General features: G+C 71.1%; 101 protein-coding genes and 1 riboswitch (1 of these 102 only partly in view). Of the genes, 72 read left to right on the top strand and 29 right to left on the bottom strand.

Annotated elements, in window-relative coordinates:
- The first annotated feature begins 104 nt into the window (after positions 1-104).
- From secD to ACY34M_RS21420, 4 genes are all read left to right on the top strand, one after another.
- On the top strand, positions 105-1,859 hold the full coding sequence (secD, locus tag ACY34M_RS21435; protein ID WP_462719575.1) for a protein translocase subunit SecD: 1,755 nt from the start codon (positions 105-107) through the stop codon (positions 1,857-1,859).
- A 1-nt stretch (position 1,860) separates the two neighbouring features.
- On the top strand, positions 1,861-3,003 hold the full coding sequence (secF, locus tag ACY34M_RS21430) for a protein translocase subunit SecF (RefSeq protein WP_462719576.1): 1,143 nt from the start codon (positions 1,861-1,863) through the stop codon (positions 3,001-3,003).
- A 144-nt stretch (positions 3,004-3,147) separates the two neighbouring features.
- Positions 3,148-3,687 carry an adenine phosphoribosyltransferase gene (locus tag ACY34M_RS21425; RefSeq protein ID WP_462719577.1) on the top strand — a complete coding sequence of 180 codons (540 nt, stop codon included), beginning with the start codon at positions 3,148-3,150 and terminating at the stop codon, positions 3,685-3,687.
- A 168-nt stretch (positions 3,688-3,855) separates the two neighbouring features.
- On the top strand, positions 3,856-6,396 hold the full coding sequence (locus ACY34M_RS21420) for a RelA/SpoT family protein (RefSeq protein WP_462719578.1): 2,541 nt from the start codon (positions 3,856-3,858) through the stop codon (positions 6,394-6,396).
- Positions 6,397-6,516: 120 nt separating this feature from the next.
- On the opposite strand, the gene ACY34M_RS21415 is transcribed toward ACY34M_RS21420, so the two are convergent.
- Together ACY34M_RS21415 and ACY34M_RS21410 are read right to left on the bottom strand one after the other, a co-directional pair.
- Complete coding sequence (locus ACY34M_RS21415; protein WP_462719579.1) at positions 6,517-7,749, bottom strand: DUF349 domain-containing protein; 1,233 nt, start codon at positions 7,747-7,749, stop codon at positions 6,517-6,519.
- A 201-nt stretch (positions 7,750-7,950) separates the two neighbouring features.
- Complete coding sequence (locus tag ACY34M_RS21410; protein ID WP_462719580.1) at positions 7,951-8,730, bottom strand: peptidylprolyl isomerase; 780 nt, start codon at positions 8,728-8,730, stop codon at positions 7,951-7,953.
- A gap of 157 nt (positions 8,731-8,887) precedes the next feature.
- Between ACY34M_RS21410 and ACY34M_RS21405 the strand changes: the two genes are divergently transcribed.
- From ACY34M_RS21405 to rpsD, 5 genes are all read left to right on the top strand, one after another.
- Positions 8,888-9,598 carry an MBL fold metallo-hydrolase gene (locus ACY34M_RS21405; RefSeq protein ID WP_462719581.1) on the top strand — a complete coding sequence of 237 codons (711 nt, stop codon included), beginning with the start codon at positions 8,888-8,890 and terminating at the stop codon, positions 9,596-9,598.
- A 13-nt stretch (positions 9,599-9,611) separates the two neighbouring features.
- On the top strand, positions 9,612-10,874 hold the full coding sequence (hisS, locus tag ACY34M_RS21400) for a histidine--tRNA ligase (protein WP_462719582.1): 1,263 nt from the start codon (positions 9,612-9,614) through the stop codon (positions 10,872-10,874).
- A gap of 175 nt (positions 10,875-11,049) precedes the next feature.
- Positions 11,050-11,691, top strand: coding sequence for a vitamin K epoxide reductase family protein (locus tag ACY34M_RS21395; protein WP_462719583.1), 642 nt, complete (start codon positions 11,050-11,052; stop codon positions 11,689-11,691).
- Between the two features lie 61 nt (positions 11,692-11,752).
- Entirely contained in the window at positions 11,753-13,120 is a 1,368-nt protein-coding gene (locus ACY34M_RS21390; protein ID WP_462719584.1) for a replication-associated recombination protein A, read from the top strand.
- Positions 13,121-13,473: 353 nt separating this feature from the next.
- Positions 13,474-14,088 (top strand): 30S ribosomal protein S4, encoded by a 615-nt coding sequence (gene rpsD / locus ACY34M_RS21385; protein ID WP_462719585.1) that lies wholly within the window; start codon positions 13,474-13,476, stop codon positions 14,086-14,088.
- A gap of 54 nt (positions 14,089-14,142) precedes the next feature.
- Here the strand turns inward: rpsD and ACY34M_RS21380 are convergent, their stop codons facing one another.
- The gene (locus ACY34M_RS21380; protein WP_462719586.1) at positions 14,143-16,380 is read right to left on the bottom strand and encodes an ATP-binding protein; all 2,238 of its coding nucleotides are present in this window, start codon (positions 16,378-16,380) and stop codon (positions 14,143-14,145) included.
- A 184-nt stretch (positions 16,381-16,564) separates the two neighbouring features.
- Between ACY34M_RS21380 and ACY34M_RS21375 the strand changes: the two genes are divergently transcribed.
- From ACY34M_RS21375 to ACY34M_RS21305, 15 genes are all read left to right on the top strand, one after another.
- Positions 16,565-17,011 carry a DUF948 domain-containing protein gene (locus ACY34M_RS21375; protein WP_462719587.1) on the top strand — a complete coding sequence of 149 codons (447 nt, stop codon included), beginning with the start codon at positions 16,565-16,567 and terminating at the stop codon, positions 17,009-17,011.
- A gap of 8 nt (positions 17,012-17,019) precedes the next feature.
- Positions 17,020-17,385 (top strand): DUF6167 family protein, encoded by a 366-nt coding sequence (locus tag ACY34M_RS21370; protein ID WP_462719588.1) that lies wholly within the window; start codon positions 17,020-17,022, stop codon positions 17,383-17,385.
- On the top strand, positions 17,385-20,057 hold the full coding sequence (alaS, locus tag ACY34M_RS21365) for an alanine--tRNA ligase (RefSeq protein WP_462719589.1): 2,673 nt from the start codon (positions 17,385-17,387) through the stop codon (positions 20,055-20,057). The genes ACY34M_RS21370 and alaS overlap by 1 nt, the downstream gene beginning before the upstream one ends.
- Positions 20,057-20,521 carry a Holliday junction resolvase RuvX gene (ruvX, locus tag ACY34M_RS21360; protein WP_462719590.1) on the top strand — a complete coding sequence of 155 codons (465 nt, stop codon included), beginning with the start codon at positions 20,057-20,059 and terminating at the stop codon, positions 20,519-20,521. The genes alaS and ruvX overlap by 1 nt, the downstream gene beginning before the upstream one ends.
- A gap of 135 nt (positions 20,522-20,656) precedes the next feature.
- Positions 20,657-22,300, top strand: coding sequence for an endolytic transglycosylase MltG (gene mltG / locus ACY34M_RS21355; RefSeq protein WP_462719591.1), 1,644 nt, complete (start codon positions 20,657-20,659; stop codon positions 22,298-22,300).
- Positions 22,281-23,114 (top strand): shikimate dehydrogenase, encoded by an 834-nt coding sequence (locus ACY34M_RS21350; RefSeq protein ID WP_462719592.1) that lies wholly within the window; start codon positions 22,281-22,283, stop codon positions 23,112-23,114. The genes mltG and ACY34M_RS21350 overlap by 20 nt, the downstream gene beginning before the upstream one ends.
- Before the next feature lie 119 nt (positions 23,115-23,233).
- A complete protein-coding gene (gene aroC, locus ACY34M_RS21345) occupies positions 23,234-24,418 on the top strand; it encodes a chorismate synthase (protein WP_462719593.1) in 1,185 nt (394 codons plus the stop codon).
- Positions 24,415-24,933 (top strand): shikimate kinase, encoded by a 519-nt coding sequence (locus ACY34M_RS21340; protein WP_462719594.1) that lies wholly within the window; start codon positions 24,415-24,417, stop codon positions 24,931-24,933. Before aroC ends, ACY34M_RS21340 begins: the two co-directional genes overlap by 4 nt.
- A complete protein-coding gene (gene aroB, locus ACY34M_RS21335) occupies positions 24,930-26,021 on the top strand; it encodes a 3-dehydroquinate synthase (protein ID WP_462719595.1) in 1,092 nt (363 codons plus the stop codon). Before ACY34M_RS21340 ends, aroB begins: the two co-directional genes overlap by 4 nt.
- Before the next feature lie 134 nt (positions 26,022-26,155).
- Entirely contained in the window at positions 26,156-27,028 is an 873-nt protein-coding gene (locus tag ACY34M_RS21330; RefSeq protein ID WP_462719596.1) for a Pro-rich N-terminal domain-containing protein, read from the top strand.
- Between the two features lie 284 nt (positions 27,029-27,312).
- Positions 27,313-28,431, top strand: a complete 1,119-nt coding sequence (locus ACY34M_RS21325; protein ID WP_462719597.1) for an aminopeptidase P family protein — start codon at positions 27,313-27,315, stop codon at positions 28,429-28,431.
- A 59-nt stretch (positions 28,432-28,490) separates the two neighbouring features.
- Complete coding sequence (efp, locus tag ACY34M_RS21320; RefSeq protein WP_462719598.1) at positions 28,491-29,057, top strand: elongation factor P; 567 nt, start codon at positions 28,491-28,493, stop codon at positions 29,055-29,057.
- A 2-nt stretch (positions 29,058-29,059) separates the two neighbouring features.
- Positions 29,060-29,494, top strand: coding sequence for a transcription antitermination factor NusB (nusB, locus tag ACY34M_RS21315; protein WP_462719599.1), 435 nt, complete (start codon positions 29,060-29,062; stop codon positions 29,492-29,494).
- A 106-nt stretch (positions 29,495-29,600) separates the two neighbouring features.
- On the top strand, positions 29,601-31,109 hold the full coding sequence (locus tag ACY34M_RS21310) for an MFS transporter (protein WP_462719600.1): 1,509 nt from the start codon (positions 29,601-29,603) through the stop codon (positions 31,107-31,109).
- On the top strand, positions 31,106-32,554 hold the full coding sequence (locus ACY34M_RS21305; RefSeq protein ID WP_462719601.1) for a pyridoxal phosphate-dependent decarboxylase family protein: 1,449 nt from the start codon (positions 31,106-31,108) through the stop codon (positions 32,552-32,554). Before ACY34M_RS21310 ends, ACY34M_RS21305 begins: the two co-directional genes overlap by 4 nt.
- Positions 32,555-32,634: 80 nt before the next feature.
- On the opposite strand, the gene bldD is transcribed toward ACY34M_RS21305, so the two are convergent.
- Entirely contained in the window at positions 32,635-33,135 is a 501-nt protein-coding gene (bldD, locus tag ACY34M_RS21300; RefSeq protein ID WP_266721805.1) for a transcriptional regulator BldD, read from the bottom strand.
- Positions 33,136-33,378: 243 nt separating this feature from the next.
- On the opposite strand from bldD, the gene pyrR reads away from it, so the two are divergent.
- The 13 genes from pyrR (at position 33,379) to metK (ending at position 47,808) form a co-directional block, all read left to right on the top strand.
- Positions 33,379-33,951, top strand: a complete 573-nt coding sequence (gene pyrR / locus ACY34M_RS21295; protein WP_462719602.1) for a bifunctional pyr operon transcriptional regulator/uracil phosphoribosyltransferase PyrR — start codon at positions 33,379-33,381, stop codon at positions 33,949-33,951.
- A gap of 102 nt (positions 33,952-34,053) precedes the next feature.
- On the top strand, positions 34,054-35,034 hold the full coding sequence (locus ACY34M_RS21290; protein WP_462719603.1) for an aspartate carbamoyltransferase catalytic subunit: 981 nt from the start codon (positions 34,054-34,056) through the stop codon (positions 35,032-35,034).
- 2 nt (positions 35,035-35,036) lie between these two features.
- Entirely contained in the window at positions 35,037-36,326 is a 1,290-nt protein-coding gene (locus tag ACY34M_RS21285; RefSeq protein ID WP_462719604.1) for a dihydroorotase, read from the top strand.
- A gap of 5 nt (positions 36,327-36,331) precedes the next feature.
- On the top strand, positions 36,332-36,904 hold the full coding sequence (locus ACY34M_RS21280) for a PH-like domain-containing protein (RefSeq protein ID WP_462719719.1): 573 nt from the start codon (positions 36,332-36,334) through the stop codon (positions 36,902-36,904).
- Positions 36,901-38,043, top strand: a complete 1,143-nt coding sequence (carA, locus tag ACY34M_RS21275; protein WP_462719605.1) for a glutamine-hydrolyzing carbamoyl-phosphate synthase small subunit — start codon at positions 36,901-36,903, stop codon at positions 38,041-38,043. Before ACY34M_RS21280 ends, carA begins: the two co-directional genes overlap by 4 nt.
- Complete coding sequence (gene carB, locus ACY34M_RS21270; protein WP_462719606.1) at positions 38,036-41,344, top strand: carbamoyl-phosphate synthase large subunit; 3,309 nt, start codon at positions 38,036-38,038, stop codon at positions 41,342-41,344. Before carA ends, carB begins: the two co-directional genes overlap by 8 nt.
- A gap of 80 nt (positions 41,345-41,424) precedes the next feature.
- Positions 41,425-42,531: a quinone-dependent dihydroorotate dehydrogenase gene (locus ACY34M_RS21265; RefSeq protein ID WP_462719607.1), complete on the top strand. Its 1,107-nt coding sequence runs from the start codon at positions 41,425-41,427 to the stop codon at positions 42,529-42,531.
- A complete protein-coding gene (gene pyrF, locus ACY34M_RS21260; protein WP_462719608.1) occupies positions 42,528-43,373 on the top strand; it encodes an orotidine-5'-phosphate decarboxylase in 846 nt (281 codons plus the stop codon). The genes ACY34M_RS21265 and pyrF overlap by 4 nt, the downstream gene beginning before the upstream one ends.
- Before the next feature lie 334 nt (positions 43,374-43,707).
- Positions 43,708-44,031: an integration host factor gene (locus ACY34M_RS21255; RefSeq protein WP_026246651.1), complete on the top strand. Its 324-nt coding sequence runs from the start codon at positions 43,708-43,710 to the stop codon at positions 44,029-44,031.
- Between the two features lie 72 nt (positions 44,032-44,103).
- Positions 44,104-44,661 carry a guanylate kinase gene (gene gmk, locus ACY34M_RS21250; protein WP_462719609.1) on the top strand — a complete coding sequence of 186 codons (558 nt, stop codon included), beginning with the start codon at positions 44,104-44,106 and terminating at the stop codon, positions 44,659-44,661.
- Positions 44,662-44,696: 35 nt separating this feature from the next.
- A complete protein-coding gene (rpoZ, locus tag ACY34M_RS21245) occupies positions 44,697-44,969 on the top strand; it encodes a DNA-directed RNA polymerase subunit omega (RefSeq protein ID WP_005319902.1) in 273 nt (90 codons plus the stop codon).
- 58 nt (positions 44,970-45,027) lie between these two features.
- Positions 45,028-46,308, top strand: a complete 1,281-nt coding sequence (gene coaBC / locus ACY34M_RS21240; RefSeq protein WP_462719610.1) for a bifunctional phosphopantothenoylcysteine decarboxylase/phosphopantothenate--cysteine ligase CoaBC — start codon at positions 45,028-45,030, stop codon at positions 46,306-46,308.
- A gap of 291 nt (positions 46,309-46,599) precedes the next feature.
- Positions 46,600-47,808 carry a methionine adenosyltransferase gene (gene metK, locus ACY34M_RS21235; protein WP_462719611.1) on the top strand — a complete coding sequence of 403 codons (1,209 nt, stop codon included), beginning with the start codon at positions 46,600-46,602 and terminating at the stop codon, positions 47,806-47,808.
- A gap of 61 nt (positions 47,809-47,869) precedes the next feature.
- Here metK and ACY34M_RS21230 read toward each other — a convergent pair whose 3' ends face one another.
- The 4 genes from ACY34M_RS21230 to ACY34M_RS21215 all read right to left on the bottom strand — a co-directional run bounded on the left by ACY34M_RS21230 (position 47,870) and on the right by ACY34M_RS21215 (position 52,883).
- Complete coding sequence (locus ACY34M_RS21230) at positions 47,870-48,916, bottom strand: hypothetical protein (RefSeq protein WP_462719612.1); 1,047 nt, start codon at positions 48,914-48,916, stop codon at positions 47,870-47,872.
- Positions 48,913-50,799, bottom strand: coding sequence for a hypothetical protein (locus ACY34M_RS21225; RefSeq protein ID WP_462719613.1), 1,887 nt, complete (start codon positions 50,797-50,799; stop codon positions 48,913-48,915). Before ACY34M_RS21225 ends, ACY34M_RS21230 begins: the two co-directional genes overlap by 4 nt.
- Entirely contained in the window at positions 50,796-51,509 is a 714-nt protein-coding gene (locus tag ACY34M_RS21220) for a toll/interleukin-1 receptor domain-containing protein (RefSeq protein ID WP_462719614.1), read from the bottom strand. Before ACY34M_RS21220 ends, ACY34M_RS21225 begins: the two co-directional genes overlap by 4 nt.
- Positions 51,510-51,581: 72 nt before the next feature.
- Positions 51,582-52,883: a helix-turn-helix domain-containing protein gene (locus tag ACY34M_RS21215; RefSeq protein ID WP_462719615.1), complete on the bottom strand. Its 1,302-nt coding sequence runs from the start codon at positions 52,881-52,883 to the stop codon at positions 51,582-51,584.
- A 290-nt stretch (positions 52,884-53,173) separates the two neighbouring features.
- Between ACY34M_RS21215 and ACY34M_RS21210 the strand changes: the two genes are divergently transcribed.
- Complete coding sequence (locus tag ACY34M_RS21210) at positions 53,174-55,318, top strand: primosomal protein N' (RefSeq protein ID WP_462719616.1); 2,145 nt, start codon at positions 53,174-53,176, stop codon at positions 55,316-55,318.
- Positions 55,319-55,531: 213 nt separating this feature from the next.
- Here the strand turns inward: ACY34M_RS21210 and ACY34M_RS21205 are convergent, their stop codons facing one another.
- Positions 55,532-56,077 carry a hypothetical protein gene (locus ACY34M_RS21205; RefSeq protein WP_462719617.1) on the bottom strand — a complete coding sequence of 182 codons (546 nt, stop codon included), beginning with the start codon at positions 56,075-56,077 and terminating at the stop codon, positions 55,532-55,534.
- Positions 56,078-56,345: 268 nt separating this feature from the next.
- Between ACY34M_RS21205 and fmt the strand changes: the two genes are divergently transcribed.
- Positions 56,346-57,275: a methionyl-tRNA formyltransferase gene (gene fmt / locus ACY34M_RS21200; RefSeq protein WP_462719618.1), complete on the top strand. Its 930-nt coding sequence runs from the start codon at positions 56,346-56,348 to the stop codon at positions 57,273-57,275.
- A gap of 105 nt (positions 57,276-57,380) precedes the next feature.
- Positions 57,381-58,811 carry an RsmB/NOP family class I SAM-dependent RNA methyltransferase gene (locus tag ACY34M_RS21195; RefSeq protein ID WP_462719619.1) on the top strand — a complete coding sequence of 477 codons (1,431 nt, stop codon included), beginning with the start codon at positions 57,381-57,383 and terminating at the stop codon, positions 58,809-58,811.
- Between the two features lie 155 nt (positions 58,812-58,966).
- On the opposite strand, the gene ACY34M_RS21190 is transcribed toward ACY34M_RS21195, so the two are convergent.
- Positions 58,967-61,105, bottom strand: a complete 2,139-nt coding sequence (locus tag ACY34M_RS21190) for an MMPL family transporter (RefSeq protein WP_462719620.1) — start codon at positions 61,103-61,105, stop codon at positions 58,967-58,969.
- Positions 61,106-61,267: 162 nt separating this feature from the next.
- On the opposite strand from ACY34M_RS21190, the gene rpe reads away from it, so the two are divergent.
- The 3 genes from rpe (at position 61,268) to ACY34M_RS21175 (ending at position 64,096) form a co-directional block, all read left to right on the top strand.
- Positions 61,268-61,954, top strand: a complete 687-nt coding sequence (rpe, locus tag ACY34M_RS21185; protein ID WP_462719621.1) for a ribulose-phosphate 3-epimerase — start codon at positions 61,268-61,270, stop codon at positions 61,952-61,954.
- Positions 61,955-62,101: 147 nt separating this feature from the next.
- Positions 62,102-63,145, top strand: a complete 1,044-nt coding sequence (locus ACY34M_RS21180) for a sugar-binding transcriptional regulator (RefSeq protein ID WP_462719720.1) — start codon at positions 62,102-62,104, stop codon at positions 63,143-63,145.
- 165 nt (positions 63,146-63,310) lie between these two features.
- On the top strand, positions 63,311-64,096 hold the full coding sequence (locus ACY34M_RS21175) for an IclR family transcriptional regulator (protein WP_462719622.1): 786 nt from the start codon (positions 63,311-63,313) through the stop codon (positions 64,094-64,096).
- Between the two features lie 78 nt (positions 64,097-64,174).
- Here the strand turns inward: ACY34M_RS21175 and ACY34M_RS21170 are convergent, their stop codons facing one another.
- Genes ACY34M_RS21170 through ACY34M_RS21160 form a run of 3 tightly spaced genes read right to left on the bottom strand, consistent with a single transcriptional unit; the run spans position 64,175 to position 68,868 of the window.
- The gene (locus ACY34M_RS21170; protein ID WP_462719623.1) at positions 64,175-66,457 is read right to left on the bottom strand and encodes an FAD-dependent oxidoreductase; all 2,283 of its coding nucleotides are present in this window, start codon (positions 66,455-66,457) and stop codon (positions 64,175-64,177) included.
- Between the two features lie 44 nt (positions 66,458-66,501).
- Entirely contained in the window at positions 66,502-67,485 is a 984-nt protein-coding gene (locus ACY34M_RS21165; protein WP_462719624.1) for an NAD-dependent epimerase/dehydratase family protein, read from the bottom strand.
- 54 nt (positions 67,486-67,539) lie between these two features.
- Positions 67,540-68,868 (bottom strand): MFS transporter, encoded by a 1,329-nt coding sequence (locus ACY34M_RS21160; protein WP_462719625.1) that lies wholly within the window; start codon positions 68,866-68,868, stop codon positions 67,540-67,542.
- A gap of 230 nt (positions 68,869-69,098) precedes the next feature.
- Here ACY34M_RS21160 and ACY34M_RS21155 point away from each other — a divergent pair, with 230 nt between their 5' ends.
- The 3 genes from ACY34M_RS21155 to ACY34M_RS21145 all read left to right on the top strand — a co-directional run bounded on the left by ACY34M_RS21155 (position 69,099) and on the right by ACY34M_RS21145 (position 71,377).
- Positions 69,099-69,482, top strand: a complete 384-nt coding sequence (locus ACY34M_RS21155; RefSeq protein ID WP_462719626.1) for a guanyl-specific ribonuclease — start codon at positions 69,099-69,101, stop codon at positions 69,480-69,482.
- Positions 69,479-69,796 (top strand): barstar family protein, encoded by a 318-nt coding sequence (locus tag ACY34M_RS21150; protein ID WP_462719627.1) that lies wholly within the window; start codon positions 69,479-69,481, stop codon positions 69,794-69,796. Before ACY34M_RS21155 ends, ACY34M_RS21150 begins: the two co-directional genes overlap by 4 nt.
- A gap of 138 nt (positions 69,797-69,934) precedes the next feature.
- Entirely contained in the window at positions 69,935-71,377 is a 1,443-nt protein-coding gene (locus tag ACY34M_RS21145; protein WP_462719628.1) for a GuaB1 family IMP dehydrogenase-related protein, read from the top strand.
- A 79-nt stretch (positions 71,378-71,456) separates the two neighbouring features.
- On the opposite strand, the gene ACY34M_RS21140 is transcribed toward ACY34M_RS21145, so the two are convergent.
- From ACY34M_RS21140 to ACY34M_RS21115, 6 genes are read right to left on the bottom strand one after another with little or no spacing between them, the layout of a single operon-like run.
- On the bottom strand, positions 71,457-71,858 hold the full coding sequence (locus tag ACY34M_RS21140; RefSeq protein WP_462719629.1) for an STAS domain-containing protein: 402 nt from the start codon (positions 71,856-71,858) through the stop codon (positions 71,457-71,459).
- A complete protein-coding gene (locus ACY34M_RS21135) occupies positions 71,855-73,087 on the bottom strand; it encodes a PP2C family protein-serine/threonine phosphatase (protein ID WP_462719630.1) in 1,233 nt (410 codons plus the stop codon). Before ACY34M_RS21135 ends, ACY34M_RS21140 begins: the two co-directional genes overlap by 4 nt.
- Complete coding sequence (locus ACY34M_RS21130) at positions 73,084-74,097, bottom strand: SpoIIE family protein phosphatase (RefSeq protein WP_462719631.1); 1,014 nt, start codon at positions 74,095-74,097, stop codon at positions 73,084-73,086. Before ACY34M_RS21130 ends, ACY34M_RS21135 begins: the two co-directional genes overlap by 4 nt.
- Positions 74,094-74,552, bottom strand: coding sequence for an ATP-binding protein (locus ACY34M_RS21125; RefSeq protein WP_462719632.1), 459 nt, complete (start codon positions 74,550-74,552; stop codon positions 74,094-74,096). Before ACY34M_RS21125 ends, ACY34M_RS21130 begins: the two co-directional genes overlap by 4 nt.
- Positions 74,536-74,937, bottom strand: a complete 402-nt coding sequence (locus ACY34M_RS21120) for an STAS domain-containing protein (RefSeq protein WP_462719633.1) — start codon at positions 74,935-74,937, stop codon at positions 74,536-74,538. Before ACY34M_RS21120 ends, ACY34M_RS21125 begins: the two co-directional genes overlap by 17 nt.
- The gene (locus ACY34M_RS21115) at positions 74,934-75,818 is read right to left on the bottom strand and encodes an STAS domain-containing protein (RefSeq protein WP_462719634.1); all 885 of its coding nucleotides are present in this window, start codon (positions 75,816-75,818) and stop codon (positions 74,934-74,936) included. Before ACY34M_RS21115 ends, ACY34M_RS21120 begins: the two co-directional genes overlap by 4 nt.
- 426 nt (positions 75,819-76,244) lie before the next feature.
- On the opposite strand from ACY34M_RS21115, the gene ACY34M_RS21110 reads away from it, so the two are divergent.
- The 4 genes from ACY34M_RS21110 (at position 76,245) to ACY34M_RS21095 (ending at position 80,905) form a co-directional block, all read left to right on the top strand.
- Positions 76,245-77,714 carry an amino acid permease gene (locus ACY34M_RS21110; RefSeq protein WP_462719635.1) on the top strand — a complete coding sequence of 490 codons (1,470 nt, stop codon included), beginning with the start codon at positions 76,245-76,247 and terminating at the stop codon, positions 77,712-77,714.
- 10 nt (positions 77,715-77,724) lie between these two features.
- Positions 77,725-78,177, top strand: a complete 453-nt coding sequence (locus ACY34M_RS21105) for an Lrp/AsnC family transcriptional regulator (RefSeq protein WP_462719636.1) — start codon at positions 77,725-77,727, stop codon at positions 78,175-78,177.
- Positions 78,178-78,336: 159 nt separating this feature from the next.
- On the top strand, positions 78,337-79,128 hold the full coding sequence (locus ACY34M_RS21100) for a carbon-nitrogen hydrolase family protein (RefSeq protein WP_462719637.1): 792 nt from the start codon (positions 78,337-78,339) through the stop codon (positions 79,126-79,128).
- A 73-nt stretch (positions 79,129-79,201) separates the two neighbouring features.
- On the top strand, positions 79,202-80,905 hold the full coding sequence (locus ACY34M_RS21095) for a flavin monoamine oxidase family protein (protein WP_462719638.1): 1,704 nt from the start codon (positions 79,202-79,204) through the stop codon (positions 80,903-80,905).
- Positions 80,906-80,928: 23 nt separating this feature from the next.
- Here the strand turns inward: ACY34M_RS21095 and ACY34M_RS21090 are convergent, their stop codons facing one another.
- Together ACY34M_RS21090 and ACY34M_RS21085 are read right to left on the bottom strand one after the other, a co-directional pair.
- The gene (locus ACY34M_RS21090; RefSeq protein WP_462719639.1) at positions 80,929-81,861 is read right to left on the bottom strand and encodes an LLM class F420-dependent oxidoreductase; all 933 of its coding nucleotides are present in this window, start codon (positions 81,859-81,861) and stop codon (positions 80,929-80,931) included.
- An 82-nt stretch (positions 81,862-81,943) separates the two neighbouring features.
- Positions 81,944-82,657, bottom strand: a complete 714-nt coding sequence (locus ACY34M_RS21085) for a DUF5995 family protein (RefSeq protein WP_462719640.1) — start codon at positions 82,655-82,657, stop codon at positions 81,944-81,946.
- Positions 82,658-82,824: 167 nt separating this feature from the next.
- Here ACY34M_RS21085 and ACY34M_RS21080 point away from each other — a divergent pair, with 167 nt between their 5' ends.
- From ACY34M_RS21080 to ACY34M_RS21040, 9 genes are all read left to right on the top strand, one after another.
- A complete protein-coding gene (locus ACY34M_RS21080) occupies positions 82,825-83,958 on the top strand; it encodes a glycoside hydrolase family 6 protein (RefSeq protein WP_462719641.1) in 1,134 nt (377 codons plus the stop codon).
- Between the two features lie 253 nt (positions 83,959-84,211).
- Positions 84,212-85,561, top strand: coding sequence for an amidohydrolase family protein (locus ACY34M_RS21075; RefSeq protein WP_462719642.1), 1,350 nt, complete (start codon positions 84,212-84,214; stop codon positions 85,559-85,561).
- 88 nt (positions 85,562-85,649) lie between these two features.
- The gene (locus ACY34M_RS21070; protein WP_462719643.1) at positions 85,650-87,134 is read left to right on the top strand and encodes a nucleobase:cation symporter-2 family protein; all 1,485 of its coding nucleotides are present in this window, start codon (positions 85,650-85,652) and stop codon (positions 87,132-87,134) included.
- Between the two features lie 12 nt (positions 87,135-87,146).
- Positions 87,147-87,884, top strand: coding sequence for a GntR family transcriptional regulator (locus ACY34M_RS21065; protein WP_462719644.1), 738 nt, complete (start codon positions 87,147-87,149; stop codon positions 87,882-87,884).
- Positions 87,885-87,961: 77 nt separating this feature from the next.
- Positions 87,962-90,205, top strand: coding sequence for a molybdopterin cofactor-binding domain-containing protein (locus tag ACY34M_RS21060; protein ID WP_462719645.1), 2,244 nt, complete (start codon positions 87,962-87,964; stop codon positions 90,203-90,205).
- Positions 90,206-90,281: 76 nt separating this feature from the next.
- Positions 90,282-91,211, top strand: a complete 930-nt coding sequence (locus tag ACY34M_RS21055; protein WP_462719646.1) for an amidohydrolase family protein — start codon at positions 90,282-90,284, stop codon at positions 91,209-91,211.
- A gap of 93 nt (positions 91,212-91,304) precedes the next feature.
- Complete coding sequence (locus tag ACY34M_RS21050; protein ID WP_462719647.1) at positions 91,305-92,048, top strand: aspartate racemase/maleate isomerase family protein; 744 nt, start codon at positions 91,305-91,307, stop codon at positions 92,046-92,048.
- Positions 92,035-93,444, top strand: a complete 1,410-nt coding sequence (locus tag ACY34M_RS21045; protein ID WP_462719648.1) for a UbiD family decarboxylase — start codon at positions 92,035-92,037, stop codon at positions 93,442-93,444. The genes ACY34M_RS21050 and ACY34M_RS21045 overlap by 14 nt, the downstream gene beginning before the upstream one ends.
- A complete protein-coding gene (locus tag ACY34M_RS21040; RefSeq protein WP_462719649.1) occupies positions 93,435-93,995 on the top strand; it encodes a non-oxidative hydroxyarylic acid decarboxylases subunit B in 561 nt (186 codons plus the stop codon). The genes ACY34M_RS21045 and ACY34M_RS21040 overlap by 10 nt, the downstream gene beginning before the upstream one ends.
- Here ACY34M_RS21040 and ACY34M_RS21035 read toward each other — a convergent pair whose 3' ends face one another.
- Together ACY34M_RS21035 and ACY34M_RS21030 are read right to left on the bottom strand one after the other, a co-directional pair.
- Positions 93,996-95,387 (bottom strand): uracil-xanthine permease family protein, encoded by a 1,392-nt coding sequence (locus ACY34M_RS21035; RefSeq protein WP_462719650.1) that lies wholly within the window; start codon positions 95,385-95,387, stop codon positions 93,996-93,998.
- A gap of 135 nt (positions 95,388-95,522) precedes the next feature.
- On the bottom strand, positions 95,523-96,743 hold the full coding sequence (locus ACY34M_RS21030; RefSeq protein WP_462719651.1) for an MFS transporter: 1,221 nt from the start codon (positions 96,741-96,743) through the stop codon (positions 95,523-95,525).
- A 94-nt stretch (positions 96,744-96,837) separates the two neighbouring features.
- Between ACY34M_RS21030 and ACY34M_RS21025 the strand changes: the two genes are divergently transcribed.
- Positions 96,838-97,989 carry an ROK family transcriptional regulator gene (locus ACY34M_RS21025; protein WP_462719652.1) on the top strand — a complete coding sequence of 384 codons (1,152 nt, stop codon included), beginning with the start codon at positions 96,838-96,840 and terminating at the stop codon, positions 97,987-97,989.
- Positions 97,990-98,062: 73 nt separating this feature from the next.
- Here ACY34M_RS21025 and ACY34M_RS21020 read toward each other — a convergent pair whose 3' ends face one another.
- The 3 genes from ACY34M_RS21020 to ACY34M_RS21010 all read right to left on the bottom strand — a co-directional run bounded on the left by ACY34M_RS21020 (position 98,063) and on the right by ACY34M_RS21010 (position 101,076).
- Positions 98,063-99,229: a hypothetical protein gene (locus tag ACY34M_RS21020; protein WP_462719653.1), complete on the bottom strand. Its 1,167-nt coding sequence runs from the start codon at positions 99,227-99,229 to the stop codon at positions 98,063-98,065.
- 113 nt (positions 99,230-99,342) lie between these two features.
- Positions 99,343-100,071 (bottom strand): SDR family oxidoreductase, encoded by a 729-nt coding sequence (locus ACY34M_RS21015; RefSeq protein ID WP_462719654.1) that lies wholly within the window; start codon positions 100,069-100,071, stop codon positions 99,343-99,345.
- A 102-nt stretch (positions 100,072-100,173) separates the two neighbouring features.
- Positions 100,174-101,076, bottom strand: coding sequence for an RNA polymerase sigma-70 factor (locus ACY34M_RS21010; RefSeq protein ID WP_462719655.1), 903 nt, complete (start codon positions 101,074-101,076; stop codon positions 100,174-100,176).
- 133 nt (positions 101,077-101,209) lie between these two features.
- A riboswitch (FMN riboswitch) is annotated at positions 101,210-101,341 on the top strand.
- Positions 101,342-101,500: 159 nt separating this feature from the next.
- Between ACY34M_RS21010 and ACY34M_RS21005 the strand changes: the two genes are divergently transcribed.
- From ACY34M_RS21005 to ACY34M_RS20965, 9 genes are all read left to right on the top strand, one after another.
- Positions 101,501-102,115, top strand: a complete 615-nt coding sequence (locus ACY34M_RS21005; protein WP_462719656.1) for a riboflavin synthase — start codon at positions 101,501-101,503, stop codon at positions 102,113-102,115.
- On the top strand, positions 102,112-102,762 hold the full coding sequence (locus tag ACY34M_RS21000; protein WP_462719657.1) for a nicotinamide mononucleotide transporter family protein: 651 nt from the start codon (positions 102,112-102,114) through the stop codon (positions 102,760-102,762). Before ACY34M_RS21005 ends, ACY34M_RS21000 begins: the two co-directional genes overlap by 4 nt.
- Positions 102,759-104,039 carry a bifunctional 3,4-dihydroxy-2-butanone-4-phosphate synthase/GTP cyclohydrolase II gene (locus ACY34M_RS20995; RefSeq protein ID WP_462719658.1) on the top strand — a complete coding sequence of 427 codons (1,281 nt, stop codon included), beginning with the start codon at positions 102,759-102,761 and terminating at the stop codon, positions 104,037-104,039. Before ACY34M_RS21000 ends, ACY34M_RS20995 begins: the two co-directional genes overlap by 4 nt.
- 43 nt (positions 104,040-104,082) lie before the next feature.
- Positions 104,083-104,568, top strand: a complete 486-nt coding sequence (gene ribH / locus ACY34M_RS20990) for a 6,7-dimethyl-8-ribityllumazine synthase (protein WP_462719659.1) — start codon at positions 104,083-104,085, stop codon at positions 104,566-104,568.
- Positions 104,569-104,602: 34 nt separating this feature from the next.
- On the top strand, positions 104,603-104,875 hold the full coding sequence (locus tag ACY34M_RS20985) for a phosphoribosyl-ATP diphosphatase (protein ID WP_356385535.1): 273 nt from the start codon (positions 104,603-104,605) through the stop codon (positions 104,873-104,875).
- A gap of 56 nt (positions 104,876-104,931) precedes the next feature.
- Positions 104,932-105,780: an ATP phosphoribosyltransferase gene (hisG, locus tag ACY34M_RS20980; RefSeq protein ID WP_462719660.1), complete on the top strand. Its 849-nt coding sequence runs from the start codon at positions 104,932-104,934 to the stop codon at positions 105,778-105,780.
- An 11-nt stretch (positions 105,781-105,791) separates the two neighbouring features.
- Complete coding sequence (locus ACY34M_RS20975) at positions 105,792-106,244, top strand: PH domain-containing protein (RefSeq protein WP_462719661.1); 453 nt, start codon at positions 105,792-105,794, stop codon at positions 106,242-106,244.
- Positions 106,245-106,547: 303 nt separating this feature from the next.
- Entirely contained in the window at positions 106,548-107,903 is a 1,356-nt protein-coding gene (locus tag ACY34M_RS20970) for a hemolysin family protein (RefSeq protein WP_462719662.1), read from the top strand.
- 49 nt (positions 107,904-107,952) lie between these two features.
- Complete coding sequence (locus tag ACY34M_RS20965; protein WP_462719663.1) at positions 107,953-109,035, top strand: hemolysin family protein; 1,083 nt, start codon at positions 107,953-107,955, stop codon at positions 109,033-109,035.
- A gap of 136 nt (positions 109,036-109,171) precedes the next feature.
- Here ACY34M_RS20965 and ACY34M_RS20960 read toward each other — a convergent pair whose 3' ends face one another.
- Entirely contained in the window at positions 109,172-111,040 is a 1,869-nt protein-coding gene (locus ACY34M_RS20960) for an AAA family ATPase (RefSeq protein WP_462719664.1), read from the bottom strand.
- Positions 111,041-111,446: 406 nt separating this feature from the next.
- The gene (locus tag ACY34M_RS20955) at positions 111,447-112,088 is read right to left on the bottom strand and encodes a uridine kinase family protein (RefSeq protein ID WP_462719665.1); all 642 of its coding nucleotides are present in this window, start codon (positions 112,086-112,088) and stop codon (positions 111,447-111,449) included.
- 183 nt (positions 112,089-112,271) lie between these two features.
- Here ACY34M_RS20955 and ACY34M_RS20950 point away from each other — a divergent pair, with 183 nt between their 5' ends.
- The 3 genes from ACY34M_RS20950 to ACY34M_RS20940 all read left to right on the top strand — a co-directional run bounded on the left by ACY34M_RS20950 (position 112,272) and on the right by ACY34M_RS20940 (position 114,780).
- Positions 112,272-113,663, top strand: a complete 1,392-nt coding sequence (locus tag ACY34M_RS20950) for a peptidase C39 family protein (RefSeq protein ID WP_462719666.1) — start codon at positions 112,272-112,274, stop codon at positions 113,661-113,663.
- Between the two features lie 206 nt (positions 113,664-113,869).
- Positions 113,870-114,028: an SCO1431 family membrane protein gene (locus ACY34M_RS20945; protein WP_462719667.1), complete on the top strand. Its 159-nt coding sequence runs from the start codon at positions 113,870-113,872 to the stop codon at positions 114,026-114,028.
- A gap of 122 nt (positions 114,029-114,150) precedes the next feature.
- The gene (locus ACY34M_RS20940; RefSeq protein WP_462719668.1) at positions 114,151-114,780 is read left to right on the top strand and encodes a TetR/AcrR family transcriptional regulator; all 630 of its coding nucleotides are present in this window, start codon (positions 114,151-114,153) and stop codon (positions 114,778-114,780) included.
- Between the two features lie 55 nt (positions 114,781-114,835).
- Here the strand turns inward: ACY34M_RS20940 and ACY34M_RS20935 are convergent, their stop codons facing one another.
- On the bottom strand, positions 114,836-115,343 hold the final stretch of the coding sequence (locus tag ACY34M_RS20935; protein ID WP_462719669.1) for a glycoside hydrolase family 18 protein. It continues 749 nt past the right edge of the window; 508 of the gene's 1,257 nt are visible here — the last part of the coding sequence; its start codon lies beyond the right edge, outside the window; its stop codon occupies positions 114,836-114,838.

Here is a 115,343-nt window from a genome sequence, read left to right as displayed (position 1 = left end):
CCGCGGTTCCTGTCCGTGCGCGACGCGCGCGGACTCTCGACCATTTCATGGCCGTCCGGGCACCCCACCCCGATGCCGGACGGATGGAGAGGGAGTACGAGAAGGTGGCCACACCTAAGAAGAGCCGAGGGGCAGGTGCCCAGTCGAAGCCGGGGCGTGCCCTGGGCCTGATCGTGATCATCATGGTCGCGCTCGTCGGGGGGATGTTCGCCTCCGGCACGTTCACCCCGCGCCTTGGCATCGACCTCGCGGGCGGCACCAGCATCACGCTGGAGGCCAAGAACGAGCCGGGCAAGCCCAACGCGATCAACAAGACGAACATGGACACGGCGGCGGACATCATCAACCGCCGCGTCAACGGCATGGGTGTCTCCGAGGCCGAGGTCCAGACGCAGGGCAAGAGCAACATCATCGTCAACATCCCGCGAGGGACGAACGAGAAGCAGGCTCGCGAGCAGGTCGGTACGACCGCGCAGCTCTACTTCCGTCCGGTGCTCACGATGACGGCCGGCCAGCCGACCGGCAAGGGCGACAAGTCGGCCACCCCGTCCCCGAGCGCCTCCTCCGGCGGCAAGGCGACCGGCAAGGCCACCGGCTCGGACAAGTCGTCCGACAAGGCGACGGCCACGCCGACCCCGAGCGCCACGACGCAGGGCCGTGCCGTCACCGACAGCCTCAAGGCCGACGCGACGCCGAGCGCCTCCGCGAAGAGCGGCGACGACGCGCAGGCGACCCCGAGCGCGAGCACGGACCCGGCGACCACCGCGCTGCAGAAGAAGTTCATGCAGCTCGACTGCACGGACAAGGCAGCCCGCACCAAGATCAACGAGGGCGCCAAGTCCACGGACCCGATCATTGCCTGCGGTCAGAGCCAGGGGCAGTGGCAGAAGTACATCCTCGGCCCGTCCGAGGTGGGCGGCAAGGACGTCAAGAAGTCCCAGGCGACCATCAACCAGCAGTCCGGCCAGTGGGTCGTGAACATGGAGTTCACGGGCTCGGGCTCGAAGAAGTTCGCCGCGACGACCAGCAAGCTCAAGAGCCAGCAGTCGCCGATGAACCAGTTCGCCATCGTCCTCGACGGCGACGTGGTCTCCGCCCCCAGCGTCAGCTCCACCCTGAGCCAGAACGCCGAGATCTCCGGCTCCTTCACCCAGGAGTCCGCCCAGGACCTGGCCAACGTGCTGTCCTACGGCGCCCTGCCGCTGACCTTCCACGAGCAGAGCGTCACCTCGGTGACCGCCGCGCTCGGTGGTGAGCAGCTCGACGCCGGCCTGATCGCGGGCGCCATCGGCCTCGCGCTGGTCATCATCTACCTGGTGGTCTACTACCGAGGCCTGTCGCTCGTCGCCCTCGCCTCGCTGCTCACGTCCGGCATCCTGACGTACACCCTGATGACGCTGCTCGGCCCGGCCATCGGCTTCGCGCTGAACCTGCCGGCCGTCTGTGGTGCCATCGTGGCCATCGGTATCACCGCGGACTCGTTCATCGTGTACTTCGAGCGGATCCGGGACGAGATCAGAGAGGGACGCACGGTGCGTCCCGCGGTGGAGCGTGCCTGGCCGCGAGCCCGGCGCACCATCCTGGTCTCCGACTTCGTGTCGTTCCTCGCGGCCGCGGTGCTCTACATCGTGACCGTCGGCAAGGTGCAGGGCTTCGCGTTCACGCTCGGCCTGACCACGCTGCTCGACATCGTCGTGGTCTTCCTCTTCACGAAGCCGCTGATGACGATGCTGGCCCGCACCAAGTTCTTCACGGGCGGGCACAAGTGGTCCGGCCTCGACCCGAAGCGCCTCGGCGTGCAGCCCCCGCTGCGTCGCACCCGCCGCGCCACCCGCCCTGTCGACCCGAAGGAGGCGTGAGATGTCGAAGCTCGGCAATCTCGGCGCCAGGCTGTACCGCGGTGAGGTCGGTTACGACTTCATCGGCAAGCGAATGATCTGGTACGGCGTCTCGATCCTCATCACCATCACGGCCATCGTCGGCCTCGGGGTGCGCGGCCTGAACATGGGCATCGAGTTCGAGGGCGGCGCGATCTTCACGACGCCCAAGACGAGCGTCTCGGCCCAGAAGGCCGAGGAGTACGCCGCGGACGCCTCGGGTCACCCGGCGGTCGTCCAGGAGCTCGGCTCGGGCGGTCTGCGCATTCAGGTCGCGGGCGTCGACACCGCCAAGTCGGACCAGATCAAGGCCGAGCTGTCCAAGGACATGGACATCAAGGCCGACGACATCAACGCCGACCTGGTGGGCCCCAGTTGGGGCGCCTCGATCGCCAACAAGGCATGGCAGGGCCTGGCCATCTTCATGGTCCTGGTCGTGATCTATCTGGCGATCGCCTTCGAGTGGCGGATGGCGGTCGCGGCACTCGTCGCGCTCATCCACGACATCACGATCACCGTCGGGATCTACGCCCTGGTGGGCTTCGAGGTCACGCAGGGCACGGTGATCGGTCTGTTGACCATCCTTGGTTATTCGCTCTACGACACGGTCGTCGTCTTCGACTCGCTCAAGGAACAGACGAAGGGCCTGGAGAAGCAGACCCGCTTCACGTACAGCGAGGTCGCCAACCGGTCGATCAACAGCACCCTGGTCCGCTCGATCAACACCACGGTCGTGGCGCTCCTCCCGGTCGCGGGCCTGCTGTTCATCGGCGGCGGCTTCCTCGGCGCGGGCATGCTGAACGACATCTCGCTGTCGCTCTTCGTGGGTCTCGCCGCCGGTGCGTACTCGTCGATCTTCATCGCCACTCCGCTGGTCGCAGACCTCAAGGAGCGCGACCCGAAGATGAAGGCGCTCAAGAAGCGGGTGCTCGCCAAGCGCTCCGCCGCCGCGGCGAAGGCCGACACGGCCGCCGTCGTGGGGCACCAGGCGGACGGCTCGCCGGAGGGCGAAGCCGACGACCCGGAGGACGCCGCTCCGGCCGCGTCCGCGGCATCCGGTTCGGGACCGCGCAACCAGCCGGCCCGCAACCGAGGCCGCGGCCGCCCCTCGGGCAAGCGCCGCTGAGCCGAACCGGCCCGCTCGACACCAGGGCGCCAGGAGCCTTCGAGGCCCTGGCGCCCTTGGCGTTCGGTGACAGTGCCGACTGCTAGGGTTGGCGGTCGCGCAAAGCCGTTGAAAACCCCTTGAGACACTCGCTGAGGTGCAGAAATGACCGACATCAAGGAGCTGCTCCTCAGCCGCATCCGCGACGTGCAGGACTACCCGGAGCCCGGAGTCCTCTTCAAGGACATCACGCCGCTGCTCGCGGACCCGGCGGCCTTCACCGCCCTCACCGACACCCTCGCGGAGCTCTGCGTCCGCAACGGCGCCACGAAGATCGTCGGCCTGGAGGCGCGCGGCTTCATCCTGGGCGCCCCCGTCGCGATCCGCGCGGGCCTCGGATTCATCCCCGTACGCAAGGCGGGCAAGCTCCCCGGTGCGACACTCGCACAGTCGTACGACCTTGAGTACGGCTCCGCCCAGATCGAGGTGCACGCCGAGGACCTCGGCGCCGACGACCGCGTCATGGTGATCGACGACGTGCTGGCCACCGGCGGCACCGCCGAGGCAGCGGTCCACCTGATCCGCCGCGCGGGCGCCGAGGTCGCGGGCTGCGCCGTCCTCATGGAGCTGGGCTTCCTGCCGGGCCGCGGACGACTGGAATCCGCGCTTCAGGGCGCCCCGCTCGACGCTCTGCTCGTCGTGTAAATCGCCAGTTCACAGCCGTACCGGCGGGCCTGGAGGAATCCGGCGCCCGCCTCCGCTGTTTCATCAGTACGACGGGGTCCCAGCGGCCCGGGGCGAGCCGGAGGCGCCGGATCGATACCATGGGCTCTCCGGGGCCTGAACCGGGACCCGTGTGCACGAGGAGCGCCGTTGCCAGACGAGGCCAAGCCACTGACCGCCGCCGCGCAGGACCAGCAGGCAAACGGGTCTGCGGCGTCTTCCGCCGCGTCTTCTCGGGACGCGAAGAACACGCAGGCCGCGTCGGCCGCGAAGCCTGCCCCGTCGAGCGGGACGGCGGACGGACAGCCACGTCCCAAGCCCCCGGTCAACCAGCCGCGCCCCACGCCCCCGCCGGCGATCCGCGCGGCCACCAACCAGCCCGCCGCGCGCTCCGGCTCCTCCAACCGCGTCCGCGCCCGCCTGGCCCGCCTCGGCGTCCAGCGCTCGAACCCGTACAACCCCGTCCTGGAGCCGCTGCTGCGGATAGTGCGCAGCAACGACCCGAAGATCGAGACGTCCACGCTGCGCCAGGTCGAGCGCGCCTACCAGGTCGCCGAGCGCTGGCACCGTGGGCAGAAGCGCAAGAGCGGCGACCCGTACATCACGCACCCGCTCGCCGTGACGACGATCCTCGCCGAGCTCGGCATGGACCCGGCGACGCTGATGGCCGGGCTGCTGCACGACACCGTCGAGGACACCGAGTACGGCCTGGACACCCTCAAGCGGGACTTCGGCGATCAGGTCGCCCTGCTCGTCGACGGCGTCACCAAGCTGGACAAGGTCAAGTTCGGTGAGGCCGCGCAGGCCGAGACCGTGCGCAAGATGGTCGTCGCCATGGCCAAGGACCCGCGCGTCCTGGTCATCAAGCTCGCCGACCGCCTGCACAACATGCGCACCATGCGCTACCTCAAGCGCGAGAAGCAGGAGAAGAAGGCCCGCGAGACGCTGGAGATCTACGCTCCGCTGGCGCACCGCCTGGGCATGAACACCATCAAGTGGGAGCTGGAGGACCTCGCCTTCGCGATCCTCTACCCCAAGATGTACGACGAGATCGTGCGGCTCGTGGCCGAGCGCGCGCCCAAGCGCGACGAGTACCTGGCCATAGTGACCGACGAGGTGCAGTCCGACCTGCGCGCGGCCCGCATCAAGGCGACCGTCACCGGCCGCCCGAAGCACTACTACAGCGTCTACCAGAAGATGATCGTCCGCGGCCGTGACTTCGCGGAGATCTACGACCTGGTGGGCATCCGCGTCCTCGTCGACACGGTCCGCGACTGCTACGCGGCACTGGGCACCGTCCACGCCCGCTGGAACCCGGTTCCGGGGCGGTTCAAGGACTACATCGCGATGCCCAAGTTCAACATGTACCAGTCGCTGCACACGACGGTGATCGGCCCGAACGGCAAGCCCGTCGAGCTGCAGATCCGCACGTTCGACATGCACCGCCGCGCCGAGTACGGCATCGCCGCGCACTGGAAGTACAAGCAGGAGGCCGTCGCCGGCGCCTCCAAGGTGCGCACCGACGCGCCCAAGTCGTCCGGCAAGGGCAAGGACGACCACCTCAACGACATGGCGTGGCTGCGCCAGCTGCTCGACTGGCAGAAGGAGACCGAGGACCCCGGCGAGTTCCTGGAGTCCCTGCGCTTCGACCTGTCGCGCAACGAGGTCTTCGTCTTCACGCCGAAGGGCGACGTCATAGCGCTCCCGGCCGGGGCCACGCCGGTGGACTTCTCGTACGCGGTCCACACGGAGGTCGGCCACCGGACCATAGGAGCACGCGTCAACGGACGCCTGGTCCCGCTCGAATCGACCCTCGACAACGGCGACCTCGTGGAGGTCTTCACCTCCAAGGCGCAGGGCGCGGGCCCGTCCCGCGACTGGCTCGGCTTCGTGAAGTCGCCGCGTGCGCGGAACAAGATCCGCGCCTGGTTCTCCAAGGAGCGCCGCGAAGAGGCGATCGAGCAGGGCAAGGACGCCATCGCGCGCGCCATGCGCAAGCAGAACCTGCCGATCCAGCGGATCCTGACCGGCGACTCGCTCGTCACGCTCGCGCACGAGATGCGCTACCCGGACATCTCGTCCCTGTACGCCGCGATCGGCGAGGGCCATGTCACGGCGCAGTCCGTCGTGCAGAAGCTCGTCCAGGCGCTCGGCGGCGAGGAGGCGGCCAACGAGGACATCGCCGAGAGCGCGCCGCCGTCGCGGGGCCGCTCCAAGCGCCGCTCGAACGCCGACCCCGGTGTCGTGGTCAAGGGCGTCGACGACGTCTGGGTGAAGCTGGCGCGCTGCTGCACGCCGGTGCCGGGCGACCCGATCATCGGCTTCGTCACGCGCGGCAGCGGCGTATCGGTTCACCGCAGCGACTGCGTCAACGTGGACTCGCTGTCCCGTGAGCCGGAGCGCATCCTCGAGGTCGAGTGGGCGCCCACGCAGTCGTCCGTGTTCCTGGTCGCCATCCAGGTCGAGGCGCTGGACCGCTCGCGGCTGCTGTCCGACGTGACGCGGGTCCTGTCGGACCAGCACGTGAACATCCTGTCCGCGGCGGTCCAGACCTCCCGCGACCGGGTGGCCACCTCCCGCTTCACCTTCGAAATGGGCGACCCGAAGCACCTGGGCCATGTGCTCAAGGCGGTCAGGGGAGTGGAGGGCGTCTACGACGTGTACCGGGTGACGTCGGCACGGCGGCCATAACGATCAAGCCCCTGCGGCGATTGAGCAGCGGGGTCCGGGGCGGAGCCCCGAGGCATGGGAACGGCCCCCGAGCGCAGTGCTCGGGGGCCGTCCACGTACCGGTCTCAGCGGAGCGGAGGGTCAGCCCCCGAACTCGTGCAACCCCTTCAGCGCCTGGTCAAGAAGCGCCTGGCGGCCGTCCAGCTCCCTCTGGAGCTTGTCCGCCTTCGCGTTGTTGCCCTGCGCCCGAGCCTGCTCGATCTGCCCGGTGAGCTTGTCGACCGCCGCCTGCAGCTGACCGGTGAGGCCCTCGGCACGAGCCCGCGCCTCCGGGTTCGTGCGCCGCCACTCGGCTTCCTCGGACTCCTGGATGGCACGCTCCACGGCGTGCATCCGGCCCTCGACCTTCGGCCGGGCGTCCCGCGGGACGTGACCGATGGCCTCCCACCGCTCGTTGATCGAACGGAACGCGGCGCGCGCCGACTTGAGGTCCCCGACCGGCAGCAGCTTCTCGGCCTCGTCGGCGAGCGCCTCCTTGAGCTTGAGGTTCTCGCCCTGCTCGGCGTCGCGCTCGGCGAACACCGCGCTGCGGGCCGCGAAGAAGACGTCCTGGGCGCCGCGGAAGCGGTTCCACAGGTCGTCCTCGTGCTCGCGCTGGGCCCGGCCCGCGGCCTTCCAGTCCGCCATCAGATCGCGGTACCGGGCCGCCGTGGCACCCCAGTCCGTCGAGTTCGACAGCGACTCGGCCTCCGCGACCAGCTTCTCCTTGGTCTTGCGGGCCTCCTCGCGCTGCGCGTCCAGCGAGGCGAAGTGGGCCTTGCGGCGCTTGGAGAACGCCGAGCGGGCATGCGAGAAGCGGTGCCACAGCTCGTCGTCCGACTTGCGGTCCAGGCGCGGCAGGCCCTTCCAGGTGTCCACCAGCGCGCGCAGCCGCTCGCCGGCCGCCCGCCACTGCTCGGACTGGGCCAGCTCCTCCGCCTCGGTGACCAGCGCCTCCTTGGCGTGCCGCGCCTCGTCGGACTGCTTGGCCTTCTGGGCCTTGCGCTCCTCGCGGCGCGTCTCGACGCTCTCCACCAGCTTGTCGAGCCGCTTGCCGAGCGCCTCCAGGTCACCGATCGCGTGGGCGTCCGTGACCTGCTCGCGCAGGTGCTCGATCGCCGTCATGGCGTCCTTGGCCGACAGGTCCGTCGTCTGCACCCGGCGCTCGAGGAGCCCGATCTCGACGACCAGGCCGTCGTACTTGCGCTTGAAGTAGGCCAGGGCTTCGTCCGGAGACCCCGCCTTCCACGAACCGACCTCCCGCTCGCTGCCGTCGGCCGAACGCACGTACACGGTCCCCGTCTCGTCGACGCGGCCCCACGGGTCGCTGCTCACAGCGCCTCCTCCACATGATGCCTGCGCGGGGCGTCCCGCCCCCGGCATCGTCCACAGTTTCCTGGCGGGCCCGGCCCGCCCTCCACAACGCGGCTCGTATCCGCGCTGTACGAAGCCAATCTAGGCGACCGGCCACCCCACTGTCCGCACTCAGCGCGGCTCAATTCCTCGCCCGCGCGCGCGTGGGGCGGCCCCCTGGCGTTACTCCTTGGTGACCGCGGCCTTCTCGACCTTGACGGCCTTCTTCGGCGTCCCGTCGCCCGAGCCACCGGTGACGCCCTTCGCGGCGACGTCCTTCACGACCTGCAGTCCCTTCGCGTCCATCGTGCCGACGGGGGTGTACGTCGGCGTCAGCTTGCTGTCCTTGTAGACGAGGAAGAACTGGCTGCCGCCGGAGTCGGGCTGCCCGGTGTTGGCCATCGCGACCGTGCCCGCCTTGTAGGTCACCGAGCCGTCCTTGGCGGGCTTGCCGAGCCCCTTCAGGTTCTCGTCGGGGACCGTGTAGCCGGGGCCGCCCGCGCCGGTGCCCTCCGGGTCGCCGCACTGAAGGACGTATATGCCCTTGGTGGTGAGGCGGTGGCACTTCGTCCCGTCGAAGAAGCCCTTGTCCGCGAGGTGCTTGAACGAGTTCACGGTGTGCGGTGTCTTCGCGGCGTCCATGGCGACCGTGATGTCACCGGCGCTCGTCTTGAAGGCCATGTCGTACTTGGCCTTCTTGTCGATCGCCATCTTCGGCTCCGACGCCTTCTTGCTCGCCGAGGGGGAGGGGCTGGCCTCCTTGTCCGCGGTGTCCTTCTTGCCGTCACCGCTGAACGCCCCGGCGGCGTACGCGCCGCCCGTGCCGAGGACGGCCACCGCGAGCACGGAGGCGATCACGGTGTTGCGGGTGCGCGCCTTGCGTCGCGCGGACTCGCGCCGCTGCTGCTGGCGCAGGAACTTCTCCCGGGCGAGCTGACGCTGCCGCTGATCCTTGCTGACCACCGGGTCTTCTCCTCGTACGTCTCGTGTGACCTCGTGGGGCCCCTGATTGGTGCCCCGTACCGTATACGGGTTCGCTGTGGAATCGGCCGCGCCGGTAGGCTCTGATCGGCCGTATTCCGTTACGACATTCCGTTACGACGACACACGAAGGACGAACGTGCTGATTGCCGGGTTCCCCGCCGGGGCCTGGGGCACCAACTGTTATCTGGTTGCCCCCGCCGCGGGTGAGGAGTGCGTGATCATCGACCCCGGCCACCAGGCCGCTCAGGGAGTCGAGGAAGCGCTCAAGAAGCACCGCCTCAAGCCGGTGGCGGTCGTCCTCACGCACGGGCACATCGACCATGTCGCCTCGGTCGTCCCGGTCTGCGGGGCGCACGACGTCCCGGCCTGGATCCACCCCGACGACCGCTACATGATGAGCGACCCCGAGAAGGGCATCGGCCGCTCCATCGGCATGCCGCTGATGGGCGAGCTGACCGTGGGGGAGCCGGACGACGTGCGGGAGCTGTCCGACGGCGCGCAGCTGAAGCTCGCCGGGCTCGACTTCGGCGTCGCGCACGCGCCGGGCCATACCAAGGGGTCGGTGACCTTCCAGATGCCCGAGGCGGCGGACATCCCGTCCGTCTTCTTCTCGGGCGATCTGCTCTTCGCCGGCTCCATCGGACGCACCGACATGCCCGGTGGCTCCATGGACGACATGCTCGAATCGCTGGCACGCGTGTGCCTGCCGCTCGACGACTCGACCGTGGTGCTGTCCGGACACGGCTCCCAGACGACCATCGGCCAGGAGCGCGCCACCAACCCGTATCTGCGGCAGGTGGCCGCCGGCCAGGGACCCTCCACCGGGGCTCCCCGACGAGGAATGTGACGAGAAACCTCCCGTGAGCACCTTCCAGGCCCCCAAGGGCACCTACGACCTGCTTCCGCCGGACTCCGCGAAGTTCCTCGCGGTCCGCGAGGCGATCTCCGCTCCGCTGCGGAACTCCGGCTACGGCTACATCGAGACCCCCGGCTTCGAGAACGTCGAGCTCTTCGCGCGCGGTGTCGGCGAGTCCACCGACATCGTCACCAAGGAGATGTACGCGTTCGAGACCAAGGGCGGCGACAAGCTCGCCCTGCGTCCCGAAGGCACCGCCTCCGTGCTGCGCGCCGCCCTGGAGGCCAACCTCCACAAGGCGGGCAACCTTCCGGTCAAGCTCTGGTACTCGGGCTCGTACTACCGCTACGAGCGCCCCCAGAAGGGCCGCTACAGGCACTTCTCCCAGGTCGGCGCCGAGGCGATCGGCGCCGAGGACCCGGCCCTGGACGCCGAGCTGATCATCCTGGCCGACCAGGCGTACCGCTCGCTCGGCCTGCGCAACTTCCGCATCCTGCTCAACTCGCTCGGCGACAAGGAGTGCCGCCCCGTCTACCGGGCCGCCCTCCAGGACTTCCTGCGCGGTCTCGACCTCGACGAGGACACCCTGCGCCGCGCGGACATCAACCCGCTGCGCGTCCTCGACGACAAGCGGCCCGACGTGCAGAAGCAGCTCACGGACGCGCCGCTGCTCCGCGACTACCTGTGCGACGCCTGCAAGGCGTACCACGAGCAGGTACGTGAGCTGCTGACCGCCGAGGGCGTCGCCTTCGAGGACGACGAGAAGCTGGTCCGCGGCCTGGACTACTACACGCGCACGACCTTCGAGTTCGTCCACGACGGTCTCGGCTCGCAGTCCGCGGTGGGCGGCGGCGGCCGCTACGACGGCCTGTCCGAGATGATCGGCGGCCCCTCGCTGCCGTCCGTGGGCTGGGCCCTCGGCGTGGACCGTACGGTCCTGGCGCTCGAGGCGGAGGGTGTCGAGCTCGAACTGCCCTCCACCACCAGCGTGTTCGCGGTGCCGCTCGGCGACGAGGCGCGGCGCGTGCTGTTCGCCAAGGTGACCGAGCTGCGCAAGGCCGGGATCTCGGCGGACTTCTCCTTCGGCGGCAAGGGCCTCAAGGGCGCCATGAAGAACGCCAACCGGTCCGGCGCGCGGTTCACGCTCGTCGCCGGTGAGCGGGATCTGGCCGAGGGCGTCGTGCAGCTCAAGGACATGGAGTCGGGCGAGCAGGACGCCGTCGCGGTCGACGAGATCGTCGGCGTGCTCACGGCGAAGCTCAAGTAGGCCGATTCCCACCGCCTGTGTTCGAGGCCCCGGAACTCTGTTCCGGGGCCTCGAACGTTTCGTCACCCGCAGGCGTACATGCTTATGTCCAACGAACGGTGGACACCGGGGCCGGTGCGGCAGAATGAGCACGACCACAGCACCCACTCGCGCAACTCACCTACGGATCGGCGTGATGAGCAAGACGACGACAGCAAGCGACACCGTCTCCCCGGACACCGGTGCCGAGCCAGCCCCGCGCTCCGTCGGCGGCAGTCGTGCCTTCGGGCTGCTGCTGGTGATCACCGGGGCGGCCGGGCTGCTCGCCGCGTGGGTCATCACCCTCGACAAGCTCAAGCTCGCCGAGAACCCGAATTTCACGCCCGGCTGCTCGCTCAACCCGGTCATCTCCTGCGGCAGCATCATGAAGAGCGAGCAGGCGACGGCGTTCGGCTTCCCGAACCCGTGGCTCGGCCTCGTCACGTACAGCATCGTGATCTGCGTCGGCATGAGCCTGCTGGCCCGCGCGCGGTTCCCGCGCTGGTACTGGCTGACGTTCAACTTCGGCTGCCTGTTCGGCGTCGGATTCGTGACCTGGCTGCAGTTCCAGTCCCTGTACCGGATCAACGCGCTGTGCCTGTGGTGCTCCCTGGCCTGGGTCGCCACGATCCTGATGTTCTGGTACGTCACGTCGTCCAACATCCGCAACGGCTTCCTGCCGGCGCCGCGCCCCGTCAAGACGTTCTTCGAGGACTTCACCTGGGCCGTGCCCGTGCTGCACATCGGCATCATCGCCGTGCTGATCTTCACGCGCTGGGGCTCCACGCTCTGGGCCTGACCGGCCGGGGGAGCGGGCCGTGCCCGCGGCGTTGTCAGTGGCGTGACTTAGGGTTCTGATCGTGGAAGCCGACCTGTTCACCGCCGCAGCGGAAGAGCGCCAGGAGAAGGACCCGTCCGCGAGCCCCCTGGCCGTCCGGATGCGCCCCCGCGTCCTCGACGAGGTCGTCGGACAGCAGCACCTGCTCAAGCAGGGTTCGCCGCTGCGCCGACTGGTCGGCGAGGGCGGCTCAGGACCCGCGGGCGCCTCCTCGGTGATCCTCTGGGGCCCGCCCGGCATCGGCAAGACGACGCTCGCGTACGTGGTGTCCAAGGCGACCAACAAGCGGTTCGTGGAGCTCTCCGCGATCACCGCGGGCGTCAAGGAAGTGCGGGCCGTCATCGAGGGCGCCCGCCGCGCCATGGGCGGCCACGGCAAGGAGACCGTCCTCTTCCTCGACGAGATCCACCGCTTCAGCAAGGCCCAGCAGGACTCGCTGCTGCCCGCGGTGGAGAACCGCTGGGTGACGCTGATCGCGGCCACCACCGAGAACCCGTACTTCTCGGTGATCTCCCCGCTGCTGTCCCGCTCCCTGCTGCTCACGCTCGAACCGCTCACCGACGACGACCTGCGCGGACTGCTCGCTCGCGCGCTCACCGAGGAGCGCGGCCTCGACGGCGCGGTGACGCTCGACGAGGACGCCGAGGAGCATGTCCTGCGGGTCGCGGGCGGCGACGCCCGGCGCGCGCTGACCGCCCTGGAGGCGGCGGCCGGAGCGGCCATCGCCAAGGGCGAGGAGACCATCACCCTCGAAAGCGTCGAGGAGTCGGTGAACCGCGCGGCGGTCACCTACGACCGGGACGGCGACCAGCACTACGACGTGGCGAGTGCCCTCATCAAGTCCATCCGCGGCTCGGACGTGGACGCGGCGCTGCACTACCTGGCCCGGATGATCGAGGCGGGGGAGGACCCCCGGTTCATCGCCCGCCGCCTGATGATCTCCGCGAGCGAAGACATCGGCCTCGCCGATCCCACGGCCCTGCCGACCGCCGTGGCCGCCGCCCAGGCCGTCGCGATGATCGGCTTCCCGGAGGCGGCGCTCACCCTGAGCCACGCGACGATCGCCCTCGCCCTGGCCCCGAAGTCGAATGCGGCGACGACGGCGATCGGCGCCGCCATGGAGGACGTACGCAAGGGCATGGCAGGCCCCGTCCCTGCACACCTGCGCGACGGGCACTACAAGGGCGCCGCCAAGCTGGGCCACGCGCAGGGCTACGTGTACCCGCACGACGTGCCCGGCGGCATCGCCGCCCAGCAGTACGCGCCGGACGCGATAGCGGGCCGCCGCTACTACCAGCCGACGCGCTACGGGGCGGAGGCCCGGTACGCGGACGTGGTGGAGCGGGTCCGCGAGCGGCTCGGCGGCCCCGGCGCCGAGGGGTCCGACTGATCCGGTAGACTGCTGCGAAGTGCTGTGTCCCGTGCCCGGAACCCCGAAAGGGAGACCGGCACCACCAGAGCGGGACATCAAGCCGGAGCTCCCGAACCTCGCGGATTCCGCGTGGCACAGGAGATCCAGGAGCGTCGCGCACCGTCGAAGGTGTCGCGGGCAGCCCACCACCAGTCGGGTCCGCAAGGGCCAGGGACGCGGTCGGTGGGCCACTCGCGTGCTGCACGTATGTGCCCAGACCCGGGAGCGGCTGCCCTCTCACCTCGGTGGGAAGGGTTTTCCGGGCTGCGGATGCGACCTCCCCGAACCCTGGTGAAGCCGTATTCACATCAGAAACACGAGGTGTTTGGTTCATGCCGAACCAGTCCCGCCCCAAGGTCAAGAAGTCGCGTGCCCTCGGCATCGCGCTGACCCCGAAGGCCGTCAAGTACTTCGAGGCCCGCCCCTACCCGCCGGGCGAGCACGGCCGCGGCCGCAAGCAGAACTCGGACTACAAGGTCCGTCTGCTCGAGAAGCAGCGTCTGCGCGCCCAGTACGACCTGAGCGAGAAGCAGATCGCCCGCGCCTACGACCGCGCCAAGAAGGTCGAGGGCAAGACGGGCGAGGCGCTCGTCATCGAGCTGGAGCGTCGTCTCGACGCCCTGGTCCTTCGCTCGGGCATCGCCCGCACGATCTACCAGGCCCGTCAGATGGTCGTCCACGGCCACATCGAGGTCAACGGCCAGAAGGTCGACAAGCCGTCCTTCCGCGTGAAGCCGGACGACGTCATCATGGTCCGCGAGCGCAGCCGCAACAAGCCGCTGTTCCAGGTCGCGCGTGAGGGTGGCTTCGCCCCCGAGGGCGAGACCCCGCGTTACCTCCAGGTGAACCTGAAGGCCCTGGCCTTCCGCCTGGACCGTGACCCGAACCGCAAGGAGATCCCCGTGATCTGCGACGAGCAGCTCGTCGTCGAGTACTACGCCCGCTGATCTCCCTCACCGGAGTCTCCTTCACCGGAGAGCGGACGTAGGACCACCTGCGTTTCAGCCCGCCGTCTCGCCGCCCTTCCGAGGGTGGGAGGCGGCGGGTTCGCGTTTCTCCAGGACCGGTTCCGCCGGGCGGGCCGGGTGCGGCACCTTCGCGGTCGCAGGCCGGCGCCGGCCGCCGCACAGCGCGCGTGCCACCGCCTCGTCCTGCCCCAACCGCTCTCCCACGCCCGTGAGTTCGGCGAAGCGGGCGTCGCCGAGCGTCCGCCGCGCCCGCGTCTCGCACAGCTCGTGCGGCGTGCCGTAGTGGGCCGAACCGAACAGCGGCAGCCCCACCGAGGACCACATCCGGCCCGCCGCCCCCTGCAGCACCGCGGCCTCGGTCGCGTCCCCCTCCTCGATCGTGACCAGGGCGAGCAGCTCCACCGCCAGCACGGTGCCCAGCAGATCGTGGAACTCGTGGCTGATGCCCAGGCACTCGTCGAGCAGCGCGCGCGCCTGCGCGTAACCGCCCTCCGCCCACTGCGCGTACGCCAGCACATAGAGCGCGTACGCGAGGGTCCAGCGCTCCCCGTGGTCCTCGCACACCTGCCGTACGTCCGTGCACAGCGCCACGGCCTCCGCCAGATCGCCCTGGAAGGCGAGCGCCATCGCCAGCTCGACCTGACCCATCAGGACATTGCTGTTCAGCTCGCCGATCTCCCGGTAGCCGGCCAGCGCGGTGCGCAGCAGATCCTCGGCGCGCGGCATGTCGTCCGTGACCAGGGCCAGACATCCGGTGCGGTGCACCGCGTACGCGAGGGCCGTGGCGTCGCCCGTGCGCTCGGCCTCCTCGCGGCACTCCTGCAGCGCGGCGAGCGCGGGCACGCTGTCGCCCTGGAGGACCGCGACGTAGCCGAGCACCCACAGCGCCTTGAGGCGTGAGGCGCCGAACGCCATGTCCTCGTCGCCGAGGCCGAGCCCGTCGTTGTCGAACCCGGCGACGAGGCCGACGCTGCGGTCCAGCCAGTGCCGCCCCTCGGCGAGCCGCCCGCAGCCCACCCAGTAGAACCACAGCGTGCCCGCCAGGTACTGGCCCAGATGCGTCTCGCCCGGTTCGCTCAGGCAGTACTCGAGGGCCACCCGCAGATTCGGCAGCTCCGCCTCGATCCGGGACGCCACCTCGCTCTGCCGCGGCGAGAACCAGTCCAGCTCGCACCAGGTGGCCAGGCCCATGTACCAGTCGCGGTGCCTGCGCCGCATCCGGTGGCTGTCGCCCAGCCCGTCCAGCCATTCCGCCCCGTACGCGCGCACCGTTTCGAGCATCCGGTAGCGCAGCCCGTCCGGGGCCTCCTCGCGGACGACCACGGACTGCGCGAGCAGCTCGTCGAGCACGTCGAGGATGTCGTCCGCGCGCAGGTCCTCGCCCCCGCACACGTACTCCGCCGCCTCCAGGTCGAACGAGCCGGAGAACACCGACAGGCGCGCCCACAGCAACCGCTCCTGCGGCGTGCACAGTTCGTGACTCCAGCCGATCGTGGTGCGCAGCGTCTGGTGGCGCGGCAGCACGTCCCTGCCACCACCGCGCAACAGCCGGAACCGGTCGTCGAGCCGCTCCATCAGCTGCGCCGGGGACAGCACCCGCAGGCGCCCCGCCGCGAGTTCCACCGCGAGCGGCAGACAGTCCAGGCGGCGGCACACCTCCAGGACGTCGATCAGCGTGCGCCCGTCCGGCCGGAACCCGGGCAGCAACGCCGCCGCCCGGTCCGCGAACAGCTCCGCCGCGTCCGCAGGGGTCAGCGGCGCCAGTGGGAACAGCTGCTCACCGTCGACCGCGAGCGGCCTGCGGCCCACCGCGAGCACCCGAAGCCCCGGCGCCGCGCGCAGCAGATCCCGTACGAGCGAGGCGCACGGGTCGACCAGGTGCTCGAAGCCGTCGAGCACGAGGAGAAGGCGGCGCCCGGCGAGATGGTCGACCAGGACCTGGCGGGGCGGGCGCGTGGTGTGGTCGGTGAGCCCGAGCGCCTCGGCCACCGTGTAGTCGACGAGTTCCGGCAGCCGCACGGCCGCCAGCTCAACCCGCCACACCCCGTCGGGACACAGGTCCTGCGGGACGCGGGCGGCCGCGTGGGCGGCGAAGCGGGACTTGCCGACGCCACCGACGCCGCTGACCGTGACCAGGCGGCTCTTCTCCAGGGCGGCCGCCAGCGCGCCGAGTTCGGCAGCGCGGCCGACGAACCGGTTCAATTCGTGGGGGAGGTTGCCGGGCCGCGGCGGACCGGCGGGGACATCTGTGGGGCGCGAAGTGCGTCGCATGGGGCACAGAGCGTACTCAGGCGTGCGCGGTCCGTACAATCGCATCGACGAATGCCGGCCGTCCGTGAAGCGAATGCGGTACGGAGCGCGGGGTCGGGCGCGATAGGCTCGGGGGACGACTTTTCGATGTTCAGAAGCTGTGCGTTCGTACAGAGCTTCGCAGAGAGCTAGGGAGCGGTGCCAAGTGTCCGGTGGAGAGGTTGCCGGGATCCTGGTGGCTGTCTTCTGGGCGATCCTGGTCTCCTTCCTCGCGGTGGCGCTCGTGAGGCTGGCCCAGACGCTCAGGGCCACCACCAAGCTGGTCGCGGACGTGACCGAACAGGCCGTCCCCCTGCTCGCCGACGCCTCCGCCGCGGTGCGCTCCGCGCAGACCCAGATCGACCGCGTCGACTCGATCGCCTCGGACGTCCAGGAAGTCACGTCGAACGCGTCGGCGCTCTCCTCCACCGTGGCCTCCACCTTCGGCGGCCCGCTGGTCAAGGTGGCCGCGTTCGGCTACGGAGTGCGCCGTGCCATCGGTGGCCGGGGCAAGGAAGCGCCCGCCAAGCAGTCGCGCCGTACCGTGATCGTGGGCCGCACGCTCCCCGAGGCGCGGCGGGCCAAGCGGGCCAACCGGAACAAGAGGGACTGACCGAAGACATGTTCCGCCGTACGTTCTGGTTCACCGCGGGCGCAGCCGCCGGCGTATGGGCCACCACCAAGGTCAACCGCAAGATCAAGCAGCTCACGCCGGAGAGCCTCGCGGCCCAGGCGGCCAACAAGGCGGTCGAGGCGGGCCACAAGCTCAAGGACTTCGCGCTCGACGTCCGCGACAACATGGCGGAGCGCGAGGCCGAACTGGGCGACGCCCTCGGCATCAACGAGCAGCCGGACCCCGAACTGGAGCCGCGGACCCGCTTCGCGGTCCTCCAGAACACCTTCACCACGAAGGTCGTCCACACCAAGCAACCCAAGTACCTCGAAACCAGCAGGTACTCGATCAACAATCGGAATGAGGACCACTGATGGAGTCGGCTGAAATCCGTCGCCGCTGGCTGAGCTTCTTCGAGGAGCGTGGCCACAAGGTCGTGCCCTCGGCGTCGCTCATCGCGGACGACCCGACTCTGCTGCTCGTCCCCGCAGGCATGGTCCCGTTCAAGCCCTACTTCCTGGGTGAGGTCAAGCCGCCCGCCCCGCGCGCCACTTCGGTGCAGAAGTGCGTGCGTACGCCGGACATCGAAGAGGTCGGCAAGACCACCCGCCACGGCACGTTCTTCCAGATGTGCGGCAACTTCTCCTTCGGCGACTACTTCAAGGAAGGCGCCATCAAGTACGCCTGGGAGCTGCTCACCAGCTCCGTGGCGGACGGCGGCTACGGCCTGGAGCCCGAGAAGCTCTGGATCACCGTCTACCTCGACGACGACGAGGCCGAGCGCATCTGGCACGAGGTCGTCGGCGTGCCGAAGGAGCGCATCCAGCGCCTGGGCAAGAAGGATAACTTCTGGTCCATGGGCGTCCCCGGCCCCTGCGGCCCGTGCTCCGAGATCAACTACGACCGCGGCCCCGAGTTCGGCGAAGAGGGCGGCCCGATCGTCAACGACGAGCGCTACGTGGAGATCTGGAACCTGGTCTTCATGCAGTACGAGCGCGGCGCCGGCATCGGCAAGGAGGACTTCGAGATCCTCGGCGACCTGCCGTCGCAGAACATCGACACGGGTCTCGGCCTCGAGCGCCTCGCCATGATCCTGCAGGGCGTACAGAACATGTACGAGACGGACACCCTGCGCGTCGTCATCGACAAGGCCACCGAGCTGACCGGTGTCCACTACGGCGACAAGCACGACACGGACGTCTCGCTGCGCGTCGTCGCCGACCACATGCGTACGTCGACGATGCTCATCGGAGACGGTGTCACGCCGGGCAACGAGGGCCGCGGCTACGTGCTGCGCCGCATCATGCGCCGCGCCATCCGCAACATGCGCATCCTCGGCGCCACCGGACCGGTCGTGCAGGACCTGCTCGACGTCGTGATCGACACGATGGGTCTGCAGTACCCGGAGCTGATCACCGACCGCAAGCGCATCGAGACGGTCGCGCTCGCCGAGGAGGCCGCGTTCCTCAAGGCCCTCAAGGGCGGCACGAACATCCTGGACACCGCCGTCACCGAGACGAAGGCCGCCGGCAAGTCGGTCCTCGCCGGCGACAAGGCGTTCCTGCTCCACGACACGTGGGGCTTCCCGATCGACCTCACCCTGGAGATGGCCGCCGAGCAGGGCCTGTCCGTGGACGAGGACGGCTTCCGCCGCCTGATGAAGGAGCAGCGGGAGCGCGCCAAGGCGGACGCCCAGGCCAAGAAGACGGGCCACGCCAACGTCGGCGCGTACCGCGAGATCGCGGACGCCGCCGGTGCCACCGACTTCATCGGCTACGCCTCGACCGAGGGCGAGTCGACGGTCGTCGGCCTGCTGGTCAACGGCGTCTCCTCGCCGGCCGCCACCGAGGGCGACGAGGTCGAGGTCGTCCTCGACCGCACCCCGTTCTACGCCGAGGGCGGCGGCCAGATCGGCGACACCGGCCGCATCAAGCTGGACAACGGCGCGATCATCGAGATCCGCGACTGCCAGAAGCCGGTCCCCGGTGTGTACGTCCACAAGGGCGTCGTCCAGGTCGGCGAGGTGACCGTCGGGGCCCGGGCCCAGGCGATCATCGACGTGGCCCGCCGCCGCGCCATCGCCCGCGCCCACTCCGCGACGCACCTCACGCACCAGGCGCTGCGCGACGCGCTCGGCCCGACGGCCGCCCAGGCCGGTTCCGAGAACCAGCCCGGCCGCTTCCGCTTCGACTTCGGTTCGCCGTCCGCCGTGCCCACGGCCGTGATGACGGACGTCGAGCAGAAGATCAACGAGGTCCTGACCCGCGAGCTCGACGTGCAGGCCGAGGTCATGGGCATCGACGAGGCGAAGAAGCAGGGTGCCATCGCCGAGTTCGGCGAGAAGTACGGCGAGCGCGTCCGCGTCGTCACCATCGGCGACTTCTCCAAGGAGCTGTGCGGCGGCACCCACGTGCACAACACCGCCCAGCTCGGCCTGGTGAAGCTGCTCGGCGAGTCCTCCATCGGCTCCGGCGTGCGCCGCATCGAGGCACTGGTCGGCGTCGACGCGTACAACTTCCTCGCCAAGGAGCACACGGTCGTCGCCCAGCTCCAGGAGCTGATCAAGGGCCGCTCCGAGGAGCTGCCCGAGAAGGTCTCGGCGATGCTCGGCAAGCTCAAGGACGCCGAGAAGGAGATCGAGAAGTTCCGCGCGGAGAAGGTCCTCCAGGCCGCCGCCGGTCTCGCCGAGGGCGCCAAGGACATCCGCGGTACCGCCGTCGTCACCGGCCAGGTCCCGGACGGCACGACCGCCGACGACCTGCGCAAGCTGGTCCTGGACGTCCGTGGCCGCATCCAGGGCGGCCGCCCCGCCGTGGTCGCGCTCTTCACGACGGCCAACGGCAAGCCGCTCACGGTCATCGCCACCAACGACGCCGCGCGCGACCGCGGCCTCAAGGCCGGCGACCTGGTCCGTACGGCCGCCAAGACCCTCGGCGGCGGTGGCGGCGGCAAGCCGGACGTCGCGCAGGGCGGCGGCCAGAACCCGGCCGCGATCGGCGACGCCATCGACGCCGTCGAGCGCCTGGTAGCGGAGACCGCCCACTGATGCGCCGAGGCCGCCGTCTGGCGATCGATGTCGGGGACGCCCGGATCGGGGTCGCGTCCTGCGACCCCGACGGGATCCTCGCCACGCCGGTGGAGACCGTGCCGGGACGCGACGTCCCGGCCGCCCACCGGCGCCTCAAGCAGATCGCCGAGGAGTACGAGCCGATCGAGATCGTCGTCGGACTCCCTCGCTCCCTCAAGGGCGGCGAGGGCCCGGCGGCGGCCAAGGTCCGCGGCTTCGCCCAGGAACTCGCGCGGGGCGTGGCACCCGTTCCGGTGAGGTTGCTGGACGAGAGGATGACCACAGTGACGGCCAGTCAGGGACTGCGCGCCAGCGGCGTTAAGTCCAAAAAGGGCCGCTCTGTCATCGACCAGGCGGCCGCCGTCATCATCCTTCAGCAGGCATTGGAGTCCGAACGGGCGTCAGGTAAAGCTCCCGGCGAGGGCGTCGAAGTGGTCATCTGATCGCGATACGGTAACGTTCCGCGCGACCGGCGGTGTTCGAATAGCCGCCGCACAGCATCAAGAGGCGGAACGGTTGCCCTTCCTGATCGGACGATTGGACAGTGGCCCCACCGCCTCGCGGCTTGTAGGGGACCGATGACTGAGTATGGCCGGGGCCAAGGCTCCGAACCGTGGCATCCCGCGGACCCGCTGTACGGGGACCAGGGGTGGGGTCAGCAGGCCGGACACGGCCAGGCGTCCTACGGCGGCCAGGGGAGTTACGACCCGCAGCAGGCCTACGGCGGTGACTGGGAGACCGGTCAGCAGGGCTACGGCCAGCAGGATTACGGCCAGGGGGCCGGTTACGGCCAGAACCCGGGCTACGGCCAGCAGGCCTATGGCGGCGGACAGGGCCAGGGCGGTGGCTGGGACTGGGAGACCGGTTCGAGTGCCCAGTCCCCGTACGGAGCAGACCCCGCCGACCCGTACGGCACCGGTCAGCACGCCGCGTACAACACCGAAGAGCCGGACTACTACAACACGCCCGGCGCCTACCCACCGCCGGAGCCGCCGGGCCGGCGCCGCACGCCGGAGCCCGACACGGGCTGGGACGCGGGCCCCGACCAGGGCGAGGAAGCGTTCTTCAACGGCGGCGGCGAAGAGGACGACTACGACGAGGGGCGCGGCGGGCGCCGGGGCCGCGGCGGCAAGAAGCCGAAGAAGCGGCGCAGCGGCTGCGCCTGCCTGGTCCTGACCGTGATCTTCGCGGCCGGTGTCGGAGGTGTCGGCTACTTCGGCTACCAGTTCTACCAGGATCGTTTCGGCGCGGCCCCGGACTACGCGGGCGACGGCAACGGCGAGCAGGTCACCGTCGTCATCCCGAAGGGCTCCGGCGGCTACACCATCGGGCAGAAGCTCAAGGACGCCGGCGTCGTCCAGAGCGTCGACGCGTTCGTCGCGGCACAGGCGGCCGACCCGAAGGGCAAGTCGATCCAGGACGGCGCGTACGTCATGGAGAAGCAGATGTCCGCGTCGAGCGCGGTCGACATGCTGCTCAGCCCGACGGCCCGGGCCAACCTCACGATCCCCGAAGGCGCCCGCAACGCGGCCGTCTACGAGAAGATCGACCAGAAGCTGAAGGTCGCCAAGGGCACCACGGCCAAGGTCGCGAAGAAGGACTACAAGGACCTCGGGCTGCCCGAGTGGGCGCTGAACCGGCGAGGTGTGAAGGACCCGCTGGAGGGCTTCCTCTACCCGTCGAGCTACGCGGCCGCCAAGGGCATGAAGCCCGAGGAGGTCCTGAAGGACATGGTCTCGCGGGCCGACGACAAGTACGAGCGGCTCGACCTGGAGGGCCAGGCCAAGAAGCACGGCCTCGACAATCCGTGGCAGGTGCTCACCGTCGCGAGCCTCGTGCAGGCCGAGGGCAAGACGCACGACGACTTCCGGAAGATGGCCGAGGTCGTCTACAACCGCCTCAAGCCGACGAACACGGAGACCAACCAGCTCCTGCAGTTCGACTCGACCTTCAACTACCTCAAGGGTCAGAGCAACATCAACATCGGCGAGTCCGAGATCAACAGCAACAAGGACCCGTACAACACGTACACCCGCAAGGGACTGCCGCCGGGCCCCATCGGCAACCCCGGCGACGTGGCCCTCGCCGCGACGCTCGACCCGACGTCCGACGGCTGGATCTACTTCGTGGCCACGGACGGCATGCACAAGACCGAGTTCGCGAAGACCAGCGCCGAGTTCGAGAAGCTGAAGGAAAAGTTCAATGCCAGCCAGGCCAACTGACCTGCGGAGGGCGGCAGTTCTCGGCTCGCCCATCGCCCACTCCCTCTCGCCGCAGCTGCACATCGCGGCGTACCGGGCGCTGGGCCTGGACGACTGGCGGTACGACCGGTTCGAGACCAACGAGGCGGCGCTGCCCGCCTTCCTCTCCGGGCTCGGGCCCGAGTGGGCCGGGCTCTCGCTCACGATGCCGCTCAAGCGGGCGGTGATCCCGCTGCTCGACGAGATCACCGACACCGCGCGGTCCGTGGAGGCCGTGAACACGGTGGTGCTGCGCGCCGACGGCCGGAAGGTCGGCGACAACACCGACATCCCGGGACTGATCGCGGCGCTGCACGAGCGCGGCGTGGAGAAGGTCGAGTCGGCGGCGATCCTCGGCGCGGGTGCCACCGCGTCCTCCGCGCTCGCCGCGCTCTCCCGGATCTGCACCGGTGAGGTCGTCACCTACGTACGCAGCGAGCAGCGCGCCGACGAGATGCGCGGCTGGGGCGAGCGCCTCGGGGTGAAGGTGCGCACGGCCGACTGGGCCGACGCGGCACACGCCTTCGAGGCCCCCCTGGTCATCGCCACGACGCCGAAGGGCGGCACGGACCACCTGGCCGAGGCCGTACCGGAGGGCGTCGGCACGCTCTTCGACGTCCTCTACGACCCGTGGCCCACGCCGCTGGCGGCCGCCTGGGAGAGGCGCGGCGGCGCGGTGCTCAGCGGGCTCGACCTGCTCGTGCACCAGGCGGTCTTCCAGTTCGAGGAGTTCACCGGGGACACCCGCCCGGTGCTCGACGCGATGCGCGCGGCGGGCCTCAAGGCCCTCGGCTGACCCCTCGGCGTGTGGCTCGCGTCTCATGTGTCGTCCGCACCCCGGACACCGGAAACGTCGGGGTCCGCGGACGTGGGAGGATCGTTCCCATACACAGAGCGCGAGCATGAGGAGCACCGTTGAGCAGGTTGCGCTGGCTGACCGCGGGGGAGTCGCACGGCCCCGCACTCGTCGCGACGCTGGAGGGACTTCCCGCCGGCGTTCCGATCACCACGGAGATGGTGGCGGACCACCTGGCACGGCGCCGCCTCGGCTATGGCCGCGGAGCGCGCATGAAATTCGAGCGTGACGAGGTCACGTTCCTGGGCGGTGTCCGGCACGGACTCACCCTCGGCTCCCCGGTCGCGATCATGGTCGGCAACACCGAGTGGCCCAAGTGGGAAAAGGTCATGTCGGGCGACCCGGTCGACCCCGAGATCCTCAAGGACCTGGCGCGCAACGCGCCGCTGACCCGCCCCCGCCCCGGCCACGCCGACCTCGCCGGCATGCAGAAGTACGGCTTCGACGAGGCCCGCCCGATCCTGGAGCGCGCCTCCGCCCGCGAGACGGCCGCCCGGGTCGCGCTCGGCGCGGTCGCCCGGTCGTACCTCAAGGAGACGGCCGGCATCGAGATCGTGTCGCACGTCGTCGAGCTGTGCTCGGTCAAGGCCCCGCAGGGCGTCTACCCGACCCCCGCCGACGTCGAGAAGCTGGACGCCGACCCGCTGCGCTGCCTGGACGCCGTCGCCTCGAAGCAGATGGTGGCCGAGGTCGACCAGGCCCACAAGGACGGCGACACCCTCGGCGGCGTCGTCGAGGTCCTCGCCTACGACGTGCCGGTGGGCCTCGGCTCGCACGTGCACTGGGACCGCAAGCTCGACGCCCGCCTCGCCGGTGCGCTCATGGGCATCCAGGCCATCAAGGGCGTCGAGATCGGCGACGGCTTCGAGCTGGCGCGCGTGCCCGGTTCCAAGGCGCACGACGAGATCGTGAACACGGACGAGGGCATCCGCCGCGTCTCCGGCCACGCGGGCGGCACCGAGGGCGGCCTCACCACCGGTGAGCTGCTGCGGGTGCGCGCCGCGATGAAGCCGATCGCGACCGTGCCGCGTGCCCTGCAGACCGTGGACGTCGCGACGGGTGAGGCCACGCAGGCCCACCACCAGCGCTCCGACGTCTCCGCGGTGCCGGCCGCCGGCATCGTCGCCGAGGCCATGGTCGCCCTCGTCCTCGCGGACGCGGTGGCCGAGAAGTTCGGCGGCGACAGCGTCTCCGAGACGCGGCGCAACGTCACGTCGTACCTCGACAACCTCCAGATCCGGTGAGCGGCCCGCAGGTCGTCCTCGTCGGACCGATGGGCGTCGGCAAGTCGACGGTGGGCGCGCTGCTCGCCGAGCGGCTCGGCTGCGCCTACCGGGACACCGACGACGACATCGTGACCGCACAGGGCCGCGCCATCGCCGACATCTTCGTCGACGAGGGCGAGGAGCACTTCCGTGCCCTGGAGAAGGCATCTGTGGCCACCGCGCTCGCCGACCACGGGGGCGTTCTCGCGCTCGGCGGCGGCGCGATCCTCGACGCCGACACGCGTGCGCTGCTCGCCGCCCACCCGACCGTCGTCTACCTCTCGATGGACGTCGAGGAGGCGGCCAAGCGGACCGGCCTGAACGCGGCCAGGCCGCTGCTCGCCGTCAACCCCCGCAAGCAGTGGCGGGAGCTGATGGAGGCGCGCCGGCATCTGTACACCGAGGTCGCGCAGGTGGCCGTGGCCACCGACGGCCGCACCCCCGAAGAGGTCGCCGAAGCGGTCCTCGACGCACTGGAGTTGAATCAGGCATGAGCGAGGAAGTGACCCGTATCCACGTCGGCGGCACCGCCGGCACGGACCCGTACGAGGTCCTGGTGGGGCGTCAACTCCTGGGTGAACTGGGCTCGTTGATCGGTGACCAGGCCAAGCGGGTGGCCATCGTGCACCCCGAGGCGCTGGCCGAGACCGGTGAGGCGCTCCGCGCCGACCTGGCCGACCAGGGCTTCGAGGCCGTCGCCATCCAGGTGCCGAACGCCGAGGAGGCCAAGACCGCCGAGGTCGCCGCGTACTGCTGGAAGGCCCTCGGGCAGTCCAACTTCACGCGCTCCGACGTCGTCGTCGGCGTCGGTGGCGGCGCCACCACGGACCTCGCCGGGTTCGTGGCCGCCACCTGGCTGCGCGGCGTGCGCTGGATCGCCGTCCCGACCACCGTGCTCGCCATGGTGGACGCGGCGGTCGGCGGCAAGACCGGCATCAACACCGCCGAGGGCAAGAACCTCGTCGGGGCCTTCCACCCGCCGGCCGGTGTGCTCTGTGACCTGGCCGCCCTCGACTCGCTGCCGGTGCACGACTTCGTGTCCGGGCTCGCCGAGGTCATCAAGGCCGGGTTCATCGCCGACGAGAAGATCCTCGAACTCATCGAGGAGGACCCGCAGTCGGCCCGCACGCCCACCGGCGAGCACACCGCCGAGCTGATCGAGCGTGCCATCCGGGTCAAGGCCGAGGTCGTCTCGTCCGACCTCAAGGAGTCGGGTCTGCGCGAGATCCTCAACTACGGGCACACCCTCGCGCACGCCATCGAGAAGAACGAGCGCTACAAGTGGCGGCACGGCGCGGCCGTCTCCGTCGGCATGCTCTTCGCTGCCGAACTCGGCCGCCTGGCGGGCCGGTTGGACGACGCGACGGCCGACCGGCACCGCGCGGTCCTGGAGTCCGTCGGGCTGCCCCTGACGTACCGCTACGACCAGTGGCCCAAGCTCCTCGAGACCATGAAGGTCGACAAGAAGTCCCGCGGTGATCTGCTGCGCTTCATCGTCCTCGACGGTCTCGGCAGGCCCACCGTCCTGGAGGGGCCCGACCCCGCCGTGCTGCTCGCCGCCTACGGCGAAGTGGCGGAATAGTACGGTCCGTTCACGTTCGGGCACGTCGTGAGGTCCCCGGCCGTTCACACATTGGCGGTCGGGGACGGTACCGTTCGGTAGCGCCCCGTTCGCCGGCGCCCAAGTAACCGTCGTACGAGATGGAGTGGCACCGGATGCAGCACGCAGGGGGAGCTCCGCTGCCGCCGCCCCACCGGCCGGGACACGCGTCGACAGGCCCCCTGCCGCAGGGCAGCCATGCGCCGCAACCGCCCGGCATGCCGGGTTTCAGCGGAGCGCCGCCGCACCACCCGCCCGCCCAGCCGCCGCACATACAGGCGCCGCAGGCCCCGGCACCGCCGCCTCCGCCGCAGGCCGCGCAGCATCAGTCGCAGCCGCCGCGCGAGACCACCGGCCACATGCAGCTGCCGTCCGGTGCCCCCGTCGCCGTGCCGAGCCCGCCGCCCGCGCAGGCGCCCGCCGACGCGACCTCGACGACGCTCGCCGTGCTGCTCATCGGTCCCGCGGGCGCGGGCAAGACGAGCGTCGCCCGGCACTGGGCGGAGAGCCGCCGCGTCCCGACGGCGCACATCAGCCTCGACGACGTACGGGAGTGGGTGCGCTCCGGCTTCGCCGACCCGCAGAGCGGCTGGAACGACAACAGTGAGGCCCAGTACCGTCTCGCCCGCCGCACCTGCGGTTTCGCCGCGCGCAACTTCCTGGCGAATGGAATCTCCTGCATCCTCGACGACGCGGTCTTCCCCGACCGGCCCGTCATCGGCCTCGGCGGCTGGAAGCGGCACGTGGGCCCCGGCCTGCTCCCGGTGGTCCTCCTCCCCGGCCTCGAGATCGTCCTGGAGCGCAACGGTCGGCGCAGCGGCAACCGCCGCCTCACCGACGAGGAGGTCGCCCGCATCCACGGCCGCATGGCCGGCTGGTACGGCTCGGGCCTCCCGATCATCGACAACTCCCAGCTCGACGTGGCGGGCACGGCCCAGGTCCTGGACGAAGTCCTGACCCGCGCCATCACCAGCCCCCCACAGTGGTGATCCCCGACAACCGGGTCTGAGCCCTCCCCCCCCACCGCCCATCCGCTCCCTTGAGCCTTGGGCAATCTGTCGCCTTGGGCGGCAGGGTGGGCAAGGCGGCCCACGGTGCGGCGCACTCATTGCGGCAGGCGTCGCCCCGGCGCAGCTCCGCGCCCCCGGGCGCGGCGGACCGTTCACGCCGGCGCCCCGCCCGGTCACCCCGAACCCCCACCGCACCCCCGAAGGGGACCCGTCCGGACGCGCTGGGACGGCCGGGGGCGCCGCGCGCTCGTACGCTCGGCGTCATGTCAGAGGTGCACGCGGCCCGACGGGACCGGCTCAGAGAGCGCGCGACAGCGGGCGGCAGCGCGACCGCCCTCGTCTCGCGGCCCGCCAACGTCCGCTACCTGGCGGGAACGGCACCGCACGGCGCCGTCCTCCTGCTGGGCCGGGAGCCCGGCGGCGACGACGACCTTCTGCTCTGCGCGCGAGCGCCGAGCGGCGAGTCCACCGAGGGCCGCGCCGACGAGGCACTGCGGGTCCAGGTCCTGGACGTACCCGCGGGCGACCCGGCGGTGGCCGCCGCCGACGTGGCCGCGGCCCGCGGCGCCGACTCGCTCGCCGTGGAGGAGCACCACCTGACGGTCGCCCGGCACCGCGCGCTCGACTCCGTGGCGCCCCGCCTCCGCCTCACCGACCTCAACCACGGCGTCGAACAGCTCCGCTTCGTCAAGGACGAGGAGGAGATCTCCTGCCTGCGCATCGCCGCCGAGATCGCCGACCAGGCCCTCGGTGAGCTGCTCGAGTCCATCCTCGTGGGCCGCACGGAGCGTCACCTCGCCCTCGAACTGGAACGTCGACTTGTCGACCATGGAGCCGACGGCGCCGCCTTCCCCACCTCCGTGGGAACGGGCCCGAACTCGGCACGCGTCGCCCACCGCCCCAGCGACCGCCGGGTCGAGGAGGGGGATTTCCTCTCCGTGTGCCTGGGCGCCTCGTACCGCGGCTACCGCTGCGAGATCGGCCGCACCTTCGTCATCGGGACCTCGCCCGCGGACTGGCAGATCGAGCTGTACGACGTCGTCTTCGCCGCTCAGCGCGCCGGGCGCGAGAGCCTGGCGCCGGGCGTCGAGTGCCGCGAGGTGGACCGGGCCGCCCGTCACGTCCTGGACGCGGCAGGGTATGGTGACGGGCTCGCGCCGCTGACCGGACACGGTGTGGGACTCGAAATCGACGAGGACCCGCAGTTGGCCCCCGCAGCCATGGGTAAACTGGACGCTTGTGTGCCGGTCACCGTCGAACCGGGGGTCCACCTCCCGGGACGGGGCGGCGTCCGGATCGATGACACGCTCGTCGTCCGCCCCGAGGCGGACGGCGGACCCGAGCTACTCACCATCACGACCAAGGAGCTGCTCGCGCTCTAGCCTTCGGGCCTCGCGCGTGCCCCTCGGTCGTCCACGTCAGTCCAGGAGATTCCGAAACCGTGGCTTCCACGAACGACCTCAAGAACGGCCTGGTGCTCAAGCTCGACGGGGGCCAGCTCTGGTCCGTCGTCGAGTTCCAGCACGTCAAGCCCGGCAAGGGCCCTGCCTTCGTGCGCACCAAGCTCAAGAACGTGCTCTCCGGCAAGGTCGTCGACAAGACGTTCAACGCCGGCGTCAAGGTCGACACGGCCACCATTGACAAGCGCGACATGCAGTTCTCGTACATGGACGGCGAGTACTTCGTCTTCATGGACATGGAGACCTACGACCAGCTGCACGTCGACAAGAAGGCCGTCGGCGACGCCGCCAACTTCCTGATCGAGGGCTTCGAGGCCACGGTCGCCCAGTACGAGGGCGACGTGCTCTTCGTCGAGCTGCCGGCCGCCGTCGAGCTGGTCATCAAGGAGACCGAGCCGGGCGTCCAGGGCGACCGCTCCACCGGTGGCACCAAGCCCGCCATCCTGGAGACCGGCCACCAGATCCAGGTCCCGCTCTTCGTCACCACCGGTGAGAAGATCAAGGTCGACACCCGCTCCAGCGACTACCTCGGCCGGGTGAACAGCTAACCGTGGCTGCCCGTAATACGGCCCGCAAGCGCGCCTTTCAGATCCTCTTCGAGGCCGATCAGCGCGGCGCCGACGTCCTGACGGTTCTCGCGGACTGGATCCGGCACTCCCGCAGTGACACGCGGCAGCCGCCGGTCAGCGAGTACACGATGGAGCTGGTCGAGGGGTACGCCAAGCAGGCGGCCCGGATCGACGAGCTCATCTCGCAGTACTCCGTCGGGTGGACCCTTGACCGGATGCCGGTCGTCGACCGCAACATCGTGCGGATCGGCGCCTATGAGCTGGTCTGGGTCGACGGGACCCCGGACGCCGTGGTGCTCGACGAGGCCGTTTCGCTGGCCAAGGAGTTCTCCACCGACGAGTCTCCGGCGTTCATCAACGGACTCCTGGGTCGCTTCAAGGACCTGAAGTCGACCCTGCGCCGCGACGAGGCCTGAGCCCGACCGCCGAGCGCAGCACCGTACCGCAGGCCCGGAGCAGAACATGAACAATGTTCTGCTCCGGGCCTGGTGCGTTCCAGGGGATCTTCACTAGGTTCTGGTCATGTCACCGACAGGCCTCCCCGCGCGCGTGCGCGTCGGTTACGGACTCGGCTCCCTCGCCACCGGCACCTTCGGCACGGTTCCCGGTCTGTTGCTGCTGTACTACCTGACCGATGTGCTCGGAGTCGGAGCGGGCCTGGCCGGGCTGCTGGTCTTCCTGCCCAAGGCGTGGGACGTGCTGTTCAACCCGTGGGTCGGCGGCCGCTCCGACCGCAGCACCCGCGCGCGCCTGGGGCCGCGCCGCTCCTGGATGCTGCTCGGCGCGCTCACCCTGCCGCTCTGCTTCGCGGGCATGTTCGCCGCGCCCGCCGGACTCGAAGGCGGGCCCGCCGCCGCGTACGTCGCCGTCCTCTTCCTGCTCAGCGCCTCCGCGTACGCCTGCTTCCAAGTCCCCTACGTCGCGCTGCCCGCGGAACTCACCGGGGACCCGGACGAACGGGCCCGCGTCATGGCGTGGCGCGTCGCCTTCCTCGCCGTGGCCATCCTGCTGTCCGGCTCCGTCGCCCCGATTCTCGCGGGCGCCTCCGGCGACGAGCGGGGGAGCGCGGGCGGGTACCGGCTGATGGGTGTGGTGATCGGCGCACTGCTCGCGGTGGGGATGCTGGCCGCCGTCCTCGCCACGGCGGGAACGCGCGACGTCATACGGAGAACCCGGGACGTCATACGTACAACGCGCGACGCCTCACCTGCCCCACCCGAGGTCATACGTACAACGCGCGACGCCCCATCTGCCCCACCCGACGTCATACGTACGACGAGCGAATCCAGCCTCCGCGCCCAGCTGCGTGCCGCGCGCGGCAACGCGCCCTTCTGGTGGCTGTTCGGCGCGTACGTCGTGCAGGCCGCCGCGTCCGGCCTGATGCTCGCCGGCACCCAGTACTTTGCGACGTACATCCTCGACCGGCCGAGCGCCACCACCGACCTGTTCGCCTGCCTCATCGTGCCGTCGCTGCTCGCGATGCCGCTGTGGCTGGCCGCCGGGCGCCGAACGGGCAAGCGGAACGCGGCGGTCGCCGCCTCCCTGTGCTTCCTGCTGGGAGCCCTGGGCGCCGCCGCGGGACGCGAGCTGCCGACAGCGCTGATCTACGTCGCCGTGGCCGTCGCCGGTGTCGGGTACGCGGGCATGCAGATGCTGCCGCTCGCGATGCTCGGCGACGCGATCGCCGCCGACGGCTACACCAGCGGGCGGCGCAGGGCCGGGGTCTTCACCGGGCTGTGGACCGCGGGGGAGACGCTCGGACTCGCCCTGGGACCCGGCCTGTTCGGTCTGGTCCTCGCCGTGGGCGGGTTCGTCTCCTCCGATGCCGCCGACCGCGTCGCACAACCCGACTCGGCGCTCACCGCGATCGTCGTCGGCTTCGGCGCGCTGCCCGCCCTGCTGCTCGGCTTGAGCCTTCCGCTGCTGGCCCGATACCGCCTCGGCGAGGCCGAACTGGTCCGCATGCGCACCGATGCCGACGAGTCCACCGCATCCCCACCGCCCACGCAGCGAGACGAGGAGTCCGCATGACGACCGACGACCCCACCCTGGCGCGCCTGTCCGCCCTGCGCGCCGGCGATCTGCCGGTGCACGGCGGACGCACCATGGCGTACGTCTACGACTCCGGGCTCGAAGGGCTCGACGAGCTGGCGAACGCCGCGCAGGCCGCCTTCGCCGGGGTCAACGGGCTCGACATGACGGCGTTCCCGAGCGTCGTCGAGCTGGAGAACGACCTGGTGCGACGCGCCACCGCGCTGCTCGGCGGCAGCGCGGGCACGTTCACCAGCGGCGGCACGGAGAGCTGCCTGCTCGCCGTGCTGACGGCGCGTCAGTACGCCCGCACGGAGCGCGGCGTGACCGAGCCCGAACTCGTGTTGCCGGAGACCGCGCACGCCGCCTTCCACAAGGCCGCCGAACTCTTCGGCCTGCGCGTGGTGAGCGTCCCCGTCGACCCGGACACCTTCAAGGTGCGCCCGGCCGACATGGCGGCGGCGATCTCCGGGCGCACCGCCCTGGTCGTCGTCTCCGCCCCCTCGTACGCACACGGTGTCGTCGACCCGGTCGTCGAGGTGGCGCGGGAGGCGGAGCGGCGCGGGGTGCCGTGCCACGTCGACGCGTGCATCGGCGGCTGGTACCTCGGGCACCTGCGGCACGCCGCGCAGCAGGTGCAGGACGTGCCGGACGCACACCTGCCGGAGTTCGACCTGACCGTCCCCGGCGTGACGTCGCTCTCCGTGGACCTGCACAAGTACGCGTACACGGCGAAGGGCGCCTCGCTGCTGCTCTTCCGGGACGCGGGGCTGCGCCGGCACGGTTGGTTCGCGCACGCGGCCTGGCCCGGCTACCCCGTCGTCAACTCCACGCTCCAGGGCACCAAGTCGGCGGGCCCCCTCGCGGCGGCCTGGGCGGTGACGGAGCGCGTCGGGACGGAAGGTTACGCGGCGCTGTCGACGCGCGTACACCGGACCACTCGCGCGCTCGCCGAGGGCGTTGAGCGAATCGACGGGCTGCGGCTCGCCGCGCGGCCCGAGGCGTCCCTGATCGCCGTGGCCTCCGACGACCCGGACGTCGACGTCTTCGTGGTCGCGGACGAGATGCGCGGAAGTGGCTGGTACCTACAGCCGCAGCCGGCGTTCGGGGCGTCGCCGGCGACCCTGCATCTGACAGTGACCGCGGCGGTCGCGCAAGAGGAGACCGTGCGGCTGCTCCTCGCAGAGCTGGAGAAGGCGGTGGAACGGGCCCGGGAACTGGGGCCCGTTCGGGTGGATCCGGAGATCGTCGAGGCCGCTGCCACGCTGGATCCCGACGCGCTGAGCGAGGAGGAGGTCGAGCTCGCGCTCGCGCTCGCCGGGGTGGGCGAGGGCGGCCGGCTGCCCGAGCGGATGGCCCCTGTACTGGCGGTGCTCCAGGCGCTCCCGCCGAGGCTGAGCGCCCGCCTGCTGCCCGAGGTCATCGGCCGCCTGTACCGCGTCTGAGGCGCGGAAACGCCTGAGGGGGCGGAGCGCAATCGCTCCGCCCCCTCAGGGCTGTGACGTTTCTGCTGTGTGCGCTCGGATCAGACGTCGTCGTGCGCCACAGCGCGCCGCGCGTCCGCGTCCAGCACGCCCCAGCTGATCAGCTGCTCGGTGAGGACCGAGGGCGACTGGTCGTAGATGACGGCGAGGGTGCGCAGGTCGTCCTGGCGGATCGAGAGCACCTTGCCGTTGTAGTCACCGCGCTGCGACTGGATCGTGGCGGCGTAACGCTGCAGCGGGCCCGCCTTCTCCGGCGGCACGTGGGCCAGCCGCTCCAGGTCGAGGCGCAGCTTCGGCGGCGGCTCGGCGGCGCCACCCGGGGTGGTGCCCGGCAGCAACTCCTGCACCGGAACGCCGTAGAAGTCCGCCAGTTCGGCGAGGCGCTGCACGGTCACGGCACGGTCGCCGCGCTCGTACGACCCCACCACGACCGCCTTCCAGCGTCCCTGGGACTTCTCCTCGACACCGTGGAGGGAAAGGCCCTGCTGGGTACGGATCGCGCGGAGCTTGGCCCCGAGCTGTTTGGCGTATTCGCTGGACATATAGCTCCCCGGACACTGCATCACTAAGCGGCTGCGCCGCGTGGCTGTAACTCACTGTGAGGTTACGCAGCGTTACTTGGCCGCGTCAAGCCGAATGGTCCGTACCGACCTTCTCGTGAATTCGGCCGTCCCGCACCTCCAGGCGGGTGATCAGCGACGTTGTGAGGGCTGGTAGTGTTGACGACGCAAATTAGACGTCCTTTAAGGTCCGTCCCGTGAGGCGGAGAAGGAGGTCCGTTTCGTATGGACACGCAGCAGTCCGATGCCCGGCCCGTACTCGAAGGCCCTGACATCGCGCGGGTACTGACCCGTATCGCCCACGAGATCGTCGAGCGCGCCAAGGGCGCCGAGGACGTGGTTCTCCTGGGCATTCCCACGCGAGGCGTCTTCCTCGCCCGCAGGCTCGCCGAGAAGCTCGAAGAGATCACCGGCCGCGCCATCCCCGTCGGCTCGCTCGACATCACGATGTACCGCGACGACCTGCGCATGCACCCGCCGCGCGCGCTCGCCCGCACCGAGATCCCCGGTGACGGCATCGACGGCCGCCTCGTCGTCCTCGTCGACGACGTGCTCTTCTCCGGCCGCACCATCCGCGCCGCCCTCGACGCCCTGAACGACATCGGGCGCCCCCGTGCCGTGCAGCTCGCCGTCCTCGTCGACCGCGGCCACCGCGAACTTCCCATCCGTGCCGACTACGTCGGCAAGAACCTCCCCACGTCGCTGCGGGAGACGGTCAAGGTCCAGCTCGCCGAGGAGGACGGCCGCGACGCCGTGCTGCTCGGTGCCAAGCCGGACACCAAGGCGGCCGAGCAGTAGCACCCCTTCCTGCCGTGCGCGTGCGCGCGTACGGCCCGACAGGTGTGCCCTCGCGCGCCCGTATGCCCTGAATCTCCTGAACTGCCTTACGGAGCACCCCAGATGATGCGACACCTCATCTCGGCCGCCGACCTCTCCCGCGACGATGCCGTGCACATCCTCGACACCGCCGAGGAGATGGCCCGCGTCGCCGACCGGCCCATCAAGAAACTGCCCGCCCTGCGCGGCCGGACCATCTGCAACCTGTTCTTCGAGGACTCGACGCGTACGCGGATCTCCTTCGAGGCCGCCGAGAAGCGTCTGTCCGCCGACGTCATCAACTTCGCCGCCAAGGGGTCGAGCGTCTCCAAGGGCGAGTCCCTCAAGGACACCGCCCAGACCCTCGAGGCCATGGGCGTCGACGCCGTCGTCATCCGGCACGGCGCGTCCGGCGCCCCGTACCGGCTCGCGACCTCCGGCTGGATCGACGCCCCCGTCATCAACGCGGGCGACGGCACCCACCAGCACCCCACGCAGGCGCTGCTCGACGCGTTCACGATGCGCCGCCGCCTCGTCGGCCCCGACGCCGGGCTCGGAAAGGGCCTCGACGGAAAGCGCGTCACGATCGTCGGCGACGTGCTGCACAGCCGCGTCGCCCGCTCCAACGTCGACCTGCTGCACACGCTCGGCGCCGAGGTCACCCTCGTCGCGCCGCCCACCCTGGTGCCGGTCGGCATCGAGAACTGGCCCTGCGAGGTGGCGTACGACCTCGACTCCACGCTCACCAAGTCCGACGCGGTGATGATGCTGCGCGTGCAGCGCGAGCGGATGAACGCCGCGTTCTTCCCGACCGAGCGCGAGTACAGCCGCCGTTACGGCCTCGACGGCGACCGCATGGCGAAGATGCCGGAGCACTCCATCGTGATGCACCCCGGCCCGATGGTCCGCGGCATGGAGATCACCGCCGAGGTCGCCGACTCCGACCGCTGCACGGTCATCGAACAGGTCGCCAACGGCGTGCACACGCGGATGGCCGTCCTCTACCTGCTTCTCGGCGGCAACGAGCCCGCCGTCAGCCACTCTCGTACCGAGGAGACGAAGTAATCATGAGCAAGACCCTTATCCGTGGTGCGAAGGTGCTCGGCGGCGAGCCGCAGGACGTCCTGATCGACGGTGGCGTGATCGCCGAGGTCGGCACCGGACTGTCCGCCGACGGCGTCGAGACCGTCGTCGAGGCCGGGGGCAAGGTCCTCCTGCCGGGCCTCGTCGACCTCCACACCCACCTGCGCGAGCCGGGCCGCGAGGACTCCGAGACCGTCCTCACCGGCACCCGCGCCGCCGCCTCCGGTGGCTACACGAACGTGTTCGCGATGGCCAACACGTTCCCGGTCGCCGACACCGCCGGCGTCGTCGAGCAGGTCTACCGGCTCGGCCAGGAGCACGGCTACTGCGACGTGCAGCCCATCGGCGCCGTCACCGTCGGCCTGGAGGGCGTCAAGCTCGCCGAGCTGGGCGCCATGCACGAGTCCGCCGCCGGAGTCACCGTCTTCTCCGACGACGGCAAGTGCGTCCACGACGCCGTGATCATGCGCCGCGCCCTGGAGTACGTGAAGGCCTTCGGCGGCGTCGTCGCGCAGCACGCGCAGGAGCCCCGCCTCACCGAGGGCGCCCAGATGAACGAGGGCGTCGTCTCCGCCGAGCTGGGCCTGGGCGGCTGGCCGGCCGTCGCCGAGGAGTCGATCATCGCCCGCGACGTGCTGCTCGCCGAGCACGTCGGCTCCCGCGTCCACATCTGCCACCTGTCGACCGCGGGCAGCGTCGAGATCGTCCGCTGGGCCAAGTCCCGCGGCATCGACGTCACCGCCGAGGTCACCCCGCACCACCTGCTGCTCACCGACGAGATGGTGCGCTCGTACAACCCGGTCTACAAGGTCAACCCGCCGCTGCGCACCGAGAAGGACGTCATGGCGCTGCGCGAGGCGCTGGCCGACGGCACGATCGACATCGTCGCCACCGACCACGCCCCGCACCCGCACGAGGACAAGGACTGCGAGTGGGCCGCCGCCGCCATGGGCATGGTCGGCCTGGAGACCGCGCTCAGCGTCGTGCAGCAGACCATGGTCGAGACGGGCCTGCTGAGCTGGGCCGGCGTCGCCGACCGGATGTCCGTGAAGCCCGCCGAGATCGGGCGGGCCCACGGCCATGGACGTCCCGTCTCGGCAGGTGAGCCCGCGAACCTGGTTCTCGTCGACGCCGACTACCGTGGGGACGTGGACCCCGCGGGCTTCGCCTCCCGCAGCCGCAACACCCCGTACGAGGGCCGTGAGCTGCCGGGGCGCGTCACCCACACCTGGCTGCGGGGCAAGGCCACCCTCGCCGACGGGAAGCTCGCGTGACACCTCTGCAACCACTCGCTGTCCTCGCCGCCGAACAGAAGTCGGCGGAGGTGACGGACTGGCCGAACCGGATCGGCTGGATCGTCGGCCTGCTCCTGTTCATCGCGCTCGTCTACTGGCTGATGCGCCAGGGCTGGAAGTGGCGCGGCACCCTGCAGGGCGACCTGCCGGAGCTGCCCGGCGCGCCCTCCGAGCAGGGCCCGGTGAAACTGGAGCTGAGCGGCCGGTACCACGGCTCCACCAGCGCCGGGCAGTGGCTCGACCGCATCGTGGCGCACGGCCTCGGCACCCGCAGCCGCGTCGAGCTGAGCCTGACCGGCGAGGGCCTGAACGTCGTACGCCCCGGAGCGAGCGACTTCTTCGTCCCGGCGGCCGCGCTGCGCGAGGCCCGGCTCGACAAGGGAATCGCCGGCAAGGTCCTCACGGAGGGCGGTCTGCTGATCGTCACCTGGGAGCACGGCGACAAGCTGATCGACTCCGGCTTCCGCGCCGACCACGCGGCTGAGCAGGCCGAATGGGTCACCACCATCAACAACATGATCGACACGAAGATCACGACGGAAGGCACCGCACGATGACCACCTCCACCAGGGGAACTGAGAAGGTTCCCGCCGTACTCGTCCTGGAGGACGGCCGGGTGTTCCGCGGTCGCGCCTACGGGGCCGTGGGGGAGACCTTCGGCGAGGCCGTGTTCTCCACCGGCATGACCGGCTACCAGGAGACCCTCACCGACCCGTCGTACGACCGCCAGATCGTGGTCGCCACCGCCCCGCAGATCGGCAACACGGGCTGGAACGACGAGGACGACGAGTCGAAGCGCATCTGGGTCTCGGGCTACGTGGTCCGCGACCCCGCCCGTATCCCCTCCAACTGGCGCGCGAAGCGCTCGCTCGACGACGAGCTGGTCGCCCAGGAGATCGTCGGGATCAGCGGCATCGACACCCGCGCCCTCACCCGCCACCTGCGCGAGCGCGGCTCCATGCGCTCCGGCATCTTCTCCGGCGAGGCCCTGGCCACGGACGCCGAGCTCGTCGAGCGCGTCCAGGCGCAGCCCCAGATGAAGGGCGCCTCCCTCTACGAGGAGGTCGCCACCAAGGAGACGTACGTCGTCCCCGCGATCGGCGAGAAGAAGTTCACCGTCGCCGCGATCGACCTCGGCATCAAGGGCATGACCCCGCACCGGATGGCCGAGCGCGGCATCGAGGTGCACGTGCTGCCGGCCACCGCGTCCCCCGACGACGTGTACGCCGTGAACCCCGACGGTGTGTTCTTCTCCAACGGTCCGGGCGACCCGGCCACCGCCGAGGGACCGGTCGCGCTGATGACCGCCGTCCTGGAGAAGAAGACGCCGCTGTTCGGCATCTGCTTCGGCAACCAGATCCTCGGCCGCGCGCTCGGCTTCGGCACCTTCAAGCTGAAGTACGGCCACCGCGGCATCAACCAGCCGGTGCAGGACCGCACCACCGGCAAGGTCGAGGTCACCGCGCACAACCACGGCTTCGCCGTCGACGCGCCGCTCGACAAGGTGAGCGACACCAAGTTCGGCCGCGCCGAGGTCTCCCACGTGTGCCTCAACGACAACGTCGTGGAGGGGCTCCAGCTGCTCGACCAGCCGGGCTTCTCCGTCCAGTACCACCCCGAAGCGGCGGCCGGTCCGCACGACGCCGCGTACCTCTTCGACCGCTTCGTGTCTCTGATGGAGTCCGCCCGTGCCTAAGCGCAACGACCTGAAGTCCGTACTCGTCATCGGCTCGGGCCCGATCGTCATCGGCCAGGCCGCGGAGTTCGACTACTCCGGCACCCAGGCCTGCCGGGTGCTGAAGCAGGAGGGCCTGCGGGTCATCCTGGTCAACTCCAACCCGGCGACGATCATGACCGACCCGGAGATCGCCGACGCCACGTACGTCGAGCCGATCACCCCCGAGTTCGTCGAGCGGATCATCGCCAAGGAGCGCCCGGACGCGCTGCTGCCCACCCTCGGTGGCCAGACCGCCCTCAACACCGCCATCTCCATGCACGACCAGGGCGTGCTCGAGAAGTACGGCGTCGAGCTGATCGGCGCCAACGTCGAGGCGATCAACAAGGGTGAGGACCGCGACCTCTTCAAGGAGGTCGTCGAAGAGGTCAAGAAGAAGATCGGCCACGGCGAGTCCGCCCGCTCGTACATCTGCCACTCGATGGACGACGTCATGAGGGGCGTCGAGGAGCTCGGCGGCTACCCGGTCGTCGTCCGCCCCTCCTTCACCATGGGCGGCGCCGGCTCCGGCTTCGCGCACGACGAGGAGGAGCTGCGCCGCATCGCCGGTCAGGGCCTCACGCTCTCCCCGACCACCGAGGTGCTCCTGGAGGAGTCCATCCTCGGCTGGAAGGAGTACGAGCTGGAGCTGATGCGCGACAAGAACGACAACGTCGTGGTCGTCTGCTCCATCGAGAACTTCGACCCGATGGGCGTGCACACCGGTGACTCGATCACGGTCGCCCCGTCGATGACGCTCACCGACCGTGAGTACCAGCGGCTGCGCGACATCGGCATCGCGATCATCCGCGAGGTCGGCGTCGACACCGGCGGCTGCAACATCCAGTTCGCGATCAACCCCGAAGACGGCCGTGTCATCGTCATCGAGATGAACCCGCGCGTCTCCCGGTCCTCCGCGCTGGCCTCCAAGGCGACGGGCTTCCCGATCGCGAAGATCGCCGCCAAGCTCGCCGTCGGCTACACGCTGGACGAGATCCCGAACGACATCACCGAGAAGACGCCGGCCTCCTTCGAGCCGACGCTCGACTACGTGGTCGTGAAGGCCCCGCGCTTCGCCTTCGAGAAGTTCCCGAGCGCCGACGCCACGCTGACCACGACCATGAAGTCGGTCGGCGAGGCCATGGCCATCGGCCGCAACTTCACCGAGGCGTTCCAGAAGGCGCTGCGCTCCCTGGAGAAGGCGGGCTCGCAGTTCTCCTTCGTCGGCGAGACCGGCGACAAGCAGGAGCTGCTCGAGGCGTCGGTGCGCCCCACCGACGGCCGTATCAACACCGTCATGGACGCGATCCGCGCCGGTGCGACGCCCGAGGAGATCTTCGACTACACGAAGATCGACCCGTGGTTCGTCGACCAGCTCTTCCTCATCAAGGAGGTCGCCGACGAGCTCGCGGCCGCCCCCGAGCTGACGAAGGACCTGATCGCCGGGGCCAAGCGGCACGGCTTCTCCGACCAGCAGATCGCCGAGATCCGCGGCCTGCGCCAGGACGTCGTCCGCGAGGTCAGGCACGCCCTCGGCGTCCGCCCGGTCTACAAGACGGTCGACACCTGCGCCGCCGAGTTCGCCGCCAAGACGCCGTACTTCTACTCCTCGTACGACGAGGAGAGCGAGGTCGCGCCGCGCGAGAAGCCCGCCGTGATCATCCTCGGCTCCGGCCCGAACCGCATCGGCCAGGGCATCGAGTTCGACTACTCCTGCGTCCACGCCTCCTTCGCGCTCAGCGACGCGGGCTACGAGACCGTGATGGTCAACTGCAACCCGGAGACGGTCTCCACGGACTACGACACGTCCGACCGTCTGTACTTCGAGCCGCTGACGCTCGAGGACGTCCTGGAGATCGTCCACGCCGAGTCCCTCGCGGGCCCGATCGCGGGCGTCGTCGTCCAGCTCGGCGGCCAGACCCCGCTGGGCCTCGCCCAGGCGCTCAAGGACAACGGCGTGCCCGTCGTCGGCACGCCCCCGGAGGCGATCCACGCCGCCGAGGACCGCGGCGCCTTCGGCCGCGTGCTCGCCGAGGCCGGCCTCCCGGCCCCGAAGCACGGCACCGCCACGACGTTCGCGGAGGCGAAGGCCATCGCCGACGAGATCGGCTACCCGGTCCTCGCCCGCCCCTCGTACGTGCTCGGCGGCCGCGGCATGGAGATTGTCTACGACGAGACCCGCCTGTCCGCGTACATCGAGGAGTCGACGGAGATCAGCCCGTCGCGTCCGGTCCTGATCGACCGCTTCCTCGACGACGCCATCGAGATCGACGTCGACGCGCTGTACGACGGCGAGGAGCTCTACCTCGGCGGCGTCATGGAGCACATCGAGGAGGCCGGCATCCACTCCGGCGACTCGGCGTGCGCCCTGCCCCCGATCACGCTCGGCGGCTACGACATCAAGCGCCTGCGCGCCTCGACCGAGGGCATCGCCAAGGGCGTCGGCGTCCGCGGCCTGATCAACATCCAGTTCGCCATGGCCGGGGACATCCTCTACGTCCTGGAGGCCAACCCGCGCGCCTCGCGCACCGTCCCCTTCACCTCGAAGGCGACCGCGGTGCCGCTCGCGAAGGCCGCCGCCCGCATCTCGCTGGGCGCCACCATCGCCGAGCTGCGCGCCGAGGGCCTGCTCCCGAAGACCGGCGACGGCGGCACGCTGCCGATGGACGCGCCGATCTCCGTCAAGGAGGCCGTCATGCCGTGGTCGCGCTTCCGCGACATCCACGGCCGCGGCGTCGACACGGTCCTGGGCCCGGAGATGCGCTCCACCGGCGAGGTCATGGGCATCGACTCCGTCTTCGGCACGGCGTACGCCAAGTCGCAGGCGGGCGCCTACGGTCCGCTGCCGACGAAGGGCCGGGCGTTCATCTCCGTCGCCAACCGCGACAAGCGCTCGATGATCTTCCCGGCGCGCGAGCTGGTCGCCCACGGCTTCGAGCTGCTCGCCACCTCCGGCACGGCCGAGGTCCTCAAGCGCAACGGCATCAACGCCACGGTCGTGCGCAAGCAGTCCGAGGGCGAGGGCCCGAACGGCGAGAAGACGATCGTCCAGCTGATCCACTCCGGCGACGTCGACCTGATCGTCAACACCCCGTACGGCACCGGCGGCCGCCTCGACGGCTACGACATCCGTACGGCGGCGGTCTCCCGCTCCGTGCCGTGCCTGACCACGGTCCAGGCGCTCGCCGCGGCCGTCCAGGGCATCGAGGCGCTCGGGCACGGCGAGGTGGGCGTGCGCTCACTGCAGGAACACGCGGAACACCTGACCGCGGCCCGCGACTAGCAGCCCAAGAGGGGGACACCAAAACGGTGTCCCCCTCTTCATGAGGCCACCGCCTCATGAGGACCCATAGGACTTCAGGCATGTACAAGCTGTTCTTCCACCTCGTCTTCAAGCGCATGGACCCCGAGAAGGCCCACTACCTGGCCTTCCGCTGGATCCGCCTGGCGGCTCGCACTCCCGTTCTGCGCACCTTCGTGGCCGCGTATCTCGCGCCGCGCTACAAGGAGCTGCGTACGGAGGCCCTGGGCCTGCGCATGCACGGCCCCTTCGGCCTCGCCGCCGGCTTCGACAAGAACGCCGTCGCGATCGACGGCATGTCGATGCTCGGCTTCGACCACATCGAGATCGGCACCGTGACGGGGGAGGCCCAGCCGGGCAACCCCAAGAAGCGCCTCTTCCGCCTCGTGCAGGACCGCGCGCTCATCAACCGCATGGGCTTCAACAACGAGGGCTCGCTCGCCGTGGCGGCCCGCCTGGCCTCCCGCAACCCCGTCTTCAAGACGACGGTCGGCGTGAACATCGGCAAGACCAAGGTCGTGCCGGAGGAAGAAGCCGCGGCCGACTACGTGAAGTCGACCGAGCGGCTCGCCGCGTTCGCCGACTACCTCGTCGTGAACGTGTCCTCGCCGAACACGCCGGGCCTGCGCAACCTCCAGGCCACGGAGGCGCTGCGCCCGCTGCTCAGCGCCGTGCGCGAGGCCGCCGACCGCACCGTCACGTCCCGCCGCGTCCCGCTCCTCGTGAAGATCGCGCCCGACCTCGCCGACGAGGACGTCGACGCGGTCGCCGACCTCGCCGTGGAACTCGGTCTCGACGGCATCATCGCCACGAACACGACGATCACCCGCGAGGGCCTTGCCACCAAGGGCGACGTCGTGAACGAGACCGGCGGCCTGTCCGGCGCGCCCCTCAAGGAGCGCTCCCTGGAGGTCCTGAGGCGCCTCTACGCGCGCGTGGGCGACCGGATCACCCTCGTGGGCGTCGGAGGCATCGAGACCGCCGAGGACGCCTGGCAGCGCATCCTCGCCGGTGCCACGCTCGTCCAGGGCTACTCGGCCTTCATCTACGAAGGCCCCTGCTACGCCCGCGCGATCCACAAGGGCCTCGCCGCCCGGCTGCGGGAGTCCCAGCACGCCACGCTCGCCGACGCGATCGGCGCCGATGTCAGGAAGAAGGCTTCCGCATGACCTCGATGGACCCCTTCGGCGCACGCCTGCGCCGCGTCATGGACGAGCGCGGCCCGCTCTGCGTCGGCATCGACCCGCACGCCGCCCTGCTGTCCTCCTGGGGCCTGAACGACGACATCGCGGGCCTGGAGTCCTTCACGCGCACCTGCGTCGAGGCGCTCGCCGACACGGTCGCCGTGGTCAAGCCGCAGATGGCGTTCTTCGAGCGGTTCGGCTCGCGCGGCGTCGCCGTCCTGGAGCGGGCCGTGGCAGACCTGCGCGCCGCCGGGACCCTCGTCGTCATGGACGCCAAGCGCGGCGACATCGGCTCCACCATGACCGCGTACGCGGAGACCTTCCTGCACAAGGACTCGCCGCTGTTCTCGGACGCCCTGACCGTGTCGCCGTACCTCGGCTACGGGTCCCTGAAGCCGGCCGTCGACCTGGCCCGCGAGTCCGGCGCGGGGCTCTTCGTCCTCGCCCTCACCTCCAACCCCGAGGGCGGCGAGGTCCAGCACGCGGTCCGCGCGGACGGCCGCAACGTGGGGGCGACGATGCTCGGGCACCTCGCCGAGGAGAACGCGGGCGAGACGCCCATGGGCTCCTTCGGTGCCGTGGTCGGCGCGACGCTCGGCGACCTGTCCTCGTACGAGCTGGACATCAACGGCCCGCTCCTCGCGCCCGGCATCGGGGCGCAGGGTGCCACGGCGGCCGATCTTCCGGCGGTGTTCGGCTCCGCCGTCCGCAATGTCGTCCCGAATGTGAGCCGTGGAGTCCTCAAGGCGGGGCCCTCGGTCGCCGCTCTGCGGGACGCCTCCGTCCGGTTCGCGGACGAGGTGCGGGCGGCCGTCGCCGCGGCCTGACGCGGCGGTTCGCGCGGATTCGGCGTGGGTTCGGCGGAGGTTCGGAGTGGGGTTCGGCGCGAGGTTTAAGGGTGGCACTCGGTGCCGACCTCGGGTTTTGCGTCCGAATCCTGTCTTGTTTACGGGTCGTTTTGCCCGGAATGTACGGCTCGACAGAGGCTGACCAGGACTTTTCGTCTGTTCTCGCTGACTCTGGCGGCCATGCCCGCTAGTCTCCGTCGAGAGTCAACGGACAACTGCACGCCAGCGGGTTGTTCGTTGCTCCCCAGGTGTGGGGCGACTAGGTTCCTCACCGGTCCGTATCCGACAGTTCGACATCCGAGGTGACGTAGGCGTGGCTCTTCCGCCCCTTACCCCTGAACAGCGCGCAGCCGCGCTCGAAAAGGCCGCCGCGGCTCGCCGGGAGCGGGCCGAGGTCAAGAATCGACTCAAGCACTCCGGCGCCTCCCTCCACGAGGTCATCAAGCAGGGCCAGGAGAACGACGTCATCGGAAAGATGAAGGTCTCCGCCCTCCTCGAGTCCCTGCCGGGCGTGGGCAAGGTCCGCGCCAAGCAGATCATGGAGCGTCTCGGGATCTCCGAATCCCGCCGGGTGCGCGGTCTCGGTTCCAACCAGATCGCCTCCCTGGAGCGCGAGTTCGGCAGCACCGGCGCCTGAGCGACCGCGACCGCCCCGGACCGAAGGCCGGGGCTGGTCCGGGCACTCCGGAACAACTGGAATAATCGCTGCATGAGTGAACGTCCGCGGCTGACCGTGCTCTCCGGCCCCTCGGGGGTCGGCAAGAGCACGGTTGTCGCCCATATGCGCAAGGAACACCCCGAGGTCTGGCTCTCGGTGTCGGCCACGACCCGCAAGCCGCGCCCCGGCGAGAAGCACGGTGTCCAGTACTTCTTCGTCAGCGACGAAGAGATGGACAAGCTGATCGCCAACGGTGAGCTCCTCGAGTGGGCCGAGTTCGCGGGGAACCGTTACGGCACCCCGCGCCGTGCCGTGCTCGACCGCCTGGAGGCGGGGGAGCCGGTGCTGCTCGAGATCGACCTCCAGGGCGCACGTCTGGTCAGGGAATCGATGCCCGAGGCGCAGCTGGTCTTCCTGGCCCCGCCGAGCTGGGACGAGCTGGTCCGCCGGCTCACCGGACGGGGCACGGAGGCGCCGGAGGTCGTCGAGCGCCGCCTCGAGGCCGCCAAGGTGGAACTGGCCGCCGAATCGGAGTTCGACACCACGCTTGTCAATACCTCCGTCGAGGGCGTGGCCGGTGAGCTGCTAGCCTTGATGAAAGTTCTTTGATCTTTAGCAGTCTTTACCCCATCGGAAGGCAGAGAGTGTCCTCTTCCATCACCGCGCCCGAGGGCATCATCAACCCGCCGATTGATGAGCTTCTTGAGGCCACCGACTCGAAGTACAGCCTGGTCATCTACGCCGCCAAGCGCGCGCGTCAGATCAACGCGTACTACTCGCAGCTCGGTGAGGGCCTGCTCGAGTACGTCGGCCCGCTGGTGGACACGCACGTCCACGAGAAGCCGCTCTCGATCGCCCTTCGTGAGATCAACGCGGGGCTGCTGACGTCCGAGGCCATCGAGGGCCCGGCGCAGTAAAGCTCGTCGTTTCGGTACTTCAGGCCCGGCAGCGCGGCTGCCGGGCCTGTGGTGTGTCATGGAGTCGTACGTCCGCGACACAGAAGTCGTACGTCCGCGATTCAGGGGAGAACCGGTGTCGAAGCCGAAGGTCGTTCTGGGGGTCAGCGGCGGAATCGCCGCCTACAAGGCGTGCGAGCTGCTGCGTCGACTGACGGAGTCCGGCCACGACGTGCGCGTCGTGCCCACCGACTCGGCGCTGCACTTCGTCGGCGCCGCGACCTGGTCCGCGCTCTCCGGGAACCCGGTCTCGACCGAGGTCTGGGACTCGGTCCACGAGGTGCCGCACGTCCGCATCGGCCAGCACGCGGACCTCGTGATCGTCGCCCCCGCCACGGCCGACATGCTCGCCAAGGCGGCCCACGGCCTCGCCGACGACCTCCTCACGAACACCCTCCTCACCGCCCGATGTCCGGTCGTCTTCGCGCCCGCGATGCACACCGAGATGTGGGAGCACCCGGCCACGCAGGAGAACGTCGCGACGCTGCGCCGCCGCGGCGCCCTCGTCATCGAGCCCGCGGTCGGCCGCCTCACCGGCGTCGACACCGGCAAGGGCCGCTTCCCGGACCCGACGGAGATCTTCGAGTACGTACGCCGGGTCCTTGCCCGCGGCGCCGATGCCGCGGTCCAGGACCTCGCAGGACGCCACGTCGTCGTCAGCGCCGGCGGCACCCGCGAACCGCTCGACCCGGTCCGCTTCCTCGGCAACCGCTCCTCCGGAAAGCAGGGCTACGCGCTCGCCCGCACGGCGGTCGCGCGCGGCGCCCGCGTCACGCTGCTCTCGGCGAACGCGGACCTTCCGGATCCTGCGGGCGTCGACGTCGTCCGCGTGGGCACGGCCGTGCAGCTGCGCGAGGCGGCGCTCAAGGCGGCCGCCGACGCCGACGCGGTCGTCATGGCGGCGGCCGTCGCCGACTTCCGCCCCGAGGCCTACGCCACCGGGAAGATCAAGAAGAAGGACGGCGAGGAACCTGCGCCCATCGCGCTCGTCCGCAACCCGGACATCCTCGCCGAGCTCTCCGCCGGCCGCCCCCGCCCCGGCCAGGTGGTCGTCGGCTTCGCCGCCGAGACCGACGACGTCCTCGCGAACGGCCGCGCCAAGCTCGCCCGCAAGGGCTGCGACCTGCTCGTCGTGAACGAGGTGGGGGAGCGCAAGACCTTCGGCTCCGAGGAGAACGAGGCCGTGATCCTGGGCGCGGACGGCGGCGAGACGCCCGTCCCGTACGGCCCGAAGGAAGCGCTCGCCGACCGCATCTGGGACGAGACGGCGCGCCGCCTGGTCCCTCGGTCGGCGGACTGAACCTTTGCCGAACACGCGCGGAATTCCGTTTGTGGACGAATTTCACTTCCGCTGCTCCGGAACCGCCGAAACCCCGAAAACGAGCTAATTTCGGGCGAGCAGTACCCTTCCGAAGACCGATCGTCGTATCGCAGAATGCGGTGTCGCAGGTCACAGCGCTCCCACAGGGCGAGACACGTGACCCGGCGGCCGAGTACGACCGATAAACTGTTCCCGGAAGGTGCCGGGCGCAGCCCCCCGCACCATCCGTCAAATGATCAGCCAGCAGCCGCTGCAACCACAGGGAGCGTTGTGTCCCGTCGCCTGTTCACCTCGGAGTCCGTGACCGAGGGTCACCCCGACAAGATCGCTGACCAGATCAGCGACACCATTCTCGACGCGCTGCTCCGCGAGGACCCCTCGTCCCGCGTCGCCGTCGAGACGCTGATCACCACCGGCCTCGTGCACGTGGCCGGCGAGGTGACCACGAAGGCGTACGCGCCGATCGCGCAGCTCGTGCGCGACAAGATCCTCGAGATCGGCTACGACTCGTCGAAGAAGGGCTTCGACGGCGCGTCCTGCGGCGTCTCGGTCTCCATCGGCTCGCAGTCGCCCGACATCGCGCAGGGCGTCGACACGGCGTACGAGAAGCGCGTCGAGGGCGACGAGGACGAGCTCGACAAGCAGGGCGCGGGCGACCAGGGCCTGATGTTCGGCTACGCGTGCGACGAGACGCCGGAGCTCATGCCGCTCCCGATCCACCTCGCGCACCGCCTCTCGCGCCGCCTGTCCGAGGTGCGCAAGAACGGGACGATCCCCTACCTGCGCCCCGACGGCAAGACCCAGGTCACCATCGAGTACGACGGCGACAAGGCGGTCCGCCTGGACACGGTCGTCGTCTCCTCGCAGCACGCGAGCGACATCGACCTGGACTCCCTCCTCGCGCCCGACATCCGCGAGTTCGTGGTCGAGCCCGAGCTGAAGGCCCTCCTCGACGACGGCATCAAGCTGGAGACCGAGAACTACCGCCTGCTGGTCAACCCGACCGGTCGCTTCGAGATCGGCGGCCCGATGGGCGACGCCGGTCTGACCGGCCGCAAGATCATCATCGACACGTACGGCGGCTACGCCCGCCACGGCGGCGGTGCCTTCTCCGGCAAGGACCCGTCCAAGGTCGACCGCTCCGCCGCGTACGCCATGCGCTGGGTCGCCAAGAACGTCGTGGCCGCGGGTCTCGCCGCGCGCTGCGAGGTCCAGGTCGCCTACGCGATCGGCAAGGCCGAGCCGGTCGGTCTCTTCGTGGAGACCTTCGGTACGGCGACGGTCGACACGGACAAGATCGAGGCCGCGATCTCCGAGGTCTTCGACCTCCGCCCGGCCGCGATCATCCGCGACCTCGACCTGCTCCGCCCGATCTACTCCCAGACGGCCGCCTACGGCCACTTCGGGCGCGCGCTGCCCGACTTCACGTGGGAGAAGACGGACCGCGTGGACGCGCTGCGCAAGGCGGCGGGGCTGTAGGTTCCGTTTCCGGACTCCGACGGGCCCGGTTCTCCTTCGGGAGGGCCGGGCCTTCGTGTCATCACAGGTCTTCGGGCTCGCCTGCCGGGGCGGCGCCGTTGGAACGGGCACTGAAGGAGGAAGCCGCGAAGCGACGGCGGATCTCGTCCGCGGCCACGGTGTCCTTGAGACCGACGGCCTCGGCCACCTGGTTCGCCAAAAGCGTCATGGCGTCGTCGGTCGGAGAGAAGCCGATGCGGCGGAGGAATTCGCCGAACACATCCGCCGGTGACGGTGCGGGCGACTGGGGTTCAGGGGCGTGGGCCTGGGTGAACGCCTCAGGGACCAGGTAGCGCAAGTGTTCGTCCACGTCGGTGTCGTTCGCCGCGGCAGCCAGCTTGGCCAGCAGACCGAGGTCCTGGACGGTCTTCTCCACGTGGTCGTCGTTCTTGGCGAGCCACCACACGGTTGCGCTGCCTGTGCTCTGCAGCACCTCGCCCCCGAGATAGGCGCGCTTGTTCTGCTCGTACCTGCGCTGGTGCTCCCAGACGGCCTCGTCCTTGCGGATGGCGGCCAGCCGGTCGAGGCGGGTCTGGTCGGCCTCCGAGAGTGTGAGTTCGACGTCGATCGCCATGGCGCGGAGATGGCCCTCCCGGACCGGCTCCATCGTGCCGAGGAAGCCGCTGAGTTCGTGCTGCAGGAAGGTGGCACGGTTCGGATCCATGGTGGAGGTGATCGCGGCGGCCCGCTGGAGAATGGACTCCACGGCGAGGGCACCGGGATTGATCAGTACGGAAGCGGCCGACGGGTCTGCGGGGCACCAGCGGACATGGGCGGTGAACTGGAAGTCGTAGTCGGCGCTGTTGCTCGGCAGCGGCACGCGGTGAACGCGGACCTCGCGACGTTCGACCTGAGGCGCCGGACGTTCCGGCAGTGTGTGGTCGGGGAACGGTTCGCGCAGGGCCGCTCGCCGGGTGAGCGTCACCGTCGCAGCCCCGGCGGCGAGCAGAACCGCGACGGCGCCGAGCCAGACCCACATGGGCCAGTTCAACCACAGGCCGAGGATGAGCATCAGCAGGGCACCGATGACGCTGACGAACACAGTCACGGTCTTCTGACCTGAACTCATCGGGGGGACACCTCCGGTTCGCTTTCCCGCGCGGCGAATGCGGCGCTCTGGGACTGATTGATCGCGCGTAGCAACTGCGCGGCGAGAGCGGGGGACGTGACCCGCCGGGATTCCGCGTACAGGCGGGAGACCACGGGATATCGGGACACCGATGCGTCGACCAGAACCTTCAGCACCGCCGCGGCGACATGGGTGTCCTCGGCGACGTCCGCCCGGAGCAGCCATGCGCGCGCGGTCGGTCCCCACTGGGCGGGGTCCAGGAGAGCGAACGTACGTCGCCAGCAGGAGATCAGCCACTCGCGGGGAGAAGACTGCAGCAGGAACCCCGGTGACAGCTCCGGGAGCTGCAGGAAAAGGTGTGCGTCGGGCCGGTGATGGTCGGTGTTCCGGATTGTGGCCAACCGGAAGAGGAAGCGGCGCTGGAGTCCGGCGTCCTGCTCGACGAAGCGCAGGAGACCTTGGGTCGCGGGCCCGCGTGTGTCCGAGTCCTTCCTGGCCAGGTGGTGCAGGCGGACGAGTGCGGCGTCGGGGTGGTGGATCGACAGGACTTTCTCGCAGACCTCGACCAGGACGTCGCGCAGCGGGTCCGTGGGCCGGGCTCTGCTCCAGTCGTACATCTGCCGGTGGAACGCCCTACCGTGCTCCTCGTCCTGGACGCACTGCCTGAGGGCCTGGGCGGCCGCCGTCACGTCGGACGCGCGGGGCGCGCCGGAGACCGTCCACTGCTCTATGAGCCGGATGAGCCCGTTGATCTCGCCGACCGAGAGGTACAGCGCAGTGAAGCGTCCGACCACCCGTTCGCGTGCTTCGGCGGTCAGGTACGTCCCCCTGAGCGTGGCGCAGAACCAGTCGCGCAACGCTTCACGGAGGTGGGGGAAGTTGGCCCAGAAGTACCGCAGTGTGGCGGCAGCGAAATCGCGGTGCTTGAAGCGGACGCGGCCGTCGGGGGTGAGCCGGGCAGACAACGGATGGAGCCTCTCGGTCAGTCCCGCGTGCTCCAGCGTGGGGCGGTCGTCGTCGGCCGAGCCCACCTTTCGCAGGAGAAGCGCCGTGGAACCGTGGACAGCCTCCGCCGGGGCGTCCTCCAGCAGCGCCGAGGCGACGAGGAGTGCGCGCTGACGCCCTTCCCGCAGATCCGGGACCAGTCGGTCGAGTTCGGCGCGGTGATCCGCCTGGCTCACAAAGGCGGTGCGCAGCCAGTCGTGGAAGGTGCCCTGGTCCTGTGCCGCCGCCCGGGCCTCGGCGATCCGGCCGACGAGACGGGCCACCTCCTCCATCGGAGGATGCGTGGCCAGGTGGGCGAGCGCCTCCTCGGGCAGCGGGGTCCACAGAGTGTCTTCAAGGCCCTTGCTGCGCAGGTGCCGGATGAACGCCTCCTTCTCGTCCGGGCGGCCGATCCGGGTCTCGTGGAACTCGCTGGGGAGACCGTCGTCGAGCCTGTGAGGGAGGACGACGGCCAGGTAGGCACGTTTGCGCAGAAGTTCATGACGGAAGCCGGAGAGCTCGCGGCGCACGGCCTGCCAGAGTGGCTCGTCGGCGCTGGACAGATCGAGCAGCATGCGGTCCCCGTTGCCGATCACACCGGCGGGCAGACAGTGCGTGTCGTTGTCTGTGACCTCCGGGCTGAGTTCGTGATAGGTCCCCTGGGCGGACGGAAGCTCGCAGAGCAGGACGCGTGCGGTGGCGCTGCGGCCGCAGCCCGCGGGCCCGTTCAGGAACACCGTGTGTTCCGACTTCAGGATGTCGTACGCGGCATTCATGCCTGCTGGGCGCGCGAACTGTCTTTGCAGTCGCTCGAGTTGGTCCTGGGCGACGCGGCGAGGTGTGGCGGCGGGCGGGTCCAGGAGCGCCGAAATGTAGGTGTAATAGGCGTCGCCGCTCATCGGCCGTCGTCGCTCTTGCGGCCGAAGGTGTGATGGTTGGTGTTGTCGCCCTCTGCGTAACTGGCGCCGTCGCCCGACTGGTTGACGGTGCGGTGGGCCGGCCCGATATGGATGCCGTTGCGGTGCGAGCTGTTGCTGTTGAGATCGCCCGACACGGAATCCACCTGAGTGACGGAGCCGCTGTTGTCTCCGCGGAAGGTGTTCGTGGTGGATCCTGGGCCGGCCTGCTCCGACTTAACGCGGTCCTTGTCGCAAGCCGCGAGCCCGGGAACCAGCGTCGCCAAGGCATCCCCGATGCGCTTGAGGTCGTGGGCATTGGACTGGTGGTCGTAGCGCAGTGTCTGACAGTCGGCCAGATGAGCCAAGGGAGGCGGGAGTTGGCCACGGGTCGGCCGTTCCGTTCTGCGACCGACCAGGATGGGAATGACACGGATGCCATGGGCGAAGGCTTCGAGTATCTCCCTGCGGACCCAGTCCTCGTCTTCCTGCAGCCCCGGGTGGTCGGCCCAGTCCGGACCGATGAGGGCCAGCAGGGCGCCGCTGCCGTGCACCCCGTGAATGAGACTCCGGTCGAAAGGAGCACCGGGCGGGATGTCCTTGCTCGCGCGGAACACGCGATCGGCGCCGAACCGGGCCGAGAGGGCGCTCTCGAGTGTGGCGGAGAACTGTTCCCCGTCACCGGTGCGGTAGTTGATGAAGACATCGGACATGGCTGAATCTCCTTCTGGTGGGGACGGACGGAAGCCGGTCAAGCGACGAAGGCCACGCGGGACAGCAGCCGGTCAGCTCGGATCGACGGGACTCGCAGCGGCGAGTTGCGGCGCGATGGCCCGGTAGGCGGGATGGCGGTGGTGTCGGGCCAGGGTCCGCGTGAGCCGGTGGATGTCCAGGGAGACGGTCGCCGAGTCGACCGTTCCGACGGCAGGCAGCAGTGCCGCCGTGTGCGCGCAGGCCGCGTCGAGGTCGCCGGCCAGCGCGTGGGCCAGTGCCCGTCGCGCGCCGTAGCGGGCGAGCGTGCGCAGCGCCGACGACGGGACTCGCGCCAGCTCGCGATCCAGAACGCGGGCGGCGGCCCGCGGTCGGCCCAGATCGACGAGGCACCAGCCGGTGATCATGGACACGGGGTCGGTCAGATGAGAGGTGCCGAGGAGTGTGGCGGGAGCGGGATCTGCCGCGGCCGGGAGCTCGGCTTCCAGCAGGGTGCGCGCCGTGTCCAGGTCGCGCATGCAGGTGTCGTAGTCACCGGCCAAGGCGTGTCCCTGTGCCGCGCGTTGGGCGGCCAGACCTCTGATCCTCGGGGGAAGGCGGTCGGCTCTCGCGGCTTGGACGAGCGCGACGGTTCCGCTTGCTTCTCCCCGGTAGTACGTGATCAGGGCGCGGCGCACGAGTGCGTAGGCGGCAAGGTCGTGGTCATCGCCTGCCGCGGCGAGTTCCACGGCATGTCCGGTCCAGCGCAGGGCCGCGTCGTCGTCGCCGGCCTCCTGGGCCATCCAACCGGTGAATTCGGCGAACCTGGAGGCGGTCCGGTACAGAGCCCTGCTCGTACGGCCTTGTGCGCCTGCTGCCAGAGCGGCGACGTATCGGGTCTGTTCGGTGAGCGGGGGCAACAGTGCCGCAGGTGGTGCCACCTGTCCCATGCGTCGGTAGTGGGCGAGGAGCGAGAGCGTTATCTCGGGAAGTGATGTCGCCGACGACAGGGCATCGTGGCCGGAGGCGGCGGACGTGGCGGACGCGCGAGGCATCGGCGCGAGGGACAGCACCGAGGCCGCGCCGACCGTCATGACCCCGCGCCGGGACGGTGTCGACCAGGGCGACGGCGTGTGCACGGGTGTTCCGACCCCTGATGGGCGGGGCCTGGGCGCTGGTGGTTCGGACGGCACCAGCCGGATCAGTCTGCCGTCCGCGTTCAGGGCCGCGTCGCAGAGCCGGGCGAACTCGGCGGACGCTCGCTTGTGGCCTGTCTCGACCTTGCTGATCTGGCCCTTGCTGTAGTGGACGGCGGCAGCGAACTCGGCCAGCGTCAGTCCCGCGGCCATGCGTAAGCGACGTAATTCGGCGCCGAACACAGTTGCCCCTTCCAGCATGTTCCCCCCTCATGCCCGACACCGGTGACTCACCCCGGAGTGCCTGTTGTCAGCAGCCAGCGTCGGCTCCCGGTGATGACACGAGCAAGGCCGCGACCGGTGTTTCCCGTTTCCAGTTGAGATACCTGGATCGAACGTGACGCGGCGGCCGTGCCCGGCGCCCCGTCTGGATCACAGGCGGAATTGGCCGGACCGGCGGTGTTGCGACAACGGTGGCCAAGTGGTGGGGCCGCACGGCTGTGCGGTCGTGACCCGGCCCGGTGTCAGTGGCCTCTGGTAGGAATGCACGTGTGAGCAGCGAGAACGACGAGGGCGACGAGGTCGGGGGCGGGGAGCCGGAGCAGCTTGCGTTGATTCGGGAGAGTGTGCGGGCTGCCAAGGTGCCGAAGGCGAAGCCGCGGACGTGGCGGGGGGCGCCGCTGGCCGAGGAGTTGCCGGTGGCGCGGGTGCTCGTGGACAAGGGGGTGCTGCATCTCGACCGGTACTTCGAGTACGCCGTGCCCAAGGAGCTGGATGCCGCCGCGCAGCCGGGCGTGCGGGTGCGGGTGCGGTTCGGGGCGGGGAACCGGAATGTGCGGGACGGGCGGCGTGAAGGGGGTGGGCTGATTGACGGGTTCCTGGTGGAGCGGGTGGCCGAGGCTGACTATCAGGGGCCGCTTGCCGCGCTCGCGCAGGTCGTGTCGCCCGAGCCCGTGCTCGGTCCGGAGCTGCTGGGGCTGACGCGGGCCGTTGCTGATCGGTACGCGGGGAGCCTGGCAGACGTGCTGCAGTTGGCTGTTCCGCCGCGGCATGCGAAGGCCGAGGCGCGGGAGTTCCCCGCGCCGCCTCCGCCGCCGGGGGCTCCCGAGGCGGGGTCCTGGGCTCGGTACGAGCGGGGGGCCGATTTTGTGGCTTCGCTGGCGGCGGGGGGCTCGCCACGTGCTGTGTGGACGGCGCTGCCGGGGCCCGAGTGGGCCGCGGAGATCGCGCGGGCCGTGCGGGCCACGCTCGCTTCGGGGCGCGGGGCCCTGGTCGTCGTGCCGACCGTGCGGCTCGCGGCGCGTGTCGATGCCGCGCTGCGGGAGGAGTTGGGGGAGGGGCAGCATGCGCTGTTGACGGCTGATGCCGGTCAGCAGCGGCGCTACAGCGAGTGGCTTGCCGTGCGGCGGGGGGCCGTGCGGGCCGTCGTCGGGACGCGGGCCGCCATGTTCGCGCCCGTGAGGGACCTGGGGCTCGTCGTGGTGTGGGAGGACGGGGATCAGCACCACAGTGATGATCACGCGCCGTTCCCGCATGTGCGGGAGGTGCTGGAGCTGCGGGCCACGAGAGACAAGTGCGCGTTCCTGCTGGGGAGTTGGAGCTGCACAGTCGAGGCCGCCCAGCTGGTGCGCAGTGGGTGGGCCGCCGCCCTGAGCGCGTCGCGGGACGTCGTACGCCGGGTCGCTCCGCTCGTGCGCACCGTGGGGGACCGGGACGTGGCGCGGGACGAGGCCGCGCGGGCCGCCCGGTTGCCGAGTCTGGCGTGGGAGGTGGCGCGGGCCGCACTGCGCGAGGGGCCGGTGCTCGTGCAGGTGCCGCGGCGGGGTTACGTACCGCGGCTCGCGTGTCAGCGGTGCCGGGAGCCCGCTCGGTGCGGGCAGTGCGCGGGGCCGCTGGAGGCGCGGGAGGCGACCGGTGTGCTCGCGTGCGGGTGGTGCGGGTGCGAGGAGGGGCGCTGGCAGTGCCCCGAGTGCGGGGGGACGCGGTTGCGGGCGCAGGTCGTCGGGGCGCGGCGCACCGCCGAGGAGTTGGGGCGGGCGTTCGCGGCTGTGCCGGTGCGGACGTCGGGGCGGGAGCAGGTGCTCGACACGGTGCCGGGTACGCCCGCGCTCGTCGTGAGTACGCCGGGGGCCGAGCCGGTCGCCGAAGGGGGATACGCGGCGGCGTTGCTGCTCGACGGGTGGGCGATGCTGGGGCGGGCCGATCTGCGGGCCGGGGAGGAGGCGTTGCGGCGGTGGATCGCGGCGTCCGCGCTGGTGCGGTCGCAGGAGGCGGGGGGCGCCGTGGTCGTGGTCGCCGAGCCTTCCTTGCGGCCTGTGCAGGCGTTGGTGCGGTGGGATCCGGTGGGGCATGCGGTGCGGGAGCTCGGTGAGCGGGCCGAGCTCGGGTTTCCGCCGGTGTCGCGGATGGCGGCGGTCGCGGGCACGGCGGAGGCGGTTGCCGGGTTCATGTCGGCGGTTGAACTTCCGGGGGACGCCGAGGTGTTGGGGCCTGTGCCGGTGCCTTCGGCGACGGCCGGTGGTGCGCGGCGGGGTGGGCCGCCGGTGGGTGAGGAGTGGGAGCGGGTGCTGGTGCGCGTGCCGCCGGGGAGTGGGGCGGTGCTTGCGCGGGCCCTGAAGCAGGCGCAGGCGGCTCGGATGGCCCGGGGGGCGGCTGAGCCCGTCCGTGTCCGCGTGGATCCGCTCGACATCGGGTGACGGTGGGCCGCGGCGGCGGAGCACGGCGCCGTGGCCGGGGCCGTCCATCGCGGTGCGCGGCACCGGGAGCCGTCTTGCCCACCCTGCCGCCCGATGGGGCCTCCTCAGCTCGGAGCTTGTCGGAGAGCTTGGGGAAGTCAGATCGCCCAAGGCGGACAAGGAGGGTGCTGCCTCCCCGGACGGGGGTGGTGCGCGGGGAGGCAGCGGGGTGGGTCAGCCGTGGCGGGGGCCAGGGAAGGCGCTGGGGCGGGTGTCGTCGCGCAGGCCCGCCGTGCCCGCCGTCGGCTGCGTGGGCAGCGCGCGGGCCGCCGGGACCGACGACGACAGCGGACCCGCTCCCATCGGCACCGCGGGCCGCGTGGACGCCGCGGACTCCGCGCCGCGCTCGGCCTCGGCCGCCGCCTGCGTGGCCGCCCTGCGCGCCCCGTACCTGCGGTGCACCGCCTGCTTGGTGACGCCCAGCGCGGAGCCCACCGCGTCCCACGAGAAGCCCAGCGAACGGTCGAAGTCCACGGCCGCTGTCACCAGTGTCTCGACGCTGTCGCGCAACTCCTGGGCCAGACGGACGGTGGGTGCGGGCGCCCTCCCGTAGACGACGAACCCTGCGGAGGGGCCGGAGCGGCGCGGGCGGTAGACGTTGCCCAGCTGCGCGGTGAGCGTGCGCAGTGCGTCCACCTGACGGCGGACCCGCTCGATGTCCCGCACAAGAAGATGCAGGCTGGCCCGTGCCTGGGCGTCGTGGGTTGCGTGGTCGGCCATGAACAAGCCTCTCGAACCGGCGATGAAAAAGGATCGGGCCACGCTCACGCCAAGCGACACCGACGATGACGAGTGACTGATTGCGGCCCATTGACTGGTCAACTCTTTCTTGACCAACGCGCCATTCGGTGAGGGGTCACGCTGTTCGGGCGCATCCGCATATGCGAGGGGCGCACGGTGAGACGTGCGCCCCGTACGCGCCCGCCGTACGGCGCCCATAGACTGGTGCGCTGCCCGTGACCCTGCCCCGAGAGGCCGTAAGCCACCGATGAAGCTCGTCTTCGCCGGCACCCCCGAGGTCGCCGTTCCCGCCCTGGACGCCCTGATCGCCTCCGACCGGCACGAGGTCGCCGCCGTCGTCACCAGGCCCGACGCCCCGGCGGGCCGCGGCCGCCGACTGGTCGCGAGCCCGGTCGCCGAGCGGGCCGAGGAGGCGGGCATCGAGGTGCTCAAGCCGGCCAAGCCGCGTGACGAGGAGTTCCTGGCACGGCTGCGCGAGATCGGGCCCGACTGCTGCCCGGTCGTCGCCTACGGCGCGCTGCTCCCGAAGATCGCGCTCGACGTGCCCACCCACGGCTGGGTCAATCTGCACTTCTCGCTACTGCCCGCGTGGCGGGGCGCCGCGCCCGTGCAGCACGCGGTCATGGCGGGGGACGAGATCACGGGCGCGTCCACGTTCCTGATCGAGGAGGGGCTCGACTCCGGGCCCGTGTACGGGACGGTGACCGAGGCGGTCCGTGCCACCGACACCAGCGGCGACCTGCTGACCCGGCTCGCGTTCGCGGGCGCGGGGCTGCTCGCCGCGACGATGGACGGGATCGAGGACGGTTCGGTGCAGGCCGTGCCGCAGCCCGCCGACGGCATCACGCTCGCGCCGAAGATCACGGTCGAGGACGCCCGTATCGACTGGACCGCGCCTGCCCTGCGGGTCGACCGCGTGGTGCGCGGCTGCACGCCCGCGCCGGGTGCCTGGACCGAGTTCCGCGGCGAGCGCCTCAAGGTGCGTACGGCCGTGCTCGCGCCCGACCGGACCGACCTGGCGCCGGGTGAGATCAGCGCGGGCAAGAAGAACCTCTACGTGGGGACCGGTTCGCACGCCGTCGAGCTGCTGTGGGTGCAGGCGCAGGGCAAGAAGCCGATGGCCGCGGCGGACTGGGCGCGGGGCACGCGGATCGCCGCGGGGGAGACCCTGGGCTGACCGGCCCGCGAGGTCCGTTGTCGGCGCCGGGACGTACCCTGGGAGGGTTCATTCCGGCGTACGACCTGTGCGTGGCGCCCGTACGACCCCACCAGCGGAGCACCTTTGAGCGACCAGCCCGGCCGGCCTCCTCGTAAGCCCGGCAAGCCCCACCGCCGTCCCAAGAAGGACCCCGTGCGCATCCTCGCCTTCGAGGCGTTGCGCGCGGTGGACGAGCGGGACGCGTACGCGAACCTCGTGCTGCCGCCGCTGCTGCGCAAGGCCCGCGAGAAGGGCGACTTCGACGCGCGCGACGCGGCGCTCGCCACCGAGCTCGTGTACGGGACGCTGCGCAGGCAGGGGACGTACGACGCGATCGTGGCGGCCTGTATCGACCGGCCGTTGCGGGAGGTCGATCCGCCGGTTCTGGACGTCCTGAACCTCGGCGTGCATCAGCTGCTCGGGACGCGGATCCCGACGCACGCCGCCGTGTCCGCCTCGGTCGAGCTCGCGCGCGTGGTGCTCGGTGACGGGCGGGCCAAGTTCGTCAACGCCGTGCTGCGCAAGGTCTCGCAAGCCGATCTCGACGCCTGGGTCGAGCGGGTCGCGCCGCCGTACGACGAGGACCCCGACGACCACCTGGCCGTGGTGCATTCGCACCCGCGATGGGTCGTGTCCGCGCTGTGGGACTCGCTCGGCGGAGGTCGGGCCGGCATCGAGGATCTGCTCGAAGCCGACAACGAGCGGCCCGAGGTGACGCTCGTGGCGCGGCCCGGGCGGACCACGGCCGAGGCCGTGCTCGCCGAGGTAGGCGAGGAGTCGGGGCTTCCGGGGCGCTGGTCGCCGTACGCCGTGCGGCTCGCCGAGGGTGGTGAGCCGGGGTCGTTCGACATCGTGCGGTCCGGGCGTGCCGGTGTGCAGGACGAGGGCAGCCAACTGGTGGCCCTTGCACTCGCGAACGCTCCGGTCGAGGGGCGGGACGAGAAGTGGCTCGACGGGTGCGCGGGCCCCGGCGGCAAGGCGGCCATGCTGGCCGGGCTCGCCGCCGAGCGCGGGGCGACCCTGCTCGCCTCGGAGAAGCAGCCGCACCGGGCCGGGCTCGTCGCGAAGGCGCTGGCCGGGAACCCGGGTCCGTACCAGGTGATCGCGGCGGACGGGACGCGGCCGCCGTGGGGGCCCGGGACGTTCGACCGGATCCTGATGGATGTGCCGTGCACGGGACTCGGCGCGTTGCGGCGGCGTCCGGAGGCGCGGTGGCGGCGGCGTCCTGAGGACCTGGAGGGGTTCGGTCCGCTGCAGCGGGGTTTGTTGCGCAAGGCGCTCGAGTCCGTGCGGGTGGGGGGTGTCGTGGGGTACGCGACGTGCTCGCCGCATCTTGCCGAGACGCGGGCGGTCGTGGACGACGTGCTGAAGTCGTCCGCCGGGGTCGAACTCATCGACGCGCGGCCGTTGTTGGAGGGTGTGCCGGCGCTCGGGGAGGGGCCGGATGTGCAGCTTTGGCCGCATCTGCATGGGACCGACGCGATGTACTTGGCGCTGATTCGGCGTACCGCGTAGGTCTGGTTGCGGTGGGGCGGGGTTGAGGTCTCGGGGCGCTGCCCCGGGCCTCGGTCCTCAAGCGCCGGACGGGCTGGAAGGATCGGGGCTCTGCCCCGGACCCCGCTGCTCAATCGCCGCACGGGCTTGATTTGCTCACCTCGGGCGTGAATTGCTCACTTCAATTCTGAAGTGTCCTTCTTTGCCAGCGTGCTCGGCCACCACACCTTGTGGCCCACGTCCAGGAAGAGTGACGTCACCAGGACCGACCTCACGACGAACGTGTCCAGGAGCACGCCCACCGCCACCGCGAAGCCGATTTCCGCGAAGGCGACCATGGGGAGGGTGCCCAGGGCCGCGAACGTGCCCGCCAGGACCAGGCCCGCCGACGTGATGACCGCGCCGGTCGCGGCCAGGCCCGTGACGACGCCGGGGCGGGTGCCCTGGCGCATGGCCTCCTCACGGATGCGGGTCGTGAGGAAGATGTTGTAGTCGATGCCGAGCGCCACCAGGAACACGAAGACGAACAGCGGGAAGTCCGTCGACTCGCCCGCGTAGTCGAAGAGGTGACGGAAGGCGAGCGCGGCGATGCCGAGGGCCGCCGCGAAGGACAGCACGACCGTCGCGATCAGCAGCAGCGGGGCCACCAGGGCCCGCAGGAGCAGCGCGAGGATCAGCAGGACGACCACCAGGACCAGCGGGATCACCAGCTTGTTGTCGTGCGTGGTGGCCCGGTCCATGTCGAGCAGGGCCGCCGTACCGCCGCCCACCTTCGCGTCCGCGCGGTCGACCGCGTGCACCGCGTCCCGGACCCGGTCCACCGTGTCCTTGGCGGCCTGGCTGTCGGACGGCGCGGTCGTCGTCGCCTCGAAGAGGACCCGGCCGTCGTGCACGGGCTTCGCGTTCGGCGGTACGACGATGCTGCGCCGCACCACGCCGTCGGTCGTGGCCACCACGCGTGCCACCCGGTCGGCCTGCGCCCGGTTCGCGACGACGACCAGCGGGTCGCCGGTGCCCGCCGGGAAGTACTCCGCCGAGACCTCCTGTCCCACGATCGAGTCGGGTTTGTCGGTGAACGAGTCGGCGTTGCTGATGCCCTCCGCCCGGAGCTGGATCAAGCCGAGGGAGAGCAGGGCGAGCGCCAGCGCCGTCGCCCCCCAGACCAGGCGCGGGCGGTGGGCGATGCGCCGCCCCGTGCGCGCCCACACGCCCCGCTCGGTCGGCTCCGCCGAGCCGACGTGCGGGACCACCGGCCAGAACAGCCAGCGGCCGAAGATCACCAGGAGTGCGGGGAACAGCGTCAGCATGGCCAGCAGGGCGATGGCGACGCCGATCGCGGCGACCGGTCCGAGGCCCCGCGTCGAGTTCATGTCGGCCACCAGCAGCACCAGCATGCTGAGCACGACGGTCGCGCCCGACGCGAGCACCGCGGGGCCCGCCCGGTGCAGGGCGAGGGCCATCGCCTCGTGCCGGTCGCCGTGCCGGCGCAGCTCCTCCCGGTAGCGGGCGACCAGGAGCAGGGCGTAGTCCGTCCCCGCGCCGAACACGAGCACCGTGAGGATGCCCGCGCTCTGCCCGTTCACGGTCAGCCCCGCGTGCTCGGCGAGGAGATAGATCAGGGCCTGCGCCGTGAAGAGGGCCGCGACCACGCTCAGCACCGGTACGAGCAGCAGGGACGGGCTGCGGTACGTGAACAGCAGGATCACGATGACGATGCCGAGCGCCGAGAACAGCAGCGTCGAGTCGATGCCCTCGAAGGCCTTGGCGAAGTCCGCCGAGGTGCCGCCGGGGCCCGTGACGTGGATCTGCAGATCGCCCACGGACTTCCCCGTCCGGTCCCGGATGGAGTCGACCGCGGGGGCGATCCGCTCGAAGCCCTTCTCGTCCATCGTCACCGGGACGTAGACCTGCGCCGCCGATGCCCCCACCCGCTGGTCGAGGACCGGCCCGCGGGTCTCCGAGCCGCGGACTCCGTGATCGCTCAGCTGCCGCAGCCGGCGCACGTCCGCGGCGATCCGGGCCCGGTCCGCGACGGTGAGCCCGCCCTCGCGCGCGTAGATCACCACGGCGGGGACGGTCTCCGGCCTGAAGTCCTTGGAGAGGTCGAGGACTTGGGTGGACTCCGCGGAGCCGGGCAGCCAGGACTGCGCGTCGTTGTCCTGCGCGTCCGTGAGTTTCTGGGCGAGCGGCGCCGTGCCGACGATGACCACCAGCCACAGCAGCAGCACCAGCCATTTGCTGCGCCGCCCGCACACCAGCCACGCGACGCCGCGGCGCTCCCGAGCCGTGCTCGCCGTGCCCTGCCCGTCCGCCATGGCGTCCCCCGCTGCGTCGTGCGCGGTGCTCCCCCCGGGGGCCGGCCCCGGCTCCCCTGCGAGCCGCCAACAATGGCACGGGCGGGCACGGCTCGGTATCGGTCTCGGGCAGGGGGCCGTACCGAAGCGGACCAGGGGCGCCGGGCATGGCACGCTTGGGGCATGGCCGCGCAGATCAACCCCAGCATCCTGTCCGCAGACTTCGCCCGCCTTGCCGACGAGGCACAGGCCGTCGAAGGCGCCGATTGGCTCCATGTCGACGTCATGGACAACCACTTCGTCCCGAACCTGACCCTCGGGGTTCCGGTCGTAGAGTCGCTGGCGCGCGCGACGGAGACCCCGTTGGACTGCCATCTGATGATCGAGGACCCCGATCGCTGGGCCCCCCAGTACGTCGAAGCGGGTGCCGGGTCCGTCACCTTCCACGCGGAGGCGGCCGCCGCCCCCGTCCGGCTCGCGCGCGAGATCCGCGCCAAGGGAGCCCGCGCCTCGATGGCCCTGAAGCCGGCGACGCCGATCGAGCCGTACGAGGATCTGCTGCCCGAACTCGACATGCTGTTGATCATGACGGTTGAGCCGGGATTCGGCGGGCAGGCGTTCCTGGACATCATGCTGCCCAAGATCCGCCGCACCCGTGAGCTGATCGGAAAGCACGGTCTGGAGCTCTGGCTGCAGGTCGACGGCGGGGTGTCCGCCGCGACGATCGAGCGGTGCGCCGAGGCGGGCGCCGACGTCTTCGTCGCCGGTTCGGCCGTCTACGGGGCGAAGGATCCGGCGGATGCGGTACGTGCATTGCGCACCCAGGCGGAGAGCGCCACCGCGTCCGCGGCCTGGGCGTGCGACCACTGAGCCACCGGTACGTGAACGGCGTCCATCGGGGCTGATCAACCGCGGCGGATCTGCAAGGATGAACCGCGTATCCAGGTTGTGTGCAGCATTCGATTCGTGTGCAGTAGTCGATTCGTGAGCAGCAGTCGATTCGAAGTCGATTCGTGACTGAAGAGAAGTGAGGAGAACGCCGTGTCCGCATCATCGGCGGGACGGGCGGCCCTGCGGATGGGACCCGCGGAGCTGGTGCAGGCGGCGGCCATGGCCCGTCGCTTCTACCTCGAGAACAAGTCCAAGATCCAGATCGCCGAGGAGTTCGGCGTGAGCCGCTTCAAGGTGGCCCGGGTCCTCGAGACGGCCCTCGAGCGGGATCTCGTACGCATCGAGATCCGAGTCCCTGCCGAACTGGACGCCGAGCGCTCCGACGCGCTGCGGGCCCGCTACGGACTGCGGCACGCGGTCGTGGTCGAGTCGCCCGCCGAGGTGGACGAGTCGCCCGATCCGGAGAACCTGGGCGAGGTCGCCGCCGATCTGCTCGGCGAGCTGGTCACCGAGGGCGATGTGCTCGGCCTCGCGTGGGGCCGCTCCACCATCCACATGGCGGCGGCCCTCGACCGGCTGCCGCCGTGCACCGTGGTCCAGTTGACGGGCGTGTACGACGCGGGGACCGCGGAGCGCGGCTCCGTGGAGGCCGTACGGCGTGCGGCGCAGGTGTCGGGCGGCGACGCGCACCCGATCTACGCGCCGATGCTGCTGCCGGACGCCGCCACCGCGGCGGCGCTGCGCAACCAGACCGGGATCGCCCGCGCCTTCGAGTACTTCGACAAGGTCACCGTCGCGTGCGTGTCCATCGGCTCCTGGGAGCCGGGCATCTCGACCGTGCACGACATGCTGAGCGACGAGGAGCGCGCGCACTACGCGTCGCTGGGCGTCGCCGCCGAGATGTCCGCGCATCTGTTTGACGCGCAGGGGCGTCGGGTCGGGCGGGACCTGGGGGAGCGGTGCATCACCGTCGAGGCGGATCGCCTCCGGCGGATACCGGAAGTGGTGGCCATCGCGGGTGGGCAGCGGAAGGCTGCCGCCATCGATGCGGTGCTGCGGTCCGGTCTTGTGACCAGCCTGGTCACCGATACCGCGGCGGCCGATTTCCTGTTGGCGGCCGGGTCCGCGCCGAAGCCGGCGTTGCAGCGGGCGGATCCCGACGGGGTGTGAGGGCGGGGGCGCGGTCGCGGTCGCGGGGCTCCGCCCCGGACCCCCGCGCCTCAATCGCTGGCGGGGCTTGGTCTGGTGCGGTGTGCCGAGTCCGCGCGCTTCGTCGACCCGAATCCCGGTAAAGTCGTGCACTGAGCGCAAAGAGCATGCACAGGGAGGGCGCGGATGCCGGCGGATGCGGGGACCAATCAGAGCGTGGAGCGGGCGGTGGCGGTGCTGCGTGCGCTGGGGGAGGGCCGACCGGAGCTGCGGGTGTCCGATGTCGCGGCGGCCGCGGGCCTCGGCGCCTCCACCGCGTCCCGGCTGCTCGCGACCCTGGAACAGCTGGACCTGGTCGAGCGCGACCCCGTGAGCAACCTCTACCGGCTCGGTCTGGGCACGCTGCCGCTCGCCGCCGTGGCCGTGAACCGGCACCCCGTGCACCGCGCCGCCCGTATGGTCCTTCAGCAACTGGCCGCGACCACCGGGCTCGGTGCCAACGTGGCCGTACGCCGCGGGGACCAGTTGATGTTCCTGTGCAACTTCGAGGGCGGCAAGACGCCCAAGGCGCAGACCCAGGCCGGGCACACCGCCCCGCTGCACGCCACCGGCATCGGCAAGTGCCTGCTGTCCGGGATGAGTGCGCGGGAGCGCCGCAGACTGCTCGGCGACTCACTGGCCGGGCACACCGAGTTCACCCTCACCCGGCACGAGGACCTGGACACGGCCGTGGACGAGGTGCGCCGCAGCGGATTCGCCGTCGAGGCGGAGGAGCGCGCCCTGGGCCGGGCCTCGCTGGCCGCGCCGGTGCGCGACGCCGAGGACCAGGTGGTCGCCGCGATCTCCCTGTGGGGGCCGGCCTCCGAGCTGGGCCTGCCCGCGGGCGGTGAAGTCCCTGACAGCCGGGCGACGCTGGTGCGGCAGGTCATCGAGGCGGCGGACGCGGTGAGCCAGGCTCTCGGGGCGCGCTGAAACTCCTTTGCACATGCTGAATGCGGCCGGCGGCCCACCTCGGGTGGGCCGCCGGCCGCATTCGCCGATCAGGGGGCGTCAGTCCGCGTACACCCGGATCGCGTGGACGTGCGCACGCGGTGCGCCGTGTGTGGCGTCGGCCAGTACGCGCAGCGCGCTCGTACGGACCGGCTCGCCGTCCTCGAACCGGTGCACCCGATGGCGGCGCCGGTTGTCACGGACCGTCGTGACCGTGCGCCAGAAGCCGTCCTCGGTACGGGCCTGCAGGCGGTAGTCCCGCAGCAGCTCCGGCATGATCTCGAAGGGCGTGCGGTGGCGGTGCAGGTTGTTGAGGTATTCGTCCACGTCGTCGTCGAGGACCAGATGGACGGTCCGCAGATCCTGTTCGCCGTCCCAGTCCAGCTGTACGTACTCCTGCACGGCCGCGGGGTCGTCGACGGCTGCCGACAACCACATCTGCGGTCCGCCGTACGGGCGCTGGTACCCGTTCACCGTCTTGTCCGGGGCGAACGCGGCCGTCGCCGGGGCGGCGCGGAAGGCGAACGAGCGGCGGCGCAGCTCGCGAGCCGACCATTCGATGACCGACTGGCCCTCCTCCTCCGGGATGTCGTGGTCGACGGCGGCGTCGCCCTCGGCCTTGCGCTGCAGGGCCAGCACCCCGTCCGTGCGCCGCGGCAGCAGGTGGAGCGCGATCCCGGGGGCGCGGCGGACGAGCACGACCACGTTCTCAGGATCCGACGGGCGATGGTCGAGGCGGGCGGTGACCCAGGTGGGGCCGCCTGCCGGTACGGCCACCGTCGTGGTCGCGAAGTGGTCGAGCGGCACCCCGTTCTCCGGCAGCCGGGTGCCCCAGAGTTCCACGGTGAGCTCGCCGCCGTCCGCCGAGGACGCCAGCAGGTCCACGGATTCCAGGCAGGGGTCGACCGGTAGGAGGATGCCCACGTCACGGGTGAGTGGATACGGCTCGGGTGCCTGCCCGTCCGTGGGCTCCGCGGCCAGCCGGCGCAGGTTGCTGGAGGAGGAGACACGGGCGCGGGGAGCGAGGTCCGCCGGGTCGGTGTCGCGGACACCGATCACGGACGCGTCCTGGCGCAGCAGCACCCGCCGGACCAGGTCGATGCGCTCCGTGGCCAGCGTGCGCGGGTCGGTCTTCTCGGACACGCACAGGGCGGCCGCGGTTCCGGCGGCCTCGCCGAGGGTGGCACAGGTGGCCATGACCCGGGTCGCGCCGAAGGCGATGTGGGTGGCGGAGATGTTGCGTCCGGCGAAGAACAGATTCCGGACGTTCACCGAATACAGGCTGCGCAGCGGGATGTGGAAGACGCCGTCCGCGTAACGCTGGCGGGCGCCCGGCTCGTCCGCGTACATGCCCTGTACGGGATGCAGATCGACCGACCAGCCGCCGTAGGCGATCCGGTCCTCGAACTGGGCTTGCGTCAGGATGTCGTTCTGGGTGAGGACGTGGTCGCCGATGAAGCGGCGGTACTCGCGCTTGCCGGGGAGACTGCCGACCCACTCCAGCGTGAGGTTGTCGGCGTCGAACTCGCCGGAGTTCTTGATGTGGTCCCAGATGCCCATGACGGCGGCGTGCAACTCGTCGCGGATCGCCTCGTTGTCCGCGACGGTGTCGAGTTCGCCGCCCCATTCGACCCACCAGTAGTCGCAGCCGTTGTCCCCGGTCCGCAGGACCCGGTTGCGCAGGATGGGAGTGGTCGACAGGTCCTTGGCGTAGGACGGCGGCACGAACTTGACCGGGCGGCCCGCGTCCTTCGTGTAGAAGAGGATCGTCGAGCCGAGCAGTTCGCCGTCCGCCTCCGGCGGGGCCCAGGGCTCGTCGAACTCGTCGCGCGCCTCCCGGCCGATGCGGTGGCGGGCACCGGCGAGATGGCCGACGAGGCCGTCTCCCGTGCAGTCGAGGAACTGCTCCGCACGGAAGGTGATCCGCCGCTCCGAGCCCATCATCCAGCCGGTGACGGACCGCACGATCCGTTCGTCGTCGCCGCCTTCGGCCTCGACCTCCCGCACGTCGGTGTTGAGATAGAGGTCGATCAGGGGTTCGGCGAGGACCGCGTCCAGGACGACCTGGTCCCAGTAGTAGGGATTGCCCTCCGGGTTCCGGTACTGGTTCTCGGTGTAGAGCTCGCCCATGATGCCGGTCTCACGGGCGTAGCGGTGCACGCCGTGTGCGGTGGCGCCGCACACCCACACCCGTACCTCGCTGCTGCTGTTGCCGCCGAGTACGGGCCGGTTGTGCACGAGGGCGACGCGGCGGCCCAGCCGGGCGGCGGCGACGGCGGCGCAGACGCCGGCGAGGCCGCCGCCGATCACCGCTATGTCGTGTTGGATCTGTTCGTCACGCATGAAGGTCGTTCCCTGTTGTCCGGATGGTGCGGGCCGAGCGGTGCTCAGGCGTCGTCGTGCCGCCGCTTTCGGGCCTCGACGGCCTGCGCGACCATCTCGGCGGCGTCGATCCGCTGCCGGAACCCGAGGAGTTCGCGGGCCCGGGCGTTGAGAGTCCAGTAGTCGGCCGCGGTGTTCGGCACGGTCACGTCGACGACGGGCAGACCGGCCGCCGCGCCGAGGGCGCGGGCGAACTCCGCCAGGTCGGTGCTCTCGTCGGGGCCGAGCCCGAACATGCCGTCGACGGACGCGTCGGCCTCCAGCGCGAGGACGACACCGCGCGCGAGGTCCTCGGTGGCGAGGATGCCCATGCGCACGGGGCGGCCGTCGGCCCGGCGGGGCGCGATCAGGGCCTCGCCGCCGTCCCACGCCTCCAACTGGCGCACCACGTCGGTGTTTCCGGCGGCCCGCTCCTTCTCCAGCCTGCGGTGCAGGAAGAACCGCGGGCCGGAGAAGAAGCTGTCGGGGTCGAGGAGTTCGGCCGGGTCCTGGGTGTGCGCGAAGCGCAGCGTGGTGACGGCCATGCCGTACTTGCGGCCCGCGAAGTCGGCGAGGTCCTCGCTCAGTACCTTGGTCATCCCGTAGTGCGTGGTGGCGTGCCGGGGATGCGCCTCGTCGAGCGGGAGGTAGGCGGGGGCGTTCTCCGGGTAGACCTCGCCGGTGCTGGCCAGGACCAGGCGGCGCACGCCGTGCGGGGCCGCCGCCTCGATGAGCCGGAACGTGCCGACGACGTTGGCCTCGAACATCGCGGCGGCGTCGGCCTCCTGCCACGACATCATGGCGCCCAGGTGCGCGACGGCGTCGATGCCGGCGAGGCGCTCGTCCCCGGGCCGCAGGTCGGAGAACGCGGCCGTGACGTAGCGGACACCCGCGACCGGGGAGGCGGGTTCGGCCCGGTCGATGCCGATGACCTGGTGTCCGCGCTGGACGAGTTGGGCGGTGACGGCCCGGCCGACGCGGCCGGCGGCGCCGGTGACGGCGATGTGCATGAGAGTTCAGTCCTTGTCGGGAAGGGGGTGCCGGGGAGAAGAGGGCGGGCTCGGTCAGACGTCGCGCAGCGAGGTACCGGCCGTCTCCCGCGCCCGGGCGACCGTGATCAGGGTGATCAGCGCGCAGATCGAGATGTAGAAGGCGGGCGCGAGGTTGTTGCCCGTGCTGCCGATCAGCCAGGTGGAGAAGTAGGGGGTGGCGCCGCCGAAGACCGCGACCGCCAGGTTGTAGGCGATGGCCATCGACCCGTAGCGGATCGACGTCGGGAACAGCTCCGCCATCGCCGCGCTGGACGCCCCGTCGAAAGCGGCGATCAGGCAGCCGAGGACGAGCATCGCGGCCAGCGCTCCCCAGGCGCTGCCCTGCGCCATGAGCAGGAACGCCGGGTACGAGAGCAGCACGATGCCCGCGCAGGCGACGAGCATGACGGGCTTGCGGCCCACCCGGTCGGACAGCATCCCCATGAAGGGCACGGCGACCGCGATCGCCAGCAGGCCGACGGTCGTGACGGCGTACGAGGCGGTGCTGGAGAAGCCGAGCGTCGTCTGGAGGTAGCTGGGCATGAAGCTCTGCAGGCTCCAGTGGCCGACGGCCTTGATGACCACGAAGCCGCAGCAGAAGAGCATCGCCGCACGTCCCGTGCGCAGGGCGGTGCGCAGCGGGCTGCTCTCCACCGAACCGGTCTCCTCCAGCTTGCGGAAGTCCGGGGTGTCCTCCAGCTTGCGGCGCATGTAGAGGCCGACCAGACCGAGCGGTCCCGCCAGCAGGAACGGCAGGCGCCAGCCCCAGGAATCCATGCTGTCGCCGCTCAGCACGCTGGTGAGCAGCAGGACGAGCCCGGAACCGGCGACGAAGGCCAGGAAGCCGAAGGTGTCCACGAAGCTGGAGAAGTAGCCGCGCCGCTTGGGCGTGGCGTACTCGGCGAGCAGCGCGGTGGCGCCGGAGCTCTCGCCGCCTGCCGCGAACCCCTGCACGAGGCGGACGAGTACGAGCAGGACGGGCGCCGCGAGCCCGATCGCCGAGTAGGTGGGCAGCAGTCCCATCACGAAAGTCGAGCCCGAGGTGAGCAGTACGACCATGGACAGCACGGCCCGGCGGCCGATCCTGTCGCCGAGCGGCCCGAAGAAGAGGCCACCGAGCGGGCGCACGACGAAGCTGGCGCCGAAGACCGCGAAGGAGGCCAGCAGGGAGGTCTGGGGGTTGTCGGACGGGAAGAAGTGCTTCCCGATCACGACGGCCAGCGTGCCGTAGAGCCCGAAGTCGAACCACTCCACGAAGTGCCCGACCCCGGCCGCCGCGAGCACCCTGCGGCGGGCCCCGCGCCCCTGTTCATCGGGGGAGTCGTCGGCGGAGCCGGTGGGGACGGGGGCTTCGTTGCTCACATCCATAGCTTTCGACATCGAACATGCCTTCCTGGCGGCGACCGCGCTCGGCGGTCTGCCCGACGGTGTCCTGTCACTTCATGTGCGGTGCCCGGCAACGGGATCCATATAGTGCACGTGACTTGCGTAAGGTGCAGTCTTCGTTCGGACCTGTTCGCTGTCAAGAGGTGAAGTGGAGGTGGCGGCGAAGCGGCCGGGCTCGATCCGGCCCGAGGTGGCAGCATCAGGGCATGAGAGTTCTGCTCCGGGTGTTGCTGGCGTGTCTCGTGTTGTTCGTCGGGGGGTGTGCGGGGGCCTCTGAGCAGGCTTCCGGTGACGCGCCCTCCTGGGCGCAGGGCATGGGCACCGTGGCCGTGGCCGCGCTGCCCGGCGAGGCGCGGCGCACGCTCGAACTCATCGACGACGGCGGGCCCTTCCCGTACGAGAAGGACGGCAGCGTCTTCGGGAACTTCGAGGGCGAGCTGCCGAAGCAGCCGCGCGGCCACTATCACGAGTACACGGTGCGCACCCCGGGCGAGAACGACCGTGGGGCCCGGCGCATCGTCACCGGCCGCGACGGGGAGACGTACTACACCGATGACCACTACGAGTCGTTCAAGGCGGTGCTTCGATGAGCGGGCTGCCCGCTTCCCCGGCCCTGTGGACCGTCCGGGGGCTCGACCTCGACGGGATCACCGACAAGACGGGCTTCATGGACCGGTGCGCCTCCGCGCTGGAGCTGCCCGCATGGTTCGGAAGGAACTGGGACGCCCTCGCCGACGCGCTGAGCGATCCCGGACAGCTGCCCGAGGCGGACGAGGGCGGAGCGCTCGTGCTCGTCGTGTCCGGGTGGGACGGGTTCAAGGAGCGGCATCCGGAGCAGTGGGACATCGCCTGTGAGGTGTTCGCACAAGCCTCCGCGGCCCAGGTGCTGCTCGCGCTCGGATGATCGTCCAAGGAACGTCCCTGACCTTGGGATGTTCGGCCCGGAGACGTGACTTCCGGCGGCATGGGAAAATGAAGTACGTGCTTTGTGCCCCGGAAGCAGACTTCTGGGGCCCCCTTCTACCGACTGGGATGTCCGCACGTGCGTTTCCTCAATGACATCAAGCCCGCGTACGACCTGACGTACGACGACGTCTTCATGGTGCCGAGCCGGAGCGCCGTCGGCTCCCGGCAGGCCGTGGATCTTTCGTCGCCGGACGGCACGGGCACCACGATCCCGCTGGTCGTCGCCAACATGACCGCGATCGCCGGGCGCCGTATGGCCGAGACCGTCGCCCGCCGCGGTGGCCTGGTCGTCATTCCGCAGGACATCCCGATCGAGGTCGTCACCGAGGTCATCTCCTGGGTCAAGACGCGCCACCTCGTGCTCGACACCCCGATCGTCCTCGCTCCGACGCAGACCGTCGCGGACGCCCTGGCGCTGCTCAACAAGCGCGCGCACAACGCCGGTGTCGTCGTCGACGACGAGCAGCGCCCCGTCGGTGTCGTCACCGACCAGGACCTGACCGGCGTGGACCGCTTCACCCAGCTGTCCGAGGTCATGTCCAAGGACCTGCTGCTGCTCGACGCGGACATCGACCCGCGCGACGCCTTCAACAAGCTGGACGGTGCCAACCGCCGCTACGCCCCGGCCGTGGACAAGGACGGCAGGCTGGCGGGGATCCTGACGCGTACGGGCGCGCTCCGTGCCACCCTCTACACCCCGGCCACCGACGCCAACGGCAAGCTGCGCATCGCCGCCGCCGTCGGCATCAACGGCGACGTGGCGGGCAAGGCCAAGCAGCTGCTCGACGCGGGCGCCGACACGCTCGTCATCGACACGGCCCACGGCCACCAGGAGTCGATGATCGAGGCGATCAAGAAGGTCCGCGCGCTCGACCCGCAGGTGCCGATCGTCGCGGGCAACATCGTGGCCGCCGAGGGCGTCAAGGACCTCATCGAGGCCGGTGCCGACATCATCAAGGTCGGTGTCGGACCCGGCGCCATGTGCACCACGCGCATGATGACCGGCGTCGGCCGGCCGCAGTTCTCCGCCGTCCTGGAGTGCGCCGCCGAGGCCAAGAAGTACGGCAAGCACGTGTGGGCCGACGGTGGTGTCCGGCACCCGCGCGACGTCGCCATGGCGCTCGCCGCGGGCGCCTCGAACGTCATGATCGGTTCCTGGTTCGCGGGCACGTACGAGTCCCCTGGCGACCTGCAGCACGACGCCAAGGGCCGCGCGTACAAGGAGTCCTTCGGCATGGCCTCCGCGCGCGCCGTGAAGAACCGCACGAGCGACGAGTCCGCCTACGACCGCGCCCGCAAGGCGCTCTTCGAGGAGGGCATCTCCACCTCGCGGATGTTCCTCGACCCGGAGCGTCCGGGCGTCGAGGACCTGATCGACTCGGTCATCGCGGGCGTCCGCTCCTCCTGCACGTACGCCGGTGCCAACTCGCTCGCCGAGTTCGAGCAGCGCGCCACCATCGGTATCCAGTCGGCCGCCGGTTACGCCGAGGGCAAGCCGCTGCACGCCAGCTGGAGCTAGCAGGGCAGGGCGTGGGCCGGGTTCGGGGGCCTCGCCCACGCCGCCTCTGTGCACGTGCCGCCGGGGGATGCGCTGCCGATTACCCGGCCGTCGGCTCTTCGGCGCTCCCGGACGCCTCGGGAACGAGCACCGTGTCGAGACCGGTGATCCGGAAGATCCGCTCGACGACCGGGGAGAGGCGGCGCACCGTGAGGACCGCGTCCCGTCCGAGCAGCGAGGTCCGGGCCCGCAGCAGCCCGTTGATGCCGCCCGAGTCGAAGAACCCCACGCCCGACAGATCGAGGGTCACGGTGGCGCCCGCCGGGACGTCGAGCTCCCGCACGCACGTCAAAAGACGCGGCGCGGTCTCGTAGTCGAGGTCGCCGGTGAGCGTGACGAGCGGGCCGTCCGGGCCTTCCGACGTGGCCAGCGACAGCCCCGCTCCCGCGGCGTCGGGCCTGGACGGTTCCGCGGGTACGGACCCGGGGTCCGCGGCCGTCACCGGGTTCTCCGTACGGTCAGGGCGAGGGTGTCGTCCGGGTGCAGGATCACGGTGTGCATCTCCTTCGCGAGGGCGCCGGGGATCTCTTCGGTCGGGCGATGACGGTGCCGCACGGCGGCCGACGTGAGGCGTCGCTCGCCCTCGTAGGGGTCGCGGCGGCTCTCGGTGAGGCCGTCCGTGTAGAGCACGAGCAGGTCACCGGGGGCCAGTTCCTCGTGCCACAGCCTTTCGCTGCCGGGGAGCGGGTAACCGATGCCCCGGCCGCGTACTTCGAGGAACCGGGCGCTGCCGTCCTCGTTCACCAGCAGGGGCGGCGGATGGCTGCCGTTGGCGACGGTCAGGCGGCCGGAGACCGGATCGATGCGGACGAGCTGGACGGTGGCCATCAGCTCCCGGTCGTAGGGCAGGAGGATCTCGTCGGTGCGGGCGATCACCGTCTCCAGGGGGTGGCCCTCCAGGGTGAGGGTGCGGACCGCGTGGGTCACGTTCAGAGCGCTGCGGGTACTGGCCAGGCCGTGGCCGAGGGCGTCGACGACCGTGATGTGCACGGTGCCGTCGGGCAGTTGGAACCAGTCGTACAGGTCGCCGCCGGTGGGCGCGTCCGTGCCCGCCGGGGCGTAGTGGATGGCCAGCTCCAGGCCCTCCACCCGCATGGGGCCGGGGCGCAGCGCGTCCTCCAGTTCGCGCAGCATCTGGCCGTGGGCGCGGCGCAGCTGCTCGTCGCGCTCCTCCAACTGCACGTACAGGGCGAGGACTCCGCTGTTGGTCTCGTCCAACTCGTGGGTGAGACTGCGCCGGTCGGCCTCCAGTGCCTCGGCCCGGGCGACCGCGGCCCGCAGCTCCTCCTCCAGGAGCGTCACGGGGGAGCGCTTGCCGGGCGCGCCCACGTGCGGCGCCTGCGGCAGCGGCACCCGCCACACCGTCGTGTCCGTCTCGCGCCGCGCGGGCAGGGGCAGGCCGTCGACCGGCGTCGGCCACGGGGCATGGGGGCAGCGCAGCCGCACCGTCAACTCCCCGAGCGCGTGGCCGGGTTCGGCCAGCGTCTCCAGGGTGACGAAGCGTCCGGCCCGAAGCTCCGGTTCGGCGACCCGGGCCACGGACAGGGTCAGCCTGGTGCGCAGTTCGGCGGGCAGCCCCCACCCGGCCGCCAGCGTCCGCACCGCGGACCTGAGTTCGGGCAGGGAGCGGTAGGACGTGCCAGGGGACGCCGTCGCCTCCTGGTCGGTCATGAATTCCTCCTTGGTGCCGCGGAGACCAGGACGGTCGCGTCGTCGCGGGCGCTGCGGTGGCCGTGTCCCAGGGCGGCGGCGAGCAGCCGGGGCGGCAGGCCCAGCAGGAACGGGGTCGCCGTGTCCGCCCAGCGGGCCTGGATGCCGTCCGTGTGGACGACCGTCGCGCACCCGTCCGGCAGTGGTGTGGAACGGGCCTGCGGGCGCGGCATGTTCCAGCCGACCACGCCCGGTTGGCCCACCATCCGTGAGCGCACCCCGTCGTGCTCGGTGATCAGGACGCGGATGTTCCCGACCCCGCAGTGCTCGACCGTGCCGGGGCGCAGCCGCACCAGGCCCACCGCCGCGCCCCGGCCCCCGCGCAGCGCCCGGTCCATCGTCGAGAGCAGCTCGGGCAGCGGTCGCTCGGCCGCCTCGCGGAAGGTGGCCACGGCGGCGGCGCTCGCCTCGGCGGCCTCCGCGCCGTGGCCGAGGCCGTCGACGACCAGCGCGGTGCGGCCGCCGGGCGCGTCCACCACGGCCGCGCTGTCCCCGCACCGCTCCTCGCCGCGCAGCGGCAGACACAGCAGGCCGACGTCGGACCGGGCCGGCTCCGCGCCCGGCGCGTGGAACCGGGCGCAGATCAGCGTGCCGACGCCGGGCAGCGTGCGCAGCGTCAGCTCGTCGGCGAGGCGCCGCGCCGCCCCCATGCCGGAACCGAGCGACCCGGCGGTGCTGAACCCGTCGACCATGGCCCGGTCGGGCTGTGCCATGCCGGGCCCCCGGTCGATCGCGATCACGTCGATGCCGCGCCCCCGTGGGTGTCGCTGCACATAGACGGCGCCGCCGACCGCGTGCCGCAGCAGGTTCTCGGCGAGTTCGCTGGTCAGCACGGCGGTGCGCTCGGCCGCTGTGCCGTCGAGGCCGCCGGCCGTCGCCGCGTCGCGAGCCAGCGCGGCCGCGTGGTGCACCGCGCTGGCGTGGTCGACGACGACGTGCGCGGTGACCGCGGGGTCGATGGGGTGTTTCATCGGTTCGTCCAGCGCGCGGCGGTCACCGTGGTTCCGGCCCCGGGAGCGGTGTCGACGTGGAACTCGTCCATCAGACGGCGGGCGCCGCCCAGGCCGTGGCCGAGCCCGTTGCCGGTGGTCCAGCCGTCGGTCAGGGCCGCGCCGAGGTCCGGGATGCCGGGGCCCTCGTCCTCTATCACCAGCCGGATACCGCTGGCTCCTCTCCTGGTCAGCAGTTCGACGGTGAGCGTGCCGCCCTTGCCGTGCACGTAGGCGTTGCGTGCGAGCTCGCTGGCCGCGGTCACCACCCGGGTCTGGTCCACGAGCCCGAAACCGCACTCGACGGTGGCGGCGCGCACGGCGTGCCGGACCGACAGCAGGTCGTCGTCCGACCGCACGTCGTAGGCGCGGCGGATCGTCACCCGGGCGGCTCCGGCGTGCGTCGCGCTCGGGGCTCGCTCATCGGACATGGTCATCGCCGGGGGCCTCCTGGGTCCGCTGCCAGCCGAGCGCCGTCAGGCCCTGCTCGGCGTTGAGCGCGGTCTCCACACCGGTCAGCTGGATGCCCAGCTCGACCAGGGTGATCGCCACGGCCGGCCGCATCCCGGCGACGATCACCCGGGCCCCCAACAGCCGCGCCATGTTGGTCAGTTCCATGAGCGTGCGGGCGACGAACGAGTCGATCAGTTCGAGCCGGGAGATGTCGATGAGGACACCCCGGGCGTGGTCCGACGTGATCCGCTCGGTCAGCTCGTCCGTGAAGGCCAGCGCGGACCGGTCGTCCAGCTCGGCGAGCAGCCCCGTCACCAGGACATCGCCGAACCGCAGAATGGGAACGCCCGTCGGGCGAGGGGAGTTCACCGCGGTGCCGACCCTGCGACGGCGAAACCGACGGCGGGCTGGTCCGTGAGCTTGACCGAAGCGGCGAGCGCGTCGGCCAGCGTGGCGCGGGTCAGGATGGTGGACAGGTCGATCCCCAACTGGGCGATGGTCTGGGCGATGGGCGGACGGATGCCGCTGATGACACAGTCGGCGCCCATCAGCCGGACCGCGTTGACGGTGTGCATGAGGTGCTGGGCGACCGCCGTGTCGACGGTCAGCACCCCGGTGATGTCGATGATGGCGACCTTGGCCTCGTCGTCCTGGATCGCCTGGAGCAGCGACTCCATGACGATCTGGGTGCGGGCCGTGTCCAGGGTGCCGATGAGCGGCACGGCCAGGACGTGCTTCCACAACCGTACGACGGGCGTGGAGAGTTCCATCAGCTGACGGCTCTGGCGCTGGATGATCTCCTCGCGCCCCTCGACGTACGTCTCGAAGGAGAGCGCGCCCGCCGCGTCGAGCGTTCGGTTGATGAAGTTGGCCGCGGCGAACAGCTCGCCCATGTCGCGGGTGGTGTGCTGGACGGCCTCCAGCAGCGCCTCCTTGAGGGAGAGCACCGCCAGCGAGGTGTCGGTGGGCGTGGCGCCCGCGCGAACCCGGCGCAGCGACAGCTCGGTGACCGTGGTGCGCAGGTTGTGGTGCGAGGTCACCAGGCGCGTCACCGGGGTGTCGCTGGCCAGTGCCTCGGTGAGCGCGTCGACGAGCAGCAGCGCCTCCTCGCGCAGCTCGCTCTCGCTCATGTTGGTACCGAGTGCCGCCTGTTCCAGTTGGAGCGTCGTCCACCGTGCGGCGATCTGCTGCTCCTGGTCCCGCAGCGCTTCCAGCAGCAGATCTCGGATGTTTGTCTCGCTGGTACTCACAAGCCCCTCTCAGGCCGATCCCCGTCCGTGTGCATCCTGCACATCATGCACACCTTCAACTGCCCCTGCGGTGACCCGGATTGACGGCCGACCATCATCCGGGACCAACGGCAGGGGCAGCCCCTGCGATTACCCCGCCGCGGTGACTTCACTCCCGATCACGGGGTGTGTCATGCGTCACTCGCGACGCAACAGACGAAACGGGCACCGCAATGAACACGCGCCACCAGCGGTTACGCGCAAGGTTCGGCCGGGCCCACGCAAGGTTGCTGCATTACAGATGAGAAGCCGCGTCCTTTAGAGTCATCCGCTGTACGTTGCGTGGCGGGGGTTCTGCCTGCTCGGCGGGCCCCGTCATCGGGAGTGCTCCGCCGCGCCTCCCTCGCTGCGGCCCCACCTGCCCAGCAGCGATCAAGGAGCCAGCCCGTGCTCGACCACGGCGCACCCCCGCGCACCCCGCAAGCCGCCCCCGCGCCCGCGGGGTTCGGTGCCCGCCTCATGCGGCGCAAGCCGGTGGATCTCCTGGTCGCGGAGGGCGGCCAGGGCGAGGGCGGATCGCTGCGGCGCTCCCTCGGGCTCTGGCAGCTGACCATGATCAGCATCGGGGCCACGCTCGGCACCGGCATCTTCGTGGTGCTCGGCGAGGCCGTGCCGAAGGCCGGTCCCGCCGTCACGCTGTCCTTCGTGATCGCCGGACTCACCGCGCTCTTCTCGGCCCTCTCGTACGCCGAACTGGCCGGCACCATCCCGGTCGCCGGATCCTCCTACTCGTATGCGTACGCAACGATGGGCGAACTTCTCGCCTGGGTGTGCGGCTGGTGCCTCGTCCTGGAGTACGGGGTCTCGGTCGCCGCGGTCGCCGTCGGCTGGGGCGAGTACCTCAATGAACTGCTCGACGGGACGATAGGCGTCACCATCCCGGCCGCCCTGTCCGCGCCGCCCGGCGACGGCGGGATCTTCAATCTGCCCGCGCTGATCGTGGTGCTGCTCGCCATGGTGTTCCTCCTTGGCGGCGCCAAGGAGTCCGCCCGCGCCAACACCGTCATGGTCGCCGTGAAGATCGCCGCGCTGATCCTCTTCTGCGTCATCGGCTTCATGGGCTTCAAGTCCGGCAACTACGCGGACTTCATGCCGCTCGGCATGGCGGGCGTGAGCGCCGCCGGGGCCACGCTCTTCTTCTCGTACATCGGCTTCGACGCCGCCTCCACCGCGGGCGAGGAGGCGAAGAACCCGCAGCGCGACCTGCCCCGCGCCATCATGCTGTCGCTGATCATCGTCACCGCGCTGTACGTCCTCGTCGCGGCCGTCGCCGTGGGCGCCCGCCCCTGGACGGGCTTCACCGACTCCGAGGCCACGCTCGCCGCGATCATGAAGGACGTCACCGGACAGCCCTTCTGGGGCACGGTGCTCGCCGCCGGCGCCGTCATCGCCATCGCGTCCGTCGTGCTCACCGTGCTCTACGGGCAGACCCGGGTGCTCTTCGCGATGTCCCGCGACGGGCTCGTGCCGAAGGTGTTCTCGAAGGTGCACCCGAAGACCGGGGCGCCGCGCACCAACACGATCATCGTGTCCCTCTTCTGCGGCGTCCTCGCGGCCGCCATTCCGCTCGGTCAGCTGGCCGACGCCACCAGCATCGGCACGCTCTTCGCGTTCGCCCTGGTCAACATCGCCGTGATCGTGCTGCGCCGGACCCGCCCCGACATGAAGCGCACCTTCCGGGTGCCGCTCTCGCCGGTCCTCCCCGTCGCCGGTTTCGCCTTCTGTGTGTGGATGATGGGCAGTCTGTCCGCGATCACCTGGATAGTCTTCGGTGTCTGGATGGCCGTCGGCCTCGTGTTCTACTTCTGTTACGGGATGCGCCGCTCCCGTCTCGCCGAACCCGCAGCCCAGAAGTGACACACCTGCCTTGCTGAACGATCTCGACGAACGCATCGTGCACGCCCTCGCCGAGGACGCCCGCCGCTCCTACGCGGACATCGGCCAGCTGGTCGGCCTGTCCGCGCCCGCCGTGAAGCGCCGCGTGGACCGGCTGCGGGCCACCGGCGCGATCACCGGGTTCACGGTGCGTGTCGACCCGGCCGCGCTCGGCTGGGAGACCGAGGGGTTCATCGAGATGTACTGCCGCTCCAACACCTCGCCGGAGGCGATCCGGCGGGGCCTGGAGCGCTATCCCGAGGTCGCGTCCGCCTCCACCGTCACCGGTGAGGCGGACGCGATCGTCCAGGTCTTCGCCTCCGACATGCGGCACTTCGAGCGGGTCCTGGAGCGGATCGCGGGGGAGCCCTTCGTCGAGCGGACCAAGTCGGTGCTGGTCCTGTCCCCGCTGATGCGCCGCTTCACGTCGGGTTCGCCCACGTAACGGGCCCCGCGGCCGCCGCGCAACGAATCACCGCGGCCCCGGAAAATCACGCAACGAACAGCTCCTCGGCATGCAACAGGTGCTTCTTGTCCACCGGTGGCGGGCGACCGTAACTTCTAGGTGACCCCGAATCCCGCCCCGTACCGGTTGAGGACACCCATGCGCACCGCCCTGCTCCAGAGCTCAGGACACCCCGGCTCCACCGCCGCGAACCTCAAGGTTCTCGACGACGCCGCGGGCCGGGCCGCCGCCGCGGGCGCCGGGGCCCTCGTGACCCCGGAGATGTTCCTGACCGGGTACGCGATCGGTGACGACGTGGCCCGGCTCGCCGAGCCCGCCGACGGGGACGCCGCCGACGCCGTCGCGGAGATCGCGCACCGGCACGGCCTCGCCGTCGCCTACGGCTACCCGGAGCGGGACGGCGAGACGGTCTACAACTCCGTACAGCTGATCTCCGCCGAAGGCACCCGCCTCGCGAACTACCGCAAGACCCACCTGTTCGGCTGCTTCGAGCGCGAGCAGTTCACGCCCGGCGAGCAGCCGGTCGTACAGGCCGAGGTGAACGGTCTGCGGGTCGGCCTGATGATCTGCTACGACGTCGAGTTCCCGGAGAACGTACGGGCGCACGCCCTCGCCGGCACCGACCTGTTGCTCGTCCCGACGGCGCAGATGCACCCCTTCCAGTTCGTCGCCGAATCGGTCGTACCGGTGCGCGCCTTCGAGAACCAGCTGTACGTCGCGTACGTCAACCGGGTGGGCGCCGAGGGCGAGTTCGAGTTCGTCGGCCTCTCCACGCTCGCGGGGCCCGACGGGGTGGCCCGCGCCCGCGCAGGGCGCGGCGAGGAGCTGGTGTTCGCCGACGCCGACCCCGGCTTCCTCGCCGCCTCCCGCGCGGCCAACCCCTATCTGAGCGACCGCCGCCCGGAGCTGTACGGCCCGCTCGCCTCCTGAGGCCCGCCCCCGGAACCGCCTCAACTCCCGCTTCCTGCCCAGCACTTCAGTATCCGCAAGGAGTCCGCACCCCATGACGTCCACGGTGCCCACCGCAGCCCAGCACACCGAGGGCCAGCCGCCCATCACGATGTTCGGGCCGGACTTCCCGTACGCGTACGACGACTTCCTCGCCCACCCGGCGGGCCTCGGCCAGATACCCGCGACCGAGCACGGCACGGAGGTCGCGGTCATCGGCGGCGGCCTGTCCGGCATCGTCGCCGCGTACGAGCTGATGAAGATGGGCCTCACGCCCGTCGTGTACGAGGCCGACCGGATCGGCGGCCGGCTGCGTACGGTCGGCTTCGAGGGCACCCCGGCGCAGGCCGCGGGCCTGACCGCCGAGATGGGTGCGATGCGCTTTCCGCCGTCGTCCACGGCGCTTCAGCACTACATCGACATGGTGGGCCTGAAGACGAGGGCGTTCCCCAACCCGCTCTCGGAGGCCACGCCCTCGACGGTCGTCGACCTCAAGGGCGAGTCCCACTACGCCGAGACCCTCGCCGATCTCCCCCAGGTCTACCGGGACGTCGCCGAGGCCTGGAACAAGTGCCTCGACGAAGGCGCCGACTTCTCCGACATGAACCAGGCGATGCGCGAGCGCGACGTGCCGCGCATCCGCGAGATCTGGGCGAAGCTCGTCGAGAAGCTCGACAACCAGACCTTCTACGGCTTCCTCTGCGAGTCCGAGGCGTTCAAGTCCTTCCGGCACCGGGAGATCTTCGGCCAGGTCGGCTTCGGCACCGGCGGCTGGGACACCGACTTCCCGAACTCCATCCTGGAGATCCTGCGCGTCGTCTACACCGAGGCCGACGACCACCACCGCGGCATCGAGGGCGGCTCGCAGCAGCTGCCGCTGCGGCTGTGGGAGCGCGAGCCGGAGAAGATCGTGCACTGGCCGTACGGGACCTCGCTCGCCACCCTGCACGTGGACGGCAAGCCGCGCCCGGCCGTGACCCGGCTCTCCCGCACCGCGGGCAACCACATCACCGTCACGGACGCCGACGGCGACATCCGCACGTACAAGGCGGCGATCTTCACCGCCCAGTCGTGGATGCTGCTGTCCAAGGTGGACTGCGACGACTCGCTCTTCCCGATCGACCACTGGACGGCGATCGAGCGCACGCACTACATGGAGTCCAGCAAGCTGTTCGTGCCTGTCGACCGGCCGTTCTGGCTCGACAAGGATGAGCACACCGGCCGTGACGTCATGTCGATGACGCTCACCGACCGGATGACGCGCGGCACGTACCTACTGGACGACGGGCCGGACAAGCCCGCCACGATCTGCCTCTCCTACACGTGGTGCGACGACAGCCTGAAGTGGCTGCCGCTGTCCGCCAACGAGCGCCTCGACGTGATGCTGAAGTCGCTCGGCGAGATCTATCCGAAGGTCGACATCCGCAAGCACATCATCGGCAACCCGGTGACCGTGTCCTGGGAGAACGAGCCGTACTTCATGGGCGCGTTCAAGGCGAACCTGCCCGGCCACTACCGCTACCAGCGCCGCCTGTTCACCCACTTCATGCAGGAGACGCTGCCCGAGGACCGGCGAGGCATCTTCCTCGCCGGTGACGACATCTCGTGGACGGCCGGATGGGCCGAGGGCGCCGTGCAGACCGCGCTGAACGCCGTGTGGGGCGTCATGCACCACCTCGGCGGCAGCACGGACGCCACCAACCCCGGTCCGGGCGACGTGTTCGACGAGATCGCGCCGGTGGAGCTCCCGGAGGACTAGGGCCCTTCTGACGGACCCCGGGGCTAGAGGCCTGCCGCGCGCGCCTTCTCGTACACCTCGGCCGCGACGTCCTTGAGCTCCTGGGCGTCGCGGGCCTCGCCCTGCAGTTCGATCAGGATCTCCTCCAGCCCGACCTCGTCGTGCGCCACCAGGTCCTCGACGATCTGGTCGACGCTGCCCTGGAACGGCCTGCGGTCGTCCCCGGTGTACGGCTCACGCGTGTGCGCCGTGTTGGCGCGCAGCACGGTCCGCAGGGGAGTGGTGCGGCCGCGCTCCTCGGCGAGCGCCTGGAGGTCGGCCCACTGCTGCTTGAGGTTCTCCGTGCCCATCGCCACGGGCATCCAGCCGTCCGCCCTGTCGACCAGCCGACGGGCCGCCCGGGGACTGCCCGCGGGGAGCAGGATCGGGAGCGGACCGGCCGGCTTCGGGCCGACCACGGACGGCGCGATCGTCGTCAGCCCGCCCTCGTACGACACCGGGTCGGGGCCCCACACCGCGCGGCACACGTCGATCAGCTCGTCGAGCACCTTGCCGCGCTGCTCGAAGGGCGCCACGCCCGCCGCCGCGTACTCGTCGTGCGACCAGCCCGTGCCGACCCCAGCGACGACGCGGCCCCCGCTCGCCGCGTCCAGCGAGGCGAGGGAGCGGGCGAGTTGGAAGGGGATGTGCAGCGGTGCCACGAGGACGCTGGTGCCGAGCCGGGCGCGGGACGTCGCGGACGCCGCCAGGGTGAGCGTGACGAGCGGGTCGGCCACCGAGCGGTACTGGTCGGGCCAGGGCAGCCCCGGAATCCCGTACAACCCCTGGGTGGCGGGCTCCGGGTACAGGACCCGCTCGAACACCCACAGGCTGTCGTAGCCGATCGCCTCCGCGGCGCGCGCCACGTCCGGCACGTCCCTGCCGATGTCGTACTGCTTCATCTGGGGCAGTCCGAGGCCGAGTCGGGTCGTCGCCATGCTCGTGCTCCTTTGCTCGACAGCGTGGGTCGCTGTGTCAACGCGCCGGTGCGGTGCGGGTGTTCCCGCGGGCGCCGCCGATTCAGTCGGGCAGTGGGGTGAGCAGCATCCGGCCCACCAGTCCCACGGAGGTGTCGAGGCGGTACGCGAACTCACCCTGCACAGAGGGAAGTTCGCGCAGCGCCCACAGTGCGCGGGCCGCGCCCCACGCCCCGTCGCGCGCCCGCTCCAGGCTCCACGAGCCGAGCAGATGGGTCAGCGGATCGGCGACCTGGAGCAGATCGGGGCCCGGCATCAGCTCTTCGCGGATGCGCTCCTCCAGCGTGACGAGGAGGTCGCCCACGCGGTCGAACTCGTCCTCCAGGGCGTCCGGTTCGCAGTCCAGCGTGCGACACGCGTCCACGACGGCGAGCGCCAGATCGTGCCCGATGTGCGCATTGATGCCCGCGAGCGCGAACTGCAACGGGCGTACGCCGGGATGCCGGCGGAACTGGAACAGGGGCCTCCAGCAGGCGGGCGGGCGCGCGCCGTGCGAGGCCGCGTCGACCGCCGCCAGATAACGCTCGGCGAACCGGACATCCAGCGTGACCGCTGCTCCCCGGTCCGGGAAGCCGCCCGCGGAGCCCCCGGCGATGGCCCGGCCGACCGCCTCCGTGACGGAGAGGTAGACCCGGTTGAAGACGGCCAGACCGTCCCGCGGTGGCAGGTCCGCGCCGAGCGCACGCATTCTCGCGATCACGATGTCGACCCCTTGAGCGGGGATCCGGGCCTGTGCGAACCGCTCCAACTGCGCCATGCACGCAGCGTCCCAGTCCTAGCCTTACGTGGGCGTCGGCTGGCCGGGCGCTTCCCCAGAACGAGGGAACGGCAGAGCTGGAAGGGGCGGGTGCGGTGGCGGGCTCACGTGCACGGAGGCTGGCCGAACGACGGGCGCGGCGGCGCCGCGGAGCCGTGCGTGGAGCAATGGCCGCGGCGACCTCCACCGTGGTCGCCGTGGGGACCGTCGTCGGCCTCGTCTCCGCCCTCGACGACGGCAGGGACGGCGCCGACGAGGCGCGCCCCACCGTCAGCCGGACCCCGAGTCTGCGACCGCAGCCCGCGGTGCCGACCCCGTCGGCGACGAGCGCATCGCCTTCCCTCCCGCCCTCGCAGGGTTCGCGGAGTCCGGAGCCGGTGGCGAGGACAACCGCCCCCGCCCCGCCGGCTTCGTCCCCGTCGCACACCAAGCCCGCCGAGAGCCGCCTGTACCGGCACGGAGACTCCCAAGTGCTCGACTGGGTGCGGGCCAACCGCTCCGACCCGCGCCGCCCGCTCATCGAGTCCCGGATAGCGAGCCGCCCGGCCGCCGTCTGGTTCGCCGACTACACGCCCGCCACGATCACCGCACGGGTGCGCGCGGTCACCTCGGCCGGGGCCCGCGCCGGCCGGGTCCCGGTGCTCGTGCCCTACGCGGTCCCCGAGCGGGACTGCGGCGGGTACTCCGACGGCGGGGCGCCCGACCTGGACGCGTACGGCGACTGGATCGACAGGTTCGCGCGGGGGCTCGGTTCCGGTGAGGTCGTCGTGGTCCTGGAGCCCGACGCGCTGTCCCAGACCGAATGCCTTTCGAAGGCCCAACAGCGCACACGCTTCGCGGCGTTGGCGCGGGCGGGCCGTGTCCTCAAGGCCGCGAACCCGCGCGCCCGCGTCTACTACGACGCCGGGCACTCCGCCTGGAACCCGCCCGGCACGCAGGCGGCTCGCTTGCGTGCGGCGGGCGCGGCATCGGCCGACTCCTCCGACGGCGTGTTCACCAACGTCTCCAACTTCCACCGGACGTCGGACGAGATCGCGTACGCGCGCAAGGTGCTCGCCGCACTGGACGGACCGAGCGGCCTCGGCGCCGTCGTCGACACGAGCCGCAACGGCAACGGCGCCCCGGCCGACGGCGAGTGGTGCGACCCCGACGACCGCAAGCTGGGCCGGGCACCGACGCTCCGGACCGGGGAGCCCGGTATCGACGCGTACCTGTGGGTGAAACTGCCGGGGGAGTCGGACGGCTGCAAGGGCGAGCCGGGGACGTTCACGCCCGACTACGCCTATGAGTTGGCGGACTGAGGCGCGCGTGACCGCGTGATGTCCGCGTGCGGCGGGTCCGTTGCGCGGTAAGTCCCCCACGAGTGCGCGGCAAGTCCCCTGCGAGCGCGCGGCAAGTCCCCTACGAGCCGCAGGGGTTGACAGTTCCAGTGGCCGGAATATGTTGCATGCAATGTGAAATATGGCCGATGCCCGAGATCCCCGGACCCTGGAGGCTCCCTTGGACTCCGTGCGGAGTTGCGACCTTCTGTTCACCGGAGGCCCTGTGGTCACCGTGGACGACCACAGGAACGTGTACGAGCCCGGCGCCGTCGCGGTGTCGGGGGACCGGATCGTGGCGGTGGGCCCGGCCGCGGAGATCGAGGCCGGGTGGCGGGGCGCGCGGGTGGTGGACTGCCGGGGCCGGGCGGTGCTGCCGGGGTTCGTCGACGGGCACAGCCACCTCTTCCAGGCGCTGGCGCGAGGGCTCGGCGAGGGACAGTCGATCTGGCCGTGGCTGTGCGAGTTCATGTGGCCGTACTCGATCGCGGTGGACGCCGAGGACGCGCGGGTCGCCGCGACGCTCGGCGCGGTGGAGGCGCTGCGCTCCGGGATCACCACGGTCGTCGACAACCACTACGCGCCGACCGATGCCGAAACGGTTCTTTCGGTGGCCGGTGCCATCGAGGCGACCGGACTCCGCGGCGTCGTCGCGCGCGGCATGATCGGGCACAAGACCGCCGTCGCCGCCGCGCGCGGACTGCCCGACGCTCTCTTCCGTTACTCCGTGGCCGAGGAGCTGGACATCACGCGGGACTGCATGCGCGGCAGGCCGCCCGGGTCCGCCGTCGAGATCTGGCCCGCCCCGCTCAACCTCAGCTACGGCGACCAGGAACTGGTGCGCGGAGCCGTCGGGCTGGCCCGGGAGTTCGGCGTCCGCTGGCACACGCACTGCAGCGAGGGCCCCAAGGACCCGACGAGCTACCTCGACGCGTACGGGATCAGGCCCGTGAGCTGGCTCGCCGCGGAAGGACTGCTCGATGGGAGCGCCACCCTCGCGCACGCCGTCTGGCTCGACGACGCCGAGACCAAGGCGGTCGGGGAACACGGCGCTGCGGTCGCCCACAACCCGGCCTCCAACGCCTACCTCGCCTCCGGGGTGATGCCGCTGCGCCGCCTGCGGGAAGCCGGGGCCGTGGTGGCGCTCGGCACCGACGGGCCCAGCGCGGGGCACCGCCAGGACATGTTCGAGGTGATGAAGCAGACCCTGTTCGCGCAGCGCCTCGACACGCTCGATCCGGCGGTGGCGCGCTGCGAGGAGGCCCTGGAACTGGCCACCAGGGAGGGCGGCCGGTACGTCGGCAACGGAGCGGGCGTGCTCGCGCCCGGCGCGCCCGCGGACCTCGTCGTGGTGGCGCTCGACCGCCCCCACCTGCGCCCGCTGCACCGCGCGGTGTCCGCGCTCGTCTACTCCGCGCGCGGCGGTGACGTCGAGACGACCGTCGTCGGCGGGCGCGTGGTCGTCGAGGAGGGGCGCTGCACCCTCGTCGACGAGGAGGCGCTGCTCGAAGAGGCCCAGGAGCGGGCCGAACGCCTCGTCCGCCGGGCCGGCCTCGACCCGCTCACCACGCCCTGGCGTACCTGAAAGCCACAGGTCACGGCCGTCCGTCCACGGCCCCGGTAAGTGCGCAACGAGACAACACCCGGACCACCGGGTGGAGGGAGTAACGCACATGTCCGAGAAGGAAGTCCAGGACGGGATGCGGGGCGGGGCGGGGGAGCCGGGCACGGCCGAGGCGGAGGTGCGGCGCAAGGACGCCGTCGACTCCGTGCCCGCCGTGTGGCGCCTCGTCGTGTACGGGTTCCAGCACGTGCTCGCCTTCTACGCGGGCGCCGTCGTGATGCCGCTCCTCGTCGCCGAGGGCATCGGCATGAAGGGCGACGACATCGCCCTGCTCGTCAACGCCTCGCTGCTGACCTGCGGCCTCGCCACGCTCCTGCAGTCCGCCGGGCTGCCGGGCATCGGCATCCGGCTGCCGGTGGTGCAGGGCACGTCCACCACCGCCGTGCCCTCGCTGGTGTCCGTGGGGCTCGCGGCGGGCGGGGCGAAGGCGGGGCTGCCGACCGTGTTCGGGGCGGTGATCGCGGCGGGGCTCGCCCTGTTCGTGGTGGCGCCCGTCTTCAGCAGGCTGGTCCGCTTCTTCCCGCCGCTGGTCACCGGCACGATCGTGACCATCGTCGGGATCACGCTGCTCGCCGTGGCCGCGCGGCAGGTGGGCGGGGGAGACCCGAGCCAGGGCTCGTTCGGCTCGCCCGCGCACCTGGGGCTCGCCGCCGTCACGCTCGTCGTCATCCTGCTGCTGCACAAGCTCTCGTGCGGCTTCCTCGCCACGGTGGCCGTGCTGGTCGGTCTGGTCGTCGGCACGGTCGTGGCCGCGCTCGCCGGATTCGCCGACTTCTCGGGGATCGCCGCCACGCCCTGGCTGGGCACGGCGGCGCCGCTGCACTACGGGGCGCCGCGGTTCGACGTCGTCGCGGTGCTCTCCGTCGTCCTGGTCATGGTCATCATCGCGGTCGAGTCCATCGGGCAGTTCTTCGCCGTCGGCGAGATCGTGGACCGGAAGGTCGAGGGCAAGCACGTGACGCGAGCCCTGCGGGCGGACGGCCTGGCCACCGCTGTGGCCGGAGTCTTCAACTCCTTTCCCAGCACGGTCTATTCGCAGAACATCGGCCTGATCCGGCTGACCAGGGTCAAGTCCCGGTGGATCGTCGCGTCCTCCGGCGTGATCATGATGGTGCTCGGCCTCGTCCCGAAGGTGGGGGCGATCGTCGCCGCGATGCCGGCCTCGGTCCTCGGCGGAGCGACGATCGTGCTGTTCTCCACCATCGCCGTCGTCGGCGTGCAGATCCTCTTCCAGGCCGACCTGACGGACCAGCGCAACACCATCCTCGTCGCGGCGAGCGTGGGCGTCGGCTTCCTGCCCACCGCGTTCCCGCAGTTCGCCGAGCAGATGCCGGGGCGGCAGCTGCACGCCCTCTTCGAGAGCGGCATCATCCTCGGCACGCTCACCGCGGTGCTCCTGAACCTCTTCTTCCACCACCTGCGGATTCCCTTCGGGAGGCGGCGGGAGCGCCGGGAGGGCGCCGCCGAGGGCGCCGGATCCATTGACGCACCCGAACATTACATGCAACATGTATCTCCAACGGGCAAACGGTGAGGGGGAGTTGAGATGGGCGGCGGAATGGGGAGCGGCGCGGAGCGCGCCGTCAATCCGGTCGCGGCCGGCAGCCTCCTGGCGGACCGGGCGTACGAGGAGCTGAAGGGCGCCGTCCTGGCGAACCGGCTGCGCCCCGGTGACGCCCTCTCCGTGCCCGCCCTCGCCGCGCAGATGAGCATCAGCCGCAGCCCGGTGCGCGAGGCGGTCCAGCGCCTCATCCACGACGGCCTGGCCACGCATGTCCCGCACAAGGGGGCCGTGGTCGCCACGGTCGACGTGGAGGACGTGCGGCAGTTGTACGTCGTGCGTGAGGTGATGGAGGGCCTCGCCGCCCGCCTGGCCACCGAGCGCTTGGACGCCTCGCGCGTCGCCGAACTGCGCGAGCTCCTCGAACGGCACGAGCGGGAGATCGGCACCGGCGTCGACGAGCGCACGCACATCGAGATGGACATGGCCTACCACCGGATGATCCGTGAGGTGGCCGACAACCCCCACCTCACCGCGGCCCTCGACACCATCCAGGGCCGCGCCCACCTCGCCCTGCACCAGCTGTGGCGCGGCCAGGAGGCGCCACGGCTCGCCGTCGCCGAGCACCGCCGCATCTTCGAGGCGATGACCTCCGGCGACCCGGACGCCGCCGACCTCGCGGCCCGCGACCACATCCGCAAGCTGCGCATCCGCCTCTCGCAGGCGGTCGCGCCGGGTCCCTCGGCAGCCGCCGAGCCCGGTCGCGTACGCCCCGTCGAATAGCGCCACCGAGAGCGAGCACGCACCACGTTCGAGTCTCAACTCCCGTTCAGCGCAAGCCAGAAGGGAAGTGAACGACCGTGAGCACCGCAACCGGCACCGCCACCGCTGTCCGTGACGGCGTCGGCGCCAGCACCGCGCGCCCCGACGGCCGACTGAAGGTGAAGGGCGACTTCGCCTACTCCTCCGACCTGCGGGCCGAGGGCATGGTGTGGGGCGCGACCCTGCGCTCCCCGCACCCGAGCGCCCGCATCGTCCGGCTCGACACGACCTCGGCGCTGCGGCTTCCCGGGGTGCTGGCGGTGCTCACCCACGAGGACGTGCCGGGGCAGGCGACGTACGGCATGAAGGTCTCCGACCAGCCGGTCCTCGCCGCGGACCGCGTCCGGTACCAGGGAGAGCCGGTGGCCCTCGTGGCCGCCGATCACCCCGAGACGGCCCGCAGGGCGCTGGCGCTGATCGACATCGCGTACGAGGAGCGCTCCGCGCTCACCGACCCGGAGGAGGCCGTGCGGGGCGGCGGCCCGCTCGTCCACGAAGAACGCGTCGACGGCAAGCACGGCAACATCGTCCGCCACGTCCGCATCCGCCACGGCGACCTCGCGGCGGCCCGCGCCGGGGCCGACGTGATCGTCAGCGGCACGTACGAGGTCGGCATGCAGGACCAGGCCTTCCTCGGTCCCGAGTCCGGGCTCGCGATCCCGGCGGAGGACGGTGGCGTCGACGTGTACGTGTCGACGCAGTGGCTCCACGACGACCAGCACCAGATGTGCGCGGCCCTCGGCCTGCCGCCGGAGAAGGTGCGGCTCACGCTGTCCGGCGTGGGCGGCGCGTTCGGCGGGCGCGAGGACGTGTCCGTGCAGATCCACGCGGCGATGCTCGCCCTGCGCACCGGCAGGCCGGTCAAGATGAGCTACAACCGCGAGGAGTCCTTCTACGGCCATGTGCACCGCCACCCGGCCCGCATGTGGTTCGAGCACGGGGCGAAGCGGGACGGCAGGCTCGTGTACGTGAAGGCCCGGCTGCTCTTCGACGGCGGCGCCTACACCTCCACCTCGCAGGTCGTCATCGCCAACGGCTCGTACTTCGCGGCCGGCGCCTACGACGTGCCGCACGTCGAGATCGACGGCTTCTCGGTGTTCACCAACAACCCGCCGTGCGGAGCGATGCGCGGATTCGGTGCCGTCCAGTCCTGCTACGGAGTCGAGTCGAACCTCGACAAGCTGGCGCGTGAACTGGGCATGGATCCGGTCGAGTTGCGGCTGCGCAACGCGATGACGACGGGGACGGTGCTGCCGACGGGCCAGGCGGTGGACGGTCCGGCTCCGGCGGCCGAGCTGCTGCGGCGGCTGCGGGACCGGCCCCTGCCGCCCGTCGGCGAGGGACCCTTCGGGAAACCGGGCGGGCTCAACAACACCAGCCATGGCGAAGGCATCAGGCGCGGGGTCGGCTACGCGATCGGGGTCAAGGCCATCGGCTTCTCCGGCGGCGTCGACGACCGGTCGGTGGCCCGTGTCAGGCTCACGCTGTCCGGCGGCGAACCGGTCGCCGAGGTGCACACCGCCGCCGCCGAGTGCGGCCAGGGCATCGTCACCGTGCAGACGCAGATCGTACGGACCGAACTCGGCGTCGAGCGCGTCGTCGTGCTCCCCGCCGACACCGGGGTCGGCGACGCCGGGTCGTCCTCGGCCTCGCGCATCACCTGGATGAGCGGGGGAGCGGTGCAGGGCGCGTGCAAGGCGCTGCGCGAGCGGATCACGACGCTGGGGGAGCGGCCGCTGACCGAACTCCTCGCCCAGCACGGCTCGCTGGAGGCGGAGTACGAGTACGCGCACCGCCGCACGTTCCCCGTCGACGCCGAACGCGGTCAGGGTGACGCGCACATCGCGTTCGCCTTCGCCGCGCACCGGGCGGTCGTGGACGTGGACACCGAGCTGGGGCTCGTGAAGGTCGTCGAGCTGGCCACCGCACAGGATGTCGGCAAGGCGATGAATCCCCTTGCCGTGGAGGGCCAGATCGAGGGCGGGAGCGCGCAGGGCCTCGGCCTCGCCGTGATGGAGGAGCTGCGGGTCGAGGACGGGCGGGTGCGCAACCCGTCCTTCACCGACTACCTGATCCCCACCATCGCCGACATGCCGCACGTCCCCATCGACCTGCTCGAACTTCCGCACCCGGACGCGCCGTACGGCCTCAACGGCGTCGGTGAGCCGCCCACCTTGTCGTCGACCCCGGCCATCGCGAACGCGCTGCGCGCCGCGACCGGTCGTGAGCTGGCGAAGGTGCCGGTGCGGCCCGAGGACATCACCGACATGGAAGGGAGGTGAGGCGGGCCCTGCCCTGGGTCCCCAAACGGTCCACCACGGAAACACGGTTGGCACCAGCTGGGAAGGAAACAAGACCTTGATCATCGACACCCATATGCACCCGACCAACATCGTCGACCAGGCGTGGCGGCACGACGGCTCCCCGTTCACGGGTGAGCGCACGCTGGAGATGATGGACGGCCCGTACATGATCAACGGCAAGCCGCGCCGGATCGACTACGGCTGCATCATGCCGCCGCCCGGCAACTCCGTCTGGCAGGACGGGATGCGCACCGGGCGCGAGGGCATCCGCGACTACATGTCGTACATCACCGAACTGGTCACCACGTACCCCGACCGGTTCATCGGGAACTTCATGTACAACCCGCGCTTCGGGCCCGAGAACGGGGCGAAGGAGCTGGAGTTCCACGTCAAGGAGTACGGCTACAAGATGCTCAAGCTGCATGCCAACATGCACGCTTACCGGCCCGACCGTGCCCTCGACTGGCTGCGGCCCGTGCTGCGGGTCTGCGACGAACTGGGTGTCGTCGTCCTCATCCACACCGGCGACGGGCCGTACTCGATCCCGACGCAGTTCTATCCGATCATCCGGGAGTTCACCAACGTCAACTTCATCCTCGCCCACTTCGGTGTGCAGACCGGCGGCGTCTACTGCTTCGAGGCGCTCTACATGATCCTCGACTCGCCGAACGTGTACGGCGAGTCGGGCTGGCTGCTGCAGTCCCGGATCGTGGAGTTCGCGCAGCAGATGGAGAAGCACCAGCTGGTCTTCGGCACCGACTCGCCGCCGAACGAGCCCGGCATGTGGGCGCGGGAGCTGGAAGTCCTGTGCGGTCCGCCGCCGCAGGGCATGAACCTCTCCGAGGAGCATCTGGAGGGCTACCTCGGCAACAACATGGCCAAGCTCCTCGGTCTGAAGCCGACGCCTCCGCCGCGCAACCAGGAAGAGGCGCAGCTGAGGCTGACGGACACCTACGCGTCGCTGGACAACGTGGCCCGTACGTGACCGTGACCACGGGCTGGAGGAGGCCGGGGCGCCGCCGGTGCCCCGGCCTCTCCGGCAGAGGCTCGAATTCGGCAACAGATCGGATCGCCAAGAATGCAGCGCATAGGACACCTCCTCCCCGCGACCTCCCTCGGCGCCGACCGCTGGGTCGGTCAGATCTGCGCGCCGGTTCAGGTGGACGTCGCCCACCCCACCGCCCGCGCGCTCCTCCCCGAGTTCCAGTACGGTCCCGGCCTCACGCCCGCCCACACCGACGAACTCCGGCGCGGAGCCGAACAGCTGGCGCAGGCCGGCGCCGACGCCATCGTGTGGCACGGCACATCGGGCGGCCTCGACGGCGCCGCCCACGCCCGCGCCGTGGCGCGCGTCGTCGAGCGCACGGCCGGCGTCCGCGCCACCACCGTCACCCTCGGCCAGCTCGACCTGCTGGCCCGCTCCGCGACCCACTCCGTCGCCCTGATCACGGCGGGCTCCGCACAACAGGCGGGCCGCCTCGCCGACACCTGCCTCGCCGCGGGCCTGCGCATCGCCTCCCTCACGGCACTCGACCTGTCCACCCCGCGCGAGGCGGCCGAGCTGCCCGTGTCGAAGGTCCGCCGGATCCTCCTCGACGCGGACTCCGTCGACGCCGAGTGCCTGGTGGTGGCGGGCACCGAACTGCCGGTGGCGCCCGTCGCGGCCATGGTCGAGCGGGAGCTGGGCAAGCCCGTGCACGACGGCGCGCGGATCGCGGTCCGCACCGGCCTCGACCTGCTCGGCAAGGCCGTCGAATCCCCCTCGTGGGGCGCGCTGTTCACGGGCGGGGTGCACGCGGGAGTCTGCTGTGACAGCCACTGAGCGCGCCCTCGGTACGGGCCACCAGGACCTGCACCGCTTCCTCGACGCCTACCGCGCCGCCCACCCCGAGGACGTCCTCACGGTCGACGACAAGCTGGAGGGCGAGGACGTCGCCGCGCTGGTCGCCGAACTCGCCGCGCGCGGGCGGGCCGAACTCCTGGTGTGCCCGCAGGTCTCGGGGCTCGACGGCACGCCGCTGATCACCAACCTCTTCGCCTCGCGCGTCCGCGTCGCCCGGCTGCTGGGCACGGACCCGGCCGGACTCCACCGCGCCTACCAGCGGGCCGCCGCCCGCCGCACCGAACCCCGTGTCGTCCCCACGGGCCCCGTCCTCGACACGGTCGCGCAGGGCCCGGACGTCGACCTGACGACGCTCCCCCTCCTCAAGCACTTCGACTCGGACCGCGGCCCGTACCTCACCAGCGGCGTCCTCACGGCCGAGGCGCCGCCCGGCACACCCGGCCGTTCCGGAAACCTCAGCTACCACCGCGCCCTCGTGCACAGCCGCACCGAGCTCGCCACGAGCCTGCACTCGCGCGGCCATCTGTGGCAGCTGCTGCGGCTCGCCGAGGAGCGCGGGGAGGTGCTGCCGGTCGCCATGGTGGTCGGCGCCCACCCCCTGTTCCAGCTCGCCGCCTCCGCCCGCGTGGGCCCCGACGTCGACGAACGCACCCTGGCGGGTGGTCTGTTGGGCGAGCCGCTGGACGTCGTGCGCACCCCGCGGCACGGCATCCGTGTCCCCGCCTGCGCCGAACTCGTCCTGGAAGGCGTCATCGACCCGGCCCGCACCGCGCCCGAGGGCCCCTTCGGCGAATTCTCGGGCTACTCCTCCGACCGCTCCACCAACAACGTCCTCACGGTGCACAGCGTGCTGCGCCGCCGCGACGCCGTCCTCCTCGACATCGTGGGCGGCAACAGCGCCGAACACCTCAACCTGGCCCGCATCCCGCGCGAGTCGGAGATGGCGGAACAGCTCAGGTCCCGCTTCCCCGAGGTCACGGCGCTGCACTACCCGACGTCGGGCACGCACTTCCATGCGTACGTCGCCCTGAGCCGGGCCCGGCCGGGGCAGGCGCGGCAGATCATGCTCGCGCTGCTGGGCTGGGACCCGTACCTGAAGACGGTGGTCGCCGTCGACGAGGACGTGGATGTGACGCGGGACGAGGAGGTCCTGTGGGCGCTGGCGACCCATCTCCAGCCGCACGCGGACGTGTTCACGGTCGACGGCCTGCCCGGCAGCCCCCTCGACCCCTCGTCCACCCCGGACGGCACCACGTCCCGCATGGGCCTCGACGCCACCCGCGCCCCGCACTTCGACGCCGTCCGCATCCGTACGGACCCGGCCCGCGCCGCCCGTGCCCGCGAGCTGCTCGACCGGGGCGCGCCGTGCGGCTGATCGTCGGGATCACGGGCGCGACCGGCGCGCTCTACGGCATCCGCCTCCTGGAGGCCCTGCGCGCCGTGCCCGACGTCGAGACGCATCTGATCCTGAGCCGCTGGGCACGCACCACCATCGACCTGGAGACGGACCGGAGCGTCGGCGACGTGCAGAAGCTCGCCGACGTCGTGCACCGGCCCGGCGACCAGGCGGCCGCGGTCTCCTCGGGGTCGTTCCGCACCGACGGCATGGTGATCGCGCCGTGCAGCATGAAGACGCTCGCGGGGATCCGGGCCGGGTACGCGGACGGGCTGATCGGACGGGCGGCCGACGTGGTCCTCAAGGAGCGGCGGCCGCTGGTCCTTGTGCCGCGCGAGAGCCCGCTGCACGAGATCCATCTGGAGAACATGCTGGCCCTCGCGCGCATGGGCGTGCGGATCGTGCCGCCGATGCCGGCCTTCTACCGGCGCCCGGAAACGATCGAGGACCTGGTCGACCACACGGTCGCCCGGGTCCTCGATCAGCTCGCCCTGCCGGGACCCGCGGTGGACCGGTGGGCGGGAGGCTGACTACTTCTTGTCGGACGCCGTGTCCGCGTCGTACGACGACGTCCCCTCGTCAAGGAGCGGCTGCTGGGTCTTGAGGTGGGCGGGGGCCATCGCGCGCAGGGCGTGGTAGCCGGTGATCACGACGATCGTGCCGAGGGCGATGCCGCTCAGGGAGAAGTTGTCGGTGAACTTCAGGGAGACGTCGCCGATGCCGATGATGATGCCCGCGGCGGTCGGCACCAGGTTCAGGGGGTTGCGCAGGTCCACCCCGGCGTTGATCCAGATCTGTGCGCCGAGCAGGCCGATCATGCCGTAGAGGATGACCGTGATGCCGCCGAGCACACCGCCCGGGATCGCCGCGACGATCGCGCCGAACTTCGGGCACAGGCCGAACAGCAGGGCGAAGCCGGCCGCCGCCCAGTACGCCGCCGTCGAGTAGACGCGGGTCGCGGCCATGACGCCGATGTTCTCGGAGTACGTGGTGTTGGGCGGGCCGCCGACGGCCGTGGAGAGCATCGAGCCGACGCCGTCCGCCGAGATGGCCGTGCCGAGCTTGCCGTCGAGGTTGTCGCCGGTCATCTCGCCGACGGCCTTGACGTGTCCCGCGTTCTCCGCGATCAGCGCGATGACGACGGGCAGGGCCACCAGGATCGCCGACCACTGGAAGGACGGGGCGTGGAAGGACGGCAGGCCGATCCAGTCCGCCTGCCCGACGGCGGACAGGTCCAGCCGCCAGTGGTCGACGGCCTTGCCGCCGCCGTTCGACGAGTGGATCTTTCCGAAGACCTGGTCGAGGACCCAGGAGAGCGCGTAGCCGAAGACAAGGCCGAGGAAGATCGCGATGCGCGACCAGAAACCGCGCAGGCACACCACGGCCAAACCGGTGAACAGCATCACCAGGAGCGCCGTCCACTGGTCGGTCGGCCAGTACGTGGAGGCCGTGACCGGCGCGAGGTTGAAGCCGATCAGCATCACGACGGCGCCGGTCACCACGGGCGGCATCGCCGCGTGGATGATCCGCGCCCCGAACTTCCGCACCGCGAGGCCGACCAGGAACAGCGCGACGCCCACGACGAAGACCGCGCCGGTGACGGTCGCGCTGGAGCCGCCCTGCGCCCGGATCACGGCCGCGACACCCACGAAGGAGAGGGAGCAGCCCAGGTAGCTGGGGACCCGGCCGCGCGTCGCGAGCAGGAAGATGACCGTCGAGACGCCGGACATCATGATCGCGAGGTTCGGGTCGAGGCCCATCAGAACGGGCGCGACGAAACTCGCGCCGAACATGGCCACCACGTGCTGTGCGCCGAGCCCGATCGTGCGCGGCCAGGAGAGCCGCTCGTCGGGGCGGACGACCGCGCCGGGAGCCGGGGTGCGGCCGTCGCCGTGCAGTTTCCAGCGCACGCCGAGGTCCATGAGAGTTTCCGCCTTCTGTGGTGACCGTGAGGTGGGTGGTGGGTCGTGATGCCTGTGTGGCTCGGAATGATCGCTTCATGTTAATGCGACGTAAGTGCGAACTCGTACCGAGCCACCGCCCACCCGTCCACCCGCTCAGGCCTTCGGGGCGGGCTCCGTGGCGTCCGCGGGGTTCGGCTCCGCCGCCCCCGCCCGCGTACGGTCCCCGCCGCGCAGCACCCGCGCGAACACCACGAGCCCGCTCGCCAGCACCGTCACCAGGCCGAACGACACCACCAGGCTGGTCGCGTCGGCGATCGTGCCGATCGCGGACGGCGCGATCAGACCCGAGGTGTACGTGATGGTGGCCACGCCCGCGATGGCCAGACTCGGGTTCGGTCCGCTGCGCCCGGCCGCGGCGAAGCAGAGCGGGACCACGACCGCGATACCCAGGCCCACCAGGCCGAATCCGGCCATCGCCACGGCCGGGTTCGGTGCGATCACCACGAGCAGCGCGCCGATCGTGGCCACGACACCGCTCGTGCGCACGGTGCGCACCGCGCCGAACCGGTCCACCACCGCGTCGCCCGCTATCCGCGCCACCGCCATCGTGAGCGTGAACGCCGTGGTGCAGGCGGCCGCCAGCCCCGGCGACGTGTCGAGCACGTCCCGCAGATACACCGCCGACCAGTCGAGGCTCGCGCCCTCCGCGAAGACCGCGCAGAAGCCGACCGCGCCGATCAGCAGCGCCGACTTCGGCGGCAGCGCGAAGCGCGGCGGCGCCTCCTCTTCCTCCGTCGGGCGCAGATCCAGCACCCACTGGCAGGCGATCAGGCCGAGGACGGTCAGGACGAGCGCGGCGAGTGCGTGGTGCAGCCGCGCGTCCGCGCCCAGATGCGCGGCGAGGGTGCCGCCGGCCGAGCCGATCAGGGCGCCCGCGCTCCACATCCCGTGCAGCCCCGACATGATCGACTTGTCGAGCCGGGTCTCGACCTCGACGCCCAGCGCGTTCATGGCCACGTCCGACATGCCGGCGCACGCCCCGTACACGAGCAGCGCGGCGCAGAGCGTGAGCAGGTTGGGTGCGAGCGCGGGCAGGATCAGGGCCAGCGTCCACAGCGCGAGCAGCCCGCGCAGCGCCGTGCGGGCGCCGAAGCGGTGGCTGACGCTGCCCGCGAGCGGCATCGCGAGCGAGGCGCCGATCGCGGGGAAGGCGAGCGCGAGGCCCAACTGTCCGGCGCTCACGCCCGCGTGCTCCTGGATCCAGGGCACCCGCGTCGCGAACGACCCCGTCACGGAGCCGTGGATGCAGAAGACGGCGGCGACGGCGTACCGCGCCCGTTTCAACTCCGTTGGTGAGTACGTCGGTTCCGGCATGCCGCGGGCCCTCCCCATGTGTCCCTTGCGTGCCGCCGTAAACTATCAGGAACCCTGCCTGATAGTGCCAGGGAATTCCGCGTAGGATCCCGCCATGCCCGCATCGCCGAGAACCGCCCGAGCCATCAACGACCGGCTCGCGCTGCGCCTTCTCCAGGAGGAAGGGCCGCTCACCGCGGGGCAGTTGAAGGAACGCACCGGCCTGTCCCGCCCCACCGTCGCCGACCTCGTCGAGCGGCTCACGGCGGCGGGCCTCATCGCCGTCGTCGGCGAGGCGGGCGCCGAGCGGCGCGGCCCCAACGCCCGGCTCTACGGGATCGTCGCCGACCGTGCCCACCTCGCCGCGCTCGACGTGCGCACCGGCGGCGTCCGGCTCGTCGTCGCCGACCTGGTGGGCACGGTCCTCGCGGAGGCGTCGGTGCCGGTCGAGCCGGGGGACGAGGCGGGCGCCGCCGTCGAGCGCACCGTCACGGCCCTGGAGCGGACCGCGAAGGAGGCGGGCATCGCGCGGCTGCACACCGTCGGCGTCGGCGCCCCCGGCCTCATCGACCCCGCGACCGGCGAACTGCGCGACTCCTCCGGCCTTCCGGGCTGGCACCGCGCCCTCGTCGCCGCGCTGCAGGAACGGCTGCCCGCGCGCGTACTCGTGGAGAACGAGACGAACCTGGCCGCCCTCGCCGAGCGGCGGGACGGCGCCGCCCGCGACCGCGACACCTTCGCGCTGCTCTGGCTCGGCCTCGGCATCGGCGCCGCCGTCGTCCTGGACGGAAAGCTGCGGCGCGGCGCGTCGGGCGGCACCGGAGAGGTCGGGTTCCTGCCGGTGCCGGGGACCGCGGGACTGCCGTCCGCCTCCGACTGCGACGGCGGTTTCCACTCGCTGGCCGGATCCGCGGCGATCCTCGAACTGGCCGCCGCGCACGGACTGGTGGACCCCGGCGAGCCGTTGGAGCGGGCGGCCGACGTGGTGCGCGCCGGTGACGCCGCCTTCCTCGACGCGCTGGCCGACCGGGTGGTGCTCGGGGTCGCCGCCGTGGTGGCCGTGCTCGACCCCGGATGTGTGGTGCTCGGCGGCGAGGTCGGACGGGCGGGCGGCGACGCGCTCGCCCGGCGGGTGGGGGAGCGCATCGCCGTGATGTCACCGCTGCTCACCGACGTACGGGCCGGTGAGCTGGGCGGCGGGGCCGTGCTGGGCGGGGCCCTGTTGATGGCGCGGGAGGCCGCTCAGGAGCGCGTGTTCGCTCCCTAGCGGCGCTCGCCGCGCCGTCGCCGAAGGCCCAAGTCAGGAACGGCGCTCGCCGCTCCATTCCGGAGGGCCCGCGTCAGGAGCGGCGTCCGCGGTTGCGGGCGCTGCGTGCGATCAGCACGAGCGTGCCACCCACGGCGATGAGGGCCCCGGTGGCCCAGACGGCCCAGCGGTTCACGGAGTGGGCACCGGTCTCCGCCAGGACGGGCGGCTTGGACGCGTGCGGGGCGCCGGTCGCGGACGGTGTGGTCGGCGGCGTGGTGCCCGGAGTCGGGGTGCCGGTCGGTTCGGTGGCGGTGGGAGTCGGTGTCGGCGTCGGGGTGTCGGTCGGTGTCGGCGTCGGCGAGGGCGACTCGCAGTCGTGCCACTCCAGGGCCACTTGGCCGTCCCCGGCGCGGGCCCCCGTGGTGAACGTCGCGCCCGCGGGACCGAGGCTGGAGCCCCCGCCGCCCCCGCCCGCCTCCATGCTCGCCCCGGTGGAGGAGCCGCCCGCGCCGCCGCCGTGGGCCCCGCCGCCGCCCCCGCCGCCGGTGCCCATGTGCGGGTCGCCGACGTTCAGGGCGCCGGAACCGCCGGTGGTGCCCACCGCCGCTCCGCCCGCGAAGCCCGCCGTGTCGTTCTCGTCCTCCGGGACACCGCCCTCGCCACCGGCCCCGCCCGCGCCGCCGGACGCCCCGCCCTTTCCTGAGGTGGGAGCGCCGTTGTCCGCGCCCGCGGTGCCGGTCTCGCCGCCGGAGCCGCCCTGGCCCGAGGCCCCCGCCCAGCTGCCGGCTCCGCCGCCCCCGCCACCGGCGATCACCAGCGTCCGGCCGGCGGCGCCGACGGTCGTGGCACCGCCGCCACCCGCGGCCGTGGCGCCGTTGCCCGCCATGGGGTCGGAGTTGTAGGCGCCGGGTTCGCCGCCGCCGTTGTAGCCACCGCGGGCCCGCGGGTCGGCGTCGGTGCCGCCGCTGCCCGCGCCGCCGACGTTCACGGTCAGCACCTGTCCGGCCTCGACGTCGACGGTGGCGCGGACCTCGGCGCCCTTGCCGCCCGCGCCGCCGTACATCGCGTCGCCGCCCGCGGCGCCGAACGCGTCGATGGTGACCTGGCAGGTGTTGGCGGGCACGGTGACCGTCTGTTCGGCGCCGCTGTACGCAACCGTCTCGCTCCCCGCGGCCAGGGCCGTGGAAGCGGTCGCTCCGGTGAGTGCGGCAGTGGTGGCGAGGACGAGGCCCCGCGAGACATGGCGTCCGATAGTCATGGCGGTGAGGCTGCCGATGTCGCGGACGCCCCGCGGGCAGGCACGGCCCCCGGCGCCCGACGATCCACTCGTCTGGCGGGCGTGGGCGCCGCGCACCGGGCCCGGCGGACGGCTCAGGCCAGGTACTCGGCGAAGGTGCGCTTTCCGACCGCCTGCTCCGGCGCCAGATGCCCGCCCGCCCGGAACGCCCGGTACGTCTTCCCGGCCAGCGGCACCGACACCACCGGGCGCCGCTTCCCCCTGGCCTTGAGATACGTACGGGCCAGATCCGTGAACGTCCGCACCTCGGGGCCGCCCATGTCCGCCACCCGCCCCGCCGGGGGCTGCTGCGCCAGCTCGGCCAGTCGCTCCGCCACCTCGGCCACCTCGATCGGCTGATCGCTGACGTGCGCGGGCAGCAGCATCACCGGCAGCTTCGCCGCGGTCCGCAGGATCATCTCCACCAGGTCGTGGAACTGCGTCGCCCGCAGCACCGTCCACCCGAGCCCCGACCCCTCGACCAGGCGTTCCACCGCGAGCTTCGCCTTGTAGTAGGGGAACGGCACCTCGTCCACGCCGACGATCGAGATGTAGACGAGGTGCGGGACCTCCGCCCGGCGGGCCGCCGCGACCAGGTTCGCCGCCGCCTTCTCGTCGCCGCCGGTCTGCGTCGACGCGCAGTGCACGATCGCGTCCACGCCGGTCACGGCCCGGTCCAGCGCGGGCCCGCCCTCGCGCAGGTCCACGGCGTACGGCTCGCTGTGCCTGCTCAAGCCCCGCACCTCGTGCCCGGCCGCGCGCAGCCGCTCGGTGACGAGCCGCCCCAGCGTTCCCGTACTGCCGGTCACCAGGATCGTGGTCATCGCCGTCTCAGCTCCTTACATGGAGGCGTCCCCCTGCGGAACGCCCGTCGTCAGCTGAGAACCGACGGGACCGCGCGGACGTGACAGCCGCACGCCACCGATTCAGCCGGAGGCCAGCTGGCGACGCAGGAACTCCAGCTTGTCCGGATTCAGGATCGTGCGCCCGACCGAAACGCGCCCTTCCCGCACCTCGAAGCAGACGACCGCGAAGAGGCTGCCGTCCGCGTGCCGCGCGACGATCCCCGGCGCCCCGTTGATCTCGGCGACGAACAGCTCCACGCCCACCAGATACCGCTCGGCGACGCCCTCCAGGAACCGCAGCACCTTCTCCCGGCCCTCGACGGCCCTGCGGGCCGCGGTGACCTTGCCGCCGCCGTCGCCCCACCACCGCACATCCGTGGCGAGCAGCTTCTCCAGGCCAGCCAGATCGCCCTCGCGGGCCGCCCCGACGAACGCCTCGACCAGATCCCGCCGCACCCGCTCGGTGGGCTCGAAGCGCGCCCGCTCCTCCTCCAGGCGGGCCACGGAACGCCGGTACAGCTGGCGGCAGTTCGCCTCCCCGAGGCCGAGCACCCCGGCGATCTCCCGGTACCCGTACGCGAAGGCCTCCCGCAGCACGTACACCGCCCGCTCCGTCGGCGTGAGCCGCTCCAGGAGCACGAGCAGCGCGCACGAGACGGAGTCGAGCTGCTCGGCGGATTCGAGCGGGCCGAGGACACCGTCCGAGGTGATGACGGGTTCGGGCAGCCAGGGCCCCACGTACCGCTCGCGCTGCACGCGGGCCGACGAGAGGCGGTTCAGACAGAGGTTCGTGACGACCTTCGCGAGCCAGGCGCCCGCGTGCTCCACCGACCCCGGTTCGGTGGCGCCGAAGCGCAGATAGGCGTCCTGCACCGCGTCCTTGGCCTCCTCGGCGGAACCGAGCATCCGGTAGGCGAGGCCGAACATACGGGGGCGGTGCCGCTCGAACTCGTCGGCGCGATCCGGGAATTGCGTGCTGGTCACGGCCTCAGACTGCCAGAACGGCGCCGTATTCCCGGTGGCACGTGAATTCCAGCGGCGTGGCCTGTGAGTCAGCCCACAGCGTTCGCATGCGTGCACGTCGGGCGGACGTGGCAGACTGGCCCTGTACCAGAAGCAGCGCACTCCGGGGTCGGTGAAAGTCCGAACCGGCGGTTACAGTCCGCGACCCGGTCACGATCATGTGGCCGGTTGACCAGGTGAAATTCCTGGACCGACGGTTAAAGTCCGGATGGGAGGCAGTGCGCGGCGGGCGGGCACGTGAGTGCGCGTCGCCGGCTGTTTCAGCGGTCCCTCCAGGGGACCGGTGTCGAACGCGGCGTCGCTCCCGGTGCCGCAGTCCGCACGTTCTGTCGTCGTCGTACGACAGTGCCCCGGAGTCCAGGCCCGTAGAGGGAGGACCCGGGAAGTGTTCACCGGAATCGTCGAAGAGCTGGGCGAGATCACCGCCGTCGAGAATCTCGATGACGCCTGTCGCTTCCGTGTCCGCGGCCCCGTCGTCACCGACGGCGCCAAACACGGGGACTCCATCGCGGTCAACGGCGTGTGCCTGACCGTCGTCGAGCACGAGGACGACGAGTTCACCGCCGACGTCATGGCCGAGACCCTCAAGCGCTCCAGCCTCGGCGCGCTCGCCACGGGCTCCCGCGTCAACCTGGAGCGCCCGATGGTCGCCGACGGCCGCTTCGGCGGACACGTCGTACAGGGCCACGTCGACGGCACCGGCACGATCGTCGAGCGGACCCCCTCCGAGCACTGGGAGATCGTCAAGATCTCGCTGCCCGCCGAGCTGTCCCGCTACGTCGTCGAGAAGGGCTCGATCACCGTCGACGGCGTGAGCCTGACGGTCGTCGACGCCGCCGCCGACCACTTCACCATCAGCCTCATCCCGACCACGCTCGCCCTCACCACGCTCGGCGTGAAGCAGGCGGGCGACCCGGTCAACCTCGAGGTCGACGTCATCGCCAAGTACGTCGAGCGGATGCTCGGCGACCGGATCGGCGGACAGGGGGCCGGAAAGTGAACTGGCTCAACACCGAGGCCTTCACGATCTTCGGCCAGCACATCCTCTGGTCCGACATGATCGGCAACACCATCGGCCTGCTCGCCCTCGCGCTCGGCTGGCGCCGCTCCATATGGACCTGGCCGGCCCAGCTGATCTCCGGCGCGATCCTGCTCACCGCCTTCGCCACCGCGCATCTGTCCGGCAGCGCGGGCAAGCAGCTCGTCGTCATCGCCGTCGCCGGATACGGCTGGTGGCAGTGGAACCGCGGCAAGGGCCAGGCGCAGGACGGCTCCATCGCGGTCCGCTTCGCCACCTGGCGCGAGCGCGGCTACCTCCTCGGCGCCGCGGCCGTCGGCACGCTCGCCGTCGGAGGACTGTTCACCGCCGTCCCCTCGCTGTCCTGGGACCCCTGGCCGGACGCGTACATCTTCGTCGGCACGATCGTCGCGATGGTCGCCCAGGCCCGCGGCATGGTCGAGTTCTGGTTCGCCTGGCTCCTCGTCGACCTCGTCGGCGTCCCCCTGAACTTCGCCAACGGCTTCGCCTTCTCCGGCTTCGTCTACGTCATCTACGGCGCGCTCGTCCTGTGGGGCATGCGCGACTGGTGGCTGCGCTCCCGCGCCGCCGCCACCCCCGCCCCGGCCCTGGAAGGAGCCCGCGCATGAGCACGGCACCGAACCTGTACGAGGTCGAGGACCTGAGCCTCGACCCGGTCGAGATGGCCGTCCGCGACATCGCCGCCGGACGCCCCGTCGTGGTCGTCGACGACGAGGACCGGGAGAACGAGGGCGACCTCGTCGTCGCCGCCGAGAAGATCACGCCCGAGATCGTCGCCTTCATGATGAGCGAGTGCCGCGGCCTGATCTGCGCCCCCATGGAGGGCGCGGAGCTCGACCGCCTCGACCTGCCGCAGATGGTCGGCAACAACACCGAGTCGATGCAGACCGCGTTCACCGTCTCCGTCGACGCCTCCGGCGCGCACGGCGTGACGACCGGCATCTCGGCCGCCGACCGCGCCAAGACCCTGCGGATGCTCGCCTCGGGCGAGAGCGAGCCCGGCGACTTCGTCCGCCCCGGCCACATCTTCCCGCTGCGCGCCAAGGAGGGCGGCGTCCTGGTCCGCGACGGCCACACCGAGGCCGCCGTCGACCTCGCCCGGCTCGCGGGGCTGCGCCCGGCCGGCGCCATCGTGGAGATCGCCGGCGAGGACGGCGTGATGCTGCGCCTGCCCGAGCTCGTCCCGTTCGCCCGCAGGCACGGACTGACGATCATCTCCATCAAGGACCTGATCGACTACCGCCGCACCTCCGAGCCCACGGTCAAGCGCGAGGCGACCGTCCAGCTCCCCACCGCCTTCGGTGAGTTCACGGCCTACGGCTACCGCTCCACGGTCGACGGCGTCGAGCACGTCGCCCTCGTGCACGGCGAGCTCGGCGACGGCGAGGAGGTCCTCGCCCGGATCCACTCCGAGTGCCTGACCGGCGACGTCTTCCACTCGCTGCGCTGCGACTGCGGCCCCCAGCTGGAGGAGTCGATGCGTCGCATCGTCGAGGAGGGCCGCGGCGTCGTCGTCTACCTGCGCGGACACGAGGGCCGCGGCATCGGCCTGCTGTCCAAGCTGCGCGCCTACGAACTCCAGGAGCAGGGCCGCGACACCCTCGACGCCAATCTGGAACTCGGCCTGCCCGCCGACGCCCGCGACTACGCGGCGGGCGCCCAGATCCTCGGCGACCTCGGCGTGCGCAGCCTGCGCCTGATGACGAACAACCCCGACAAGACCGAGGCCCTCACCCGGCACGGCCTCAAGGTCACCGAGCGGGAGCCGATGCCCGTCACGGTGGGCGAGCACAACCTCCGCTACCTGCGCACCAAGCGGGACCGGATGGGCCACGACCTGCCCTGGCTGGACGCCCCGCGGACGTCCGCCTGCAACAACCAGTAGTTCCCCCACTTCCGACCAGATCCATACGTACGAGGAGAAGCGCGTGAGCGGCAAGGGTGCACCCGAACTGAGCGTGAAGAACTGCGGCGACCTGCGCGTGGCCGTCATCGCGGCCCAGTGGCACGAGCAGGTCATGGACGGACTCGTCAACGGCGCCCTGCGCGCCCTGACCGAGCTGGGCATCAGCGAGCCCACCGTGCTGCGCGTCCCCGGCAGCTTCGAGCTCCCGGTCGTCGCCAAGGTCCTCGCGGACCGCGGCTACGACGCGATCGTCGCGCTCGGCGTCGTCATCCGCGGCGGCACCCCGCACTTCGAGTACGTCTGCCAGGGCGTCACCCAGGGCCTCACCCAGGTCACCGTCGACACCGGCGTCCCCGTCGGCTTCGGTGTCCTGACCTGCGACACTGAGCAGCAGGCGCTCGACAGGGCCGGGATCGAGGGCTCCACGGAGGACAAGGGGCACGAGGCGGTCACCGCGGCCGTCGCGACCGCGACCACGCTGCGCACGATCGCCGAGCCCTGGCGCTGAGCGCCGGCCCGGGACGCGTAAAGTAGACGCCACCATGTCCAATAAGACGTTCGAGGAGCTCTTCACCGAGCTCCAGCACAAGGCAGCCAACGGCGACCCCGCCACTTCCCGCACCGCTGAACTGGTCGGCAAGGGCGTCCATGCCATCGGCAAGAAGGTCGTCGAGGAGGCCGCCGAAGTCTGGATGGCCGCCGAGCACGAGGGCAAGGACGCCGCCGCCGAGGAGATCTCGCAGCTCCTCTACCACGTTCAGGTGATGATGGTCGCCCGCGGCATCTCCCTCGACGACGTGTACGCGCACCTCTGAAGTCCGCGTACCTACTCCATCCGCAACTCACCCCTTACGCAAAGGAATCCGACCTCATGCTGCGCATCGCCGTCCCCAACAAGGGTTCACTCTCAGGACCTGCGTCGGACATGCTGCATGAGGCCGGATACCGGCAGCGCAAGGAGTCCAAGGAACTCGTCACGGTCGACCCGGACAACGAGGTCGAGTTCTTCTACCTGCGCCCCAAGGACATCGCGATCTACGTGTCCTCGGGCAAGCTCGACATCGGCATCACCGGCGAGGACCTGCTGATCGACTCCGGCGCCGAGGCCGAGACGATCCTGCCGCTCGGCTTCGCCCGCTCCACCTTCCGCTTCGCCTCGCGCCCGGGAGCCGTCAAGGACCTCGCGGACCTGGCGGGCCGGACGATCGCCACCTCGTACGAGGGCATCGTCGCCAAGTACCTCGCCGAGCACGGCGTGGAGGCAAACGTCGTGCACCTCGACGGCGCCGTCGAGACCGCCATCGAGCTCGGCGTCGCCGACGCGATCGCCGACGTCGTCGAGACCGGCACCTCGCTGCGCAACGCGGGCCTGGAGGTCTTCGGCGAGCCGATCATGCGCTCCGAGGCGTGCGTCGTCCGCCGCAAGGGCGACACCACCGAGGAGCCCAAGGTGGAGCAGTTCCTGCGCCGCCTTCAGGGCGTCCTCGTCGCCCGGACGTACGTGATGATGGACTACGACTGCCGCGCCGAGCACCTGGAGAAGGCCGTCGCCCTCACCCCGGGCCTGGAGTCGCCGACCGTCTCCCCGCTGCACAACGAGGGCTGGGTCGCGGTCCGCGCCATGGTCCCGGCGAAGGGCGCACAGCGGATCATGGACGACCTGTACGCCCTCGGCGCGCGGGCCATCCTCACCACGGCCATCCACGCCTGCCGCCTCTGAGGACGTCCACCATGTCCGACCAGCCCAGCCTGCCCGTCACCTTCCGGCCGGGGCGCACCCGCGCCATCCTGCACGCGCTCGGCGCCGCGTCCTTCGTGGTGATCACGATCGTCGCGCTGCTGCTCGCGGGCCTCAGCCCGGGGGAGAAGGCCAGCTTCGTCTTCACCGGGGCGCTGTTCTGGGGCGTGCTGTGGCTGCTGGCCCGGCCCAAGGTCGTCGCCGACACCGAGGGCGTCACGGTGGTCAACGTCGCGCGCAGCCGCCGTCTGTCCTGGGCGGAGATCGTCCAGGTCAACCTGCGCCCCGGCGACCCCTGGGTGTTCCTCGACCTCACCGACGGCACCAGCCTTGCGGCCATGGGCATCCAGCCCGGCATCGCCAAGCAAGCCGCAATCCGCGACGCAAAGGCCCTCCGTGCCCTGACGGAGTCGGCGCACACATCATCGGCGCCCAGCGGCGAGTGACCCATTCCAGCCCCTGCGGCGATTGAGCAGCGGGGTCCGGGGCAGCGCCCCGGGACGCCAACCCCGGTGCCGACGACTCCAGCGGGCGCAGCCCCTGACACATCGGCCCCCGGCTTGATTAATCTGGTTCCGGGGCGCGCCCAACGCGCCGCCCCGCCCCTGCCCCGCCACCCGGCGGAGCCAAGGGCTCCTGCTAACCGAGGAGTGACTCCCTCCAGCGATGGACGGATCGTCCGGTAGTACCTGCGCCGCCCCCTCCCGACATGGCGCGCCCCGCGCGCTGACGTCCCCGGAGGCGGCGGCATGACCATCCCGTTGCTGCTCCTTGCGGCCGCCTTCCTCCTGATCCTCGCCAACGGCTTCTTCGTGGCGGCCGAGTTCGGTCTCGTCACCGTGGAGCGCCCCGAAGCCGAGAAGGCCGCGGCCGCGGGCGACAAGCGCGCCCGCACCGTCGTCGGCTCCCTCAGGCAGCTGTCCTTCCAGCTGTCCGGCACCCAGCTCGGCATCACCATCACCTCACTGGTCGTCGGCATGCTCGCCGAACCGGCCCTCGCCGAGCTGCTGCGCGGCCCCTTCACCGCCGTCGGACTGCCCGAGGGCGCCGTCGGCGGCATCTCCGTCGTCGTGGGCATGCTGCTCGCGTCCGCCGTGCAGATGGTGGTCGGCGAGCTCGTGCCGAAGAACTGGGCGGTCTCCAGGCCGCTCCAGGTGGCCCGCTTCGTGGCCGGCCCGCAGCACGCCTTCTCCCGTCTGTTCCGGCCGGTCATCGCGCTGCTCAACGCCGTGGCGAACCGCCTCGTGCGGGCGCTCGGCGTCGAGCCGGCCGACGAACTGGCCTCCGCCCGCACGCCGGGCGAACTGGTCTCCCTGGCCCGGCACTCCGCGCAGGCGGGCGCCCTGGAACAGGACACGGCCGATCTGTTCGTCCGCACCCTGTCGCTCGCCGAGCTGACCGCGCAGCACGTCATGACGCCGCGCGTGAAGGTCAGCGCGCTCCAGGCGTCCGCGACCGCCGAGGACGTGGTCAACCTGACCCGCGCCACCGGCCTGTCCCGCTTCCCGGTCTACCGGGAGCGGATCGACGAGATCATCGGCATGGTCCACCTGAAGGACGCGCTCGCGATGCCCGCGCACGAGCGGCTGCGCACGCCGGTCGGCCGGATCGCGGAACAGCCGCTCCTCGTCCCCGAGACGCTGCCCGTCCAGCCGCTGCTCGCCCGCCTGCGCAGCGAGCAGCCGATCGCCGTCGTCGTCGACGAGTACGGCGGCACGGCCGGGGTCGTCACCCTGGAGGACATCGTCGAAGAGCTCGTCGGCGAGGTCCGCGACGAGCACGACGGTCTCGACCTGCCCGAACTCGCGGCGGCCCCGCCCGAGGACGGCCGACCCGCCTGGGACGCCGACGGCGGCTGCCGCGTCGACATCCTGCGCCGCATCGGCCTCGACGTCCCCGAGGGCCCCTACGAGACGGTGGCCGGCCTCGTCGCCGACCTTCTGGGCCGTATCCCGGCCCCCGGCGACAAGGCCGAACTCCCCGGCTGGCGGCTGTCGGTGCGCGCCGTCGACCACTACCGCGCCGAGCGCGTCCGTATCGTCAAGGCCGCCGCGCCCCAGGAGCCGGCGACGGCCCCGCGGCCCGTACTGGAGGCGGCCCGATGAGCTCCCTCCCGTCTCCCACCGCCGCCCTTCCAAGGAATGAGCTGCGCTCATGAGTGTTCTTCAACTCGTCTTCGCCGCGCTGCTGGTCCTGGCGAACGGCTTCTTCGTCGGTGCGGAGTTCGCCCTGGTCTCGGTCCGCCGCAGCCAGATCGAACCCATCCCCGGCAAGCGGGCCAAGCAGGTCCTGTACGGCCTGGAGCACCTGCCGCAGATGATGGCGGCGGCCCAGTTCGGCATCACCGTCTGCTCGCTGACCCTCGGAGCGGTCGCCGAACCGACGGTGGCCCACCTCCTGGAACCCGTCTTCGAGGCGGTCCACGTCCCGGACGGCGTGATCCACCCGCTCGGCTACGTGATCGCGCTCGCGGCCGTGGTCTTCTTCCACCTCGTCATCGGCGAGATGGTCCCGAAGAACCTGGCGATGGCGGCGCCGGAGAAGACGGCCCTGTGGTTCAGCCCGGGCCTCGTCGCCTTCGCCCGCCTGTGCAAGCCGGTCACGGTGGCGCTCGGCGCGTGCTCCCGCCTGATCCTGAAGCTCTTCAGGGTCGAGCCGAAGGACGAGGTGGAGGCGGTCTTCACCAGCGAGCAGCTCAACCGTCTGGTGGAGGACTCGGGGCAGGCGGGTCTGCTGGCCCCCGAGGAACAGGAACGCCTGGAGGACGCCCTGGAACTGGGCTCGCGCCCGGTGACGGACGTCCTCATCGACCGGGCCTCGCTGGTCACGGTGGGCCCCGCGGTCACCCCCGCGGAGATCATCGAACTGACCGCCCGCACGGGCTACTCCCGTTTCCCGCTCTGCTCCGACGACGGCGCCTTCATGGGCTATCTGCACGTCAAGGACGTCCTCGACCTGATCGACGGCCCCGACACGGACCGCGCGGTCCCGCAGCAGCTCTGGCGCCCCATGGCGACGCTCCGCTCGGAACTCCCGCTGGACGACGCCCTCACGGTGATGCGCCGCGCGGCCACCCACCTGGCACAGGTCGCGGACGCCTCCGGCCGCGTGCTCGGCCTGGTGGCCCTGGAGGACGTCCTGGAACTCCTGGTCGGCGAGGTCCGCGACCCGACCCACCGGGAACCGGAAACCCCGAAGGTCCCGGTGGCCCGCACACGCGAAGGGGCGCTGGCGTAACGGCACACCAGTCTTGAGGTCTCGGCGGCGATCGAGACCATTCAAGCCCCTGCGGCGATTGAGCAGCGGGGTCCGGGGCAGCGCCCCGAGACGCCAACCCCGATGCCGCTGAACGGGACGGGGGCGGTCCGACCGATCACCCGGCGGACGGCCCCCGGCCCGAAAGCACCTCGCCGTAGGCCTGCATGAGATCCGGCAACCGCAACGTCGCCAGGTCGTCCCGCGTGGGCTCGACAGCGAACCCGGTCAACCGAAGATCCCGGTACGCACACGACTTCTCGTACAGCGTCCGCAGGAACCGCCCGTTGCCCAACTCGTCGATCCACCCCTGGTCCACGACGTGCCCGGCGATGGAACGCAGTTCGTCGAGCGCCTCCTCGTCCCACACGTCCCCGTTGTCGGCCGCGAGCACCTCGCCGATCGAGGTGAGTTCGAGCGGCCGGTACGAGGGGAAGTCGACCCGCGTCGTGAAGCGCGAGGAGAGGCCGGGGTTGGTGGCGAGCAGCCGGTCCATGCCCTCCGGGTAGCCTGCGAGGATCACCACGAGGTGGTCCCGGTTGTCCTCCGCCCGCTTGAGCAGTACTTGCAGCGCCTCGTCGCCGTACGCATCGCCCTTGCCGTAGCCGGAGTTGGACAGTGCGTACGCCTCGTCGACGAACAGCACCCCGCCGAGCGCCGAGTCGATGAGTTCGTTCGCCTTCACGGCGGTCTGGCCCAGGTACTCGCCCACCAGGTCGGCCCGCTGCGCTTCCACGAGGTGGTCCCCGCCGAGCAGCCCGAGCGCGTAGAAGACCCGCCCGAGGATCCGCGCGACCGTCGTCTTCCCCGTGCCCGAGGGCCCCGAGAACACGAAGTGGCGCTTCGGCGGCTGGACCGGAAGACCCTGCCCGGACCGCAGCCGCGCCATGTTCAACTGGGCGGACAGCGCCTTCACTTGACGCTTCACGGGCTCGAGGCCCACCATCCGCTCCAGCTCCCTGAGCGCCTCCTCCAGGAGCACCGGATCGGCGCTGGGGGCGGGCAGCGGCGCGGGCACCGGCACCACGGCCTTCTCCCGCACCATGTCGGCGTCGTCGGCGGTCGCGGCGCCGCCGGCCGGTGGCGTCAGATCGGGGTCGGAGACCTTCAGGTCGCGCCCGTCGCTCTCGTACAGCGGATCGCCCGCGTCGCCGTCGAGGCCGTCCTGGTATCCCGTCATGGACAGCGGCGCGAGGTCCGACCCGTCGCCGAAGTCCCCGTACCCGTCCCCCTCGGCGATCGCCGCGAGCCGCGCGGAGGTGTCCATGAACGCCGGATCGACCCGGTGCACCGCCCGGTACAGAGGGAGCGCGGCCGCCGAACGGCCGGTTCCCTCATGGGCCCTGGCCAGCCAGTAGCGCAGCTCCTTGCGCTGCGGCTGCTCGCTGCGACAGCGCATCAGGGCCGACGAGAGCAGTGGCTCCGCCTGCCCGTACATCTCCAGGCGCACCCGCGCCATGCCGCCGAAGAGACCGGCCTCGATGCCGAGCATCGGATCGTCGGTCAGCGGATCGGTGTGCCGCACCAGCCGCTCCCAGTCCTTCACCAGGTACGAGCGGCAGGCGTGCAGGAACCGCACCTGCGGATCCGCGTCGAACGGCGGCAGCGTGGCCAACGCCCGGTCCAACTCCGGGACATGGCGCCCGTCCAGCCAGTGCGAGGCGTGCGCGAGCAGCAGATCGCGCGGGTGCTCGAGTACTGGCTGGACCCACCAGCCCAGCCAGTACCAGGAGTTGAGCGTGCGCCGATGTCGGACCCGCTGCTCGCCGAAGCGGTCGCGGTGCCGGAACATGCGCAGCAGCGCCGTCGTCGTGTCGATGCGCAGCGCGTGCAGCCCGAGCCAGCCGTCGGCCATGCCGGGATCCATTCGTACCGCTGTACGGAATTCCTCCTCCGCCTGCGGATAGGCGCCCATGGTGTAGGCGTCGACACCTCGCAGCCAGGCGAGGTCGGCCGGGCCGGTCTGTGCACCGGTGCCCAAGTCCATCACGTCCCCCACATACCGTGCCCCCGATGAACCACTCTGACATGGACGGGAGTTGTCACGATGCGGACAGCGAGCCGTCCGTAGACCGCACCGAGGGCATCGTACCTTCGGGGGCGAGGTGGGCCGTAGGGCGCGACCCGGTCGGATCGGGGCGCGGGCGGGGCATTCCACGCAGGTGAGCGCGGCGCCGAGTGGTGACCCAGGGTGAGCGAACGGCGCCTCGGCGCGCTCGGAAAAGGGCTCTGAGGGCAGAACGAAGCCCCCGATCACGGGGGAACAACCGGGGGCTTCGCGACTGCGGGCGGCCCCGAAAGGCCGCACATTGAGAACGTAAGTCCTGTACGGCCCCCCGGTCAAGCAGAGTTGGGGCTCTCGTGGAAAGTGGCGGAAGGCTGATTCCAGAGGTTCACCGCACCGCTGGCGGTTCATCACCGTGCGTGACGATCTCCTTCAAGGTCGGGATCCCGCCAGGCCCTTTCCGTGCCTCGTACCCCTCCGGACACTCTCGTACCAAAAGGTGTGCGAAGGGGAAGGACGGGTTCTCTTCGAAGTGTTTCTGTTCCGCTGGAATCCAGCCGTCCCAGAACTCCCGCTGCACCGCGCCGTCCCGCGCGCGCCCCCGCGCCCATGCGGCCTCACGCGGCATGTCGAGCCACAGCAACATCGCGAGCCACGGACGGAGTTCGCCGCGGCCCGCGCCCACGCCCTCGATCAGGACGACGTCCGCGGGCGGCAGCTCGCGCACGGCGGTGTAGCGGCGGGCGGTCCAGTCGTACGTCTCGTAGCGCGCGGTCTCGCCGCGGGAGAGCGGGTCGAGGACCCGGGTGCGCAGTCGCTCGGTCCAGGCGAAGAGGGCGTCGTGGCTCGCGAGGTCGTCGAGCCGCAGGACGGGCGCCCCGCCGAGCGCCGCCGCGAGCCGCCCGGCGAGGGTCGACTTGCCGGAACCCGCGTGTCCGTCGATGCCGACGAGGCGCACGGGGCCGCAGGAGGGCGGCAGCCGGCGGATCCGGTCGGCGCAGTCGGCGAGGGACACATGGTGGTAGCTCACGGCCGCAAGGGTACGACGCGGCCCGGATCGGTTTCGCGCGCGCCGCCGCAGGTCATGCCAGTGGTGAAGACCAATATTGGTGTCGGTGGCCCGCCGCGAAACGCTGGTGGAAATCCCGCCCCGGCGGCCATAGTTGGCGCACCTTGTCACGTCCGTCAGATCCGACGACCGAGGGATCAGCCGATGACCAGACCCGAAACCCCGTCCCCGCTCTCCCGCAGAACCGTTCTCGCGGCGGCCGCGGGCGTCGCGCTCGTCACGACGGCCGCGACGGTCCCCGCGCGTGCCGCCGCCTCCGCACAGCCCGCACCGTCCGCCCGGAAAGAGCCCGTGAACCGCCCCGTGGACAACCGCACCTGGACGACAGCCGCCGACTGGCGGTCCGGCACCGGGCAGGGCACCAGGGTCACCGCGGGCGCGCGCCCCGGCGTGACGATCGGCACGCCGGCCGGCACGACGACGTACAAGGATCCGCACCTCGCCAGGACGGCCGAGTGGGAGTACGCCGAGTGGCTCTCCCCGGCGCACGCGCTCTCGGTCCCGGCCACCGAGGTCGTCGCGTCCTGGAACGCGCACACCCCGAAGGGAACCTGGATCCAGGTCGAACTCCAGGGCACGTACACGGACGGTGCCACCACCCCCTGGTACGTGATGGGCCGCTGGACCTCCGGCGACGACAAGGACGCCGACATCCGGCGCACGTCCGTGGACGACCAGAGCGACGGGAAGTCGAGCATCTGGACGGACACGTTCTCCATCGACGACGCGTCGTCCGGACTGCGCCTCGCCGCCTACCGGCTGCGCCTGCGGCTGCTGCGTACGCCCGGCTCGAAGGCGGCGCCGACGGTGTGGCGGCTCGGTGCCATGGGCTCCGACGTCCCCGACCGCTTCACGGTCCCCGCGTCGGCTCCTGGCCTCGCCAAGGAGCTGAAGGTCCCGCGCTACTCGCAGAACATCCACGCCGGGCAGTACCCCGAGTACGACAACGGGGGAGAGGCCTGGTGCAGCCCCACGTCCTCGCAGATGATCATCGAGTACTGGGGCCGCAAACCGACGTCCGAACAGCTGTCCTGGGTGAACCCCTCGTACACCGACCCGCAGGTCTGCCACGCGGCGCGTCATACGTATGACTACCAGTACGAGGGCTGCGGCAACTGGCCGTTCAACGCGGCGTACGCGGCGACGTACAAGGACATGCAGGGCGTCGTCACCCGCCTCTCCTCCCTCGCCGACCTGGAGACGCTGATCGCGGCCGGGATCCCGGCCATAACGTCCCAGTCGTTCCTCAAGGAGGAGCTGACCGGAGCGGGCTACGGCACCTCGGGGCACCTCATGACGGTCATCGGCTTCACCGCCGCGGGCGACGTGATCGCCAACGACCCGGCGTCCCCGAACGACCCCGCCGTCCGCCGCGTCTACAAGAGGCGCGAGTGGGAGAACATCTGGCTGCGCACCAAGCGCTACAACGCCACCGGCAAGGTCGTCTCCGGCACCGGCGGCGTCTGCTACCTGTACTTCCCGGCCCACCCGACGACGAAGCAGCGCAAGGCGCTGGCGGCGGTGGGCGTGCGCTGACCGATGAACGGGGCCGCCCGTGGTGGTCTCCTCAGGGAGAGACATCCCCCCCGTGAGGAGACCACGACGCGGTGCGGCGCGGTGGTACGTGACCAAGGTCTCGGGCGCGTGGCGGCGATCCGATGGCAAGGTGGAAAGGCGCCGCGAGGGGGTTCGGGCGCAGTCGGGGGAGTCAGGATCCGTACCGCGACCCGAGTGAGACACCCATGAGCGCAAGTTCTGCCACTGCCAACGCCTCCCGCGCCACCGCCTCCGTGCGCACCGGCGGGCCGAAGGACGACGGTCCCAAGATCCTTGAGCACGTCATGGGCTGGACCCTCGTCGTGGTCGTGGCGATGCTCGTCACACAGCTCGGCCTGATGTGACCGCTCCGTCGCCCGCGGCGACGTGACGCGCACCACCTCCGCCCCGCCGTGCGGCCGGGAAACCGCCTCGGAAGGTGCCATACTGCGGCATCCGCAGGGAGTCCGAGACCGGGGCCGGAATTGTGAACATGACCCAACAGCGGGAGCGCGGCACCGACCGCTCCACCGCCCGCCGCGCCGAACTCATCGCCATCGGCCGGAAGTTGTTCGCCGACACGTCCTACGACGCGCTGTCCATGGACGACATCGCCCAGCACGCGGGCGTGGCCAAGGGGTTGATCTACTACTACTTCAAGTCCAAGCGCGGTTACTACCTGGCGATCATCGAGGAGTCCGTGGGCGAGCTCGTCGACGGCGCGAGCAGTGTCGGTGACCTGACGCCCGTCGAGCGGGTGCACCGCACCGTGGACGGCTATCTGCGCTACGCGGAGCGGAACCAGGCGGCGTACCGCACGATCGTCACCGGAGGCGTGGGCTTCGACGCCCAGGTGCAGGCCATCAGGGACGGGGTGCGCGACGCGCTGATCGACACGATCGCGCGGGCCGCGTACGGGACGCCCGAGGTGCCGAGGCTCGCGCGGACGGCGCTGCTCGGCTGGCTGTGCAGCGTCGAGGGCATCACGCTGGACTGGATCGGCCACCACGAGCTCGAACGGGACACGGTCCGCGCCCTGTTGGTGCGCACGCTCGGCGAAACCCTGCGGGTGATCGAGGAGTTCGAACCCTCGTACCCGGCGCCGGTGCTCCCCTGACCGTGCGCACGCGCGCGTACGGCCAGGGGAGCGCTTTCGAAGAGGCGCGGTACGGCTAGTCGATCGCCTTGATCAGCTCACCGTCCGAGGTGTCCCCGGACAGCTCCCAGAAGAAGGTGCCGCCCAGGCCCTGCTGGTTCTTGTAGTCCATCTTCCCGGCGATGGTCTGCGGGGTGTCGTAGCTCCACCAGTCGTTCCCGCAGTGCGCGTACGCGGTGCCGCCGACGGTGCCGGTCGCCGGGCACTTGCTCTTGAGCTCCTTGTGGTCGTCGATGCCCTGCTCGTACTTGCCGGCAGCGGGCCCGGTCGCCGTGCCGCCGGGAGCGTCCTGCGTGACGCCGGTCCAGCCCCGCCCGTAGAAGCCGATCCCGAGCAGCAGCTTGGAGGCGGGCACGCCCATCTCCTTGAGCTTCGCGATGGTGGCCGAGGAGTTCCAGTCCGCCTTCGGAATACCGTCGTACGAGGTCAGCGGCGAGTGCGGGGCGGTGGGCCCCTTCGCGTCCCAGGCGCCGAAGAAGTCGTACGTCATCGGGTTGTACCAGTCGACGTACTGGGCGGCACCC

It is taken from the genome of Streptomyces sp. EDA2-14, from assembly GCF_054963755.1.
Note: the sequence above shows the minus strand (reverse complement) of the source record. Positions and strands in the feature narration are given on the sequence as shown.

Excerpts from the sequence above, each read along its gene's own strand:
- ACY34M_RS21230 (WP_462719612.1), bottom strand. The coding sequence starts at position 48,916 with ATGAGTTCAGGTCAGAAGACCGTGACTGTGTTCGTCAGCGTCATCGGT.
- ACY34M_RS21175 (WP_462719622.1), top strand. The coding sequence starts at position 63,311 with ATGCCGGCGGATGCGGGGACCAATCAGAGCGTGGAGCGGGCGGTGGCG.
- ACY34M_RS21065 (WP_462719644.1), top strand. The coding sequence starts at position 87,147 with ATGGGCGGCGGAATGGGGAGCGGCGCGGAGCGCGCCGTCAATCCGGTC.
- ACY34M_RS21165 (WP_462719624.1), bottom strand. The coding sequence starts at position 67,485 with ATGCACATCGCCGTCACCGGCGCCGCCGGCCGCGTCGGCCGGGCCGTC.
- ACY34M_RS21290 (WP_462719603.1), top strand. The coding sequence starts at position 34,054 with ATGATGCGACACCTCATCTCGGCCGCCGACCTCTCCCGCGACGATGCC.
- gmk (WP_462719609.1), top strand. The coding sequence starts at position 44,104 with ATGAGTGAACGTCCGCGGCTGACCGTGCTCTCCGGCCCCTCGGGGGTC.
- aroB (WP_462719595.1), top strand. The coding sequence starts at position 24,930 with ATGAGCGAGGAAGTGACCCGTATCCACGTCGGCGGCACCGCCGGCACG.
- ACY34M_RS21370 (WP_462719588.1), top strand. The coding sequence starts at position 17,020 with ATGTTCCGCCGTACGTTCTGGTTCACCGCGGGCGCAGCCGCCGGCGTA.
- ACY34M_RS21425 (WP_462719577.1), top strand. The coding sequence starts at position 3,148 with ATGACCGACATCAAGGAGCTGCTCCTCAGCCGCATCCGCGACGTGCAG.
- mltG (WP_462719591.1), top strand. The coding sequence starts at position 20,657 with ATGACTGAGTATGGCCGGGGCCAAGGCTCCGAACCGTGGCATCCCGCG.
- ACY34M_RS20995 (WP_462719658.1), top strand. The coding sequence starts at position 102,759 with ATGAGCACGGCACCGAACCTGTACGAGGTCGAGGACCTGAGCCTCGAC.
- ACY34M_RS21085 (WP_462719640.1), bottom strand. The coding sequence starts at position 82,657 with ATGGCGCAGTTGGAGCGGTTCGCACAGGCCCGGATCCCCGCTCAAGGG.
- ACY34M_RS20965 (WP_462719663.1), top strand. The coding sequence starts at position 107,953 with ATGAGTGTTCTTCAACTCGTCTTCGCCGCGCTGCTGGTCCTGGCGAAC.
- ACY34M_RS21100 (WP_462719637.1), top strand. The coding sequence starts at position 78,337 with ATGCGCACCGCCCTGCTCCAGAGCTCAGGACACCCCGGCTCCACCGCC.
- ACY34M_RS21350 (WP_462719592.1), top strand. The coding sequence starts at position 22,281 with ATGCCAGCCAGGCCAACTGACCTGCGGAGGGCGGCAGTTCTCGGCTCG.
- ACY34M_RS21220 (WP_462719614.1), bottom strand. The coding sequence starts at position 51,509 with ATGTCCGATGTCTTCATCAACTACCGCACCGGTGACGGGGAACAGTTC.
- ACY34M_RS20970 (WP_462719662.1), top strand. The coding sequence starts at position 106,548 with ATGACCATCCCGTTGCTGCTCCTTGCGGCCGCCTTCCTCCTGATCCTC.
- ACY34M_RS21395 (WP_462719583.1), top strand. The coding sequence starts at position 11,050 with ATGAGCAAGACGACGACAGCAAGCGACACCGTCTCCCCGGACACCGGT.
- ACY34M_RS21265 (WP_462719607.1), top strand. The coding sequence starts at position 41,425 with ATGTACAAGCTGTTCTTCCACCTCGTCTTCAAGCGCATGGACCCCGAG.
- ACY34M_RS21050 (WP_462719647.1), top strand. The coding sequence starts at position 91,305 with ATGCAGCGCATAGGACACCTCCTCCCCGCGACCTCCCTCGGCGCCGAC.
- ACY34M_RS21155 (WP_462719626.1), top strand. The coding sequence starts at position 69,099 with ATGAGAGTTCTGCTCCGGGTGTTGCTGGCGTGTCTCGTGTTGTTCGTC.
- ACY34M_RS21080 (WP_462719641.1), top strand. The coding sequence starts at position 82,825 with ATGGCCGCGGCGACCTCCACCGTGGTCGCCGTGGGGACCGTCGTCGGC.
- ACY34M_RS21215 (WP_462719615.1), bottom strand. The coding sequence starts at position 52,883 with ATGCTGGAAGGGGCAACTGTGTTCGGCGCCGAATTACGTCGCTTACGC.
- ACY34M_RS20960 (WP_462719664.1), bottom strand. The coding sequence starts at position 111,040 with ATGGACTTGGGCACCGGTGCACAGACCGGCCCGGCCGACCTCGCCTGG.
- ACY34M_RS21025 (WP_462719652.1), top strand. The coding sequence starts at position 96,838 with ATGCCCGCATCGCCGAGAACCGCCCGAGCCATCAACGACCGGCTCGCG.
- coaBC (WP_462719610.1), top strand. The coding sequence starts at position 45,028 with ATGGAGTCGTACGTCCGCGACACAGAAGTCGTACGTCCGCGATTCAGG.
- ACY34M_RS21125 (WP_462719632.1), bottom strand. The coding sequence starts at position 74,552 with ATGACCATGTCCGATGAGCGAGCCCCGAGCGCGACGCACGCCGGAGCC.
- ACY34M_RS21095 (WP_462719638.1), top strand. The coding sequence starts at position 79,202 with ATGACGTCCACGGTGCCCACCGCAGCCCAGCACACCGAGGGCCAGCCG.
- ACY34M_RS21070 (WP_462719643.1), top strand. The coding sequence starts at position 85,650 with ATGTCCGAGAAGGAAGTCCAGGACGGGATGCGGGGCGGGGCGGGGGAG.
- ACY34M_RS20975 (WP_462719661.1), top strand. The coding sequence starts at position 105,792 with ATGTCCGACCAGCCCAGCCTGCCCGTCACCTTCCGGCCGGGGCGCACC.
- ACY34M_RS21205 (WP_462719617.1), bottom strand. The coding sequence starts at position 56,077 with ATGGCCGACCACGCAACCCACGACGCCCAGGCACGGGCCAGCCTGCAT.
- bldD (WP_266721805.1), bottom strand. The coding sequence starts at position 33,135 with ATGTCCAGCGAATACGCCAAACAGCTCGGGGCCAAGCTCCGCGCGATC.
- ACY34M_RS20950 (WP_462719666.1), top strand. The coding sequence starts at position 112,272 with ATGACCAGACCCGAAACCCCGTCCCCGCTCTCCCGCAGAACCGTTCTC.
- ACY34M_RS21090 (WP_462719639.1), bottom strand. The coding sequence starts at position 81,861 with ATGGCGACGACCCGACTCGGCCTCGGACTGCCCCAGATGAAGCAGTAC.
- rpe (WP_462719621.1), top strand. The coding sequence starts at position 61,268 with ATGGCCGCGCAGATCAACCCCAGCATCCTGTCCGCAGACTTCGCCCGC.
- ACY34M_RS21285 (WP_462719604.1), top strand. The coding sequence starts at position 35,037 with ATGAGCAAGACCCTTATCCGTGGTGCGAAGGTGCTCGGCGGCGAGCCG.
- ACY34M_RS21150 (WP_462719627.1), top strand. The coding sequence starts at position 69,479 with ATGAGCGGGCTGCCCGCTTCCCCGGCCCTGTGGACCGTCCGGGGGCTC.
- rpsD (WP_462719585.1), top strand. The coding sequence starts at position 13,474 with ATGCCGAACCAGTCCCGCCCCAAGGTCAAGAAGTCGCGTGCCCTCGGC.
- secF (WP_462719576.1), top strand. The coding sequence starts at position 1,861 with ATGTCGAAGCTCGGCAATCTCGGCGCCAGGCTGTACCGCGGTGAGGTC.
- ACY34M_RS21035 (WP_462719650.1), bottom strand. The coding sequence starts at position 95,387 with ATGGACCTCGGCGTGCGCTGGAAACTGCACGGCGACGGCCGCACCCCG.
- ACY34M_RS21325 (WP_462719597.1), top strand. The coding sequence starts at position 27,313 with ATGTCAGAGGTGCACGCGGCCCGACGGGACCGGCTCAGAGAGCGCGCG.
- ACY34M_RS21305 (WP_462719601.1), top strand. The coding sequence starts at position 31,106 with ATGACGACCGACGACCCCACCCTGGCGCGCCTGTCCGCCCTGCGCGCC.
- ACY34M_RS20985 (WP_356385535.1), top strand. The coding sequence starts at position 104,603 with ATGTCCAATAAGACGTTCGAGGAGCTCTTCACCGAGCTCCAGCACAAG.
- ACY34M_RS21135 (WP_462719630.1), bottom strand. The coding sequence starts at position 73,087 with ATGACCGACCAGGAGGCGACGGCGTCCCCTGGCACGTCCTACCGCTCC.
- alaS (WP_462719589.1), top strand. The coding sequence starts at position 17,385 with ATGGAGTCGGCTGAAATCCGTCGCCGCTGGCTGAGCTTCTTCGAGGAG.
- pyrF (WP_462719608.1), top strand. The coding sequence starts at position 42,528 with ATGACCTCGATGGACCCCTTCGGCGCACGCCTGCGCCGCGTCATGGAC.
- ACY34M_RS21020 (WP_462719653.1), bottom strand. The coding sequence starts at position 99,229 with ATGACTATCGGACGCCATGTCTCGCGGGGCCTCGTCCTCGCCACCACT.
- ACY34M_RS21330 (WP_462719596.1), top strand. The coding sequence starts at position 26,156 with ATGCAGCACGCAGGGGGAGCTCCGCTGCCGCCGCCCCACCGGCCGGGA.
- ACY34M_RS21170 (WP_462719623.1), bottom strand. The coding sequence starts at position 66,457 with ATGCGTGACGAACAGATCCAACACGACATAGCGGTGATCGGCGGCGGC.
- ACY34M_RS20945 (WP_462719667.1), top strand. The coding sequence starts at position 113,870 with ATGAGCGCAAGTTCTGCCACTGCCAACGCCTCCCGCGCCACCGCCTCC.
- pyrR (WP_462719602.1), top strand. The coding sequence starts at position 33,379 with ATGGACACGCAGCAGTCCGATGCCCGGCCCGTACTCGAAGGCCCTGAC.
- ACY34M_RS21015 (WP_462719654.1), bottom strand. The coding sequence starts at position 100,071 with ATGACCACGATCCTGGTGACCGGCAGTACGGGAACGCTGGGGCGGCTC.
- ACY34M_RS21310 (WP_462719600.1), top strand. The coding sequence starts at position 29,601 with ATGTCACCGACAGGCCTCCCCGCGCGCGTGCGCGTCGGTTACGGACTC.
- ruvX (WP_462719590.1), top strand. The coding sequence starts at position 20,057 with ATGCGCCGAGGCCGCCGTCTGGCGATCGATGTCGGGGACGCCCGGATC.
- ACY34M_RS21225 (WP_462719613.1), bottom strand. The coding sequence starts at position 50,799 with ATGAGCGGCGACGCCTATTACACCTACATTTCGGCGCTCCTGGACCCG.
- fmt (WP_462719618.1), top strand. The coding sequence starts at position 56,346 with ATGAAGCTCGTCTTCGCCGGCACCCCCGAGGTCGCCGTTCCCGCCCTG.
- ACY34M_RS21190 (WP_462719620.1), bottom strand. The coding sequence starts at position 61,105 with ATGGCGGACGGGCAGGGCACGGCGAGCACGGCTCGGGAGCGCCGCGGC.
- ACY34M_RS21130 (WP_462719631.1), bottom strand. The coding sequence starts at position 74,097 with ATGAAACACCCCATCGACCCCGCGGTCACCGCGCACGTCGTCGTCGAC.
- hisG (WP_462719660.1), top strand. The coding sequence starts at position 104,932 with ATGCTGCGCATCGCCGTCCCCAACAAGGGTTCACTCTCAGGACCTGCG.
- carA (WP_462719605.1), top strand. The coding sequence starts at position 36,901 with ATGACCACCTCCACCAGGGGAACTGAGAAGGTTCCCGCCGTACTCGTC.
- ACY34M_RS21030 (WP_462719651.1), bottom strand. The coding sequence starts at position 96,743 with ATGCCGGAACCGACGTACTCACCAACGGAGTTGAAACGGGCGCGGTAC.
- ACY34M_RS21380 (WP_462719586.1), bottom strand. The coding sequence starts at position 16,380 with ATGCGACGCACTTCGCGCCCCACAGATGTCCCCGCCGGTCCGCCGCGG.